This is a genomic window from Bradyrhizobium sp. SSBR45G (genome assembly GCF_030159255.1).
Classification (GTDB): Bacteria; Pseudomonadota; Alphaproteobacteria; order Rhizobiales; family Xanthobacteraceae; genus Bradyrhizobium.
Window position 1 is genome coordinate 1 of the sequence record NZ_BSCT01000002.1, and the last position, 113,299, is coordinate 113,299.

At 65.9% G+C, this 113,299-nt stretch carries 107 protein-coding genes, 2 tRNA genes, 1 pseudogene and 1 riboswitch (1 of these 111 cut by a window edge); of the genes and pseudogenes, 69 read left to right on the forward strand and 41 right to left on the reverse strand.

The annotated features are described in order from the left end of the window. Positions 1-263: 263 nt before the first annotated feature. Entirely contained in the window at positions 264-1,556 is a 1,293-nt protein-coding gene (locus tag QQL87_RS02920) for an amidohydrolase (protein ID WP_284419506.1), read from the reverse strand. Positions 1,557-1,654: 98 nt separating this feature from the next. Between QQL87_RS02920 and QQL87_RS02925 the strand changes: the two genes are divergently transcribed. After that, positions 1,655-2,035, forward strand: a complete 381-nt coding sequence (locus tag QQL87_RS02925) for a RidA family protein (protein WP_284419504.1) — start codon at positions 1,655-1,657, stop codon at positions 2,033-2,035. A 34-nt stretch (positions 2,036-2,069) separates the two neighbouring features. Here the strand turns inward: QQL87_RS02925 and QQL87_RS02930 are convergent, their stop codons facing one another. From QQL87_RS02930 to topA, 4 genes are read right to left on the reverse strand one after another with little or no spacing between them, the layout of a single operon-like run. After that, complete coding sequence (locus tag QQL87_RS02930; protein ID WP_284419502.1) at positions 2,070-2,828, reverse strand: NUDIX hydrolase; 759 nt, start codon at positions 2,826-2,828, stop codon at positions 2,070-2,072. Positions 2,829-2,868: 40 nt separating this feature from the next. Beyond that, on the reverse strand, positions 2,869-3,312 hold the full coding sequence (locus QQL87_RS02935) for a DUF983 domain-containing protein (protein WP_284419501.1): 444 nt from the start codon (positions 3,310-3,312) through the stop codon (positions 2,869-2,871). Beyond that, on the reverse strand, positions 3,309-5,678 hold the full coding sequence (gene rnr, locus QQL87_RS02940; protein WP_284419500.1) for a ribonuclease R: 2,370 nt from the start codon (positions 5,676-5,678) through the stop codon (positions 3,309-3,311). Before rnr ends, QQL87_RS02935 begins: the two co-directional genes overlap by 4 nt. Before the next feature lie 4 nt (positions 5,679-5,682). Then, positions 5,683-8,427, reverse strand: coding sequence for a type I DNA topoisomerase (topA, locus tag QQL87_RS02945; protein WP_284419499.1), 2,745 nt, complete (start codon positions 8,425-8,427; stop codon positions 5,683-5,685). Between the two features lie 224 nt (positions 8,428-8,651). On the opposite strand from topA, the gene QQL87_RS02950 reads away from it, so the two are divergent. Beyond that, positions 8,652-8,861, forward strand: coding sequence for a hypothetical protein (locus QQL87_RS02950; RefSeq protein WP_284419497.1), 210 nt, complete (start codon positions 8,652-8,654; stop codon positions 8,859-8,861). A 20-nt stretch (positions 8,862-8,881) separates the two neighbouring features. On the opposite strand, the gene QQL87_RS02955 is transcribed toward QQL87_RS02950, so the two are convergent. Continuing rightward, positions 8,882-9,325, reverse strand: a complete 444-nt coding sequence (locus QQL87_RS02955) for a winged helix-turn-helix transcriptional regulator (protein WP_284419495.1) — start codon at positions 9,323-9,325, stop codon at positions 8,882-8,884. Between the two features lie 144 nt (positions 9,326-9,469). Here QQL87_RS02955 and QQL87_RS02960 point away from each other — a divergent pair, with 144 nt between their 5' ends. Beyond that, a complete protein-coding gene (locus QQL87_RS02960) occupies positions 9,470-10,243 on the forward strand; it encodes an SDR family NAD(P)-dependent oxidoreductase (protein ID WP_284419493.1) in 774 nt (257 codons plus the stop codon). Between the two features lie 71 nt (positions 10,244-10,314). Here the strand turns inward: QQL87_RS02960 and QQL87_RS02965 are convergent, their stop codons facing one another. Next, positions 10,315-10,926, reverse strand: coding sequence for an FMN-dependent NADH-azoreductase (locus QQL87_RS02965; protein WP_284419491.1), 612 nt, complete (start codon positions 10,924-10,926; stop codon positions 10,315-10,317). Positions 10,927-11,059: 133 nt separating this feature from the next. On the opposite strand from QQL87_RS02965, the gene QQL87_RS02970 reads away from it, so the two are divergent. Next, positions 11,060-11,422, forward strand: coding sequence for a winged helix-turn-helix transcriptional regulator (locus tag QQL87_RS02970; RefSeq protein WP_284419519.1), 363 nt, complete (start codon positions 11,060-11,062; stop codon positions 11,420-11,422). 8 nt (positions 11,423-11,430) lie between these two features. Here QQL87_RS02970 and dprA read toward each other — a convergent pair whose 3' ends face one another. The 5 genes from dprA to QQL87_RS02995 form a co-directional block, all read right to left on the reverse strand. Continuing rightward, positions 11,431-12,555, reverse strand: coding sequence for a DNA-processing protein DprA (gene dprA, locus QQL87_RS02975; RefSeq protein WP_284419489.1), 1,125 nt, complete (start codon positions 12,553-12,555; stop codon positions 11,431-11,433). Positions 12,556-12,618: 63 nt separating this feature from the next. Then, positions 12,619-13,935: a patatin-like phospholipase family protein gene (locus tag QQL87_RS02980; protein WP_284419487.1), complete on the reverse strand. Its 1,317-nt coding sequence runs from the start codon at positions 13,933-13,935 to the stop codon at positions 12,619-12,621. A 212-nt stretch (positions 13,936-14,147) separates the two neighbouring features. Further along, entirely contained in the window at positions 14,148-14,744 is a 597-nt protein-coding gene (gene plsY, locus QQL87_RS02985; protein ID WP_284419484.1) for a glycerol-3-phosphate 1-O-acyltransferase PlsY, read from the reverse strand. 30 nt (positions 14,745-14,774) lie between these two features. Further along, positions 14,775-16,076 carry a dihydroorotase gene (locus tag QQL87_RS02990; RefSeq protein ID WP_284419482.1) on the reverse strand — a complete coding sequence of 434 codons (1,302 nt, stop codon included), beginning with the start codon at positions 16,074-16,076 and terminating at the stop codon, positions 14,775-14,777. 22 nt (positions 16,077-16,098) lie between these two features. Beyond that, on the reverse strand, positions 16,099-17,052 hold the full coding sequence (locus QQL87_RS02995) for an aspartate carbamoyltransferase catalytic subunit (protein WP_172114006.1): 954 nt from the start codon (positions 17,050-17,052) through the stop codon (positions 16,099-16,101). Between the two features lie 145 nt (positions 17,053-17,197). Here QQL87_RS02995 and QQL87_RS03000 point away from each other — a divergent pair, with 145 nt between their 5' ends. Together QQL87_RS03000 and QQL87_RS03005 are read left to right on the forward strand one after the other, a co-directional pair. Further along, the gene (locus QQL87_RS03000; RefSeq protein WP_284419479.1) at positions 17,198-17,917 is read left to right on the forward strand and encodes a M15 family metallopeptidase; all 720 of its coding nucleotides are present in this window, start codon (positions 17,198-17,200) and stop codon (positions 17,915-17,917) included. Between the two features lie 132 nt (positions 17,918-18,049). Next, complete coding sequence (locus QQL87_RS03005) at positions 18,050-18,856, forward strand: CPBP family intramembrane glutamic endopeptidase (RefSeq protein ID WP_284419477.1); 807 nt, start codon at positions 18,050-18,052, stop codon at positions 18,854-18,856. A gap of 68 nt (positions 18,857-18,924) precedes the next feature. Here the strand turns inward: QQL87_RS03005 and QQL87_RS03010 are convergent, their stop codons facing one another. Further along, positions 18,925-19,854 carry an AEC family transporter gene (locus QQL87_RS03010; protein ID WP_284419475.1) on the reverse strand — a complete coding sequence of 310 codons (930 nt, stop codon included), beginning with the start codon at positions 19,852-19,854 and terminating at the stop codon, positions 18,925-18,927. 1 nt (position 19,855) lies between these two features. Next, positions 19,856-20,341 carry a Holliday junction resolvase RuvX gene (ruvX, locus tag QQL87_RS03015; RefSeq protein WP_284419473.1) on the reverse strand — a complete coding sequence of 162 codons (486 nt, stop codon included), beginning with the start codon at positions 20,339-20,341 and terminating at the stop codon, positions 19,856-19,858. Between the two features lie 169 nt (positions 20,342-20,510). On the opposite strand from ruvX, the gene QQL87_RS03020 reads away from it, so the two are divergent. Continuing rightward, positions 20,511-22,088, forward strand: a complete 1,578-nt coding sequence (locus tag QQL87_RS03020) for an ABC-F family ATP-binding cassette domain-containing protein (RefSeq protein ID WP_284419471.1) — start codon at positions 20,511-20,513, stop codon at positions 22,086-22,088. Positions 22,089-22,129: 41 nt separating this feature from the next. On the opposite strand, the gene QQL87_RS03025 is transcribed toward QQL87_RS03020, so the two are convergent. After that, positions 22,130-23,074, reverse strand: a complete 945-nt coding sequence (locus tag QQL87_RS03025; RefSeq protein ID WP_284419468.1) for a cyclase family protein — start codon at positions 23,072-23,074, stop codon at positions 22,130-22,132. Between the two features lie 306 nt (positions 23,075-23,380). Here QQL87_RS03025 and QQL87_RS03030 point away from each other — a divergent pair, with 306 nt between their 5' ends. The 8 genes from QQL87_RS03030 to QQL87_RS03065 all read left to right on the forward strand — a co-directional run bounded on the left by QQL87_RS03030 (position 23,381) and on the right by QQL87_RS03065 (position 30,652). Then, positions 23,381-24,457 (forward strand): NAD(P)H-dependent flavin oxidoreductase, encoded by a 1,077-nt coding sequence (locus QQL87_RS03030; RefSeq protein ID WP_284419466.1) that lies wholly within the window; start codon positions 23,381-23,383, stop codon positions 24,455-24,457. A 108-nt stretch (positions 24,458-24,565) separates the two neighbouring features. Continuing rightward, on the forward strand, positions 24,566-24,853 hold the full coding sequence (gene gatC / locus QQL87_RS03035) for an Asp-tRNA(Asn)/Glu-tRNA(Gln) amidotransferase subunit GatC (protein WP_284419464.1): 288 nt from the start codon (positions 24,566-24,568) through the stop codon (positions 24,851-24,853). 70 nt (positions 24,854-24,923) lie between these two features. Then, complete coding sequence (locus tag QQL87_RS03040; protein WP_284419462.1) at positions 24,924-25,157, forward strand: hypothetical protein; 234 nt, start codon at positions 24,924-24,926, stop codon at positions 25,155-25,157. Continuing rightward, the gene (gene gatA / locus QQL87_RS03045; protein WP_284419459.1) at positions 25,154-26,629 is read left to right on the forward strand and encodes an Asp-tRNA(Asn)/Glu-tRNA(Gln) amidotransferase subunit GatA; all 1,476 of its coding nucleotides are present in this window, start codon (positions 25,154-25,156) and stop codon (positions 26,627-26,629) included. Before QQL87_RS03040 ends, gatA begins: the two co-directional genes overlap by 4 nt. Then, positions 26,620-26,916, forward strand: a complete 297-nt coding sequence (locus tag QQL87_RS03050) for a hypothetical protein (RefSeq protein WP_284419458.1) — start codon at positions 26,620-26,622, stop codon at positions 26,914-26,916. Before gatA ends, QQL87_RS03050 begins: the two co-directional genes overlap by 10 nt. Positions 26,917-26,922: 6 nt before the next feature. Then, on the forward strand, positions 26,923-28,401 hold the full coding sequence (gatB, locus tag QQL87_RS03055; protein ID WP_284419456.1) for an Asp-tRNA(Asn)/Glu-tRNA(Gln) amidotransferase subunit GatB: 1,479 nt from the start codon (positions 26,923-26,925) through the stop codon (positions 28,399-28,401). Between the two features lie 1,425 nt (positions 28,402-29,826). Next, positions 29,827-30,093, forward strand: coding sequence for a hypothetical protein (locus QQL87_RS03060; RefSeq protein WP_284419454.1), 267 nt, complete (start codon positions 29,827-29,829; stop codon positions 30,091-30,093). 202 nt (positions 30,094-30,295) lie between these two features. After that, positions 30,296-30,652, forward strand: a complete 357-nt coding sequence (locus QQL87_RS03065; RefSeq protein ID WP_284419452.1) for a hypothetical protein — start codon at positions 30,296-30,298, stop codon at positions 30,650-30,652. A 123-nt stretch (positions 30,653-30,775) separates the two neighbouring features. Here QQL87_RS03065 and QQL87_RS03070 read toward each other — a convergent pair. Beyond that, a tRNA-Ser gene (locus QQL87_RS03070) sits at positions 30,776-30,869 on the reverse strand. Between the two features lie 748 nt (positions 30,870-31,617). On the opposite strand from QQL87_RS03070, the gene QQL87_RS03075 reads away from it, so the two are divergent. Next, complete coding sequence (locus QQL87_RS03075) at positions 31,618-33,174, forward strand: porin (RefSeq protein ID WP_284419451.1); 1,557 nt, start codon at positions 31,618-31,620, stop codon at positions 33,172-33,174. A 772-nt stretch (positions 33,175-33,946) separates the two neighbouring features. Then, complete coding sequence (locus tag QQL87_RS03080) at positions 33,947-34,981, forward strand: alpha/beta hydrolase family protein (RefSeq protein ID WP_284419450.1); 1,035 nt, start codon at positions 33,947-33,949, stop codon at positions 34,979-34,981. Positions 34,982-35,147: 166 nt separating this feature from the next. Here the strand turns inward: QQL87_RS03080 and QQL87_RS03085 are convergent, their stop codons facing one another. Continuing rightward, on the reverse strand, positions 35,148-35,687 hold the full coding sequence (locus QQL87_RS03085; RefSeq protein ID WP_502871129.1) for a MarR family winged helix-turn-helix transcriptional regulator: 540 nt from the start codon (positions 35,685-35,687) through the stop codon (positions 35,148-35,150). Positions 35,688-36,070: 383 nt separating this feature from the next. Between QQL87_RS03085 and QQL87_RS03090 the strand changes: the two genes are divergently transcribed. Both QQL87_RS03090 and QQL87_RS03095 read left to right on the forward strand, forming a co-directional pair. Further along, positions 36,071-37,624, forward strand: a complete 1,554-nt coding sequence (locus tag QQL87_RS03090) for a porin (RefSeq protein WP_284419449.1) — start codon at positions 36,071-36,073, stop codon at positions 37,622-37,624. Positions 37,625-38,351: 727 nt separating this feature from the next. Beyond that, positions 38,352-39,908, forward strand: a complete 1,557-nt coding sequence (locus QQL87_RS03095; RefSeq protein WP_284419447.1) for a porin — start codon at positions 38,352-38,354, stop codon at positions 39,906-39,908. Between the two features lie 128 nt (positions 39,909-40,036). Here the strand turns inward: QQL87_RS03095 and QQL87_RS03100 are convergent, their stop codons facing one another. After that, a complete protein-coding gene (locus QQL87_RS03100) occupies positions 40,037-42,304 on the reverse strand; it encodes a lytic transglycosylase domain-containing protein (RefSeq protein ID WP_284419445.1) in 2,268 nt (755 codons plus the stop codon). A gap of 412 nt (positions 42,305-42,716) precedes the next feature. On the opposite strand from QQL87_RS03100, the gene dapA reads away from it, so the two are divergent. From dapA to QQL87_RS03120, 4 genes are all read left to right on the forward strand, one after another. Continuing rightward, entirely contained in the window at positions 42,717-43,607 is an 891-nt protein-coding gene (gene dapA, locus QQL87_RS03105) for a 4-hydroxy-tetrahydrodipicolinate synthase (protein WP_284419443.1), read from the forward strand. Between the two features lie 74 nt (positions 43,608-43,681). After that, on the forward strand, positions 43,682-44,098 hold the full coding sequence (mscL, locus tag QQL87_RS03110) for a large conductance mechanosensitive channel protein MscL (protein ID WP_284419441.1): 417 nt from the start codon (positions 43,682-43,684) through the stop codon (positions 44,096-44,098). A gap of 1 nt (position 44,099) precedes the next feature. Then, positions 44,100-44,573 carry an SsrA-binding protein SmpB gene (gene smpB / locus QQL87_RS03115; RefSeq protein ID WP_015666386.1) on the forward strand — a complete coding sequence of 158 codons (474 nt, stop codon included), beginning with the start codon at positions 44,100-44,102 and terminating at the stop codon, positions 44,571-44,573. A 62-nt stretch (positions 44,574-44,635) separates the two neighbouring features. Beyond that, positions 44,636-45,220: a peroxiredoxin gene (locus QQL87_RS03120; RefSeq protein WP_284419437.1), complete on the forward strand. Its 585-nt coding sequence runs from the start codon at positions 44,636-44,638 to the stop codon at positions 45,218-45,220. A 164-nt stretch (positions 45,221-45,384) separates the two neighbouring features. Here QQL87_RS03120 and QQL87_RS03125 read toward each other — a convergent pair whose 3' ends face one another. Together QQL87_RS03125 and QQL87_RS03130 are read right to left on the reverse strand one after the other, a co-directional pair. Beyond that, on the reverse strand, positions 45,385-46,089 hold the full coding sequence (locus QQL87_RS03125) for a uracil-DNA glycosylase (protein WP_284419435.1): 705 nt from the start codon (positions 46,087-46,089) through the stop codon (positions 45,385-45,387). After that, positions 46,070-46,723 carry a LabA-like NYN domain-containing protein gene (locus tag QQL87_RS03130; protein ID WP_284419433.1) on the reverse strand — a complete coding sequence of 218 codons (654 nt, stop codon included), beginning with the start codon at positions 46,721-46,723 and terminating at the stop codon, positions 46,070-46,072. Before QQL87_RS03130 ends, QQL87_RS03125 begins: the two co-directional genes overlap by 20 nt. 360 nt (positions 46,724-47,083) lie before the next feature. Here QQL87_RS03130 and rpoZ point away from each other — a divergent pair, with 360 nt between their 5' ends. Together rpoZ and QQL87_RS03140 are read left to right on the forward strand one after the other, a co-directional pair. Then, entirely contained in the window at positions 47,084-47,476 is a 393-nt protein-coding gene (gene rpoZ, locus QQL87_RS03135) for a DNA-directed RNA polymerase subunit omega (RefSeq protein WP_006612728.1), read from the forward strand. A gap of 171 nt (positions 47,477-47,647) precedes the next feature. After that, on the forward strand, positions 47,648-49,957 hold the full coding sequence (locus QQL87_RS03140; RefSeq protein ID WP_284419431.1) for a RelA/SpoT family protein: 2,310 nt from the start codon (positions 47,648-47,650) through the stop codon (positions 49,955-49,957). On the opposite strand, the gene QQL87_RS03145 is transcribed toward QQL87_RS03140, so the two are convergent. Continuing rightward, positions 49,954-50,709 carry a TetR/AcrR family transcriptional regulator gene (locus QQL87_RS03145; protein WP_349817277.1) on the reverse strand — a complete coding sequence of 252 codons (756 nt, stop codon included), beginning with the start codon at positions 50,707-50,709 and terminating at the stop codon, positions 49,954-49,956. The two genes, QQL87_RS03140 and QQL87_RS03145, sit on opposite strands and share 4 nt — an antisense overlap. A gap of 20 nt (positions 50,710-50,729) precedes the next feature. On the opposite strand from QQL87_RS03145, the gene QQL87_RS03150 reads away from it, so the two are divergent. The 7 genes from QQL87_RS03150 (at position 50,730) to QQL87_RS03180 (ending at position 56,591) form a co-directional block, all read left to right on the forward strand. Continuing rightward, the gene (locus QQL87_RS03150; RefSeq protein ID WP_284419430.1) at positions 50,730-51,881 is read left to right on the forward strand and encodes an FAD-dependent oxidoreductase; all 1,152 of its coding nucleotides are present in this window, start codon (positions 50,730-50,732) and stop codon (positions 51,879-51,881) included. Positions 51,882-52,004: 123 nt separating this feature from the next. Continuing rightward, positions 52,005-52,772, forward strand: coding sequence for a pyridoxine 5'-phosphate synthase (locus tag QQL87_RS03155; protein WP_284419428.1), 768 nt, complete (start codon positions 52,005-52,007; stop codon positions 52,770-52,772). Beyond that, the gene (acpS, locus tag QQL87_RS03160) at positions 52,769-53,188 is read left to right on the forward strand and encodes a holo-ACP synthase (RefSeq protein ID WP_284419422.1); all 420 of its coding nucleotides are present in this window, start codon (positions 52,769-52,771) and stop codon (positions 53,186-53,188) included. The genes QQL87_RS03155 and acpS overlap by 4 nt, the downstream gene beginning before the upstream one ends. Before the next feature lie 284 nt (positions 53,189-53,472). Then, complete coding sequence (gene lepB / locus QQL87_RS03165) at positions 53,473-54,234, forward strand: signal peptidase I (protein ID WP_284419420.1); 762 nt, start codon at positions 53,473-53,475, stop codon at positions 54,232-54,234. After that, positions 54,231-55,292 (forward strand): ribonuclease III, encoded by a 1,062-nt coding sequence (rnc, locus tag QQL87_RS03170; protein ID WP_284419418.1) that lies wholly within the window; start codon positions 54,231-54,233, stop codon positions 55,290-55,292. Before lepB ends, rnc begins: the two co-directional genes overlap by 4 nt. After that, positions 55,282-56,208 carry a GTPase Era gene (gene era / locus QQL87_RS03175; protein WP_284419415.1) on the forward strand — a complete coding sequence of 309 codons (927 nt, stop codon included), beginning with the start codon at positions 55,282-55,284 and terminating at the stop codon, positions 56,206-56,208. Before rnc ends, era begins: the two co-directional genes overlap by 11 nt. Before the next feature lie 2 nt (positions 56,209-56,210). Continuing rightward, complete coding sequence (locus QQL87_RS03180; protein WP_284419413.1) at positions 56,211-56,591, forward strand: hypothetical protein; 381 nt, start codon at positions 56,211-56,213, stop codon at positions 56,589-56,591. 80 nt (positions 56,592-56,671) lie between these two features. Here the strand turns inward: QQL87_RS03180 and QQL87_RS03185 are convergent, their stop codons facing one another. Then, a complete protein-coding gene (locus tag QQL87_RS03185; RefSeq protein ID WP_284419412.1) occupies positions 56,672-58,120 on the reverse strand; it encodes a tetratricopeptide repeat protein in 1,449 nt (482 codons plus the stop codon). A gap of 247 nt (positions 58,121-58,367) precedes the next feature. Between QQL87_RS03185 and recO the strand changes: the two genes are divergently transcribed. The 4 genes from recO (at position 58,368) to QQL87_RS03205 (ending at position 61,882) form a co-directional block, all read left to right on the forward strand. Next, positions 58,368-59,120, forward strand: a complete 753-nt coding sequence (recO, locus tag QQL87_RS03190; protein WP_284419410.1) for a DNA repair protein RecO — start codon at positions 58,368-58,370, stop codon at positions 59,118-59,120. A 155-nt stretch (positions 59,121-59,275) separates the two neighbouring features. After that, positions 59,276-60,322: a DUF2278 family protein gene (locus QQL87_RS03195; RefSeq protein ID WP_284419409.1), complete on the forward strand. Its 1,047-nt coding sequence runs from the start codon at positions 59,276-59,278 to the stop codon at positions 60,320-60,322. A gap of 126 nt (positions 60,323-60,448) precedes the next feature. Beyond that, entirely contained in the window at positions 60,449-61,435 is a 987-nt protein-coding gene (locus QQL87_RS03200; RefSeq protein WP_284419408.1) for a glutathione S-transferase family protein, read from the forward strand. 36 nt (positions 61,436-61,471) lie between these two features. Next, entirely contained in the window at positions 61,472-61,882 is a 411-nt protein-coding gene (locus tag QQL87_RS03205) for an ACT domain-containing protein (RefSeq protein WP_284419407.1), read from the forward strand. 35 nt (positions 61,883-61,917) lie between these two features. Here QQL87_RS03205 and QQL87_RS03210 read toward each other — a convergent pair whose 3' ends face one another. After that, on the reverse strand, positions 61,918-62,973 hold the full coding sequence (locus tag QQL87_RS03210) for a LysR family transcriptional regulator (RefSeq protein WP_284419405.1): 1,056 nt from the start codon (positions 62,971-62,973) through the stop codon (positions 61,918-61,920). 151 nt (positions 62,974-63,124) lie between these two features. On the opposite strand from QQL87_RS03210, the gene QQL87_RS03215 reads away from it, so the two are divergent. Both QQL87_RS03215 and QQL87_RS03220 read left to right on the forward strand, forming a co-directional pair. Next, positions 63,125-64,786, forward strand: coding sequence for an acetolactate synthase large subunit (locus QQL87_RS03215; protein WP_284419403.1), 1,662 nt, complete (start codon positions 63,125-63,127; stop codon positions 64,784-64,786). Further along, a complete protein-coding gene (locus QQL87_RS03220) occupies positions 64,783-66,384 on the forward strand; it encodes an FAD-binding protein (protein ID WP_284419402.1) in 1,602 nt (533 codons plus the stop codon). Before QQL87_RS03215 ends, QQL87_RS03220 begins: the two co-directional genes overlap by 4 nt. 261 nt (positions 66,385-66,645) lie before the next feature. On the opposite strand, the gene QQL87_RS03225 is transcribed toward QQL87_RS03220, so the two are convergent. Further along, positions 66,646-67,911, reverse strand: a complete 1,266-nt coding sequence (locus QQL87_RS03225; protein ID WP_284419401.1) for a D-amino acid dehydrogenase — start codon at positions 67,909-67,911, stop codon at positions 66,646-66,648. Between the two features lie 141 nt (positions 67,912-68,052). Continuing rightward, positions 68,053-68,149, reverse strand: a riboswitch (glycine riboswitch). A 95-nt stretch (positions 68,150-68,244) separates the two neighbouring features. Between QQL87_RS03225 and QQL87_RS03230 the strand changes: the two genes are divergently transcribed. Next, positions 68,245-68,868 (forward strand): glutathione S-transferase family protein, encoded by a 624-nt coding sequence (locus QQL87_RS03230; protein WP_284419400.1) that lies wholly within the window; start codon positions 68,245-68,247, stop codon positions 68,866-68,868. Between the two features lie 4 nt (positions 68,869-68,872). Here the strand turns inward: QQL87_RS03230 and QQL87_RS03235 are convergent, their stop codons facing one another. The 5 genes from QQL87_RS03235 to QQL87_RS03255 all read right to left on the reverse strand — a co-directional run bounded on the left by QQL87_RS03235 (position 68,873) and on the right by QQL87_RS03255 (position 74,138). After that, positions 68,873-69,661 (reverse strand): IclR family transcriptional regulator, encoded by a 789-nt coding sequence (locus tag QQL87_RS03235; RefSeq protein WP_284419399.1) that lies wholly within the window; start codon positions 69,659-69,661, stop codon positions 68,873-68,875. Positions 69,662-69,696: 35 nt separating this feature from the next. Continuing rightward, on the reverse strand, positions 69,697-70,458 hold the full coding sequence (locus QQL87_RS03240; protein ID WP_284419397.1) for an SDR family NAD(P)-dependent oxidoreductase: 762 nt from the start codon (positions 70,456-70,458) through the stop codon (positions 69,697-69,699). Next, entirely contained in the window at positions 70,455-72,188 is a 1,734-nt protein-coding gene (locus tag QQL87_RS03245; RefSeq protein ID WP_284419395.1) for an FAD-dependent oxidoreductase, read from the reverse strand. Before QQL87_RS03245 ends, QQL87_RS03240 begins: the two co-directional genes overlap by 4 nt. A gap of 10 nt (positions 72,189-72,198) precedes the next feature. Then, complete coding sequence (locus QQL87_RS03250) at positions 72,199-73,410, reverse strand: ABC transporter substrate-binding protein (protein WP_284419393.1); 1,212 nt, start codon at positions 73,408-73,410, stop codon at positions 72,199-72,201. Positions 73,411-73,919: 509 nt separating this feature from the next. Then, positions 73,920-74,138 (reverse strand): hypothetical protein, encoded by a 219-nt coding sequence (locus QQL87_RS03255; protein ID WP_284419392.1) that lies wholly within the window; start codon positions 74,136-74,138, stop codon positions 73,920-73,922. Between the two features lie 1,101 nt (positions 74,139-75,239). Between QQL87_RS03255 and parC the strand changes: the two genes are divergently transcribed. Next, positions 75,240-77,492, forward strand: a complete 2,253-nt coding sequence (gene parC, locus QQL87_RS03260) for a DNA topoisomerase IV subunit A (protein WP_284419391.1) — start codon at positions 75,240-75,242, stop codon at positions 77,490-77,492. 263 nt (positions 77,493-77,755) lie between these two features. Further along, entirely contained in the window at positions 77,756-78,724 is a 969-nt protein-coding gene (locus QQL87_RS03265) for a cation diffusion facilitator family transporter (protein ID WP_284419390.1), read from the forward strand. 11 nt (positions 78,725-78,735) lie between these two features. Here QQL87_RS03265 and chrA read toward each other — a convergent pair whose 3' ends face one another. Next, complete coding sequence (gene chrA, locus QQL87_RS03270) at positions 78,736-80,127, reverse strand: chromate efflux transporter (protein ID WP_284419388.1); 1,392 nt, start codon at positions 80,125-80,127, stop codon at positions 78,736-78,738. Then, positions 80,124-80,942 (reverse strand): chromate resistance protein ChrB domain-containing protein, encoded by an 819-nt coding sequence (locus tag QQL87_RS03275; protein ID WP_284419387.1) that lies wholly within the window; start codon positions 80,940-80,942, stop codon positions 80,124-80,126. Before QQL87_RS03275 ends, chrA begins: the two co-directional genes overlap by 4 nt. 162 nt (positions 80,943-81,104) lie before the next feature. Between QQL87_RS03275 and QQL87_RS03280 the strand changes: the two are divergent. From QQL87_RS03280 to QQL87_RS03295, 4 genes and pseudogenes are all read left to right on the forward strand, one after another. Then, a pseudogene (locus QQL87_RS03280) lies at positions 81,105-81,270 on the forward strand (cation transporter); the annotation flags it as partial. A 36-nt stretch (positions 81,271-81,306) separates the two neighbouring features. Next, entirely contained in the window at positions 81,307-81,714 is a 408-nt protein-coding gene (gene arsC / locus QQL87_RS03285; RefSeq protein ID WP_284419386.1) for an arsenate reductase (glutaredoxin), read from the forward strand. A 34-nt stretch (positions 81,715-81,748) separates the two neighbouring features. Continuing rightward, positions 81,749-83,023, forward strand: coding sequence for an adenylate/guanylate cyclase domain-containing protein (locus tag QQL87_RS03290; protein WP_284419385.1), 1,275 nt, complete (start codon positions 81,749-81,751; stop codon positions 83,021-83,023). Between the two features lie 62 nt (positions 83,024-83,085). Then, a complete protein-coding gene (locus tag QQL87_RS03295; protein ID WP_284419384.1) occupies positions 83,086-83,520 on the forward strand; it encodes a universal stress protein in 435 nt (144 codons plus the stop codon). Here QQL87_RS03295 and QQL87_RS03300 read toward each other — a convergent pair. Both QQL87_RS03300 and QQL87_RS03305 read right to left on the reverse strand, forming a co-directional pair. After that, positions 83,517-84,740: an MFS transporter gene (locus QQL87_RS03300; protein WP_284419382.1), complete on the reverse strand. Its 1,224-nt coding sequence runs from the start codon at positions 84,738-84,740 to the stop codon at positions 83,517-83,519. The two genes, QQL87_RS03295 and QQL87_RS03300, sit on opposite strands and share 4 nt — an antisense overlap. A gap of 102 nt (positions 84,741-84,842) precedes the next feature. Continuing rightward, complete coding sequence (locus QQL87_RS03305) at positions 84,843-85,634, reverse strand: class I SAM-dependent methyltransferase (protein ID WP_284419380.1); 792 nt, start codon at positions 85,632-85,634, stop codon at positions 84,843-84,845. A 197-nt stretch (positions 85,635-85,831) separates the two neighbouring features. Here QQL87_RS03305 and QQL87_RS03310 point away from each other — a divergent pair, with 197 nt between their 5' ends. Continuing rightward, positions 85,832-87,214 (forward strand): Nramp family divalent metal transporter, encoded by a 1,383-nt coding sequence (locus tag QQL87_RS03310; RefSeq protein WP_284419379.1) that lies wholly within the window; start codon positions 85,832-85,834, stop codon positions 87,212-87,214. Between the two features lie 63 nt (positions 87,215-87,277). Here QQL87_RS03310 and QQL87_RS03315 read toward each other — a convergent pair whose 3' ends face one another. The 3 genes from QQL87_RS03315 to hemB all read right to left on the reverse strand — a co-directional run bounded on the left by QQL87_RS03315 (position 87,278) and on the right by hemB (position 89,869). Beyond that, positions 87,278-88,054 carry an arginyltransferase gene (locus QQL87_RS03315; RefSeq protein ID WP_284419378.1) on the reverse strand — a complete coding sequence of 259 codons (777 nt, stop codon included), beginning with the start codon at positions 88,052-88,054 and terminating at the stop codon, positions 87,278-87,280. Between the two features lie 88 nt (positions 88,055-88,142). Next, positions 88,143-88,682, reverse strand: coding sequence for an RDD family protein (locus tag QQL87_RS03320; RefSeq protein WP_284419376.1), 540 nt, complete (start codon positions 88,680-88,682; stop codon positions 88,143-88,145). 128 nt (positions 88,683-88,810) lie between these two features. Continuing rightward, positions 88,811-89,869: a porphobilinogen synthase gene (gene hemB, locus QQL87_RS03325; protein WP_284419375.1), complete on the reverse strand. Its 1,059-nt coding sequence runs from the start codon at positions 89,867-89,869 to the stop codon at positions 88,811-88,813. A gap of 225 nt (positions 89,870-90,094) precedes the next feature. Between hemB and QQL87_RS03330 the strand changes: the two genes are divergently transcribed. The 14 genes from QQL87_RS03330 to QQL87_RS03395 all read left to right on the forward strand — a co-directional run bounded on the left by QQL87_RS03330 (position 90,095) and on the right by QQL87_RS03395 (position 101,899). Beyond that, positions 90,095-90,562, forward strand: coding sequence for a DUF6163 family protein (locus QQL87_RS03330; protein ID WP_284419374.1), 468 nt, complete (start codon positions 90,095-90,097; stop codon positions 90,560-90,562). Between the two features lie 360 nt (positions 90,563-90,922). Further along, complete coding sequence (ldtR, locus tag QQL87_RS03335) at positions 90,923-91,435, forward strand: transcriptional regulator LdtR (RefSeq protein ID WP_015666429.1); 513 nt, start codon at positions 90,923-90,925, stop codon at positions 91,433-91,435. A 214-nt stretch (positions 91,436-91,649) separates the two neighbouring features. Then, positions 91,650-91,874 carry a hypothetical protein gene (locus tag QQL87_RS03340; protein ID WP_284419371.1) on the forward strand — a complete coding sequence of 75 codons (225 nt, stop codon included), beginning with the start codon at positions 91,650-91,652 and terminating at the stop codon, positions 91,872-91,874. An 18-nt stretch (positions 91,875-91,892) separates the two neighbouring features. Next, the gene (locus QQL87_RS03345) at positions 91,893-92,114 is read left to right on the forward strand and encodes a hypothetical protein (protein WP_284419370.1); all 222 of its coding nucleotides are present in this window, start codon (positions 91,893-91,895) and stop codon (positions 92,112-92,114) included. A gap of 101 nt (positions 92,115-92,215) precedes the next feature. Further along, the gene (locus QQL87_RS03350) at positions 92,216-92,692 is read left to right on the forward strand and encodes a hypothetical protein (protein ID WP_284419369.1); all 477 of its coding nucleotides are present in this window, start codon (positions 92,216-92,218) and stop codon (positions 92,690-92,692) included. Positions 92,693-92,877: 185 nt separating this feature from the next. Next, the gene (glyA, locus tag QQL87_RS03355) at positions 92,878-94,182 is read left to right on the forward strand and encodes a serine hydroxymethyltransferase (protein WP_284419367.1); all 1,305 of its coding nucleotides are present in this window, start codon (positions 92,878-92,880) and stop codon (positions 94,180-94,182) included. Positions 94,183-94,196: 14 nt separating this feature from the next. Then, positions 94,197-94,682, forward strand: coding sequence for a transcriptional regulator NrdR (gene nrdR, locus QQL87_RS03360; protein WP_284419366.1), 486 nt, complete (start codon positions 94,197-94,199; stop codon positions 94,680-94,682). Next, a complete protein-coding gene (gene ribD / locus QQL87_RS03365; RefSeq protein ID WP_284419365.1) occupies positions 94,679-95,830 on the forward strand; it encodes a bifunctional diaminohydroxyphosphoribosylaminopyrimidine deaminase/5-amino-6-(5-phosphoribosylamino)uracil reductase RibD in 1,152 nt (383 codons plus the stop codon). The genes nrdR and ribD overlap by 4 nt, the downstream gene beginning before the upstream one ends. After that, a complete protein-coding gene (locus QQL87_RS03370; RefSeq protein ID WP_284419364.1) occupies positions 95,830-96,438 on the forward strand; it encodes a riboflavin synthase in 609 nt (202 codons plus the stop codon). The genes ribD and QQL87_RS03370 overlap by 1 nt, the downstream gene beginning before the upstream one ends. Positions 96,439-96,618: 180 nt before the next feature. Then, complete coding sequence (gene ribH / locus QQL87_RS03375; protein ID WP_284419363.1) at positions 96,619-97,110, forward strand: 6,7-dimethyl-8-ribityllumazine synthase; 492 nt, start codon at positions 96,619-96,621, stop codon at positions 97,108-97,110. A 1-nt stretch (position 97,111) separates the two neighbouring features. Further along, the gene (nusB, locus tag QQL87_RS03380; protein WP_284419362.1) at positions 97,112-97,621 is read left to right on the forward strand and encodes a transcription antitermination factor NusB; all 510 of its coding nucleotides are present in this window, start codon (positions 97,112-97,114) and stop codon (positions 97,619-97,621) included. Between the two features lie 187 nt (positions 97,622-97,808). Next, a complete protein-coding gene (gene thiL, locus QQL87_RS03385; protein ID WP_284419361.1) occupies positions 97,809-98,804 on the forward strand; it encodes a thiamine-phosphate kinase in 996 nt (331 codons plus the stop codon). Between the two features lie 202 nt (positions 98,805-99,006). Beyond that, a complete protein-coding gene (locus QQL87_RS03390) occupies positions 99,007-101,127 on the forward strand; it encodes a sodium-translocating pyrophosphatase (RefSeq protein WP_284419358.1) in 2,121 nt (706 codons plus the stop codon). A 169-nt stretch (positions 101,128-101,296) separates the two neighbouring features. Further along, complete coding sequence (locus tag QQL87_RS03395) at positions 101,297-101,899, forward strand: hypothetical protein (protein ID WP_284419356.1); 603 nt, start codon at positions 101,297-101,299, stop codon at positions 101,897-101,899. Here the strand turns inward: QQL87_RS03395 and QQL87_RS03400 are convergent. The 4 genes from QQL87_RS03400 to QQL87_RS03415 form a co-directional block, all read right to left on the reverse strand. Next, the gene (locus QQL87_RS03400) at positions 101,884-102,210 is read right to left on the reverse strand and encodes a hypothetical protein (RefSeq protein WP_284419354.1); all 327 of its coding nucleotides are present in this window, start codon (positions 102,208-102,210) and stop codon (positions 101,884-101,886) included. The two genes, QQL87_RS03395 and QQL87_RS03400, sit on opposite strands and share 16 nt — an antisense overlap. Positions 102,211-102,472: 262 nt before the next feature. Beyond that, positions 102,473-103,555, reverse strand: coding sequence for a DUF2336 domain-containing protein (locus QQL87_RS03405; RefSeq protein ID WP_284419352.1), 1,083 nt, complete (start codon positions 103,553-103,555; stop codon positions 102,473-102,475). 217 nt (positions 103,556-103,772) lie between these two features. Further along, the gene (locus QQL87_RS03410) at positions 103,773-104,768 is read right to left on the reverse strand and encodes a Bug family tripartite tricarboxylate transporter substrate binding protein (RefSeq protein ID WP_284419516.1); all 996 of its coding nucleotides are present in this window, start codon (positions 104,766-104,768) and stop codon (positions 103,773-103,775) included. A 167-nt stretch (positions 104,769-104,935) separates the two neighbouring features. Beyond that, positions 104,936-105,397 carry an outer membrane protein assembly factor BamE gene (locus QQL87_RS03415; RefSeq protein ID WP_284419351.1) on the reverse strand — a complete coding sequence of 154 codons (462 nt, stop codon included), beginning with the start codon at positions 105,395-105,397 and terminating at the stop codon, positions 104,936-104,938. A 131-nt stretch (positions 105,398-105,528) separates the two neighbouring features. Between QQL87_RS03415 and QQL87_RS03420 the strand changes: the two genes are divergently transcribed. From QQL87_RS03420 to QQL87_RS03445, 6 genes are all read left to right on the forward strand, one after another. Then, positions 105,529-106,074 (forward strand): ubiquinol-cytochrome C chaperone family protein, encoded by a 546-nt coding sequence (locus QQL87_RS03420; protein WP_284419350.1) that lies wholly within the window; start codon positions 105,529-105,531, stop codon positions 106,072-106,074. 71 nt (positions 106,075-106,145) lie between these two features. After that, positions 106,146-106,721 (forward strand): YceD family protein, encoded by a 576-nt coding sequence (locus QQL87_RS03425; RefSeq protein WP_284419347.1) that lies wholly within the window; start codon positions 106,146-106,148, stop codon positions 106,719-106,721. 329 nt (positions 106,722-107,050) lie between these two features. Then, a complete protein-coding gene (gene plsX, locus QQL87_RS03430) occupies positions 107,051-108,112 on the forward strand; it encodes a phosphate acyltransferase PlsX (RefSeq protein ID WP_284419345.1) in 1,062 nt (353 codons plus the stop codon). Then, a complete protein-coding gene (locus QQL87_RS03435) occupies positions 108,109-109,086 on the forward strand; it encodes a beta-ketoacyl-ACP synthase III (protein ID WP_284419343.1) in 978 nt (325 codons plus the stop codon). Before plsX ends, QQL87_RS03435 begins: the two co-directional genes overlap by 4 nt. Positions 109,087-109,219: 133 nt before the next feature. Further along, positions 109,220-109,576, forward strand: coding sequence for an integration host factor subunit alpha (locus tag QQL87_RS03440; RefSeq protein ID WP_284419342.1), 357 nt, complete (start codon positions 109,220-109,222; stop codon positions 109,574-109,576). Positions 109,577-109,689: 113 nt separating this feature from the next. Then, on the forward strand, positions 109,690-110,253 hold the full coding sequence (locus QQL87_RS03445; RefSeq protein ID WP_284419341.1) for a MerR family transcriptional regulator: 564 nt from the start codon (positions 109,690-109,692) through the stop codon (positions 110,251-110,253). Between the two features lie 182 nt (positions 110,254-110,435). Here QQL87_RS03445 and QQL87_RS03450 read toward each other — a convergent pair. Continuing rightward, a tRNA-Pro gene (locus QQL87_RS03450) sits at positions 110,436-110,513 on the reverse strand. Between the two features lie 266 nt (positions 110,514-110,779). Between QQL87_RS03450 and QQL87_RS03455 the strand changes: the two genes are divergently transcribed. The 3 genes in view from QQL87_RS03455 to QQL87_RS03465 are tightly spaced (each overlapping or abutting the next) and all read left to right on the forward strand, a layout consistent with a single transcriptional unit that may run on beyond the window. Continuing rightward, positions 110,780-111,517 (forward strand): hypothetical protein, encoded by a 738-nt coding sequence (locus tag QQL87_RS03455; protein WP_284419340.1) that lies wholly within the window; start codon positions 110,780-110,782, stop codon positions 111,515-111,517. Next, entirely contained in the window at positions 111,514-112,749 is a 1,236-nt protein-coding gene (locus QQL87_RS03460) for a DUF4350 domain-containing protein (RefSeq protein ID WP_284419339.1), read from the forward strand. Before QQL87_RS03455 ends, QQL87_RS03460 begins: the two co-directional genes overlap by 4 nt. Further along, a protein-coding gene (locus QQL87_RS03465) for an AAA family ATPase (protein WP_284419338.1) crosses the window boundary here: on the forward strand, positions 112,718-113,299 show its 5' portion. It continues 375 nt past the right edge of the window; 582 of the gene's 957 nt are visible here — the first part of the coding sequence; the start codon lies at positions 112,718-112,720; its stop codon lies beyond the right edge, outside the window. The genes QQL87_RS03460 and QQL87_RS03465 overlap by 32 nt, the downstream gene beginning before the upstream one ends.

Below are 113,299 nucleotides of genomic sequence, written 5' to 3' on the forward strand. Positions count from 1 at the left end.
CCATGTTGGAATCACAACTGATTCTTCGCCGCAAGTCTATTTTAGCGCCTATGGGCGAACGCCGGGACCCATACCCCCAGGGAGCAGTTCGAGGCAGGGTGGCAATTGGCATTTTTGCGCATCACGCCCGCCGCAGGGTATGGGTCCCGGATCGGCGCCGCGTCGCGCTACGCGCGTCGCGGCTTGTCCGGGACGACACTTTTGGCGGTTGCCAGGCTGCGCCTCTCATTGCGAGCTTCGCCGAGCCTTTCATGATGAGACCGTCAATGGCCGTTGGCCCGGGCGTCAAAGGCGGAGAGCACGGCGAGCGTCATCGCGGTGATGCCAGTCTCGATGGTCGGCCTCGGCACCGGCGCAAACCGTTGCGAGTGGTTCGGCGGCAGCCGCGGACCGTCATGACGTGCAGCCGCGACGCGCTCCGGATCATGGACGCCGATGCTGAAGACCATCGACGGCACGCCGGCCTTGACGTACTCCGAGTAGTCGTCACCTTCGGTGCTCGGCGGCGATCTCGTCAACCTGTCGCCGAACGCCGCCTTCAGCACCGGCTCGGCCGCCGCGACGACCGCGTCATCGTTGATCACGGCATCCGTGCGCTGCTCCAACTCGATACCGGGCGACGGAGCGCCGGCCTTGGCGGTTCGTTCGATCTCCTCCAGCATCTTGGCGCGGGCCTCCGGCCTGAAGCTCCTGATGGTGAGGGGCACGACCAACGCCTTCTGCAGGCTCTCGCTGGCGGTGCCGCCGCGGATCGCTCCGACGAGGACGCCGGGCTCGGTTGGGTCCTTCTCGCGGCTGATCATGCTCTGTAGGTCGACAAGGAAGCGTCCCGCCATCATCAACGGGTTGTCATGGACGCCGTCGTCGAAGTGGATGGACAGGGCATCCATGCTCGGTGAACCGACGCCGGCCCGATACGTCACCTCACCATGCGCGAAGCCGCCGGTGTGGAGGGCGAAGCCGACATCGGGTTTCGGGAAGCGGGTGAACAGCCCATCGGCAAGCATCGCCTTCGCGCCCGCGACCTCTTCCTGCGCCGGCTGCGCGACGAACATCAGCGTGCCCTTCCACTTATCCTTCAGGCTGACCAGCGTCTTCGCCGTGCCGACCCAGCTCGCCATGTGCACGTCGTGGCCGCAACCATGCGCGACGAAGGTCTCGCGTCCGTTCCAGTTGGCCTTGTCGTGGCTCGCATAGGGCAGGCCGGTCTTCTCCTCCATCGGCAGCGCATCGAGCTCGGTGCGCACCATGACCGTCGGGCCGTCGCCATTGCGGTAGAGCGCGACGAGCCCGGTCTTGCCGACCTTCTCCGTCACCTCGAAGCCGAGCCCGCGCATCTGCTCGGCGAGCTTCGCCGCCGTCTCGACCTCCTGGAACGCCAGCTCCGGATGGGCGTGCAGATCCTTGTAGAGCTCATCGAGCGCGGGGTAGTCGCGTTCGAGCGAGGCTGCGATCGTGGATTTCAAGGCTGCGACGTCGAGCTCGGCATGAGCCGGGGGCGCGGCCAGCGCGATCAGCGTGGCCGACGCGAACAGAAGCCCGAGCGACTGCTTCATGGATTGGCTCCACAACAACTGTGGCCTACTCTACGACCCATCGGCTTTGCCGCCCAGCACGTCTTTCGGCATCTTCGCGGCTTGCAAGGAGCACTGGCTTGTCAGAGAGGCTCAACATCTCCTCAGGCTATCCATTCGAGGAGACCTACGGCTATGCGCGGGCGGTGAGGGTCGGCAACCAGGTCTTCGTCTCGGGGACGACTGCGCGCGGTATCGATCTGGACAGCGATGCCTTCGGCCAGGCAACGAGCGCGATGGGCATCATCGCCGGCGCCTTGCAGCAGGCCGGGGCGGATCTTCGGCACGTGGTGCGGACGGTGGTCTACGTGACCGACATGGCAGACACCGACGCGGTGGCCCGGGCGCATAGCGTGGCCTTCGGGGCGGTGCGGCCCGCGAGCACGCTGGTGAAGGTCGCGGGCCTCACGCCCGAGACGGCCCGGGTCGAAATCGAGGTCACCGCCATCGTTCACGACTGAGCATCGCGGCGGTCGGGCGTCGTGAGCCGTGGCCTCACCCGCCCAGCACGTCCTTCTGCATCTTGCCGCCGTAGAAGTGGAAGAACGGCACGGCTGCGTCGTGGCGCAGGGGGCCGGTGGCGAGGCGGCGGTCGAGTTCGTTGAGGACGTTCCGGGTCATCGGATGCAAATCGGCCAGCGGTTTTGAGCCGAGCTCGACCCAGACCAGCTCGACCAGCTCGGCATCGGCGTGGATGACGCCGTCGACGCGATGCGTGATGGCGGAGGCGTCTGCCGTGAAGAAGCGGGTGTCGAAGCGCTTGATGCGGCCGGGCGGGGTGATGGCGCGGGCGATCAAATAGAGACCGGAGGGATCGGGCAGCAGACCGGCTTCAGAAAATGGTGCCCAGGGCCCATCGAGCTTGGGGGCGGGGCCGTCGACCTTGCGTCCGAGGCAGAGACCGGTTTCCTCGCAGGCCTCGCGGATCGCGGCGACGGCCAGCGACTTTGCGCGCGACGCCGTCGTCTGCGGCTTGCCCTTGAACAGGTTGGCTTCGAGCTCGGCGGGCATGGGAGCGGCGACCGGAATGCGGTGATCAGTCTTGTCGACGCGGCCGCCGGGGAAGACGAACTTGCCGGGCATGAACACGACCTTGTCGTGGCGCTTGCCGACCAGCACCTTCGGCACCGCGCTGCTGCGATCAACCAGGATCAGGGTCGCGGCATCGCGCGGCTTGGTGTAGGGGTGGTGGTCCGCTTCCTTCTCGGCGGGCTTGCCCGCCGGTGCGCCCGTCGCCTGTGCCGTGTCGCTCATGTCCTCCCCGCTTTTTCTTATTAGTTGAGAATCTGGTCGCTCATACCGGCGGAATGCCTTCCACCGGATGCTCGTCGAAGCCGTGCATGCGGAACGCCCATTGCAGCCCGACCACGGCGCCCTTGACCGGCTGCAGCAGCGCGAGCGACGAGATCAATGTGACCGGCAGATAGATCGCGAGCTGCAGCGCTACCGGCGGCGCGTAGTTGGTCTCGACCGAGAGCACCAGCGGCACGATGATATGGCCGACGATGACGATGACGAGATAGGCGGGAAGATCATCGGCGCGGTGGCCGGAAAAATCCTGGCCGCAATGGTCGCAATGATCCGCGACCTTCAGGAAGGCGCGGAACAGCCTGCCTTCGCCGCAGCGCGGGCAGCGGCCGCGCAGCCCGCGCTTCATCGCCGTCCAGACGTCGCGCTTCTCGGCGGCGCCAGCGTCACGTGTCCAGGTTTGCGGCAATGCGCGGGGCGTTGAACTCATGGCGTCCATGATCTGCCTTTCTTCGATGTGCCGGGCTTGCGTTTTGCCCCTGCCTTTTGATTTTTCTTGGGGCTTTTTTCCTTACGCTTCGGCCGGGGCTCGGACCTGCCCGGCTTCGACGATTTCGCCTTGACGGTGCTCTTGCGCCTCGGCCCGGCGCCGCGCGGGTGACGCGACACCAGCACGTCGGCCTGCGTCAGCAGTTCGAAGCGCAGCGCGCCGGCCACCGGTTGAGCTTCTACCAGACGCACGTCGACGACGTCACCCAGCCGATGCATGGCACCGCTGCGCTGGCCGATCAGCGCATGGCGCGTCTCGTCATAGTCGAAATATTCCGTGCCGAGGGTGCGGATCGGAACCAGGCCGTCCGCACCGGTGTCGTCGAGCTTGATGAAGAGACCTGCCCGGGTGACGCCGGAGATGCGGCCCTGGAAGGTGGCGCCGACGCGGTCGGCGAGGTGATGGGCGATCAGCCGGTCGGCGGTCTCGCGCTCGGCCTTCATCGCGCGCCGCTCGGTGACCGAGATCTGCGCCGCGACCTCGGCGAGATGGTCCGGCGTCTCGCTGTCGGGCAGGGCGCCGTCGCCCAGGCCCAGCGCGCGCAACAGGCCACGATGCACGACGAGGTCGGCGTAGCGGCGGATCGGCGAAGTGAAATGCGCGTAGCGGCGCAGGTTCAGGCCGAAATGTCCGTAATTGTCGGTCGAATATTCCGCCTGCGCCTGCGAGCGCAGCACCACCTCGTTGACGAGATGCTCGTAGTCCTGGCCGGCCACCAAAGTGAGCACGCGGTTGAACAGCGACGGCCGCAGCGCGCCTGATTTGGCGAAGGGCACGTCGAGCGTCTTCAAGAACTCCTGCAGCGCATGGATCTTCTCCACCGTCGGCTCGTCATGCACGCGGTAGATCAGCGGCAGCGCCTTTTTCTCCAGGAGCTCGGCCGCGGCCACGTTGGCCGAGATCATGAACTCCTCGATCAGTCTGTGGGCGTCCAAGCGTTCGGGCACGACGACGCGATCGACGGTGCCGTCTTTCTTGAGCAGGATCTTGCGCTCGGGAATGTCGAGGTCGAGCGGGTCACGTGCGTCGCGGCCGCGCTTGGCGACCTCATAGGCCGCATAGAGCGGCTTCAGGATCGGCTCGAGCAGGGGACCCGTGGTGTCGTCCGGCTTGCCGTCGATCGCGGCCTGCGCCTGCGCATAGGACAGTTTTGCGGCGGAGCGCATCAGCACGCGGTGGAACGAGTGCGAGCGCTTGCGGCCGTCGGCGCCGATCACCATGCGCACGGCAAGCGCGCCGCGCGCTTCGCCCGGCACGAGCGAGCAGAGATTGTTCGAGATTCGCTCCGGCAGCATCGGCACGACGCGGTCGGGGAAGTACACCGAATTGCCGCGGATCAGCGCGTCGCGATCGAGCGCCGATCCCGGCCGCACGTAGTAGGCGACGTCGGCGATCGCGACGTGGAGAATGAAGCCGCCGACATTGCTCGGATCGGGATCCGGCTCGGCATGAACCGCGTCGTCATGGTCCTTGGCGTCGGGCGGATCGATCGTGACCAGCGGCAGGTCGCGCCAATCCTCGCGGCCCTTCAAGGTCGCGGGCTGCGCGGCCTCGGCCTCGGCGATCGCTGCGGCCGAGAAGTCCATCGGGATCTCGTGGGCGTGGATCGCGATCAGGCTGATCGCCTTCTCGGTCGCGACCGAGCCGTAGCGCTCCTTCACGCGGCCGGCGGGCAGGCCGTAGCCGCGGCCGCGCAGCAGGTCGACGCTGATGAGGTCGCCGTCCTTGGCGTCCCTGGTGTCGCCGGGCGCGATCGCAAGCTCCCGTCCCGCCTGCTTCTTGTCGACCGGAATCAGGCGCCCGCCGCCATTGGGGCTCGTCTTGAAAATGCCGAGCACGCGGTTGCGCGCCTGGTCGAGCACCTTGAGCACACGGCCGCGATAGGCGACGCCGTCGTCGTCCTTGATCGGCTCGACGCGGAGCAAAGCGCGATCGCCGACGCCGGCGGTGGCGCCCGGCTTGGCGAGGCGATGCGCATAGATGCGGATCCGGGGCGGCTCGGACTGCTCGGCCTCGTCCCATTCGGCAGGCCTCGCGATCAGCTCGCCGTCGCTGTCGCGGCCGGTGATGTCGGCCACCAGCGTGGCCGGCAGGGTCGCGGGCTCGACGATCTTCTTGCGGCCGCTCTTCTTGACGGTGCCGTCGGCGACGAGCTCGCGCAGCAGCTGCTTGAGCGCGACCCGGTCGGCATTCTTCAGGCCGAAGGCGCGGGCGATGTCCTTGGTGCCAACCTTGCCCGGATTGGCGCGGATGAAGGCGACGATGGCCTCCCGCGGAGGGAAGCCGATGTCGCTCTTTTGGGTCATTTTCTCATCCGCGGGCCTTGCCGGCGCTCTTCTTGGCGGGTGGCTTCGCCGCAGGCTTGGCCGAGGTCTTGGCGGCCTTGGCGACGGGCGCACGCGCCTTGCTGGTGGAGTCTGATTTCGGCTTGGCCGCGGCCTTCTTGACCACGGCCTTCTTGGCTGGCTTCGGCGAGTCGTCATCGCCGCCAGCCTTGGGCTTGGCCGCTTTCTTGGCCGGCTTCGCCGCCTTGCCTTTCGCCTTGCCGCCGCCCTTGGCGGCGCGCTCGTCGAGCAGGGCGATCGCCTCGGCCAAGGTGATCGTGTCCTTCTCCTTGTCGCCGGGAATGGTGGCGTTGACGCCACCCGCGGTGACATAGGCGCCATAGCGGCCGGCCTTGACGGCGACCGCGCCGAGCGACGGATGGTCGCCGAGCGCCTTGCCCGGATCGGCGCCGAAGCGCTTGCTCGGCCCCTTGGCAATCTTCTCGGCAATCAGCGTGACGGCGCGGTTGAGGCCGATGTCGAACACCTCGTCGCCGGCCTCCAGGCTCGCATAGGTCTTGTCGTGCTTCACGAACGGCCCGAAGCGGCCGAGACCGGCCGTGATCGGGAGGCCGCTCTCCGGGTGCTTGCCGATCTCACGCGGCAGCGACAGCAGCTTGAGCGCCAGCTCGAGATCGACGTCCGACGGCTGTGTGCCCTTCGGGATGCCCGCACGCTTCGGCTTCTCGCCCTCGGCGTAGTCCTTCTGCTCGCCGAGCTGGATGTAGGGCCCGAACCGGCCCGCCTTGACCGCAACGTCGAGGCCCGAATCGGGATCCTGGCCCAGAATGCGATCGGCCGCGGCTTCGCTGTCGGCGGCGAGCGGACGGGTGTAGCGGCACTCAGGATAGTTTGAGCAGCCGACGAAGGCGCCGAACTTGCCGGCCTTCAGGTTCAGACGCCCGGTGCCGCAGGTCGGGCACTGCCGGACGTCGCCGCCGTCCGCGCGCGGCGGATAGATGTGCGGGCCGAGCATCTCGTCGAGCGCGTCCAGCACCTGCGCGACGCGCAGATCCTTGATGTCGTCGACGGCACCGATGAAGCCGGTCCAGAAATCCCTCAGCACCTGCTGCCAGGCGATCTCGTTGTTGGAGATGCGGTCGAGCTGCTCCTCCAGATCCGCCGTGAAATCGTATTCGACGTAACGCCGGAAGAAGTTCTCCAGGAACGCGATCACGACGCGGCCCTTGTCCTCGCCATGCAGCCGCTTCTTCTCCAGCTTCACATAGCCGCGGGCTTTCAGCACATCGAGGATCGAGGCGTAGGTCGAGGGCCGGCCGATGCCGAGCTCCTCCATGCGCTTGACCAGCGACGCCTCGGAGAAACGCGGCGGCGGCTCGGTGAAGTGCTGGGTCACCGCGAGGTTCTGGCGCTTCAGCGCCTCGTTCGGGCTCATCTGCGGCAGCCGGCGGCTATCCTCGTCCTCCTCGTCGTCGCGGCCTTCCTGATAGAGCGCGAGGAAGCCGTCGAACTTGATGACCTGGCCGGTGGCGCGCAGCTCCAGGGTGCGCGCGCCCGCCTTGGCCGTGATGTCGACCGTGGTGCGCTCGAGCTCGGCCGATTCCATCTGGCTCGCGATCGTGCGGGTCCAGATCAGCTCATAGAGTTTGGCCTGGTCGTCATCGAGCCGCTTGCGCAGATCGGCCGGCTTGCGCGACAGGTCGGTCGGGCGGATCGCCTCGTGCGCCTCCTGGGCGTTCTTGGCCTTGGTCTGGTACTGGCGCGGGCTCTCCGGCACATATTTGTTGCCGTAGATCTCGCCGATCACCTTGCGCGCCTGGGTGATGGCCGAGCCGTCGATCTGCACGCCGTCGGTTCGCATATAGGTAATGAGACCGGTGGTCTCGCCGCCGATGTCGATGCCTTCATAGAGACGCTGCGCGATGCGCATGGTGTGCGCCGGCGCGAAGCCGAGCTTGCGGCTCGCCTCCTGCTGCAGGGTGGAGGTCGTGAAGGGCGCCTGCGGATTGCGCCGCGCCGGCTTGGCATCAACGGTCGCAACCGTGAAGGTCGCGGCGTTCAGCGCGGTCTTGAAATCCTCGGCTTCCGCTCCGGTGCCGATGTCGAGCCGCTGGATCTTCTTGCCGTCGGCGCCGACGAGGCGCGCCTCGAAGGTGTCGCCGCGGGGCGTCGCCAGGGTTGCGACCAGCGACCAGTATTCGCGGGCGACGAACTTCTCGATCTCGAGCTCGCGATCACACACCAGCCGCAGCGCGACCGACTGCACGCGGCCGGCCGAGCGGGCGCCCGGCAGCTTGCGCCATAGCACGGGGGAGAGCGTGAAGCCGACGAGGTAATCGAGTGCGCGGCGCGCCATATAGGCGTCGACCAGCGCGCCGTCGATCTGGCGCGGATGCTTCATCGCCTCCGAAACGGCCTGCTTGGTGATGGCGTTGAAGACCACGCGCTCGATCTTCTGATCCTTGAGCGCGCGCTTCTCCTTCAACACCTCCAGCACGTGCCACGAGATTGCCTCACCCTCGCGATCCGGGTCGGTGGCGAGAATCAGGCGGTCCGCACCCTTCAAAGACTTGGCGATGTCGTTGAGTCGGCCGGCCGCCTTGGGGTCGACCTCCCAGATCATCCGGAAATTTTCGTCCGGATCGACGGAACCATTCTTGGCCGGAAGGTCACGGACATGGCCGAACGAGGCCAGAACCTCATAGGAGGAGCCCAGATACTTATTGATCGTCTTGGCCTTGGCAGGCGACTCCACGATGACGATGTTCATGTATTTCCAATGACTTAGTGGAAGGATTGAAGCTGGTTTCGCGGGATTCGCGCACGCCTCGTTGATCCGAACATGGGTGGTGAGGCGGTTCCTGTCAAATCGAGGGATGTTGAAAGCTGATTGCGTTACTTCGGCGAAGTACCTATCAGGTTGTAGGAAGCGCTATGGGAACCGCGCTCCTTTTATGATGTTTTTCGTCAAAGTCCCGACGTTGGATACAGTTGTTGGCCAAGGCAGCGGACAAACACGACCCGGACGTTGAGGTGACGGTGGAGGATGCTGACGCCGCTGCCGCGCTGATCGCCGAGGTGACGGCCAGCCTGTCGCAACTGGCGCAGCGCCACAATCTCGACATGCTCGACTATCTCCTGCGCATGGCCAGTCTGGAGGCCGAGGAGCATCTCAGGCTGCGCAGCCGGCGCAGGCTCTGCTGACCCTCGGTTGACAGGCGCGCCTAGCGCGGCGCCAGGGTGGTCGCTTCCGGCGCCAGTGGCGTGCCGTCGTCGGCGCAGAGAAGCAGCTTGCGCACCGGCCTGTGTTGGGCGCGATCCACCAGCACGGTCGCGATCTCCTCGGGGTGCTCGTCGAATTCCTCGCTCCATTGGCGCAGCGCGACCAGGATCGGAAACAGGCCGCGGCCTTTCGGCGTCAGCACGTAGTCGCGATAGGGGCTGCCATCGGAGGCCGGCTCGGTGGCGAGAATGCCGCGATCGACGAGCGCGCGCAGACGCACCGTGAGAATGTTCTTCGCCATCCCGAGGCTGCGCTGAAACGCGCTGAACCGGCGGACGCCGAGAAACGCGTCGCGGATGATGAGCAGGGACCACCAATCGCCAATCGCGTCCAGCGACCGGGCGATCGGGCAGGGGGCGCCTGCGAGACTGGTACGTTTGACCATCACATCGTCCTTCGTCCCATCACGGCGCGCGCCGCTCCGGCCGGTAGCGGCCCGCGGCGGTCACGTGCTTGTGTGGTTGCGTTATAGAACCGACCCGCTTAAGTCGTCCATGTGGTTTCATGATGAAACTATATGGAGATGGATGTGAGGCTTTCAAACAAGACGGCACTGATTACCGGCGGCAGCAGCGGCATCGGACTTGCGACCGCGCGCCGCTTCGTCGCGGAAGGCGCATCGGTGGCCATCACCGGGCGCGATGCGAGACGGCTCGAAGCTGCGGCGCGGGAGCTCGGGCCGAACGCGCTGGCCCTGGTGGCCGATGCCACCGACATCGCCGCCACGGAAGCTGCGGTCGCGCGCGCAGCCGAGCGCTTCGGCCAGCTCGACATCCTGTTCGCCAATGCCGGCATTCCCGGCGCGACGCCGGCTGGAGCAACCAAGCCGGAGGTGTTCGAGCAGGTGATCCGCACCAACCTGACCGGCGTGTTCTTCACCGTACAGGCGGCGCTGCTTCATCTCCGCAAGGGCGCCTCCATCATCCTCAACGGCTCGGTGATCTCGGTGCTCGGCAATCCCGGCTATTCGGCCTACGCCGCGAGCAAGGCGGGCGTGCGTGCGATGGCGCGGGTGCTGGCGTCCGAGCTGTCGCCGCGCGGCATCCGCGTCAACGTGGTCGCGCCCGGCGCCATCCGGACGCCGATCTGGGGTGCGGCCCTCGCGACGCCGGATGCAGAGAAGGCGTTCGAGGCCCGGATTGCCGCGACGACGCCGCTCGGCCATATCGGCGAGCCCGAGCACATCGCGAGCACGGTGCTGTTCCTGGCATCGGACGACGCCGCGCACATCCAGGGCCAGGAGCTGTTCGTCGACGGCGGCGCCACCAGCTCGCCGGCCGGTGCGCCGATCTATCGGGGATAGCCGGCCGGTTCCGCGGGGTCGGGGTCTGCGCATTGGAAGGCGGTGGCTGCGAGCTGCAGCCACCGCGGGACCTAAGCGGCAAGGCCGCTTGCGGTCTGAATCGCATTTGCCAGTGCCTGCTCGCGTTGCTCAGGGCCGATCTGGACGCCGTCCGCGGCGATGAATTCGAGATCCGTGACGCCGATGAAGCTGAAGACACTGCGCAAATAAGTCTCCAGGTGTTCGAATGCCGCCATCGGCGTGTCCACGCCGTAGTGGCCGCCGCGCGAGACGGCGACGATGACGCGCTTGCCGCCGGCGAGCCCCTGCGGGCCGTTCGGGCCATAGGTAAAGGTCTTGCCCCTGACGGCGATGCGGTCGATCCAGGCCTTGAGCTGGCTCGGGATGGAGAAGTTGTACATGGGGGCGCCGATCACGACGATATCGGCGGCCAGGAATTCCTCGAGCACGGCCTGTCCGGCGGCGACCTCAGCCTTCAGTGAGGGATCGTCGACAGGCGCTCCGTAGGCAATGGCAACGTGCGTTCCGGAGAGGTGCGACAGCGGCTCGGCGGCGACGTCCCGGTAGGTCACCTCCAGCCCCGGCGTGACCTGGCGGAAGCGGCCGACGATCGCGGCGGAGACCTGACGGCTGACGGAGTTGGGGCCGAGCACGCTGGAGTCGATGTGAAGGAGTTGGGTCATGGGTCAGTCACCTTGGTATTGGTTTGTAACTGGCGCACTATGAGTGACTGTGCTGTAACCCCACAAGAACGCACATTTTTGAAACCCGGGCACAGACGTGACACTTGAGAACAGTGATGATCCCGACCTTCCAATGCAGCCGGAGCACAATGATTGCCGGGGCGTGGCTGCGATCCTGGCGCGCGTCGGCGACAAATGGAGCGTGTTCGTCATCATGATGCTGCAGGACGGGCCGAAGCGCTTCAACGAGCTGAAGCGCCTGGTGGGAGGCATCTCGCAGCGGATGCTGACCTTGACCCTGCGCGGTCTCGAACGCGACGGGCTGGTCACGCGGACGGTGTTCCCGACCATTCCGCCACGCGTGGATTATGAATTGACCGATCTCGGCCGCGGCCTGTCGCAGCCGGTTCAGGCGCTTGGGCAATGGGCGATCCAGCACCGCGAGCGGATCGAGCAGGCGCGCTCGCGCTTCGATGCGCGACGGGACGCCGGTTGAGGCCGACGCTACAGCAGCGATACCATCCCGCCGCCGTGCCGTTCCAGCCGGCCGGCGAGCTCGAGCTCCAGCAGCACCATGCGCAGCACCGCGGGTGAGAGGCCGCTAATCCGGATCAGGTCGTCGATCGAGACCGGCGTCGGGCCGAGCAGCGCGGCGATCTGGGCGCGATCGTGGTTCTCGGGATCGGGCGCGAACAGCTCCTCTTCCGGTTCCGGCTCACGCAGCGACAAGGGCAGTGGCCGATCCAGGATCGGGCCGACCGCCTGGATGATGTCGGCCGCTTCGGTCACCAGGGTGGCGCCCTGCTTGATCAGATCGTTGGTGCCGGCCGAGCGCGGATCGAGCGGCGAGCCCGGCACGGCGAACACCTCGCGGCCCTGCTCGCCGGCCATGCGGGCGGTGATCAGGGAGCCCGATTTATGCGCGGCCTCGACCACGACCACGCCGAGCGAAGCGCCGGAGATCAGCCGGTTGCGGCGGGGAAAATCGCGGGCGCGCGGCTCATGTCCCAGCGGCATTTCCGAGATCGCGGCGCCATTGCCGGCGATGATGGCGCCGAGCAGGGGGACATGCTCGGGCGGATAGATCCGGTCGTGGCCGCCGGCGAGCACCGCGACGGTGCCGCTCGCAATGCTCGTCCGGTGGGCGGCCTGATCGATGCCGCGCGCCAGACCGGAGATGATGACGAAGCCGGCCTGGCCGAGCTCATGGGCGAGCACGCCTGCGAACTTCAGCCCCGCCGCTGAGGCATTGCGCGACCCGACGATGGCGATCATCGGGCGCATCAGGGTGTCCCGGGCGCCGCGGATGGCAAGCAAGGGCGGCGCGTCCTCGCAGGTGGCGAGGCGTGGTGGATAGCCATCCTCCTCCGGTGCCCGCAGCTGCACGCCCTGTCGTTCGCAGGCGTCGAACTCGGCCTCGGCCTCGTCGGACGTGCAGATCCGGCCGGCTGCGGCGGCGCCGCCGCGACGGGCCAGATCCGGCAGCCGGTCGAGCGCGATGCGCGCGGTGCCGAACTGGTCGAGCAGCGCCCGGAAGGTGCGCGGTCCTATATTGTCGGAGCGGATCAGGCGCAGCCGGTCGCGCCGTTCGGTCTCGCTCAGCTCGATCGTCGTGTTGATGGCGTCCACGCAAAACCCCCTCGCAGAGGGGGCCAGCATGGAACAACCCGAGGGCGCAGGGAAGAGGGCGCGCTACGCCGGCGCTACGTCGCGCATGTCTGCCGGAGTGGCGATGGGAGAAGCCTCCGCGGGCTGCTGCTCGTCCTGGATGGTCAGCGTCGTGCCGGCAGGCGCATCGCGCAGCCAGCGGTCGGCTGCATCGCGTCCGCGCTGATGCAACATCGCGATGAAGTCGCTGCCGAGATCGGTGGCGTCGCGCTGCGCCAGCGCGTCGATCTCGTCCTCGGCGGCCAGCCGGTGCACCCGGGGCGGATGCAGGCCGTCGCTGCGTGCCCATTCGAGCGCCGCAAGCTCGGCGTTCAGAACAGCATTGGCGGCGACCTGGTCGAGGCGGCGGTCGATCGCGGCGGAGGTCACGGGCACGTAGCCATCCCGCGTCGGCGTGACCTGGACCACCAGCAGATCGGCCGCGCTGGAGTCGTGCGCGATCTGGATCAGGGGCGGATTGGCGACGTAGCCGCCGTCCCAATAGGCGTCGTCGCCGATGTCGACGGCGGCGTGCAGCTGGGCCGGGCAGGTCGAGGCGAGCAGCACGTCCGGCGTGATCTCACCATTGCGGAAGATCTGCGGACGGCCGTCGCGGACCCGGGTTGCCGAAATCAGCAGGCGGGGCGCGCCCGCGCTCTGCACGGCGTCGAAATCGATCGTCTCCGCAAGCCTGTCCCGCAGCGGATCGAGATCGAGCGGGTCGGCGCGACCGCCGCGCAGGCCCGCGCCGAACGACACCGCGCTGCTCGCCGGCGAGAAGGCGCCGATCATCATCAGCGAGCGGAACGAGGCCTCTTCCATCAGCCGGGTCCAGAACAGCGCGAGCCGATTGCGCGCTTCGTCGCGGCCGCCATGGGCGAGTCCGCTCGCGAGCAGCGCGGCGTTGATGGCGCCGGCGCTGGCGCCGCTGATCGTATCGAAATCGCAGGCCGGCTCTTCGAGCAGACGGTCGAGCACGCCCCAGGTGAAGGCCGAGAAGGTTCCGCCGCCCTGCAGCGCCAGCGACAGCTTGCGCGGCGGCCACATCCGCGGCGGCGGCGGCAGGGTGGCGCTGGCGATCGTCTCGGCGAGCGACCGCTCCGGCGCGTCGGCCGGCTTCGGCTCGGCAAGCCCAGCGGTGATCATGTCGATCACGGCGGCGACGCCTTCGGCCGGCGTGCTCGCCGGTGCCGCCACCATGCTCTCTGTGATCGAATCTTCAGCTGCGGCTGGACTCACGGCCGGCACCGCGGCAGGCGTCGGTTCAACGGCCTGATGGGTGGCGACGAACGGATCATCCGTCGACCAGATCTGAGCCGCGGAGAGGAGGGCGCTGGCGCTTGAGCGGACCGGTGTGGACATTTGCTGCGCCGACTCCTCATCAGTGCGGACATCGCCTGTGCAACGAGCCGCTTGAATTGGTCTTGCGTAATCAGATGCCGGAATCATGACAGGCAATCATGATTCACGCCAGAGTCTCGCGCTGACTTATCAGCTGATCAAACAGGTGTGTTGCCGCGCCGCCTCTGTGATTACTGCTCGCAACACACATTCTCCGTATTTGCCCGGAGTTATTACTTCTTCGCGCCGATCCTGCTCTCGGTGCCGGCCTGCAATCGCTTGATGTTTTCGCGATGCATGTAAATGAGCAACAAGGTGAGCAGCGCAAATAAGGCAGCCAGCACGGTGTGGCCGAAAGCCCACAGCACGATCGGAGTCAGCACGCTCGCGACGAGTGCAGCGAGTGATGAGTAGCGGAGCGCGAAGGCGGTGGCGAGCCAGACGAGGCAGAAGAAGATCGCACCGGGCCAGAACAGGCCGATCAGAATACCGATGTAGACCGCGACGCCTTTGCCGCCGCGGAACTTCAGCCACACCGGGAATAGATGTCCGAGGAAGGCGCCGAGACCGGCGATCATCGCGGCGTTCGGGCCACCGAAATATCCGGCGATGATCACGGCCGTCGTACCCTTGAGCGCATCACCGAGCAGGGTGGCCGCCGCGAGCCCCTTGCGTCCGGTGCGCAGCACGTTGGTGGCGCCGATATTGCCGGAGCCGATGCTGCGCAGATCCTGCGTGCCGGCGAGCTTGGTCAGGATCAGGCCGAACGGGATGGAGCCCAGGAGATAGCCGATGATGAGGGCGACGGGCAGGAAGGCTTCGGATCCCATCACTCTACTCCTTCCGCGGTCTGCCGTGCGTCAGACATGTTCGAACACGGTGCGGCCGCCGACGATGGTGCGGACGACGCGTCCGGTGAAGCGGGCCTCGTCGAACGGCGTGTTCTTGCACAGCGATTTGAGGTCGGCCGGATCGAGAATCCAGGGCACGTCCGGATCGATCACGATGATGTCGGCGGGCGCGCCGGCCCGCAAGGTGCCGCCGGGCAGGCCGAGCAGTTCCGCCGGGCGGGTCGACATCGCGCGGATCAGCGTCGTCCAGCTGAGCTCGCCGCTGTGCACGAGCCGCAGCGATGCCGAGAGCATTGTCTCCAGACCGACCGCGCCGCTGGCGGCTTCCGCGAACGGCAGCCGCTTGACCTCGACGTCCTGCGGATTGTGATCGGACATGATGACGTCGATCAGCCCGGAGGCCAGCGCCTCGACCAGCGCGCGGCGGTCGACCTCGGTGCGCAACGGCGGCGTCAGCTTCAGGAAGGTGCGGTAGGGGCCGATGTCGTTCTCGTTCAGGGTGACATGGTTGATCGAGACCGCAGCGCTCACCGAAAGGCCCGCATCGCGGGCGCGCTTGAGCACGTCGAGCGAGTCGACCGAGCTCAGCGCCGCGGCGTGGTACCGCCCCCGGCTGAGCGCCACGAGACGCATGTCGCGCTCGAGCACGACGGCCTCCGCCGCGGGCGGAATTCCCTCCAGGCCGAGGCGCGAGGCGAACTCGCCTTCATTCATGACGCCTTCGCCGACGAGTTGCGGGTCCTCGGTGTGATGCACGATCAGCGCGTCGAAGTCGCGGGCATAGGTCAGCGCCCGGCGCATCACCTGCGCGTTCATCACGCTGGTGTGGCCGTTGGAGAAGGCCACCGCGCCGGCCGCGCGCAGCAGGCCGATCTCGGTCATCTCCTCGCCGCGCAGGCCCTTGGTCAGCGCCGCCATCGGGTGGATGTTGACGATCGCCGTGTCGCGCGACCGCCGCAGCACGAAGTCGACGGTCGCCGAATTGTCGATGACCGGCTCGGTGCCGGGCTGGCAGATGATGGTGGTGATGCCGCCGGTGGCGGCGGCCTGGCTGGCGCTGGCAAAGGTCTCGCGATGGCCGAGGCCCGGCTCGCCGACGAAGGCGCACATGTCGATCAGGCCGGGCGCCACGATCTTGCCGGCGCAGTTGACGACATCGGTTCCCTCGGGAACACCGGCGGCGCCGATGCCGCGCTTGAGATCGCGGATCACGCCATCGGCGATCAGCACGTCACCGGGACCGTCGATGTCGCGGGAGGGATCGATCACGCGCGCATTGGCGAGCAGGATCGGGCGGCGATCGGTCAGCATGGCGTTTCGTCCCGAGTTCTGTTCACGCGTTGGGCAGGTTGCGGGCCAGCGCTTCGAGCACGGCCATGCGCACGGCAACACCCATTTCGACCTGTTCCCGGATCAGCGATTGCGCACCGTCGGCGACGATGGAGTCGATCTCGACGCCGCGATTCATCGGCCCTGGATGCATCACCAGCGCATCTGGCTTGGCGTAGGCGAGCTTCTTCTGGTCGAGGCCGAAATACTGGAAATACTCCGACGACGACGGCACGAACGAGCCGTTCATGCGCTCGCGCTGCAGCCGCAGCATCATCACGATGTCGGCGCCGTTGAGGCCCTCGCGCATGTCGCGCGCGACCTCGACGCCCATGCGCTCGATGCCAGGTGGCAGCAGGGTGGAGGGCGCGACGACGCGGACGCGCGCGCCCATCGTGTTCAAGAGCAGGATGTTGGAGCGCGCCACGCGCGAATGCAGCACGTCGCCGCAGATCGCGATGACCAGGCCCTCGAGACGGCCCTTGTTGCGGCGGATCGTCAGCGCGTCGAGCAGCGCCTGGGTCGGGTGCTCGTGCGCGCCATCGCCGGCATTGATCACAGAGCCGTCGACCTTGCGGGCCAGCAGTTCCACCGCGCCTGACGCGTGGTGGCGGACCACCAGGATGTCGGGATGCATCGCGTTGAGCGTGACCGCGGTGTCGATCAGGGTCTCGCCCTTCTTGATGGACGAGGACGACACCGACATGTTCATGACGTCGGCGCCGAGCCGCTTGCCGGCAAGCTCGAACGAGGACTGGGTCCGCGTCGAGGCCTCGAAGAACAGGTTGACCTGGGTCCGGCCGCGCAGCACGGTGCGCTTCTTGTCGACCTGACGATTCAGTTCGACATACTCCTCGGACAGGTCGAGGAGACCGGTGATGTCATGGGCGGAAAGGCCCTCGATTCCCAGCAAATGCCGGTGCCCGAGGACGAAAGTCGATTTCGGTGAGGTTGCCATTAAAGCCAGAGCTATAGGGGCGGTTTCCGCGGGGAGCAAGGCCCAAAGCCGGGGTTCCGAGTTATCCCCCGTTCCGTCTTTGGGCGCTCGCAAATCCGTGCGGTGGCGGTCGGCCGCTATCGGAGGCCTGCTCCGTTCCGCCGTGATGCTGCTGGCCGGTATTGCGCCGGCCTGGGCCGAGCCGCTGCCGGCCGATTTCGTCAACCTGCGCGACCTCGATCCGACGATCGTGCAGGACATCCGCTATGCCGGCGCCAACAATTTTGTCGGCCGTCCGTTGCGGGGCTACGAGGCCGCCGAATGCATCGTGACGCGGGACATCGCGCGGCGGCTGAAGGCGGTTCAGGCCGAGCTGCGGCCGCGCGGCCTGTCGCTGAAGATGCTCGACTGCTACCGGCCCGCGCGCGCGGTCGTGGACATGCTGGCGTGGTCGCAGGATGGTGCGGAGAGCGCGGACAGCCGCCGCTACAATCCGCGCATCGCCAAGTCGGATCTGTTCCGGCTCGGCTACATCGCCGCACGCTCCAGCCATTCCAGCGGAGCGGCGCTCGATCTGACATTGGTGGAGCTCAAGGCCGATGGCGTGGTGTTCGATCCGGCCAAGGACTACGCCGATTGCACGGCGCCGGCGGCGCGGCGCGCGCCCGAGGGCAGTGTCGACATGGGAACCGGCTATGATTGTTCCGACGTGAAGGCGCATACCGCCGCCAAGGACCTCACACCCGAGCAGCGACGCTGGCGTGAGACACTCGTGACCGCCATGGCGCGGCAAGGGTTTGTGAACTATGCCAAGGAGTGGTGGCACTTTTCGCTGCCGGGCGCTGCCACGACCACCTATGATTTTCCCATTCGGCCGCGCCGATGATCGATCCCTGCAGGGCACGGCCATGACCCAGCCATCGTTCGAGACCCAGGTCTTCAACCAGGTCTTCGCCGGGCGTGGTGCCATCGATCTCGATCCCGCCGATATCTGTACCTTGCTGGAGCGTGCCCTGCCTTGACCCAGTCTTCCGAAGCCGCCGTCGTCGATTCCCTCGATCCCGCGAATCTGCCGCAGCAGATCGGGCCCGCGCAGCATCAGCCGCGTACGCTCGGGTTCTGGTGGACCGCGCTGTGGGGCTTCGTGATCTTCATCGCGCTGTTCGCCGGCCAGGCCGCCGTGGTCGGCTATTTCATGCTCGTCCATGAAGGGCCGGTCGACGCAAGCGCGCTGGTCCACATCGCGAGCCGCGGACTGACCTTGTCGCTGTCGGTGATCATGGGACTGCCGGCCGTGCTGCTCGCGGTCTACTTTGCCGTCCGCCATACCCGCACGCCGTTCGCCGAGTATCTCGGCCTGCGCTGGACCTCGTGGAAGTATGTCGGCATCGGCATCGTCGGGATGATCGTGATCGTCGTTGCGTGGGACCTGATGTCGCGCGCCACGGGGCGCGAGATCTCGCCGGGCTTCATGCTGGATGTCTTGAAGACGGCCAAGGGCGACGGCACGGTCTGGCTGATGGTGATCGCGTTCTGCGTCGCCGCGCCGCTGTCGGAGGAATTGTTCGCCCGCGGCTTTCTCTATCGCGGCTGGTCGGATTCGTTTTTGCGGGTGCCCGGCGCGATCATCCTGTCCTCTCTGGTCTGGACCGCGATGCATCTCCAATATGACTGGTACTTCTTCCTGGAGGTGTTCGCGCTCGGCCTGTGGTTCGGCTATCTGCGCTCGGTCAGCCATTCCACCGGGCTGACCATCGTGCTGCACGGCCTGAACAACCTCGCCGCCACGGTGCAGACGATGTGGCTCGCCGCCGGAAACAGCTAAGCGGGAAATCCGCGCGCCTGTCGCTGATCACCTCATCTCTATTGCTTCGTTTGGATCGCCGGGATGTCCTAGCCGGCAGCGACCAGCGCGATGAAGACCGGCATCGTCAGCGCCGCCAGCACCGTCTGCAGCGAGATTATCTGTGCCAGCAGCGGCGCATCGCCGCCCATCTGCTTGGCCAGCACATAGGCGCTCGGCGAGGTCGGCACCGCGGCGCAGATCGAGACCACCACGAGGTTCGGGCCGGTGACGCCGAACCATCCCGCGAGACCGATCGCCAGGATCGGCATCAGCACCAGCTTGAGCAGCACGCCGAGGGCCGCGGCCGGTCCCGCGCGGCGCAAGCCTTCGAAGTGCAGACCCGCACCCGTGACCAGCAGGCCGATCGGCAACGAGGCCTGCGCGAGCGCATCGGCGACATCGTGCCAGAGCTTTGGCGGCTGCACATGCGCAACGTTGAGGACAAGCCCGACGACGCAGGCCCAGATCAGTGGATTGCGGACGATCGTGGCGATGATCTCGCCGGTCGACCGCCGCGTGGGCGAGGCATAATGGGCAAGGACAGCGACGCTGAGGACGTTGACCATCGGAATGATCGCGATCATTCCGACCGAGGCCGCCGCGAGGCCGCTCGGGCCGAACAGGCTGCCTGCAACGCTGAGCGCGACATAGGTCTGCCAGCGGGTCGCGCCCTGGAAGATCGACGTGAAGGCGGGGCCATCGACGCCGGAACGTGTGAGCAGCGGTCGCAAGGCAAGGCAGAGGAGGGACATCACGAGCGCGGCAAGCAAGAGCGCGCCGCCGACGCCGGCCACGGGCACCTTGGCGAGGTCCGCCTTGACCAGGCTCTGCACCAGCAGCGCCGGAAACAGCACATAATAAGTGAGCCGCTCCAGCCCGTGCCATTGCGTGTCGAGCCGGATGAGGCTGCGGCGCAGGCCGAAGCCGATCACGATCAGCAGGAACACCGGCGCCAGCGCTGCAAAGACGGCGCCCATGCTATTGGCCGGATCGGCGTAGCGTCGTCAGCCGGTCGAGCGCGCCCTGCAGGATGAAGATCGCCGCATGGGTGTCGATCACCTCGGCGCGCCGGGCGCGGCTGACGTCCAGGCCGATCAGCTCGCGCTCGACCGCCGCCGTCGACAGCCGCTCGTCCCACAGTCCGATCGGCAGTGCCGTCAGGTTCGCAAGATTGCGCGCGAACGCCCGGGTCGATTGCGCCCGCGGACCCTCGCTGGCGTCCATGTTGATCGGCAGGCCGAGCACGAAACCGACCACCTTGCGCTCGGCTGATATCGCGAGCAGACGCGCCGCATCGGCCTTGAAGGCCTTGCGCTGGATGGTCTCGACGCCGGTGGCGAGCTTGCGGTCCGGATCGGAGACGGCGACGCCGATGGTCTTGGTGCCCAGGTCGAGGCCTATGAGCGCGCCGCGCTCGGGCCAAAGGCCAGCGGCGTCGATGAGGGGGAGGATGGGAGCGGGCATGCGCGCCGCTTAGCATGGGCGCATCTGCCGGGCCAGCAGGGCTGCGCACGAGTTGTCGTTGCGCTGCAATCGTCCTATATGTCGTGTCGACCCGTGAACAGGAGGGGTGCCGTGGATCGCAGGACCAACATTGCCCGCCGCTTTGTGTCCTCTGCCATCACGGTTGCTCATGCCCTCCTTCGTGACGCTCGACGCGGTCGCCGCCGCCACTCCTGACCACCATCGTCTGTTCGACAATCTCACGCTGTCCATTGGCGCCGAGCGCGTCGGTCTGGTCGGCCGCAACGGCTCCGGCAAGTCGAGCCTGCTGCGGATCGTCGCCGGTACATCGGAGCCGGCCGCTGGAATGGTGACGCGAAGCGGGACGCTCGGTCTGCTGGCGCAGCAATGGGACCCCGCGCTGCGCGTGGATGAGGCGCTCGGCATCTCAAATGATCTCGCAATCATCGACCGGATCGTTGCCGGGAACGGCCATGACGAGGATCTCGCGCGCGCCGATTGGAGCCTGCCCGGCCGGGTCGAGGACGCGCTCATCGAGGCCGGGCTGGGGGACATCGGACTCGATCGTTCGATCGAGTCGCTCAGCGGTGGCGAGCGGACGCGGATCGGCATCGCACGGCTGCTGATCGAGGCGCCCGACCTGCTGCTGCTCGACGAGCCCACCAACAATCTCGATGCCGTCGGCCGCGCCGCGATCGGCCGGCTCGTGCAGAGCTGGCGCGGTGGCGTGCTGGTCGCCAGCCACGACCGCGCGCTGCTGGAGATGATGGACCGGATCGTCGAACTGACCCTGGTCGGGGTCCATATCGTCGGCGGCGGCTGGTCGATGTTCGCAAAGGCGCGGGATGACGCGCGGGCGCGGGCGGCCGCTGCGCTGGACCACGCCGATGCCCGCTTGCGCGACGTCGGCCGCGCCGTGCAGCGCCAGCGCGAAGCCAAGGCGCGCAAGGACAAGGCCGGGCGTGCTTTCGCCGCGCGCGGCTCGGCGCCGAAGATCCTGCTCGGCGCGCGCGCCGAGCGCGCTGAGAACAGCGGTGGACGCGCGCAGCGGCTTGCCGAGCGGATGATGGCGGAGGCGAGCGAGCAGGCCGATCAAGCGCGGCGGAACGTGGAGGTGTTGACGCCTCTGTCGATGGTCCTGCCGCCGACGGGGCTTGGCGCCGGCACTGAGCTGCTCGCGATGGACGATGTGGTCGTGAGTGCAGGCGACAGGAGGTTCGGTCCATGGACGCTGCACGTCAGGGGCCGTCAGCGGATCGCGATCGCCGGGCGGAATGGCGCCGGCAAGACGACGCTGCTGAGGGCTGCGATCGGCGCGCTTCCGCTGGTGGCCGGGATGGTCCGGCGCGCCGACGGGCGGATCGCGCTGCTGGACCAGCACGTCGCGCTGCTCGATCGTAGCGACAGCATCATCGGCAATTTCCGCCGCCTGCATCCGGCGCTGACCGCCGAGGCGGCGCATGCCGCCTGCGCGCGCTTCGCGTTCCGCAACCGCGACGCCGAGCAGCGGGTGGAGACGCTCTCCGGCGGCGAGCGGCTGCGCGCGGGTCTGGCCTGTGTCTTTGCTGGCGAACGGCCGCCCTGGCTCCTGCTGCTGGACGAGCCGACCAATCATCTCGACATCGCTTCAATCGAGATCCTGGAGCAGGCGCTGCGCGACTTCGACGGCGCGCTGCTCGTCGTCAGCCACGATCCGTCGTTTCTCGCCGCGATCGGGATCACGCAGGAGTTCGTCGTCAATGGCTGAGCGGGCACGACACGCCATGCCGTGCCCGCTCAGGTCGAGCGTTAGCGGATCGCGATCGGGTTGATGTTGCCCTGGACGCCGCCGCGCCAGCGCGGCTGGCCCAGCACGAACAGGAACTCGTAGCCCTTGTCCTTGGCGAGGTCGGCCGTGTTCATGTTCTCCAGGATGTAGGTCCCGTTCATCGCCAGCAGGATCTGGTGCACCTCGAACAGGTTCGGCGACTCGAACGGGATCGCCTCCACCGCCCAATTGTCGGCGCCGACCGCAACCACGCCCTTCGAGGTCAGGTATTTGGCGCCTTCGACGCCGAGGCCGGGCTCACCCGCGCCATAGCGCTTGTCGTCCTTGCCGATCAGGCCGAGCCAGCCGGTGTGGAAGATCACGATGTCGCCCTGGCGGATCTCGACGCCTTGTTTCTTGGCGGCCTCCTCGATCTCCGTGACGTTGAAGGCGGTGCCTTCCTTGACCACGTCGGTGTTGTAATAGGCGGCCATGTCGAGCAGCACCCCGCGCGCGACCAGCGGCGGAACCTTCTCGATGCCGAGCTTCTTCAGCCCGGTCGGATCGGCGAAGTCGAGCAGCTTATTGCCGTTGTAATAGACGTGCTCGATGCCGAGATGGCCGAGGCCGTCGATCTGGCTGCCGACGCCGACCCAGCCCTCGATGATGTCGTCATTATATGTCGCCTTGTTGGGCCCCAGGCCGGGGATGCCGGCCTGTCCCGGCTGCACCACGGTGATCTTGAACGAACGCGGCGGGTAGGCGGGCGTCTTGGAATCGATGATCATGCCGAGCGGATAGGTCTTGCCGGTCTTCACCAGCGAGGCGGCTTTGACCACGAGTTCCGGCGTCATGTAGTTGGCGGCGCCGATCTCGTCCTGCGGGCCCCATTTCGATTTCGTCCAGTCCTGCTTGTCCTGGGCATTTGCCGTCCCGATCGCACCGATCATGGCGATCGAACAGCACAACACGAGCGCGCTGCGCATTGTATTTCCTCCGACGTTTTTGACGTTTGTTGTGTTTCGCGCTGGCCAGCGCCGCATCCTAACTGAGGGCGCAGCGGAGCCAAATTGTTTTTCGATCTTGCGTTGCACTGTGCCGGTGTGTCGCACCGGAAGATGTTGCCGGGCAGGCGCGGTCTCACATGGCGGAATACGTGACCTGCGTTCCGCGTTGCCGCGACTCTCGACTGTCACGCGCCGCCGCGCCGCGGTATTGTCGGGCTCGCATGCGGGATGCAAGTGTGATCGCCACGTCTCTCGCCAAGAACAAGCAAGCCCAAGGAGCAGACCATGTGGCCTGATCGCCGGTTTCTCGATCTCGTCAAGACCGAACATCCGATCGTCCTCGCCCCGATGGCGGGTGTGATGGACGCCGATCTGGTGATCGCGGTCGCGCAAGGCGGCGGACTCGGCTCGCTGCCCTGTGCGATGCTGACCGCGGACAAGGCGCGCGAGCAGGTCAACATCATCCGCCAGCGTGTGTCGGCCCCGATCAACCTGAACTTCTTCTGCCATGCCGCGGTCGAGGCCGATGCGGCACGCGAAGCCGGATGGAAGCAGCGGCTCGCCGGCTATTATCAGGAATATGGCGTGGACCCGGCGGCTCCGGTCACGGCCGCCAACCGCGCGCCGTTCGATGCGGCGATGTGCGCCGTCGTCGAGGAGCTCAAGCCCGAGATCGTCAGCTTCCATTTCGGTCTCCCCGAGCCCGGACTGCTCGCGCGCGTGAAGGCGGCCGGCGCGATCGTGATGGCGTCGGCCACCGTCGTGCGCGAGGCGGTGTGGCTGGAGCGGAACGGCGCCGATGTCATCATCGCGCAGGGCGCCGAGGCCGGCGGCCACCGCGGCATGTTCCTGACCGACAAGCTCGCCGAGCAGGTCGGCACCTTTGCCCTCGTGCCGCAGATCGTGGATGCCGTGAAGCTGCCGGTCATCGCGGCCGGCGGCATTGCCGATGCGCGCGGCATCGCCGCCGCGTTCGCCCTCGGTGCGTCCGGCGTGCAGATCGGTAGCGCTTTTCTGCGCTGTCCCGAATCCAAGGTGAGCGTGCCGGCGCGCGCCGCGCTCGCCGCCGCCAATGACGAATCGACCGTCATCACCAATGTGATGACCGGGCGGCTCGCCCGCGGCGTCGCCAACCGGGTGATGCGCGAGGTCGGTCCGGTCTCGCCGGATGCGCCGGCGTTTCCGCACGCGGCGACGGCGCTCGGCCCGCTCAAGGCCGCAGCCGAGAAGCAGGGCAAGGTCGACTTCACCAATCTCTGGGCCGGGCAGGCGCTGCCGTTGGGACGCGAGGTGCCGGCAGCCGAGCTGACGCGGACGCTGGCCGAGCAGGCGCTGGAGCGCCTCGCGAAGCTGGCCGGCTGACGCCGCGGGCAGGGCGGTGCCCCGGGAAAGTCCCGCGGCTGCCGGTTGCGGCGCGAAACCGGCCTCTGCTATAGGGCGGGTTCACTGTTTCCCGTGAGGCCCTATATAATGTCGGTCGATGCCGCCACCGTCCGCCGGATCGCGCAATTGGCGCGGATCGCAGTCACTGACGCCGAGGTCCCGCATCTGCAGGGCGAGCTCAACGCGATGCTGGATTTCGTCGAGCAGCTGTCGGAGGTCAATGTCGAGGGCGTCGAGCCGATGACCTCGGTGACGCCGATGGCGATGAAGAAGCGGCAGGACGTCGTCACTGACGGCGAGATCGCCGACGACATCGTCAAGAATGCGCCCGCGACCGAGAACAACTTCTTTCTCGTCCCGAAGGTCGTGGAATAGCCAGGGATTGGACCGGTCGCGGAGATGCCGCGACCGAGCCCAGCCGAAACCGACAAGCGAGCCAACGCCGATGTGCCTGCTCTGCGACGATGAAGCGGCCTACAAGGCCTATATGGACTATCTCGACGCGATGGAGCGGCAGGGCAAGGCCGCCGATCCGGACAAGGCCGTCAACGAGATCCTCGACCAGCTCGAGGCGGCGAATGCCAACAAGGCTCCCCCTAAGAAGAACAAGTTCTTCGCGGACGACGCCGCCGACGACAAGACGCTCTCCCCGTTCTTCTGCAGCCCGATCAACAAATGACCGATTTGACTTCGCTGACGCTCGCCGAGGCCCGCAAGGGTCTCGACAGCAAGACCTTCACGTCGCTCGAGCTCACCGACGCCCATCTCAAGGCGATCGAGGAGGCCCGCGCGCTCAATGCCTTCGTGCTGGAGACGCCGGACCAGGCGCGCACGATGGCGCGCGAGGCTGACGCCAAGATCACCAAGGGCGAGGGCGGGCCGCTGGCCGGCATTCCCCTGGGGATCAAGGACCTGTTCGCGACCAAGGACGTCCGCACCACGGCCTGCTCGAAGATCCTCGGCAATTTCGTGCCGCCTTACGAGTCCACCGTGACCTCGCAGCTGTGGCGCGACGGCGCGGTCATGCTCGGCAAGCTCAACAATGACGAGTTCGCGATGGGCTCGTCCAACGAGACCTCGTGCTTCGGCCCGGTCGGCAACCCCTGGCGCCGCGAGGGCTCGAACACGACGCTGGTGCCCGGCGGCTCGTCCGGCGGCTCCGCTTCGGCCGTCGCCGCGCTGCTCTGCATGGGCGCGACCGCGACCGACACCGGTGGCTCGATCCGCCAGCCCGCCGCGTTCACCGCCACCGTCGGCATCAAGCCGACCTATGGCCGCTGCTCGCGCTGGGGCATCGTCGCCTTCGCCTCCTCGCTCGACCAGGCCGGTCCGATCGCGCGCACGACCCGCGACGCGGCGATCCTGCTGCGCTCGATGGCGGGGCATGATCCGAAGGACACCACCTCGGTCGACATCCCCGTGCCGGACTACGAGGCCGCGATCGGCCGGTCCGTGAAGGGCATGAAGATCGGCATTCCCCGGGAATATCGGCTCGACGGCATGCCGGCCGAGATCGAGAAGCTCTGGAGCGAGGGCGCCGAATGGCTGAAGGCCGCCGGCGCCGAGCTGGTCGAGGTGTCGCTGCCGCACACCAAATACGCGCTGCCGGCCTATTACATCGTGGCGCCGGCGGAGGCGTCCTCGAACCTCGCCCGCTATGACGGCGTCCGCTACGGGCTGCGCGTGCCCGGCAAGTCGATCGGCGAGCTGTACGAGAACACCCGCGCAGAGGGTTTTGGCGCCGAGGTCCGCCGCCGCGTCATGATCGGCACCTACGTGCTGTCGGCCGGCTATTACGACGCCTACTACATCCGGGCGCAGAGGGTCCGCACCCTCATCAAGAAGGATTTCGAGGACTGCTTCGCCAAAGGCGTCCACGCGATCCTGACGCCGGCGACGCCGTCGGCCGCCTTCGGCATCGGCGAGAAGGGCGGCGCCGATCCGGTCGAGATGTATCTCAACGACATCTTCACGGTGACCGTGAACATGGCGGGCCTGCCGGGCATCGCGGTGCCCGCGGGCAAGGATGCGCAGGGGCTGCCGCTCGGGCTGCAGCTGATCGGACGTCCGTTCGACGAGGAGACGCTGTTCTCGCTCGGCGAGGTCATCGAGCAGGCGGCGGGACGCTTCACGCCCGTTCGGTGGTGGTGAGCTTACCCGACTTCAAGACGAGCCTCGCGGGCGCCGCGCCCGCGACCGGCCTTTCGCCCGTGCTGACGGGTCTGTGGTGGCTGGGCAAGGGCGACTGGGACCGGGCGCACAGGATCATTCAGGACGAGACCGGCCGCGATGCGGCCTGGGCGCACGCGCATCTGCATCGCGTCGAGGGCGATCTCGGCAATGCCGCCTACTGGTATCGCCAGGCCGGGCAGAAGATCGCGACCGATGCGTTGGATATCGAATTCGAGCGGATCGTCTCCGCACTGCTTGGGAGTTAGAGGGCCATGACGGCAACCAGCGGCAAGCTGATCAAGGGCGCCACCGGCGACTGGGAGGTCGTGATCGGCATGGAGATCCATGCCCAGGTGACCTCGAAATCAAAACTGTTCTCCGGCGCCTCGACCGCGTTCGGCGGCGATCCCAACAGCCACGTCTCGCTGGTCGATGTGGCGATGCCGGGCATGCTGCCGGTCATCAACGAGGAGTGCGTGCGCCAGGCGGTTCGCACCGGGCTCGGGCTGAACGCCAAGATCAATCTGCGCTCCGTGTTCGACCGCAAGAACTATTTCTACCCCGACCTGCCGCAGGGCTACCAGATCAGCCAGTACAAGGACCCGATCGTGGGCGAGGGCGAGATCACGGTCGAGCTCGACGGCGGCAGGACAGCGACTGTTGGCATCGAGCGCCTCCACATCGAGCAGGATCCTGGGAAGATGCTGCACGACCAGTCGCCGTCGCTGTCCTTCATCGACTTCAACCGCTGCGGCGTGGCGCTGATGGAGATCGTCTCCAAGCCGGATATCCGCGATGCGGAGCAGGCCAAGGCCTATGTGACCAAGCTGCGCTCGATCATGCGCTATCTCGGCACCTGCGACGGCGACATGGAGAAGGGCAGCCTCCGCGCCGACGTCAACGTCTCCGTGCGCAAGCCGGGCGGGCCGCTCGGCACCCGCTGCGAGATCAAGAACATCAACTCGATCAGTTTCATCGGCCAGGCGGTCGAGGCGGAGGCGCGGCGCCAGATCGAGATCATCGAGGACGGCGGCGTGATCGAGCAGGAAACCCGCCGGTTCGATCCCGACAAGGGCGAGACGCGCTCGATGCGCTCCAAGGAGGAGGCGCATGACTACCGTTACTTCCCGGACCCGGACCTCCTGCCGCTCGAGTTTACCCAGGCCTTCGTCGACGAGCTGAAGGCGGCGCTGCCGGAATTGCCGGACCAGAAGAAGGCGCGCTTTATCGCCGATCTCGGCCTGTCGCCCTACGACGCCTCGGTGCTGGTGGCCGAGCGCGAGAGCGCGGCGTTCTATGAGAGCGTGCTGGAGGCGCTGTCCGAGCGGGCGCGCGACGGCAAGCTCGCCGCCAACTGGGTGATCAACGAGCTGTTCGGCCGGCTCAACAAGGAAGGCCTGGACATCGCGTCCTCTCCGGTCGCTGCGGCCCAGCTCGCGGCGATCGTTGCGCTGATCGGGGAGGGCACCATCTCCGGCAAGATCGCCAAGGACCTGTTCGAGATCGTCTGGAGCGAGGGCGGCGATCCGCGCGCGCTGGTCGAGAGCCGCGGCATGAAGCAGGTGACCGACCTCGGCGCGATCGAGAAGGTGGTCGACGAGATCATCGCCGCCAATCCGGACAAGGTCGCGCAGGCCAAGGCGAAGCCGCAGCTCGCCGGCTGGTTCGTCGGCCAGGTGATGAAGTCGTCGGGCGGCAAGGCCAACCCGCAGGCGGTCAACGATCTCCTGAAGAGCAAGCTCGGCATCTGAAACGACGACCGCTGTTCTTCGTTCCGACGGCGCGCACCGAGGTGTGCGCCGTTTCTGTTTGGCGATCGCATCCGGCGAATCGCCGCGCGCGATTCGCAAAAAAGCCACCTTTGGCGAGCGCTCGAACGCACACGAGGGTGTGTGCAGTGAAAATTTTTTCGTTGCCAAAATTTACGACTCAGAGTCCGCGAGCACCGCTCGTCGCGCGAGTCCGCGCGCGGTGCCGCGCATCCGACGGCTTCGAGCTACGCGAGCAGCGATTCTGAAAATGGCTTGTAGTGCAGGCTTTTTTCGCGATGGCTATTAGTAGCCGGCGCGCGCCTGCCGCGATCGACGCTTTCGATTCCGTCATCGCGCGACGCGCTGCTTCGCGCGTTTCGTCAGCCGTAGGCGCGCGCGCGTGTCAACACTTCCTTAAGCCGGAAGCTGTTTTTTTTCACTCGTTGGTGTATCGATGAGGAGTGCAGTTCGATTCCCGACTGCACGCATCGACTAAGCCATCTCACATCGGAGGGCAACATGGCCAAGAAAGCGAAGAAGGCGAAGAAGGCAGTGAAGAAGGTCGCGAAGACCGCGGCGAAGAAGACTGCCAAGAAGACCAAGAAGGTCGCCAAGAAGAAGTAACTCTCGCAGTCCGCTGCGAGATGAGTCCGGCAGCTGATGCCGGCACGTCGTTGGAACGTTAGGTCCGCTTGAAGCTCCCTCGAGAGCCGGGCAGATCTCCTGAAGCTCCATTGACGATAGAGGGTGTCGGCGAGACATCAGGTCAACGGTCGGATCGAAATCGAGAGCGGCTTCGCTCGCGGTGCGGTCCGGCAGAAGAAACAGGATTTCTTCGTTCGGTGCAGATCGCGTTTCCGGTCTGCAATCTCACGAGCGGCTCTCCAGCCAGAGTGAGATCTGATCCTGACGTGTTCGCCGACGCCCTCGATCCTGGCACCGCCCGATGGCGGCGTGCCCGAGATGACCCTTTCCCAAACTTCATCACATGCAGCCGACACGCGCCGCGCGGCCGTGGCTCTGCCGTTGCCGTGGCGGGCATGACTGGCTCGATCAGGAGCGTGGTCGTGCGCGAGTCTGCGCGCCGGATGCATCGAGGGCGCCGCTGCGGTGCCGATGCCGACGGTTGCAACGGCCGCGCCATCGCGTTTCGCGGATGGTTAGAGGTTTGCCAAACAGAACGGTAAACCGCTCTTTGCCGCTTCAGAAAACCCCGCCTGAATCAATGATTTGTACGCCGGCCCGAAAGATCGGGCCGTTTCCGTTCAGGCTTCCTTCAGCACGATGCTTAAACTGCCTTTCAAACTTGATCCGCATCCTTCGCGCATAAGCCGTCAAACGGCATGGGGACTAACCAGGCGTTGAACAGTTGGACGGGGGCTGCGCTCCAGGGGAGCCGCCTCTCTGTGATGAAGGAGAGCGACGATGTTTCAGGGACAACTCGATTTCGTTGATGTGACCACCGCCGAGCAGGGCGCCAATGGCGACGTGCTGTTCGAGCTCGGCATGCTCTATGCGAGCGGCCGCGACGGAGCGGTCGATCTGATCGCTGCGCACAAATGGTTCAACCTCGCCGCCCTCAAGGGGCGCGTCGATGCGGCCGCGATGCGCCGCGAGATCGCCGAGCAGATGTCGGATGCCGAGATCGCGGCTGCGCAGCGCGAGGCGCGCGCCTGGATGAGCGCGCGTTGATGACGCTTCGCGACGGCTCGCCGGCCTTGCAGCTCCGTGACCGGATGAATGCGAGGCCGGGGCTTCGGGCCGCTGCGACGTCGGGATCGCCCGGCCGGATGACCGATCCACTTCCTTTTGTCCTGCCGGCAGCAAGCCTCGTCCTGCGTCCATAAATCTCCTATCTGTCGTCGCAGGTGACGCAGGCAGCGGGATCGATGGCATGGCGCAGGCGCAGCAGCGACGAGCGGGACGGCAGGAACTGATCGACTGCCATGACTGCGGCCATGGCGTTTCGTTCAGCGCTACGGCGTGTCCGCATTGCGGGTCGACCGAACCGGCGGGGCCGGCGGTGCAGAGCCGGCGCGAGCTGCAGCGGCTGCGGATCGAAGCCGCCAATGATCGCCGTCTCGTCGTGGTGACCGCGCTGTGTGCCGGTCTCGGCACATTCTATGGTGCGGTGATGGGAGCAGGGGGCGCGGCGTCCTGGTGGGCGGCGGTCGGCTACGGCTTCATCGGCGCCGTCATCGGTGTCCCCGCAGCCTTCGTGATCAACATCGGCCGCAGCCTGTTCGACTGACCTGCGCGTTGTCCGGGTGACGCGGAGAACGGTTTCGGCGGCGCGCGGCTGTCACAGACCGCCGAAGCATTCGGCCCGCGGCGCCAGGCATCAGATTCGCGGCGAGAATGTCCGAGGGGGATATGGCGGAGACGGAGGGATTCGAACCCTCGATAGGGCTTTACAACCCTATAACGGTTTAGCAAACCGCCGCCTTCAGCCACTCGGCCACGTCTCCGGCTGGCGTCGGTATGCCCGACGACGCGCCGAGCCGCAAGCGGCAGATTGCGACGGGTTTCGAAATCCTCACAGGAGTGCGCGCTAGCCTTGCCGTGTCGGGAGGAGCGCCGATCGGTCCTGGCTCTCACCATGACAAGGCAGTCCCTCAGCCCGACGGGCGGGGACGATGGGCATGGTCGCGGGCCAAGACCATTTGGCGGCTCGCACCGCTTGCGATCTTGTCTCCCTTTCTCCTCTCAACGGCTGTCTCGCCGGCCTGATGCCAACTCGCCACACCATTTTCGGCGTCGGTTCGATTCCCGCCGCCGGCGCCGGGATTCGGTGCCCGGGACGCCTGAGTTGCGCCCGGTTCCTGCCGGGCGAGTGTGGCTGCGCCTAAGCACCCAAGATTGCGTTGTTACAAAACCATAACATAAACAGAAGCTTAGCGGTTCCCGCAGAACCACGGTCTCGTGCCTTTTGTGCAACACCGGTCCAAAAAGGCGCCCGCTGGCGGCCGCAATGATGGTTCCTTTGTTGCGTGTGCAAAGGCCTTCGGTAATTCTGCGTCTCACGACGAAGGGGGGCATCCCGACGTCGTCCCGTTGAGGTCGTTCGCTCAAGTCCCTCGCGTTCATGCGGGTGTGTCCGATAGCGCGAAGCGGCTGAGCGACGGGTCGAAGAGGGATAACGGTACGAACCCAAGGGTGTCTCACACCCAGCGGAGGCGAACCTTCCCTGACTGAGCAACTTGGAGGTTTAACACTATGAACACGATCAAGAGCCTTGTCCTGGGCTCGGCGGCCGCTCTCGTCGCAATGTCCGGGGCTCAGGCAGCTGACCTTCCGATCAAGGCCAAGGCGGTCGAGTATGTGAAGGTCTGCTCGCTTTACGGCGCTGGCTTCTACTACATCCCCGGCACCGACACCTGCATCAAGCTCGGCGGCTATACGCGCGCCGAGACGGCATTTGCCAGCAACGGCTCCTATAACAACGCCGTCAACGGCGTTGCCGGTGCGAACAACCGCCTGAGCAACTACTATTACAGCCGCGCTCGTCAGGACCTCAACATCGACACGCGCACGGCGACTGAGTACGGCGTGGTCCGTACCTACTTCGAGTCGGTTTTCACCTGGACCTCTGACACCTACACCGGCAACGCCAACGGCAACGGCTCGACGGTCTACTCGCAGATCGGTGGCGGCACGGGCGTCGGCGGTGCAAGTGCTCCGAACAACGCCAATGCTGGCGCTATCGCCGGTGGTACGCTCGGCGTGTACTTCGCCTTCATCCAGTTCGCCGGCTTCACCATGGGTAAGGCCGTGTCGCAATTCGACGCGCCCTGGACCGGCTATCCCGGCAACAACTTCGACGGCCTGTGGGGCGGCTCCAACAACACCACCGGTGTCAACCAGTTCACCTACACGGCGGACTTCGGCCAGGGCATCACCGCCGCGATCTCGGCGCAGGATGGGACCGCGAACTCCCAGACCAACCTCTGGAACGTCTCGAACATCAGCGCGGCCGGCATCGTCGGCGGCGCTTACGGTTCCAGCTCCTACGGTGGCAACGTTGCTCCGGACATCGTCGGCATGGTCCGTGTCGACCAGGCCTGGGGTCTGTTCCAGGCGTCGTTCGCGGCGCATGACAACCACACCGCCTACTACGGTGCTTCCGAGACCTCGGGTCACCCGTCGGACAAGTGGGGCTGGGCAGCTCAGCTGGCCTTGTCGATCAAGAACATTCCGACCGGCGCTGGCGACAGCATCAACATCCAGGGCGCTTACACCAACGGTGCGAGCCGCTACAACGAGGGGCAACTCAACCCCACCACTTACGCGATGTATGGTGGTAGCAGCACTGCCGGCGTTTACGGCACGCTCGGCTTCGCTGGCGTCAGCGACGCGGTGTTCGTCAACGGCGGTGATCAGCAGCTGACCACCACTTATGGCTTCCGTGGTGCCTATACCCACAACTGGAGCCCGACCTGGAACTCGGCACTCTACGGTTCGTGGGCTGCCGTGAAGTACAACGACACTGCCAAGGGCCTGATCTGCGGCAGCGCGGCGATGACGACGATCGCGGGCGCAGGCTTCACCTGCAACCCCGACTTCAACATCTCCTCGCTGGGCCTGATCACCCGCTGGACCCCGGTCAAGAACCTGACCTTCTCGGCTGACGTTGCCTGGACGAACCTCGACCAGAAGTACACCGGCAACATCGCCTATCCGGGTTCGGCCACCATCGCGAAGCCGGCTGCGACCTACCAGCTCAAGGACCAGAACTCGGTGTCCTTGCTGGTCCGCGCTCAGCGCAACTTCTGATCCTGATCGACGGATCAGGTTTCAACGACCCCCGGCAGGCAACTGCCGGGGGTTTTTGTTTGCGCTGCGCTGGTGCTGGACGATTGGCGCTGCGACCATCAGCCGGGCGGCGGCAACAAAGGGGAAGGGACGCGGTTCCGCCATTCGCCCTGGGATCGGCCGTGGGAGAAGCGGATTCGGCATGGCAGTACCGGCGTCTGAGCCTTGTCTCCGATGAGACACCTGACCCGAACTCGTCGTCACCCGGTCGAAGGAAACGCTGCCGGACGGTGGCTGGGTAGATAAAAATCCAATTTAGGACAATGGCTTAGAAGAAAGTTACCGATTCCGAAGATTGGGTATTGAAATTAGATGAGTTGATAAGATAATTTTGTAAACGTCACTGCTTAGGGATAAGTGTGCACAGGCTGAATGACACGGTTCAACGTTAAGCCTCCGAAACCCTCGACGATGCCCCGTCGGGGGTTTCTTCGTTTCTGATCAGACTTTCTCCGGGCCAGGGCGTGGACCGGTTCACCGATCTGCCGGCGCAGAGCCAAGCCGCGCTGATCGGACGCACCTGCAATTGATCGCCCAAAGCACCCAAATCAGCACAAAGATCCGTAAAAAAACGTCCTGATGTGCCTTGACCGCAAATTTGCGCTTCAGCACAGTCTGACGAACAGATGACGGATTTTAGAGCCGTCACGGGTCGAGGAGCGTGATGAGGTCGGAAGGCGTTCTGAAAGCGTTAGGACCGTGGTCTCAAAGGGAAGAACTCTCCGAGGCCGTGATGCGTTTGCTGGATACGTCTCCGGAAGGCGAGGGTGAGTTCGCCGATTGCCTGGCGATCGTGCAGCGTATCGACGATCACGACGAGGAATCCTGGTATCAGGAATGGATGCGATCGGCCGACGCGATGCGGGCCGAGGCCTTCGCCGCGGCCAACGCAGGATCACCTGACACCGCGCGGCGGAAGTGGCTGCGCGCCATCGATCTCTACGATGTCGCGGCATCGCCATTCAGCAGCTGTCTCATGCGCCAGGCCGAGGTTGCGGCCGGCATCCGAGTCTGCGCCGTGGACTGTCTCAACGCCGGCGTCCCGCAAGGCGAGGTGGTCACGATCCCCTGGCGCGCCGATTATTCGCTCGAAGCCTATTTTCTGCCGGCGCCCGATCGGAACGGTCCGGCGCCGACGGTGGTCTGCGTGTGCGAGCCCGGCCAACGCAAGGAGAAGTCCCTGGTGAAGTTTGCCGGGCAGGCCGCCGAGCGCGGCCTGTCTCTGCTGGTCGTCGATCTGCTCGGACCAGGCCCGGCCAGCCGATTCGACGAGATCGTCGGCCGGCGCGACCTCGAAACGGCGATCGGCAGCATCATGGACTATGTCTGCGAGCGCGAGGATGTCGATGATGCCAGGATCGCGATCCTGGCCGACGATTGGAGCTCGTCCTTCGTGGCGCGCGGCATCGCGCGCGATCCGCGCTACGCCGCCGCGGTCTGTGACGCCGGCCTCTGGGACATTCACGAGCGGGTCTGTCTGTCGCGTCGGCTGACGCCGGACGAGCGGGCCGGCCTGCCGAGCGCGAGCGACTGCCGCGTGGCGCGACAAATCATGTGCCCGGTCCTGGTGGCCTTCCCGGAATCGGGATGGCTGCGCGCCGACATCGCCGCGCGGCTGGTGGCGCAGATGAAGCGCGAGCATCTCGATGTCACGCTGGAGATCTTGGCAAGCCAGCGGGGCGGGGCATCCGACGATGCACCTGCCAGCGCCGCAGTCTTGGACTGGATTGCCGCGCGTCTCGCCTCTGCGCCGAAGCTGCGGAGCTGACGGCGCGGCGGCTGCAATTTGACGGCTGCGAGATCGACCGAGCCGTCTGCGGCCGCAGCCCCCCGGCGGCTCTGTGGTCGCGACGATACAAGTCGTGATAATACAAGTCGCGACAATACAACCTGAGACAACATGGGACGTGTTCGTCACGCCCGCAGCCGCGGGGTCAGACGCCGAGCGAGACCCTGGCGCTGGCTTTTTCGAAGCGCTCCTTCAGCGCCGCCAGCTTGTCCGTGAACGTCGACAGCTCCCGCGCATCGAACTCCTCGAAGATGAAGCCGAAGACCTGCAACTGCTGCGCTTCGAGCTCTGCAAAGTGCTCCAGCGTCTTGGGCGTCAACGACATCCGGACCACCCGCGCGTCGTCCGGGGCAGGCTTGCGCTGCATGAAGGCTTTCTTTTCAAGCAGCTTGGACTGAGTCGTGACGAAGGACGGGTCGACATGCAGCCGCTTGGCGGCCGCGTTCACGGCGACACCCTCGCCCTGATCCAGCTCGGAGATGGCCATCAGGATCATCCATTGCGGGCCGCTGATCCCGATTCGCTTGGCCCAGAAGTACCTCAGCTCCTCGAGGTGGACGTTGATCGTAGCGATCTCCCTGGCGAACCGGAGGATGGCGTCGCGATTCTTCGGCAGATGTTCAGTCATCTGCTGCGGTTCGGCCGCTTCCACAGGTGCGGCAGAGGTATTGTTCGAGGGCGCCATTGCTCAGGAGTTCCAAGTCGAACCGTGACCCTAGTGAAAAAAAATCCATAGCAAAATCACTTATCTAGGAGGTAATGCGCAGGCCCCCTTGCGGTGCACAACAAGCTGCCACGGTGTTGCCCTCAAGACACATTTCGGCTTCATTCAATTACCTGACTGCATAAACTATTTTGCTTACCGAATGCGCGGAGGCATAGTTCCTGACGACGGTGGGGGGTTACTCGATCGTCCCGTGACAGGTGGTTTCGCTTAAGTCCCTCGCGTGATGCGGGTGTGTCCGATGGCGCGAAGCGACTGGAGCGGTTTTTCGGGAGCGGAGGAAGCGGGTCGTCCTGGGGGATCTTGATCCGGTTCTTTCTCAAAAGAGCAACTTGGAGGTTTATATGAAGACGGTTAAGAGCCTTGTCCTCGGCTCGGCGGCGGCTCTGCTCGCCATGTCCGGAGCTCAGGCGGCCGACCTTCCGATCAAGGCCAAAGCGGTCGAGTATGTGAAGGTTTGCTCCCTGTATGGTGCGGGTTTCTACTACATCCCCGGCACCGACACCTGTATCAAGCTCGGCGGCTATCTGCGCGCTGAAGTCTCGATGAACGGCAGTCTGTTCAACAACAACACCGGCGGCGTTCAGGGTGCGAACAACCGCCTCTCCAACTACTACTTCAGCCGCGCTCGTCAGGACCTCAACATCGACACGCGCACCGCGACCGAGTACGGCGTGGTTCGTACCTTTGCTGACCTGACCTTCAGCTGGACCAGCGACACCTACACCGGCAACAACAACGGCAACGGTTCGACGGTCTACTCGCAGATCGGTGGCGGCACGGGCGTGGGCGGTGCGTCTGCTCCGAACAACTCCAATGCTGGCGCGATCGCCGGCGGCACGCTCGGCGTGTACTATGCCTTCATCCAGTTCGCCGGCTTCACGATCGGTAAGGCCGTGTCGCAGTTCGACACGCCCTGGCAGAACTATCCGGGCAACAACTACGACAACCTGCCCGGCGGCGGCGGCACCGTCACCGGTGTCAACCAGCTGTCCTACACGGCCGACTTCGGCCAGGGCATCACGGCTTCGGTCTCGGCCGTCGACCCGACTGCCTACTACCAGAGCAACCTGACCAACGTCTCGGGCATTTCGGCTGCCGGCCTCGGCGGCGGCGGCTATGGCCTCGGCGCGCTCGGTGGCACTCGCGCCCCCGACCTCCAGGCGGTGGTCCGCATCGATCAGGCTTGGGGTCTCTTCCAGGCTTCGTTCGCTGCCCACAACAACCATGTTGCCTACTATGGCGCGTCGGAGACCTCGGGTCATCCGGACGACAAGTGGGGCTGGGCTGCTCAGCTGGCCTTGTCGATCAAGAACATCCCGACTGGTCCTGGCGATACGATCAACATCCAGGGCGTCTACACCGACGGTGCGTCGCGCTACAACTTCCAGAGCCTCGCGACTCAGAACTACGCCATGTACGGCAGCAACGTGAACGCGACCTCTTATCAGAGCCTCGGTCTCGCTGCTGTGTCTGACGGCGTGTTCGACACCGGCACGGGCATTCGGACCGTTCAGACCTGGGGTTTCCGTGGTGCTTACACGCACAACTGGAACGCCTACTGGAACACCGCGGTCTACGGTGCTTACGGCCAGGTTAAGTACGGCAACGGTGGCGCTGCTCTGATCTGCGGTCGCATCACCGCTCTGGCGGCTGCCGCCGGCATGACGAACTGCAACCCCGACTTCGCTCTGGGTGTGGTCGGCTTGATCACCCGCTGGACTCCGGTCAAGAACCTGACCTTCTCGGCGGACGTGGCTTGGCTCAACCTCGACCAGAAGTATGCTGGCACCCTCGCTCTGCCGGCCGCTGCTGGCACCGCGAAGCCGGGCGCCAACTATGATCTGAAGGACCAGAACACGGTCAGCCTGCTGCTCCGCGCTCAGCGCAACTTCTGATCTGATCATCTCATCATGATCGCGAACCCCGGCGGGCAACCGCCGGGGTTTTTCTTTTTGGTCGCGCACCGTCCTTGGATGTGGCGTTCAAACGTGCCGCCCATCCGTTTCCGGTATCATCGTCACGGATGCGACCGGCCATCCACAAATCCCCCGCTTTTCCGTAGGCCACGGGTCAGCTTCACGATTTGCTCTCCGCCGATTTGATGTCGCTTGCCGCAATGTCGTGGCCGTCAGCGCAAAAAAATCGAGAACCGGCACGGACTCATTGAGGCCGGGCTGAGGGCAGGGGAACCAAAGCCGCGGAGGAGTTCGATCAAGACGCTGAGCTGCGTCCCACGACGGTCGACCCGAGCAGCATCGCTGCCACGGCCGCAATAGTGGGCCTCCTTCAGCCCGATCGGGGCACTGAGCCGAGGCATCATCGGCAACAGATCTTCGGCTCGACCCGGACGCGCGGGAGCCATCGTGGCGAATCTCTGGATCGATCCGGGCGCTGCGACGGCCGCTCGCCGGCGCGACGGTGTTCTGTGACCATCGGCCCCTCGACCAGGGCTTGGCCCTCGTCACGATAATGGTCCGATAAAATACCAAAAACGCCCAGCCACCGTTCCGACTGCGACGCTATAGGCGGGCAATGTTCGGCCGCTGGACGTGGCTGAATCGGGGCGTGCGGGTATCGACTCCTCGTCGGTGCCTGCGCGGGTAAGCAATTTTGGAGGTTCATATGAAGATCGTGAAGAGCCTTGGTCTGGGCTCAGCGGCGGCCCTATTCGCCATCAGTGGGGCGCAAGCAGCCGACCTTCCGATCAAGGCCAAGCCGGTCGAATATGTGAGGGTCTGCTCCATGTACGGAGCAGGGTTCTTCTACATCCCTGGTACGGACACGTGCATCAAGCTCGGTGGATATCTGCGGGCCGAAGCCGGCTTGGGCACCAATGCGCTGTTCCAGAATGCGGTGAACGGGCCCGGTGGCGCGCGAAACCGTCTCAGCAACTACTATACGACGCGCTCGCGCGCCGATTTCAACATCGACACGCGCACCGCAACCGAGTACGGCGTGGTCCGGACTTTCTTCGATGCCGTGTTCCAGTGGACGACCGACAGCAACACCGGCAACGCCAATGGCAACGGCTCGACGGTGTACTCGCAGATCGGCGGTGGCACCGGTGTCTCCGGTGCGGTTGCACCGAACAACGCCAATGCGGGCGCCATTGCGGGGGGCACGCTCGGCGTGTTCTACGCCTTCATCCAGTTTGCGGGCTTCACCATGGGCAAGGCCGTGTCGCAGTTCGACGCGCCCTGGAGCAACTATCCCGGCAACAATTTCGACGGCCTGACCGGCGGCGGCGGCAGCATCACTGGCGTCAACCAGTTCACCTACACGGCGGACTTCGGCTCGGGCATCACGGCGGCGATCTCGGCCCAGGATGCGACGCAGTACGGCCAGTCGCAGATCTGGAACACGACAGGGCAGACCGCCGCCGGCGTGATCGGCGGCAATTACGGCTTGTCGACGTTCGGCGGCAACGTTGCGCCCGACATCGTCGGCATGGTGCGCGTCGACCAGGCGTGGGGACTGTTCCAGGCCTCCTTCGCGGCCCACGACAATCACGCCGCCTTCTTTGGTGCGAACGAGACCACCGGCCATCCCGCCGACAAATGGGGCTTCGCCGGTCAGCTCGCCCTCTCGGTCAAGAACATCCCGACCGGGCCCGGCGACACCCTCAACATCCAGGGCGTCTACACCAACGGCGCCAGCCGCTACAACTTCCAGAGCCTCGCTCCGATCAACTACGCGATGTATGGCAGCAGCAATCTGGCCGGCGCCTATCAGAGCCTCGGCTTTGCCGGCGTGTCTGATTCGGTGTTCGGCGCGGGCACTCAGCAGCAGCTGACGACGACCTACGGCTTCCGCGGCGCCTTCACCCACAATTGGGATCCGTTCTGGAACTCGGCGGTCTACGGCTCCTGGAGCGCGGTCAGGTACAACGGGACTGCGAAGGGCCTGATCTGTAACGGTGCGGGCATGGTCGCGCTCGGCATCACCGGCGCGAACTGCAACCCGGACTTCAACATCTCGACCCTGGGTGTGATCACGCGCTGGACGCCGGTCAAGAACCTGACCTTCTCGGCGGACGTCGCCTGGACCCGTCTGGATCAGAAGTTCGCAGGCGTGGCGACCGCGCCGGCGGCTGCAGCCGTCGCGAAGCCGGCGACCACCTACCAGCTGAAGGACCAGGATTCGGTCTCGCTGCTGCTGCGCGCCCAGCGCAACTGGTGATGATGGGCGAGTAGGGGATAGCGAATAGGGAGTGGGGAGTAGCGAATAGCGGTTGACTGGCCATCCCAGTGCAGTCTCGCTACTCGCTACTCGCTACTCGCTACTCGCTACTCGCTACTCGCTACTCGCTACTCGACGACAGCGCCGCGGCGCAGATCGGCCTCGATCTGCAGCCGCGAGCCGCCGCCGAAGCGGGCGCGATAGACCTGCAGATTCTCCATGACGCGCTGGACATAGTTGCGGGTCTCCGCGAACGGGATCAGCTCCACCCAGTCGACCGCGTCGACATTGGGATCGCGCGGGTCGCCATAGCGGTCGATCCATTTCTTCACGCTGCCGCGGCCGGCATTGTACGCCGCGAACGTCATGATGTAGGAGCCGCGATAGTCCTCGAGCAGGCCGCCGAGTTCGGCCGCGCCGAGCTGGGCGTTGTAGACAGGATCGGTCTTCATCCGGTTCAGGTCGAAGCTGACGCCGGCGCGCTTGCAGACATAGCGGCCCGCATCCGGCGTCACCTGCATCAGCCCATAGGCCTGCGCTGGCGACACCACGGCCTGGTTGAAGGCGCTCTCCTGGCGCGCGATCGAGAAGATCACGCTCTGCTCGACCTCGGGCCCGATCGACCGGAAGGCCGGGATGCCGCTGACGGGATAGGCGTAATGATCGAACGGCAGCCCGCGGTTGAGCGCGGCCTTGCCGACCAGCAGCATCGCCCTGGCGTCGCTTTGCCGGCCGGCGGCCTCGGCCAGCCCCAGCAGGACGTCCGGATCGCCATTGTCGCCCATGTCGGCGAACATCGGGATCGCGACCTCGCCCTCGTCGAGGTCGTACAGCAGCTGCACCGCGCGCACCACTTCCAGCCGTTCCACGCCGCGCCCGCGGCCGGTCGGCGCGGCGTTGAGGCCGAGCTGCGGCAGGCCGAGCTTGGCCCGCGCCAACTGGCCATAATAGCTCGTCGACTGCTCGGCTGCGGCCGTGTAGGCCGTGCGCGCCTCCTGCATGCGCCCCATCGCCTCCGCCGCGCGTCCCTGCCAATAGCCGGCCCGCGCCAGGGTCGTCGGGTTGACGCTGCCGACGCCGATTCGGGCGAAGTGCTGGGCCGCCGTCGCCGGGTCCTTGAGGAAGCGCAGCGCGATCCAGCCGGCGGTGAACTCCTGCTCGGTCTTGTAGATGTCGCGATTCGGCAGCGCGGCATCGCGCGCGATGAGATAGGCGCTGCGGTACTCGCCGGTGTCGATCATCTTGCGCGCCAGCAGGCGGCGCTCGATCCACCATTCGTCGAGATTGTGCAGGCGTCCGGGATCCTTCGGCGCGTTCAGCATCAGCTGCGCGGCCTCGGCGAAGTTCTCGTCGCGCCGCAGCAGCTGGATGCGGCTGAAGATGTAGCCGGCATCGCCATGGAGCTCGCGCGGCACGGCCTCGAGCAGGGACTGGCTGTTGGCGGCCTTGCGGTAGGTCGCGATCCGCGCCTTGGCCAGCGCCACATGACCCGATCCGAGCCGCTTGGCGGCGCGCAACGCCGCCTCGTGCTCGCTGCCATAAAGCAGATTGTCCATCCGCGCCTTGTGATCGCCGCCGGAGAGCAGGGCGCCAAACTGGTCGAGAACGATGTTCTCGGTCTCCTCCGACATCGCATCGCCGCGCCACGCTTCCCGCACCAGGCGCTCGGCATTGGCGCGGTCGCCGCGGTTGAGCATGACGCGGGCGAGCGCAAACCGGCCCTTGGCCGACAGCGGCGATTCGTTCTCGAACCACGACCACACCACGGCATCGTCGCGCTTGTCGTCCCACAGCGCCGCCTCGAGGCGGCGGCGCAGGAAATTCTGCGACGGCCAGCTCGGATTCGCGACGATGAAGGCGCGGTAGCGCTCCACGGTGGCATTGTTGTTGTCGCTGCGCAGGATCACCCATTCGGCGAGCTTGCGCGCCACGGGATCGGAGATGGCCTGCTCGACCTGGGTGGCGTCGTCGGGCTTGCGCTTGCGCACCAGCTCGATCACGTTTTCGAGCGCATCCTTGTCCGATTGCGACGTGGATGAGGTCGCCGCGATCGCAGCAGGGGCCGTCGGCTTGCGGGGCGCCGGCAGGGCGGCGTGCTGCCGCGGTGGCAGACTTGGTGCCGCGCCGGGCGTGATGTCTCTCGGGGCCGTCCGGGGCGGCTCCGCAGAGTTCTTGGCGCTGCTCTTGGTGTCTGTCTTGATGTCCGTCTTGGCTTCCGCGCGGGCGTCCACCTTGCTCCTGGCTTCAGTGGCATCCTTTGGCGCTGTCGTGGGAACCACGCCGCGCCCGATCGGACGCGCTTTCGGCAGAGGAACCTTGTCCTTGGCCAGAGCGATGTCGGCGCCAAGGCCGAGTCCCAGCGTCAGGCCGGCGGCCAGAGACACCGAGACAGACATCGACAGGGCAGTCGATCGCAATGCGGCGGCGCGGGCAGACAAGGGCACGGCGTTCCTTTGCGGCGGATGACTTCGATCCCTGACGACCTTGGTCTATCGAAAAGGTGAACAAATACTAAATATACCGGGATCGTTTGCAACCTGCGCCAACACCGCGGCGAAATCACGACCGAAGGGCGGCGGTGCGGCCGTCCGACGCGGCGGAGGAGCGGTCCGGCGGCCAAAGCGGGCGTGGACGGTACCTCGTGCCGCTGCGGGCGATGCGGTGGATCGATGCCGGACGAGGCTGATTCGAAAGGTGCGCGTGCCTGTTGAGAAGGCAGCCGAGATCAGGGCGGCCCTTCCGCCTTGTGTCCAGACCCGGTATGAAGTGCGCTTCGCTCTGGGGCAACGCGCGTTGGGAGGGAGTTTCATGGCAGCCAAGACGAATTTCCGAGGCTCTTTCACCGCCTTGGTGACCCCCTTCAAGAACGGCTCCGTCGACGAGGCGGCGTTCCGCAGCCTGGTCAGCTGGCAGATCGACGAAGGCACCAACGGACTGGTGCCGGTCGGCACGACGGGCGAGAGCCCGACGCTCAGCCATGACGAGCACAAGAAGGTCGTCGAGTGGTGCATCGCCGAGGCCAAGGGACGGGTCCCCGTGATCGCCGGCGCCGGCTCCAATTCGACCAAGGAGGCCGTCGAGCTCGCAGAGCATGCGGAGAAGGCCGGGGCCGACGCCGTGCTCGTCGTGACGCCCTATTACAACAAGCCGACGCAGGAAGGGCTGTATCAGCACTTCAAGGCGATCAACGATGCGATCGGCATTCCGATCATCATCTACAACATCCCGCCGCGCTCGGTGATCGACATGTCCGTCGACACCATGAAGCGGCTGTTCGAGCTGAAGAACATCGCCGGCGTCAAGGACGCCACGGCCAGCATGGTGCGGGTGTCGCAGCAGCGCGCCGCGCTGGGCGAGGAGTTCAACCAGCTCTCGGGCGAGGACGCCACCATCATCGGCTACATGGCCCATGGCGGCCATGGCTGCATCTCCGTCACCTCGAACGTGGCGCCGCGGCTGTGCGCGGAGTTCCACGCCGCCTGGCAGAAGGGCGATGTCGCGACCGCGCTCAAGATCCACGACAAGCTGATGCCGCTGCACACCAACCTGTTCATCGAGTCCAATCCGGCGCCGGTGAAGTACGCGCTGTCGCTGCTCGGCAAGATCGAGGAGAAGCTGCGGCTGCCGATGGTGCCGGTGTCGGAGCCGACGCGGGTCGCGGTGCGCGAGGCCATGGTTCATGCCGGGCTGATCAACTGAGATAAGACCAGAATTCGAGCAAGGGGCACGTTCGCGAGGCTTGATAGCAAAAGAAACCAACGGGGGGGACGCGCATGTTGAAGGAATTCCGCGAATTCGCAATGAAGGGCAATGTCGTCGACCTCGCGGTCGGCGTCATCATCGGCGCCGCCTTCGGCGCCATCGTCAATTCGCTGGTCGGCGACGTCATCATGCCGATCATCGGCGCGATCACCGGCGGCCTCGATTTCTCGAACTACTTCGTGGCGTTGTCCAAGAACGTCAACGCCGGCAACCTGGCCGATGCGAAGAAGCAGGGCGCGGTGCTGGCCTATGGCAGCTTCCTGACGATCACGCTGAACTTCCTGATCGTCGCCTTCGTGATGTTCATGATCATCCGCCTGATGAACAAGTTGAAGCGGAAGCAGGAGGCTGCGCCCGCCGCTCCGGCGAAGCCGACCGCCGAAGTCGAGCTCTTGACCGAAATCAGGGATCTCCTGAAGAAAGCCTGACGTGGCAGACAAGAACGAGCCCAAGATCACGGTTGCTGCCGAGAACCGCAAGGCGCGGTTCAACTATGCGATCGAGGACACCATCGAGGCCGGCATCGCGCTGACCGGCACCGAGGTGAAGTCGGTGCGCAGCGGCAAGTCGACGATCGCGGAATCCTATGCGGATTCGCGCGATGGCGAGATCTGGCTAATCAACGCCAATATTCCCGAATATCTGCAGGCCAACCGCTTCAATCACGAGCCGAAGCGGCCGCGCAAGCTGCTACTGCATCGCAAGCAGATCAACAAGCTGATGGGGGCCGTCGACCGCGAGGGCATGACCCTGATCCCGCTGAAGCTCTATTTCAACGAGCGCGGCCGCGCCAAGCTCTTGCTCGCGGTCGCCAAGGGCAAGAAGCTGCACGACAAGCGCGAGAGCGAGAAGAAGCGCGATTGGGGCCGCGAGAAGGGGCGGTTGCTGCGGGCGCGCGGGTAACGAGGCTTTAGCCGTTGCCGCGCTCTCCTCGGCGGGACGCTTCAAGCCTGGGCAAGCATCCGATGAATCAGAAAAACCTGTTGAACGTCGATTGGAGTCTCATCCCGGCGCCGACGGATGACGGTGCAGCCGATCATCTGGTCGGCATGAGCATTCCCCCGATCGCGCTGCGCGCCACCGATGACACGCTGGTGAATCTGTCGGCCCTGCCGGGGCGCACCGTGGTGTTCGCCTATCCGCGAACCGGTGAGCCCGGCAAGGTGTCTCTGGTCGAGGACTGGGACATGATTCCTGGCGCGCGCGGCTGCACGCCGCAGACCTGCAGCTTCCGCGACCTGTTCGGCGAGCTCAAGGCCGCGGGCGCGCCGCATGTGTTCGGGCTGTCGACGCAGAGCAACGCCTATCAGACCGAAATGGCCGCGCGCCTGCATCTGCCGTTTCCCGTGCTGTCGGACGACAAGCTCGAGCTGACCAACGCGCTGCGCCTGCCGACGATGGAGATCGCCGGCCTGGTCCTGATCAAGCGCCTCGCGCTGATCGTGGACGCTGCGCGCATCACCCACGTGTTCTATCCGGTGTTCCCGCCGGACAGGAACGCCGGCGACGTGCTGGCGTGGCTGAAGGACAACCGCGTGGCTACTGCGTAGTTCAACGCGAGGCCGAGTAGGGTGGGCAAAGGCGCTGCCTCGCTCTTTCCACACGCGGGATCGCGATGGCGCCGTGCCCACCACCTTGCTGATGAGTGCGCCGATCGATGGTGGGCACGCTGCCGCCTGCGGCGGCTGCTTTGCCCACCCTACACAATGACGACCTAATCCAGATCCGCCTTCACGCGCGCGAACACGGCGTGGAACATCTCGGTCGTGAGCACGCCGGTGTTCGTGTTGTAGCGGGAGCAGTGATAGCTGTCATACAGCCGGATGCCGCCGGCCTGGTGCACGGCGCCATGGCCGAAGGGGGCGGCGACGGCGCGCAGGCCGAGCAGCTTCAGCATCGTGTCGTGCGAGATGCGGCCGAGCGCGACGATGCTGCGCAGGCGCGGCATCGCGGCGATGCTGGCGCCGAGGAAGCTGCGGCATTGGTTGATCTCGGCGGGCAGGGGCTTGTTCTGTGGCGGCACGCAGCGCACCGCGTTGCTGATCCGGCAATCCACCAGCGTCAGCCCGTCGTCCGGACGCGCCTCGAATTTGCCCTTGGCGAAGCCGAACTGCAGCAATGTCCCGTACAGCAGCTCGCCGGCATAGTCGCCGGTGAACGGCCGGCCGGTGCGGTTGGCGCCCTGCAGGCCCGGCGCGAGCCCCACGATCAGCAGTCGCGCGCTCGCATCGCCGAACGACGGAACGGGCGCATTGAACCAAGCCGGTTCGCGCGCCCGCTGCGTGTTGCGGAAATCGACCAGACGGGGACACAGCGGACAGTCGCGGTCCGGATCGGCCGGATGGGCTGCTGGGGGACCTGAGTCCGAATCAGTCTTTCGGGCGCCGCGGGCGACCGTCTTAGTCCTCGAAATCGTCATCGCTGGACGTGGTGGCGGTCGTCGTCGGGGTGCGTGCGGCTGGCACGGTCGAGCGCTGCAGGAATTGAGGGGAGTGGTGGCGCGGCTCGCGCGGGGCGGGGCGTTCGGACGGATCGCGACCCAGCTTGGACTGCAGCTCGACCAGGTCGGTGAAGACGTCCGCCTGGCGGCGAAGCTCGTCGGCGATCATCGGCGGCTGGCTCGAAATGGTCGAGATCACGGTGACGCGGACGCCGCGCCGCTGCATCGCTTCCACCAGCGAGCGGAAATCGCCATCACCCGAGAACAGCACCATCTGATCGATGTGCTCGGCGAGTTCCATGGCATCGACGGCGAGCTCGATGTCCATGTTGCCTTTGACCTTGCGGCGGCCGCTGGCGTCGATGAACTCCTTGGTCGCCTTGGTGACCACGGTATAGCCGTTGTAGTCGAGCCAGTCGATCAGGGGACGAATCGAGGAATACTCCTGATCCTCGATGATCGCCGTGTAATAGAACGCACGCAGCAGCGTGCCGCGGCTCTGAAATTCCTTGAGCAGGCGCTTGTAGTCGATGTCGAAGCCGAGAGTCTTGGCCGTCGCATATAGGTTGGCGCCGTCAATGAAGAGCGCAATCTTATTGGTCGAAGATGACATTCAGTGTCTCGCGTTCGGTTAGCTTCTGTTTTTTGGCGCAACTCACGTCGGTCGCGCATTCCATGTCAAGATACTGCCAAGGGATACTCGCCAAGGCACGGCGCGGTTGGTCTGGTGTGACGTTACCGCAAACGGGAGTGATCGGGGCAACAAAGGCGCACTTGTGACCGCGCAATGAAGCGTTTTCTTGTCCAAAGCCATGTTCTGCGGCTCCGGAACGCCAGCCAGCAGGGTCTCGGAAGCGAAACCCTTCGCTGGTTAAAGAGACCGGCCGCCAGTTTGGCCTTGCGAAAACCGGTCAGTCTCTATAACTAGCCCAACATAATCAGCATATTAAGCACACAAAGGACCGGAGCGACAATGGCGCGCGTCACTGTGGAAGATTGTATCGATAAGGTCGACAACCGGTTCGACCTGGTCCTCCTGGCCGCGCACCGCGCGCGCATGATCTCGTCCGGTTCACAACTTACAATTGATAGAGATAATGACAAGAATCCCGTTGTTGCACTCCGGGAGATTGCGGATTCGACCATTTCTCCCGAGGATCTGAAGGAAGAACTGGTGCATTCGCTGCAGAAGTTCGTCGAGGTCGACGAGCCGGAGCCCGACACGGTGCCGCTGATCGGCTCCGCCGGCGCCAGCGTCGATGCCGACGACACCGAGGTCGCCGTCGAGCGCATGACCGAGGAAGAGCTGCTGAAGGGTCTCGAGGGTCTCGCTCCGCCGGAAGAGCAGCCGGAAGAGGATGAGTGACGCACTCTTCTCACCGTCCGCGTGAGATCAGATCAACTTGTGAGAATGTGAAGGCCCGGACCTCGTCCGGGCCTTTGCATTTGAACGTGATTTCGTGATTACCATAGGAACGCGGCAGTCGCCTGCCGTCCGGCGGATTCGGTCCCAAAGATAAAGGTTTAGTCATTTTCCATGGTGGTTCCGGGCCACACTCCTCAGCAGATGCAGGCGGCGGCCGAATCGGCCGCATTGGCGCCTGCGCCGCCTGCTGCTGAGCGGCCGCGGCCGCAGAAGCCGCGTTCGCGCATGATGCGGCAGTATGATCTCGTCGAGCGGGTCCGCTCCTACAATCCGGATACGAACGAGGATCTGCTCAACCGGGCCTATGTCTATGCGATGAAGGCGCACGGGTCGCAGACCCGCGCCTCGGGCGATCCTTATTTCACCCATCCGCTCGAGGTCGCGGCCATTTTGACCGACCTCAAGCTCGACGATGCCACCATCGTCGCGGCCTTGCTGCATGACACCATCGAGGACACCGAGGCGACCCGCGCGGAGATCGACCGCTTCTTTGGGCCCGAGATCGGCGCGCTGGTCGAGGGCCTGACCAAGCTGAAGCGGCTCGAGCTGGTCTCGCGCGAGGCCAAGCAGGCCGAGAACCTGCGCAAGCTGCTGCTGGCGATCGCCGATGATGTGCGTGTGCTGCTGGTCAAGCTCGCCGATCGCTTGCACAACATGCGCACGCTGGAATTCGTGCCGGAAGCCTCGCGCCGGCGCATCGCCGAGGAGACGCTCGACATCTACGCGCCGCTGGCGGGGCGCATGGGCATGCAGGAGATGCGCGAGGAGCTCGAGGATCTCTCGTTCCGAACGCTCGATCCGCAGGCCTATGGCGTGGTGATGCAGCGGCTCGACGCCCTGGCGGATCGCAACCGCAACCTGATCGGCGAGATCGAGAGCCAGCTTTCGCGCAAGTTTCGCGACCACGGCCTGACCGCGCGCGTGTTCGGCCGCCGCAAGCGGCCGTTCTCGATCTGGACGAAGATGGAGCGCAAGTCGATCGGCTTCGAGCAGCTGTCCGACATCTTCGGTTTCCGGGTCATCATGCCGGATCTCGAATCCTGCTACCGCGCGCTCGGCATCGTGCATACGACCTGGCCGGTCGTGCCGGGGCGCTTCAAGGACTACATCTCGACGCCCAAGCAGAACGACTATCGCTCGATCCACACCACCGTGATCGGCCCCGGCAAGCAGCGCGTCGAGCTGCAGATCCGCACCGAGGACATGGACCAGATCGCCGAGCTCGGCATCGCCGCCCACGCCTTCTACAAGGACGACGTCGCCTCGCCGACGGAGCGGCTCAAGCGCGAATCCAACGCCTTCGCCTGGCTGCGCCACACCATCGGGATTCTCTCCGAAAGCGCCAATCCGGAGGAGTTCCTCGAGCACACCAAGCTTGAGCTGTTTCACGATCAGGTGTTCTGCTTCACCCCCAAGGGAAAGCTGATCGCGCTGCCGCGCCACGCCAACGTGATCGACTTCGCCTATGCCGTGCATACCGACGTCGGCAACAGCGCCGTCGGCTGCAAGATCAACGGTAAGTTCGCGGCGCTGTCGTCGGAGCTGCAGAACGGCGACGAGGTGGAGGTGCTGACCTCCGATGCGCAGTCGGCGCCGCCCTCGGCCTGGGAGACGCTCGCCATCACCGGCAAGGCGCGGGCGGCGATCCGGCGGGCCACCCGCACCGCCGTGCGCGATCAATATGCCGGGCTCGGCCGCCGCATCGTCGAACGCCTGTTCGAGCGCACCAAGCTCGAATATGCCGACGACAAGCTCAAGGGCGCGTTGCCGCGCCTGGCGCGCGCCTCGGTCGAGGACGTGATGGCGGCGGTCGGCCGCGGCGAGATCAAGGCCTCCGACGTCGCCCGCGCGATGTATCCGGACTACAAGGAAGAGCGCGTCGTGCGCTACGGCGCCAAGAAGACGGCCGCGCCGGCAACCGCCGCCAAGTCGCCCACGACGCCGGCCACCGAGCCTCACCGCGGTCCGTTCGCGATTCCAATCAGCGGCCTGAACTCCGGCCTGCCGGTGAAGTTCGCGCCCAATGGCGGCGCCGTTCCCGGCGACCGCATCGTCGGCATCGTCACGCCGGGCGAGGGGATCACGATCTATCCGATCCAGTCGCCGGCGCTGAAGGATTTCGAGGACGAGCCGGAGCGCTGGCTCGATGTGCGCTGGGACGTCGACGAGACATCGCCGCAACGCTTCCCGGCGCGGATCCGCGTCGAGAACGTCAACGAGCCCGGCAGCCTCGCCCAGGTCGCGACCGTGATCGCCGAGCATGACGGCAACATCGACAATATCAGCATGAGCCGCCGCTCGCCGGACTTCACCGAGCTGACGATCGATCTCGAGGTCTACGACCTCAAGCATCTCTCGGCGATCATCAACCAGCTGCGCGCCAAGACCATCGTGGCGAGGGTCGACCGCGTGAATGGCTAGGGCGACGGATCTGCTCGTCGCGTAAGTGTGCCGATGCCGGCGAGGATGAGGTCGATGCCGGCAAGAAACTGCTCCCGATCGTCGTGGTCGCGCAGCTCGTCGGCGACCTGCCGGACAAAGGCAAACTCGGTTGGGTCGAGGTGCGCCCACCGGTTCGCCACGTTGGCCAGAAACGCCGATCGGTCCGCTTCGGCGTGAGCCTGGCGCGCATTGGCCGCGTTCTGTGCGGCGACGCCCAGCATGTAGTTGATGAGTGCGGACCAGCAGTTGAACAAAGCGCGCTCGGGCACGCCGAGCGCCTGCACGCTGCGGCCGATCATTTCCGAGATGCGCAACGCGGCCGGCTGCGCCGGATTCCGGAACAGTTGGCCGCCGAGCCAGGAATGCGCGTCGATCGCGTCGAACACGGCGAGCGCAACGGCGCGGATTGCTCGCTTCGGCTCCATATCGTTGCCGGGCTCGGCCACAAGTCGGGCGATGATCTCCTCCGTTGCCGCTGCCAGCAAATCTTCCTTGTCGGCGACGTGCCAGAAGATGGCGCCGCTGCCGGTTGCGAGGCGGGCTGAAAGTGCGCGGAAGGTGAGAGCATGCTCGCCGTCGCGATCGAGGATCTCGATCGCGGCGCGGACGATCTGCGCCTTCGACAGCGCGTGGGCGCGCCGTCGGCCCTGCTGAGGTCTGGTCGTCATCGCCGGCATCTTGACAGAACTGGAACGACGTTCCAACACTAAAGCAATGGAACGTTGTTCCATTCAAATAGGAGGGCGCTGTAATGAGTCGGGTCACGATCGTGGGGGCGGGTCTCGGCGGCCTCACTCTTGCGCGCGTTCTGCATGTGCATGGCATTGAAGCCACGGTATACGAGGCGGAGCCGTCGGCCGGCGCGCGCGAGCAGGGCGGTCTGCTCGACATCCATGCGGAGGATGGGCAGCTCGCATTGAAGGCGGCCGGTCTGTTCGATGCGTTCGTCGATCTGATCTGCCATGGCAAAGCAGCGACGCGGGTAGCTGATCGCGAGGGGCGGCTGCTGTTCGAACAGCCCGACGATGGCCTGAAGGGCCGTCCCGAGGTGCTGCGCGGAGAGTTGCGGCGCATCCTGCTCGAGTCGCTGCCGGAGGGAGCCGTGCAGTGGGGCCGCAAGGTGGTCGGCGTCAGGTCCCTCGGAGGAGGCCGGCACCAGCTGACCTTCACCGACGGCGCGATGGTGGACACCGATCTCCTCGTCGGAGCCGACGGCGCCTGGTCGAGGGTCAGGTCACGGCTGTCCGCCGCCCAGCCCAGCTATGTCGGCACGTCGTTCGTCGAAACCCGTCTGCATGACGTCGACCGGCATCATGCCGCCGCCGCGGCTGCTGTCGGCGATGGCGCACTGTTTGCGCTGGCGCCGGGACGGGGCATCATGGCGCATCGCGAGCCCGATGACGTCCTGCACGCCTATGTGGCATTGGTCCGCCCCGCCGAATGGTTTGCCGACATCGATTTCGACGATGCCAGCGCAGCGATCGCGCGGGTTGCGGCCGAATTCGACGGATGGTCGCCGGCGCTGACCGCGCTCATAACGGCCAGCGAGACCAGGCCGGTCCTGCGCATGCTCCACACGCTGCCGATCGGGCATCGCTGGGAGCGCGTTCCCGGTGTGACGCTGATCGGTGACGCCGCGCACCTGATGCCGCCTGCGGGCGACGGCGCCAATCTGGCGATGCTGGACGGCGCCGAGCTTGCGCAGGCCATCGCGGCGCACCCGGACGATGCCGACGCAGCGCTGACCGTCTACGAGGCGGCGATGTTTTCGCGCAGCAGGTCAACCGCCGCGGGTGCGCATGAGATGCTCGGACTTTGCCTCCGCGACGATGCTCCATTCGGGCTGATCGAGTTCTTCAATGGCGCCGCCCTCGCTTCCGAGCCTGACATCCCGACGGCTTGATCCGAAACGGACGGCGGAGCGGGCCGGATCGGTCAAAGGTGCCCTGCAGCTTTCGCTGCGGCTTCCCGGCGGAAGATGATGTAGACATCGAGCATCCACCCCTAAGACCTCCGCGAGCCTGCCATGCCCACTGCTCTCCCGCTGCGCCTCGGCGTCAATGTCGACCATGTCGCCACCCTGCGCAATGCGCGGGGCGGCCGCGCGCCGGATCCGGTGCGCGCGGCGCTGCTCGCGATCGAGGCCGGCGCCGACGGCATCACCGCGCATCTGCGCGAGGACCGGCGGCACATCCGCGATGACGACATGGCGCGGCTGAAGGCCGAGATTTCCAAGCCGCTGAACTTCGAGATGGCCGCCACCGACGAGATGGTGCAGATCGCGCTCGCGACCCGGCCGCATGCCTGCTGCCTGGTGCCCGAGCGGCGCGAGGAGCTCACCACCGAAGGGGGGCTCGACGTGGTCGGTCAGCACAACGCGCTCGCCCCCGCAATCGCCAGGCTGAGCGAGGCCGGCATCCGGGTCTCGCTGTTCATCGCCGCGGACCCCGCCCAGATCGAGATGGCCGCGCGGCTGCGCGCGCCCGTCATCGAGATTCATACCGGCGGCTGGTGCGATGCGATCACCGACGGCCATCATGACAAGGCTGCGGCGGAGTGGGAGCGGATCGTGGCCGGCGCCCGGCAGGCCTATGCGGCAGGGCTCGAGGTCCATGCCGGCCACGGGCTCGACTATGCCACCGCCGAGCAGATCGCGGCGCTGCCCGAGATTCGCGAGCTCAACATCGGTTACTTCATGATGGGGGAGGCGCTGTTCGTTGGTCTGGCCGAGAGCGTGCGAACCATGCGCGCGGCGATGGATCGCGGCCGCGCCCGGCTGGGGACGGCGGCATGATCATCGGCATCGGCTCCGACCTGATCGACATCCGCCGCGTCGCCGAGGTGATGGAGCGTCACGGCGAGCGTTTCCTGAACCGTATCTTCACCGCCACCGAGCGTGCCAAGGCCGGGCGGCGGGCCAAGAACGAGAAGATGGTCGTCGCCACCTATGCCAAGCGATTCGCCGCCAAGGAGGCCTGCGCCAAGGCGCTGGGCACCGGCATCCGCCACGGCGTGTGGTGGCGCGACATGGGCGTGGTCAACCTGCCGGGCGGCCGGCCGACCATGCACCTCACGGGCGGCGCAGCCGAACGGCTGAAGGCGCTGACCCCCGAGGGGCTCGAGGCCAGGATCGACCTGTCGATCACCGACGACTGGCCGCTGGCGCAGGCTTTCGTCATCATATCGGCGGTGCCCAGGGGGCCGTCGTGACGTCGCCCGGGGGGCGACGAAAACAAAAATGCAATTGATTCCAGCGTGTTATGTTATTTTGATGCGGCCCTTGATTGCGCGGCCCCGCGCAGTCGTCTAAAACCCGCTGGGATCGAACCGGCAGCACCACAGGCGGATTCCGGCGCAACCGGAATTGGCCTTAACCACCAGAATCAGGACAGACTCCCTTAAGCCGCGGAACGGTACGTTGTTCGCGGACGGAGGGGTGTTATGCAACGGCTGGCGAATCGTCGGACCATTCGCCCAGGGACATTGAAAGAGCGATGAGCGTGACCTCCGGAACCAAGACTGACAGCGGCGTCGGTGAAACCGTTCGTGTCGTCGTTCATGCCCTCCTGATCGCGCTGGTGATCCGTACCTTCCTGTTCCAGCCCTTCAACATCCCCTCTGGATCGATGAAGGCGACGCTGCTGGTCGGCGACTATCTGTTCGTGTCGAAATATTCGTACGGCTACAGCCATTTCTCGATTCCGCAGTCGCCCAACATCTTCGCGGGGCGCATCTTCGGCTCCGAGCCGAGGCGGGGCGACATCGTGGTGTTCCGGCTGCCGAAGGACACCGAGATCGACTACATCAAGCGCGTGATCGGCCTGCCCGGCGACCGCGTCCAGATGCGCGACGGCCTGCTCTACATCAACGACGTGCCGGTTCAGCGCGAGCGGCTGACCGATTTCGTCGGCGAGGATCCCTGCGGCACCGCCGATTCGATCGCGCGCGTGAAGCGCTGGAAGGAGACGCTGCCGAACGGCGTCAGCTACGAGTCGCTGGATTGCTTCGACCACGGACCTTACGATAATACGGACGTCTATACGGTGCCGCCCGGCAACTTCTTCATGATGGGCGACAACCGCGACAACTCGACGGACAGCCGCGTGCCGCTGGCGGTCGGCTACGTTCCGTTCGAAAACATCATCGGCCGCGCCCAGATGATCTTCTTCTCCATTCGAGAGGGTGAGCATGCTTGGGCGTTCTGGCGCTGGCCGATGTCCATCCGTTGGGAACGTCTGTTCAAAATCGTGCGATGATCGACGACTCACCCGAGATCCAGACCACGCAGGCCGCCCCGGCGAGCCCGCAATCCGGCGCGGGCAACGTCGAGGCCGCGCCGAAGGCGGCTGCACGCTCAAAACCTGAGATGAAGGCTGAGCCCAAAGCGGAAGCGAAGGCGGACACGAAGATCGAAGCCAGAAGCGAGACGAAGGCCGAAGCCAGGAGCGAGAACGTCGTCGAATCTGCGACCGAAACGACGGAGAGCGGTGCGCAGATCAGTGCGCCGGATGCCGAGACCGATCCGGATGGCAAGCCGCGCGGCAAGGCGAAGAGCGGCCGACGCACCAAGAGCGCCGGGACCGGCGCGGCCAAGACCGCCAAGGGCGCCGAGAAGGCCGCCAATGCCGCGATCGAGGCGCGCATCGGCCACCGATTCGCCGATCCCTCGCTGCTCAGCACCGCCTTCACCCATGTTTCGGCGCTGAAGTCCTCCAAGAAGCGCGGCGACAGCTACCAGCGCCTGGAGTTTCTCGGCGACCACGTGCTCGGCCTGATCGTCTCGGACATGCTGTACCGCTCGTTTCCCAGTGCGGACGAGGGCGAGCTGTCGAAGCGGCTTGCCGACCTCGTGCGCAAGGAAAGCTGCGCCGACGTCGCCAAGTCGCTGGGCCTGCTCGATGACATCAAGCTCGGTGCGGTCGGTGCCGGCGCCGGGGCGCGGCTGCGCAAATCGGTGCTGGGCGACGTCTGCGAGGCCGTGATCGGTGCGATCTTCCTCGATGGCGGCTACGCTGCGGCCTCGGGCTTCGTCGAGCGCAACTGGACCGAGCGCATGCACAAGCCGCGGCGTCCGCTGCGCGACCCGAAGACGGTGCTGCAGGAGTGGGCGCAGGGCAAGGGCCTGCCGACGCCCGTCTATCGCGAGGTCGAGCGCACCGGCCCGCATCATGATCCGCAGTTCCGCGTCGCCGTCGATCTGCCGGGCCTCGAGCCGGCCGAAGGTGTCGGCGGCTCCAAACGGGCGGCAGAAAAGGTAGCGGCATCCGTGATGATCGAACGTGAAGGCGTCAGCGGCGGCAGCAATGACGGCTGAGCAACAGGCCGAACGCGGCGCCGGCACTCGCTGCGGGTTCGTCGCGCTGATCGGCGCGCCCAATGTCGGCAAGTCGACGCTGGTGAATGGGCTGGTCGGGTCCAAGGTCACGATCGTCTCCCGCAAGGTGCAGACGACGCGGGCGCTGATCCGCGGCATCGTCATCGAAGGCGCCTCGCAGATCATCCTGGTCGACACGCCCGGCATCTTCTCGCCGAAGCGCCGGCTCGACCGCGCGATGGTGACGACGGCCTGGAGCGGCGCGCATGACGCCGATCTCGTCTGCGTGCTGCTCGATGCCAAGAAGGGCATCGACGACGAGGCGCAGGCGATCCTGGACAAGGCCGCGACCGTCGCCCACGAGAAGATCCTGGTGGTCAACAAGGTCGACCTGGTGCCGCGCGAGAAGCTGCTGGCGCTGGTCGCGGCGGCCAACGAGAAGCTGTCTTTCGCGCGCACCTTCATGATCTCGGCGCTGTCCGGCGACGGCGTCGACGATCTCAGGCGGGCGCTGGCGGAGATGGTGCCTCTGGGACCGTTCCATTATCCCGAAGACCAGATGTCGGACGCGCCGATGCGTCACCTCGCGGCCGAGATCACCCGCGAGAAGATCTATTCGCATCTGCATCAGGAACTGCCGTATCAGTCCACGGTCGAGACCGACAGCTGGACCGAGCGCAAGGACGGCTCGATCCGCATCGAGCAGACGATCTTCGTGGAGCGCGACAGCCAGCGCAAGATCGTGCTCGGCAAGGGCGGCGCGACGATCAAGTCGATCGGCGCGCAGGCGCGTAAGGAAATCGCCGCGATCACCGAAGTGCCGGTGCACCTGTTCCTGTTCGTGAAGGTGCGGGAGAACTGGGGCGACGATCCCGACCGTTACCGGGAAATGGGGCTCGAGTTTCCCAGGGAATGATGATGAGCGTGCCGCGCAACGTGTTGTGGTTCGAAGTGCTGCTCTACATCTCGCTGATGCTGGATGCGCTGTCGGTTGCGGTGTCCGACCGGACACCGACCTTCGAGATCACCGAGGACATGATCACCGCGCAGACCATTCTGAACGGCGTCGTCATCCTGCTGATGTTCTACTTCGTCTATCTGGCGGCCCAGCGACGCAAGAACTGGCCGCGCTGGGTGCTGCTCGCGGCACTGCTGCTCTCCGGCATGTCGCTGGTCCAGATCATCGGCGAGAAGGGCATGACGCTGGATGCCGGCCTGGAGGTGATCTCCTGCGCGCTGACGACGATGGGACTGTACTACTCGTTCACCGGTGACGCGCGGGGCTGGTTCAACGCCTGAGCCGCGGGCTGATCGGCACGCGCCTCACTCCCATCCCCTCGCGGCTCCTCGGCAAAATCCGACGTTGCTGGACCGTACACTCATGGCGGCGGTCCAGTTTCCGAGCGACCTGGAGCTGAGCCCAGGATCAGCTTTTCGAACTCCGGATCGCCTTTGAAGATCTCAAGGTCATTGTCCTCCGCCGGCGTGCCCTCGCGCGCCGGATCCAGCATGCCGCGCAGCGCCCGGCGGCAGGATCCGGCGGGGTCCGGCTCCAACTCGACGACTTTCCGGACCGCATTGAGCGCATCGGCATAGGCCTCGTCATACTCATCGTGATCGCGTTCCTTGTAGTAGGCGGCGCGTTGTCCCTGCGCCGCGGCCAGCCACAGATAAACGCGCGGGTCGTTCATGCCGCTGGGAAGCGCCAGCAGTCTTGCAGCGATCTGGATCGCGCGATTGAAGCTGTCCGGCGGACGCAGATAGAGGCTGACGAACAGGTCGCGCCTGAGCAGCTCGGGGTCGTCCTTCTTGTCCTGCTCGGCCTCGGTCAGGGCACGCGCGGCATCACTCCAGCGTCCCTGCAGGGCCTGTGTCTCCGCGAGCTTGACGAGCAGATCCTTGTCGTGCGGCTTGAGCGCGATGGCCTGCTGCAAGGCGGTATTGGCTGCCTGCAGGTTGCCGGCGCGCGCCTGTGCGGAAGCCCAGGCCGCAAACTGGTCGGCATCCTTGAGCTTGTCGATCGTGATGTTGAGGAATTTGGGATCCTCCTTCGAGGCTGGAGCAACACGAGGCAGGCGCGCGCCCGCACCCTCTGCCGGCGAGATGTTGAGAATCGGCGCTTCGTTCACGCGTATCACCGCCTCGGCATCGCTGCGGTCTGGCGCGTCCGCGACGCTCTCGGCATCCGCAAACAGCAGCACGATGCGGGTCCTGGTCTCGAGATAGAAGAAGAGAAAGCCGCCGATGCCGCCCGCAACGCACATCAAGAGGAACAGGACGTCAGCGCCGGTCGCGCCCGGCATCGCCTCCTTGAACCTCGCCGCGGCATTCCACATCTTGCTGTAGATCGTGCCGGCTTGAACGAGACCCAGTCCGACGATGATCTTCGTCACCCAGTCGGAAATGTCCTCCAGGTTGGTGTTGCTGCCGTAGAGGCGGCTCGAAGCCGCCGCGCGGGCGCTGACGGCGGAATGATCGGTATTGGGATCAGCATTGCCGCCGCCAGCCCCCGTATTGGCCGGCTGCGGCGGGGCCGTGACAGGCGCCGGCGGTGAACGCTGCAGCGCGCGCGGAATTCCGAACAGGAATCCGAGAAAGCCACCAGCTCCTGCGGCCGCGAGGCTCAGCGCCAGCAACATTCCCGTGGTGTGAAAGAAGTCCGCCAGGAGCCACGTGTGAATGGCGGTCGCCATCGCGTAGAGGAAGATCAGCACCAGCAGCATGCCGAAGAATTGCAGCGTCAGGCGCTCGATGGTCGCGAGCTGGCGGACGAACGTTTCGCGCTGCGACGTGCCCTTCTGAGCCGGGCCGGCGGCGGGCAAAACCATCACCTCTGCTCCCTGCAGGCAATTGTGCGGTCACAAGGAACATCATCTTCAGGTTGTGCGCTGTCAAGCAGCACATGTGCCCGCCGGCACGCGGGTCACGATGCATGGCTCGGCCGCGCAAAGAGGTAGCCGGCCTTCGGGGCTGCATGCCCGCGTATTCTCCGTTACTATCCCATCATGAGCCCGGAGCCGGGCATCGCCGCTTGCGGCGAAGAGTGAGTCTGGCGGAGCAGGATCAGCAGAAGCGATGGAATGGACGGATGACGGCATCGTGTTGGGCATCCGGCGGCATGGCGAGTCCTCCGCCGTGCTGGAGCTGCTGACGCGCGAGCATGGCCGCCATCTCGGCCTCGTGCGCGGCGCCAGCGGCAAGCGCATGCGGCCGGTCCTGCAGCCCGGCAACACCGTGCGCGCGATCTGGCGAGCGCGGCTCGACGAGCATCTCGGCATGTACGCGATCGACGGGCTGACCTTGCGCGCAGCCGACCTGATGTCCGCTTCGCATGGCGCCTATGGCATCACCCATCTGGCGTCGCTGGCCCGGCTGCTGCCGGAGCGCGATCCGCACGAGGACATGTATCTCCGGCTCGAGCACGCGCTCGACGATTTCGCCGAGGCCGGCGGCGCCGCCGCGCACATCGTGCGCTTCGAGCTCGCGATCCTGGCCGAGCTCGGCTTCGGGCTCGATCTCGACTCCTGCGCGGCGACCGGCGAGACCTCGGAGCTCATCTATGTGTCGCCGAAGTCCGGCGGCGCCGTGTCCCGCGCCGCCGGCGCGCCCTGGGCCGACCGGCTGCTGCCGCTGCCGCGCTTCCTGCGCGACGGCGAGGAGGACCACGGCTGGTCCGACCAGGACCTCGTCGACGGCTTCCGCCTGACCGGCCTGTTTCTGCATCGGCACGTGCTGGAGCCGCGCGGGCAGGGCCATTCTGATGCGCGTGAGGGCTTCATCAATGCCGTGATGCGCGCCCGGGTGCGGCTGGCGCGGCCGGCGGAATGAGCGCCTGGCGCCTGCAGCCGCGAAACACGTTCCGCGCGTGATCTCGTTCACAGACCCGTCGAAAGAGTAGTGTAGTCTGGCACAGGGGCTGATCGTCCAGGCTGGCGCATGCGCGCAGCCATCCGCATTGCGGACAAGGCCAACGGGAGGCAACGATGCCACTGAAAGACTATTCGCTGCTGAAGGGTCGACCGATCAACAACCGTCTCGCGACCGGCGGCAGTCCGCACTACCAGGTGCTGGTCTCGGCCGACGGCGAGCTCTATCGCATTGCCATCAACGTTCGCTCGCAGGACGGCAGTGAGGTCGAGTTCCTGGTACGCTCGCGCTTCGAGCACCCGATCACCGATGGCATCAAGTCGTTGTCCGAAGGGCTGCACCCGCTGCAGAGCAAGCCGGGCGGCGTCGCGCTCGACTTCATCCGGGGCAATCTGATGCAGCCGTGGGAGCTCAAGCCGCTGCCGTTGTCGGCCGCCGGCCCCGACAACGATCTCAACGAGAAGATCGACTCCTACGTGCAGCGTGCGATGTCCGATGAGGCGGCCTTCATCTACGCTTTCGGCATCGCCTGGAAACCGGAAGACAAGGCTGATCGCTATTTCGGTTTCAAGCCCGGCCGCGGCATTCACGACATCCATTTCAATCAGGGCAATCCGCCGGGACAATATGCCAAGGACAACGGTCCCTGGCAGGATGGCGGGCTGATGTTCGAGTTTCCCGATCAGCAGCAATGGGTCGCCATCTTCCTGAAATTCCAGACCCAGGCCTGGCATTCGGACGATACCAGCGGCGAGGTCATCATTCCGCGCGATCCCGATCATCCCAAGGCGCCGCACACCCCGCCGGACCGCGACCACATCCCGCCACTGGACGTCCCGGACGGGCTGGTCCGCATCATCGCGGCCTATGTCAACGACGTGCGCACGCCGGAGCACGAGACCGTGACCCTGCTCAACACCGCCGATGTCGACATCGATCTCGACGGCTGGCAGCTCAAGGACAAGCAGAAGAACGCGATGCGCCTCAAGGGCTCGATCGCACGCGGCGCCACCCTGGTGGTGCCGATCGCGGCGCCGGTCGCGCTGTCGAACAAGGGTGGCATCATCACCTTGTTGAATGCGGCGGGCGTGAAGGTGCACGGCGTGTCCTATACCCGCGAACAGGCGTCGCAGCCCGGCCGCACCATCCCGTTCCAGTCCTGACCCGTGACGGAGCCCGCGCCCCGAGCGGCGCGGGCTCCTGCGCTGGCGCTGTGGCCGGACGCCGTGTACTCCTCTGCTGCGGCCGGTGCGGTGGCGCAGCCCCGGCGCGACGGTGAGGAGAATGTGATGGGACTTCTGGTCGACGGCCAATGGCACGACGTCTGGTACGAAACGGCGGCCTCCGGCGGTCGTTTCATCCGCAAGGACTCGGCCTTTCGCAGCTTCGTCACCGCCGACGGCAAGCCCGGCCCGACCGGCTCGGCCGGATTCAAGGCGGAGGCCGGGCGCTATCATCTCTATGTCAGTCTCGCCTGTCCGTGGGCGCACCGCACCCTGATCATGCGCGCGCTGAAAGGGCTCGGTGACATGATCTCGGTGTCTGTGGTGCACTGGCTGATGCGCGAGCAGGGCTGGACCTTCGCCGACGGCCCGGGCGTGGTGCCCGATCAGCTCAATCACGCCGAGGTCCTGCATCAGATCTACACCGCCGCCGATCCCGCTTATTCCGGCCGTGTCACCGTGCCCGTGCTCTGGGACAAGGCCCAGCGAACCATCGTCAACAACGAGTCGTCCGAGATCATCCGGATGCTCAATTCGGCCTTCGACGGCCTCGGCGCTACGCCCGGCGACTACTATCCAGAGGCGCTGCGCGGCGAGATCGACGCGATCAATGCGCGCGTCTACGACACGCTCAACAACGGCGTCTACAAATGCGGCTTTGCGACCACGCAAGGAGCCTATGAGGAAGCGATCGGGCCGCTGTTCGCGACGCTCGACTGGCTGGAAGAGAGGCTGTCGACGCGCCGCTTCCTGCTCGGCAACGTCATGACCGAGGCCGACATCCGGCTGTTCACCACCCTGATCCGGTTCGATGCCGTCTATGTCGGGCACTTCAAGTGCAACATCCGCCGCATCGCGGACTATCCGCATCTCGCGGCCTATACGCGCGATCTCTACCAGTGGCCCGATATCGCCGCGACGGTGAATTTCGAGCACATCAAGCGGCACTATTACGAGAGCCACCGCACCATCAATCCGACCGGCATTGTCCCGGTCGGACCGCTGCAGGACTTCACCGCACCGCATGGGCGCGAGCGACTGTCTGCGGCGTGAGAATGCAGCGAGCCTCAATGCAGAGGGGACGGGATCATGCCGGCCGAGCGTGATCTGACAACGCTGCTGCGGACGATGACGCCCGAGCTGCAGGACGGCGTCTTCGTGTTCTGCACCCTCGGTGCCGATGCCGATCTTGCTGCCATGCCGGCGCCGCTGCTGCTGTTCCGCGAGCGCGAAGGGGTCACGCTCGTCGTGCGCCGCGAGGACGCCGAGCAGGCAGGGCTCGCCCATCAGTTCGCCGCCCGCCTCATCACGCTCTCGGTGCAGTCCGCGCTGGATGCGATCGGCTTCCTGGCCGCCGTCACGACCGAGCTGGCCGCCGCCGGGATCAGCGTCAACGCGGTCTCGGCATTTCACCACGATCATCTGTTCGTGCCGGAGCATCGGGCCGACGAGGCGTTGTTGCGGCTGCGGGAGATGTCCCGGCGATCTGTCGCGGAGTGATGCGCGGCGAGGCCGGGCAAGTCTCCGCCCTCCGGTCAGCCTTTGCGCTTCGCGACGGCCGCCGTCCGCCGAGGCGGCGAGGTGGCCGGCTTGCCACGCGGGGAGGGCTGCTTGCCGCGGCGCGGCGGGTTCGTGGTGACGGGGCTCCGCCGCGGCGGATCCAGAATCCTCGCAGCCTCCGCGCGCACAAGCTCCATGAGCATCATGGCCGCTGGCGACAATGTGCGCCCCTTCAGCCTGAGCATGCCGAACTGTGCCATCAGCAGGCCCGAGGCGCGGGTCTCCTGCGACTCCGTGACATTGAGCCGGACCAGCTGCCCTGACGCGAGCTCCTGGGTGAGCACGGCGTCGCCCGCCAGCAGGATGAGATCCGAGCGGATCGCGACCTGCGTCAGCAGGCTGACATTCTCGGATTCCAGTGTGACGGCGAAGCCGTTGCCGTCGGGAGCGCCGATCAGCGCGTTCAGGCGCCGCTTGTACTCCACGGGAATGATGACCGAGGCAAAGTGCTGGCCGGCGAGATCGCGGGCTGAGAGCCCGGCGCGGCCTGCCAGCGGATGCGCGGGCCGGCAGTAGAAGTGACCCGGCAGGCTGCCGAGCGGCTCGCGCTCGACGCTGTCGTCGGTAGGGATATCAGAGGTGTGCGCCAGGAAGAAATCGAGCTTGCCCTGATGCAGCAAGGCCATCAGCGCGCGCCAATTGTCCTGCACCAGCGTGACGCTGACCGAGGGATGCTTGGCATAGAGCCGCGCCATCGCGTCGGGGAGCAGCGTCAGTCCGGTGAACGCGCCGACGCCCACGGCAACCTCTCCGGCGTCTCCCGATCGCAGCATGCGCATTTCGCGGCCGAGATCGGCGGCGCCGGAGAGCAGGGTCCGCGCATGCGCCACCAGCCGCTCGCCGACCGGGGTGATCTCGACCGAGCGCGAGCTGCGGTCGAACAGGCGCATCCCCGCTGCATCCTCCAAGGTCTGCAGGCTGCGGCTCAGCGCCGACTGCGTGACATGCGCGCGCTTGGCGGCACGGGCGAAATGCCGCTCTTCCGCGAGGTAGACCAGTTGCTGCAGCTGGCGCAGGGTCGGACTGTCCATTGATGATTTCAATGCATTGATAACGCCATAACAATTCATTGGATTTCTGAGCGCGTCAATCCCACAATGGCGCAAACAACATGGGGAAATGCCGAAGCGAGGCCGGCCGGTCGCGCAAAGGTCGTTCGCCCCGCGGCAACAGGCTCTGTTCATGCCCAATGGCGCACAAGCTCTGATCCGGACCCTCGTCAATGCCGGCGTGCGGGTCTGCTTCACCAATCCCGGCACCTCGGAGATGCATTTCGTCGCGGCGCTGGATTCCGCAGCCGAGATGCGCGCGGTGCTGTGCCTGTTCGAGGGCGTCGCCACGGGGGCTGCGGACGGCTACGCCCGGATGACCGGCACGCCCGCGGCAACCCTGCTGCATCTCGGCTGCGGCCTCGGCAATGGCCTCGCCAACCTGCACAATGCGCGCAAGGGCAAGGTGCCCGTCGTCAACATCGTCGGCGACCACGCCACCTATCACGTGAAGTATGACGCGCAGCTGCAGTCGGACATCGAGACGGTCGCACGCAACGTCTCGCCCGGCTACGTCTGGACCTCCCAGGTCACCTCCGAGCTGTGCCGCGACGCGGTCGCGGCCGTGAAGGCGGCGTGCTCCTGGCCCGGTCAGGTCGCGACCCTGATCCTGCCGGCCGACGTGTCCTGGGGCGAGGGTGGCGTTCCCGAGCCGGCGCCGGTGATCGCGCCGCCGCCGGTGGCCGACGACGCCGCGGTCCAGGCGGTCGCCGACGCGATCAAGGCAGGCGGCCGCAGCGCCATCCTGCTGGGGGGCACGGCACTGCAGGAGGAGGCGCTGCTGGCGGCCGCCCGCATTGCCGCGACGTCAGGCGTCAAGATCTACGCGGAGACCTTTCCAACCCGGATGCAGCGCGGCGCCGGTCTGCCCGCGATCGACCGCATCGCCTATCTCGCCGAGATGGCCGGGATCCAGCTCAAGGAGATCGACACGCTCATTCTCGTCGACGCCAAGCCACCGGTGTCGTTCTTCGCCTATCCCGGCAAGAAGAGCTATCTGCCCCATGACGGCTGCAAGGTGCTGACCTTGTCGACGCCGTCCGAGGATGCGGCAGGGAGCCTCGCCAAACTGGTCAAGGCGCTTGCGGCCGAGACTGCCGCGCCGGTGTTGTCGGCACCGTCGCGGCCCGGACGCCCACGCGGCAACAAGCTCACGGCGGAAAAGGTCTGCAAGGCCGTCGGCCGCCTGCTGCCCGAGAACGCCATCATCGTCGACGAGGCGATCAGCTCCGGCCTGATGCTGTCGAAATTCACCGCCGGCGCGCCGCGGCACGATTTGATCACCTTGACCGGCGGCGCCATCGGGCAGGGGCTGCCGAATGCGATCGGGGCCGCGATCGCCTGTCCGGACCGGCCGGTGATCGCGCTGATCGGCGACGGCAGCTCGATGTACACGATCCAGTCGCTGTGGACGATCGCGCGCGAGCGGCTCGACGTCACCGCCATCATCTTCAACAACGCGTCCTACTCGGTGCTCAACGTCGAGCTGGAGCGGGTCGGCGCCGAGCGCATCGGCCCGAAGGCGCGGGCGCAGCTCGATCTGCACGGGCCGGTGCTGAAGTTCGCGCAGATCGCCGACGGTATGGGCGTGCGCGCGACCCGCGTCACCACGCCGGATGAGTTCACCGATGCCCTGGAGGGCGCTCTGGCGCGGCCGGGGCCGCATCTGATCGAGGCCATGGTGCCGCCGGCGCTGAGCGGGCTCAAGCTGAAGCTGCTGCCGCATCTGCTGGGATCGCTTGACCGCATGCCGCTGTCGGTGGCGCGCATGCTCAAGCGCAAGATCGCGCCATGAGCGCGATGCTGCAATCCGATGTCGTCATCGCCGGTGGCGGTCTCGCCGGCATCGTCACCGCGCTCGAGGCGCTGCGCGCCGGAAAATCGGTCGTGATCGTCGACCGCGACACGCCGGAGCGCTTCGGCGGGCTGGCGCTATGGGCGTTCGGCGGCATGGCGCTGGTCGGCACGCCGCTGCAGGCGCGGATGAACATTCCGGATACGCCCGAGATCGCGCTCCGCGACTGGATCCGGTTCGGCCAGCTCGATGCGAGCGAGCACTGGCCGCTGCAATGGGCGCGCTACTACGTCGAGCATTCGCGCAGCCACGTCTACGACTGGCTCTCCTCGCACGGCGTGACCTTCATGCCCGCGGTGAACTGGGTCGAGCGCGGCCTCGTGGGCGACGGCAATGCGCTGCCGCGCTATCACATCGTCTGGGGCACCTCGCAGCGGCTGACGCGCGTGATGATCGACGCGATGCGCGCGGCGGACAGCGGTGGACGGCTGACGGTGCTGCATCGTCATCGCGTCGTCAGCCTCGATCGCAACGGCGGCGCTGTGTCCGGTGTCGTTGTTGTCAGCGAGGAGACCGGCGCGGAGACCCGTATCGCTGCGCCGCTGACGGTGCTGGCGATGGGCGGCATCAACGGCGGCCACGACGAGACCCGCGCCAACTGGGTGAAGGGCCGGCCACTACCGGCGACGATGCTGAACGGCGCGCATCCGTTTGCGGACGGCAAGCTGCATCATCACGCCGCTGACAGCCTCGGCGCGCAGATCAGCCACGCCGGTGAGATGTGGAACTACGCCGCCGGCATCCCGCATCCGTTCCCGCATTTCGACGGCCATGGCCTGTCGCTGGTGCCGTGCAAATCGGCGCTCTGGCTCAACCACCGGGGGGAGCGCATCGGGCCCGAGCCGCTGGTGACCGGTTTCGACACCCACACCCTCTGCCAGCGCGTCGCCGCGCAGGAGAAGCCGTATACGTGGCATCTGCTCAACTGGCGCATCGCCGCCAAGGAATTCGCCATCTCGGGCGCCGAGCACAATCCGCGCATCCGCGACCGGCAGATGCCGATGTTCCTCAAGGAGACGCTGCTCGGCAATCATCGTTTGATCAGGCAGATGCAGAAGGAGAGCCGGCATTTCCTGGTCGACGAGACGCTCGCAGGTCTGGCCGCCAGGATGAATGCGCTGACCGGCACCGACGACGTCAAGCCCGAGGTGCTGCAGGCGACCGCGGATGCTTTCGACGCGAACTTCAAGAACGGCGACAAGCTCCACAACGACGACCAGCTGCGCCGCATCCTGCATGCGCGGCAATGGGGCCCCGACAAGCTTCGCACCTGCAAGCCCGCGCCGCTGCAGATGCGCGGGGCAGGGCCGTATATTGCGATCCACATGCAGCTGATCACCCGCAAGAGCCTCGGCGGCCTCAAGACCGATCTGCAGAGCCGCGTGCTCGATGCCGCGGGCGTGCCGATCAGCGGCCTCTATGCCGTGGGCGAAGCGGCAGGCTTCGGCGGCGGCGGCGCCTCCGGCAAGCGCTCGCTGGAAGGCACGTTCCTGCCCGGCTGCATCCTCACCGCGCGCGCCGCGGTGCGGGCGATGTGAAGGACGTTCCCATCGTCACGCGATAATTCGTGCAACGAACTTATTACATGTGCAAGGCACAACCCTCTCCGCCCGTCATTCCGGGGCGCCCGCAGGGCGAGCCCGGAATCCATACTCACAGGCCGTCATCGTGGCGCGAGATCGCCGTGGCCGCGCACGCGTTTCCTCACCCTCAGTCGTGGTTATGGATTCCGGGCTCGCCCTGCGGGCGCCCCGGAATGACGACGGGGAGGGAACGAGTCTCCGATATTGCCGCCAGCGTTACGCTGCGTTGGGCCGCGCCGTCACCAGCGCCGACAGCGCATCCGCCGTGGCGGCGGCGAGGGTCCAGCCGAGATGGCCGTGGCCGGTGTTGTAGAACACCCGCGGATTGTTGCCGCGGCCGACGCGCGGCAGCATGTCGGGCATCATCGGCCGCAGGCCGGTCCACGGCACCGATTGCCGCGTCGACAATCCCGGGAAATGCGCGCGGCACCAGTTGATCAAGGGCGAGATGCGCTCGGCGCGGATGTCGCGGTTGTAGCCGTTATACTCCGCGGTGCCGGCGACGCGCAGCCGCGTCGGACCGAGTCGGCTGGAGACGATCTTGGAGGCATCATCGAGCAGGCTGACCCAGGGCGCCGCCTCCTGGTCGGACTTCTCCGGCAATTGCAGGGTGATCGAATAGCCCTTCACGGGATAGATGTTGACGCGGTCGCCGAGCGACTTCGCGAACTGACGCGACATCACGCCGGCGCAGACCACGATCTGGTCGAACTGATGCACTTCCGTCGGCGGCGAAGTCTTCTCCAGCTGCGGCTCGGTCGACTGGCTGATCACGGTCACGCCGCGATCGCTCGCCGACACCGACAGCACCTCGTCCGACAGCCGCATGGAGACGCCGAGCTTCTCGCACGCTTTCGCAAGTCCGATGGTGAATTTGTGGATGTCGCCGGTGAAGTCGCTCGGCGTGTAGAAGCCGCCATAATAGGTGCCGCGCAGCGCCGGCTCGATTGCCTTCATCTCCGACGGCGTCACGGTCCGGCGCTCCAGCCCGCCCTTGGCGAGCAGCGCTGACACCTTCGCCGCCGAGTCGAATTCCTTCTTGGTCTCGTAGAAATGCAGGATGCCGCGGTCCTCGCAGTCGAAGTCGATGCCTTCCTCAGTGGCGATCCGGCGCAAATGCTCGCGCGCCTCCAACGCCAGCCGCACGGTGGTGACCGTGTTCTCCTCATAGCGCGGGATGTTGGCGATGAACTCCATCATCCAGCTGATCTTGTGCCAGGTCGGCGTCGGGTTGACGAGCAGCGGCGCGCCCGGCGTCGTCATCCATTTGATGCCCTTCCAGACCGTGGCCCAGCTGTTCCAGACCTCGGCATTGGAGACGGACAACTGCCCGCCATTGGCGAACGAGGTCTCCATCGCCGCATAGGGATGGCGGTCGAAGATGGTGACGCGGCAGCCACGCTTGGCGAGATTGTAGGCAGTGGTGATGCCGGCGATGCCGGCACCGATGACGGCGACATGGGTGTTTTCAGGGGTAGACATGCGTGGTCTCCAAGCCCGCGCATCCTTGCGCGGGGCAGCATGCCCCCTCTGTCATTGGCCTGAGAGCTTCACCTGCGGCCGTGAATCGGCTGCAGGCTTACACCGTCGGCGGGAGCTGAGAGCTCCGCTTTCCAGAGTGTCGAAACGAGTGCGGTCCCCTGTGCCTGAGAGTTTCCGGGGCGGTTGCTCCTTCGGCGCCGGACGGCTCGCGCCCTCCGGTCTCTTCCGCTCCCGCAATGCAGCAATATCCGTGCCATAAGAAGTTTTCTACGGGCCGCTGTCGATCTGGGGTCGATGCGTTCGTCTTCAAGGCATCAGGGAAGGAGACCCGTCATGAAGATCTATTGGATCAAGGCCCAGGCCCCGCGCCGCGTGCTGGCGCTGGTCAAGCATCTCGGCGTTCCCGCCGAGTTCATCGACATCAGTCGCGGCCTGAAGACGCCGGAGTTCGCCGCGCTCAATCCCAACATGAAGGCGCCGGTGCTGGTCGATGGCGACACCGTGCTGTGGGAGTCCACCGCCATCATGGCGCATCTGTGCATCCGCGAGAGCTGCGACATGTGGCCGTCGCGACATCCGCAGGAGCAGGTCGAGGTGCTGCGCTGGCTGGCCTGGACCGACAGTCATTGGAACCCGGCGGTCGCGCCGTTCTACTTCGAGCACATCGTGCGCAAGACGTTCGGCCTCGGCGCCCCGGACCGCGCATCGCTGGTCGCCAAGGTCGCGCCGCTCAAGACCGTTGCAGCCGTGCTCGACGCGTATCTGCGCGACCACAGCCACATCGCCTGCGACCGGCTGACGATTGCCGACTTCGCGGCGGCATCGATGGCTACCGACTGGCGCGAGGCGGAGATGCCGTTCGAAGCGTTCCCGAACATCGTGCGCTGGCTCGATGGGCTGATGCGACTGCCGGCTTGGGCCGAGCCGTGGCCGGAGAAGCGCTCCGCCGCAGCCTGAGCCTTTACGGCGCCACCGTGCCGTGGCCGAGCTGCTTGGAGATCTCGGCCGCGCAGGCGCGCAGGCGGTCGGCGAGTGGGGATTGCCAGCCGGCATCGAAGGTGCCGGCCGGGCCCATCGCGGTGATGACGAGCGCGACATGGCCGGCGTGATCGAACACGGGGGCTGCGAACGCATTGACGCCGGGCAGGGGATCGCCGACGGCGCGCGCCAGGCCTTGCGCGCGCACCTCGGCCAGCATCTCCGTTACTTTCGGACTCTTCGGCGCGCGCTTCGGATTGTAGCCGACGCCGAGACGGTCGAGGCCGGCGTCGAGCGCGGCCTTCACGGTCTTCGGCGGCAGGAACGCCGCGAAGGCGCGGCCGGTCGCGGTCTCCAGCAGCGCCATGATCGAGCCGACGCGCATCACGATATGCACGGCATGGCTCGGCTCCTCCAGCCGCACCACGGTCGGGCCGTTGGTGCCCCACACTGCCAGCGATACCGCATGATCGATCGCGCCGGCGAGCGCTGCGATCTTGGGCGTCGCGATCCGCACCGCCGACAGCCGGCGCAGGCTGATCAGGCCGAGCTCGAGCGCGAGCGGGCCGATCTCGTAGCGGCCGGTGGTCTCGTCCTGCTCGATCAGGCCGATGCGCGAGAAGCTGACGAGATAGGGATGCGCCTTGGCGGGCGGCAGCCCGGCCTCGCGCGCGAGGTCGCGCAGCATCATCGGCTCGCCGCTGCGCGCTAAGGCCTGCAGCAGCGCGCCGCCCACCTCGATCGACTGGATGCCGCGGCTCTCTCTGCTCATGCCTGCTGCTTGTGCGTTGCGGGGTCGGCCGTTGCCTACACCGCCAGGAAGCCGCCGTCGACCGGCAGCGTGACGCCGTTGACGTAGGACGCCATGTCCGACACCAGGAACGCCACGGGACCGGCGAGTTCCTCCGGCTGGCCGACGCGGCCGAGCGGCGTGCGGCTCATGAAGCCTTTGAGCCGCTCCGGATCGTTGCGGGTCGATTCCGTCATCGCTGTCGCGATCACGCCGGGCGCGATGGCGTTGACGCGGATGCCGTCCGCGGCGAGCTCGCGCGCCAGCGCCTGGGTCAGCGACTTCACGCCGCCCTTGGACGGCGAATAGCCGAGCGTGTTGCTGATGCCGATGAAGGAGGCGACGGAGGCGATGTTGACGATCGTGCCGCGGGTCTCGCGCAGCGCCGCGAGAAACGCGTAGGTGACGTTGAACACGCCGTTGAGATTGACGTCGAGCACGCGCTGCCAGTTCTCTGCGGCGCGCGGCGAGTCGATGTTCTCGCGAATGATGATGCCGGCATTGTTGACGAGGATCGAGATCGCGCCGACCTCGGCGCGCAGCTGCGCCGCCAGCGCTTTGCAGCCGGCGGCGTCAGTGACATCCAGCCGATGCGCCCACGCCTTGCGGCCGTGCTCGCGGATCTCGGCGGCGCAGCGCTCGGCTCCGTCCATGTCGATGTCGGTGATGACGACATCGGCGCCGCGGCCGGCGAGCCCCAGCGCGATGGCGCGGCCGTTGCCGTGCGCCGCGCCGGTGACCAGTGCGAGCTTCCCCGCCAGCATCTGACTGTCGCTCATGCGGCGTTCCTTTGGTGTGCGCGTTCGGCGAGATGCCGGCCGGCAATGTAGCCGAAGGTCAGCGCCGGTCCCAGCGTGATGCCGGCACCGGGATAATTGCCGCCCATGATGCTCGCCATGTCGTTGCCGGCGGCATACAGCCCCTCGATCGGCTGGCCCTGCGCGTCGAGCGCGCGGGCATGCTCGTCGGTGCGGATGCCGGCATAGGTGCCGAGATCGCCGATCACCATCTTGATCGCATAGAACGGCCCGTCCTTGATCGGCGCGACGCACGGGTTCGGCCCATGCAGCGCATCGCCCTGGTAGCGGTTGTAGGCGCGCGAGCCCTTGCCGAAGCTCGGATCCTGGCCGAGCGCGGCATCGGCGTTGAACGCGGCGACGGTGGCCTCCAGCGACATCGCATCGATGCCGGTGGCGCTGGCCAGCTCGGCGAGCGTCGCGCCGCGCTTGAGATAGCCGGTGCTGAGATGATGCCCGAGCGGCATCGGGAACGGTGGCACGCAGCCGAGGCCGTAGCGGCGCAAGCTCCGGTGGTCGGTGACGAGCCACGCTGCGATCTCGCGGCCGGGCTTCGCCGTCTTGACCATCGCCTGCACGAAATCATGGTACGAGTTGCCCTCATTGGCAAAGCGCACGCCGTCGGCGGTCACCGCGATCACGCCCGGCTTGGCGCGGTCGATGAAGTGCGGCATCACGCCCTTGCTGCCGTCCTTGCGCGTGGTGACGGACACCGGCACCCACGCCGCGGCATGCGGCAGCCCGTCCTCGATGCGGCCGCCGACGGCTTCCGCCAGCCGCAGGCCATCGCCGGTGTTGCCGACAGGGCCGGGCGAGGCATGCTCCTGTCCGGTCGGCGCATGCGGAAACATCGCCTTGCGCCGTTCGACATCATGCGGGAAGCCGCCGCAGGCGAGCACGACGCCGAGCCGCGCATTCACCCTGATGCGCTTGCCCTGCCGCGTCACCACGGCGCCGCGTACGGCCTCGCCGTCGCGGATCAGCTCGGCCACCGGCGACGACAACCACAGGGGAATGCCGAGATCGAACGCCGACTTGGCGAGCCGTCCGGCCAGCGCATTGCCGTTGGTCAAGGTCATGCCGCGGCCATGGCGCAGCACGTCCAGCGCGTGCTTCGACAGCCGCTTGGCGACGTAGAACGCCGACGCCAGCGACTTGGTCGCGCGCATGAAATGGATGATCTCCTTGCCCGAGCCGAGCATCATGCCGAACACGGTGAGCTCGGGCAGGGGCTGGCCGAGATCCTTGATGTGAGGCCCAAGCTCGCGGCCGTCGAACGGCCGCGTCACCATCGAGCGGCCGCCTTGCGTGCCGCCCGGCGCCTCCGCGTGATAGTCCGGGAAGGTCAGCGGCATGTCGAACTTCAGCGCGGTCTTGCTGGTGAAGAAGTCGACCGCCTCCGGCCCCTTGGTCAGGAACGCATCGACCCGCGCCGCATCAAAACTGTTGCCGGCCTCGTGGCGCAGATAGGTGCGCGCCAGCTCAGGGCTCTCGTCGATGCCCCAGGCCTTGGCCAGCGACGTGCCGGGAATCCACAGCCAGCCGCCGGAGCGCGCGGTGGTGCCGCCGAAGCGCGGCTCCTTCTCGGTGACGACGACCTTCAGCCCGGCATGGGCGGCGGTGACCGCCGCCGAGAGCCCGGCACAGCCGGAGCCGACCACCAGCACGTCGCAATCATAGGTCTCGCCGGTTCGGGGATCAGCTCCGCTCATGCGCGTGCTCCTACTTCTTCAACAGAGGGCATTTGGATTCGGAGACCGGCCGGAACGCATCCTCGCCCTTCACGGTCTTGACGATCTCCAGATAGTCCCACGGCTCCTTCGACTCCGACGGCGTCTTGACGCGAGCGAGATACATGTCGCGGATGACGCGGCCGTCCTCGCGCAGCTTGCCGCCATGAACGAAGGTGTCCTCGATCGGCAGCTCCCGCATTTTGGCCATGACGGCCTTCGGGTCATCCGTGCCGGCGGCCTTGATCGCCTTGAGATAATGCAGCACGGAGCCGTAGACGCCGGTCTGGATCATCGTCGGCATCACCTTGGTGCGGGCATAGAACTTCTTCGACCAGGCACGGGTGTTGTCGTCCATCGCCCAGTAGGACGCCGTGGTCATGTAGGTGCCCTGCGCGGCCTCGAGCCCGATCGCATGCACGTCGGTGTCGAACATCAGGAGGCCGACCAGCTTCTGGCCACCCTTGACCAGCCCGAACTCGCCGGACTGCTTGATCGCGTTATCAGTATCCTGGCCGGCATTGGCGAAGGCGACGACGTCGGCCTTGGAGCTCTGTGCCTGCAGCGCGAACGACGAGAAGTCGGCGGTGTTGGTCGGATGCTTGACGCCGCCGAGGATGGTGCCGCCGAGCTCCTTGATGAGGCGCGTCGCGTCCTTCTCCAGCTGCTGGCCGAACGCGTAGTCCGCAGTGATGAAGTACCAGGACTTGCCGCCCTGGCTGATGACAGCCGAGGTCGTCACCTTGGACAGCGCATAGGTATCGTAAGTGAAGTGCACGGTGTTGGGGCTGCACATCTCGTCGGTCAGCGAGCTCGCGCCGGGGCCGGAGAGCAGGGCGATCTTGTTGCGCTCGCGCACCATGTTGTGCACGGCGATCGCGATGCCGGAATTGGGGATGTCGACGACGGCGTCGACCTTGCCGTTGTCGAACCAGTCGCGCACGATCGTGGTGCCGACATCGGTCTTCATCTGGTGGTCGGCGCTGATGATCTCGATCGGCTTGCCGAGCACGGTTGGGCCGAACTCCTCGACCGCCATCTTCGCCGCTTCGACCGAGCCCGGCCCGCTGTTGTCGCGCCCCCAACTGGAGAGGTCGGTGAGCACGCCGATCCGCACCACATCGTCGGACACCTGAGCGGACGCGCTCGTTGCAATCAATGACGTCGTTGCCAGGAACGCGCAGGCGAGCAGCTGCCGTCGCATCAAGATCCTCCCATTTTGCTCCGCTCTGTCGGCGGTGCGGTGAGTTAGTCATTGACGAATTAATTTGTCAATGACGAATAGGCGGGATGCGGCGCACAATGCGGCGGTGGCCGCCGGAACGTGGGCTTGTTCTATGCTTCTGGTGCGTTGTCGATGGGCCGTGCCCGCTTCGGAGCTCGACCCTCTCCATGAACACGCGGCTGATGACCAACCTGCTGCGTCGATCTCGGAACCTGAACCTCTCCATGAACACGCCTCTCGGCGTGTTCATGGTCCGGTGTGCAGTGCCTCGGCTTTTACCCCTCATGGTGAGGAGCGCCGCGCCCAGTCTGTCAATTCGAGGTAAGATCGCTGCTCGCGGCGCGTCTCGAACCATGAGGCCCCAGTGAGGCCTCGCCCTTCGAGACGACCGCCTTAGGGCGGTCTCCTCAGGGTGAGGAGTGACGGTCGTGCGGGGCGATAGAGCGAAACGATTTCTCCATGAGCACGCGACTCGTGTTCGATCCGCTTTACACGCGCGGCATGATCTGCAGTTCGAGCAGCGCGAGGCGCTGCATCGCGGTGACGTCGCGCTCGCCGGACTTGGCGGCGCGCAGCACGGCTTCGGCAAGCAGGCTCACGTTTGTCGAGCTCACCGGCTCTGGCAGCGCTGCGACCGAGGCGTCGAGTGCTTCGGTCATCAGCGCGATGACGTCAGGTGAGAAGGACGCATCTGAAAAATTCTTCATGGAATGATGCCCGCCAGCAGGGTCGTGCTTCGGTGGATATCGGATACGCGTTACGTTGATGAGGAGAGAACGGCCTGGTGCGCTGTCGGTTCCCTCATTCGCGCGATCGCCGATCGGACCGTCCTATTTTCTGATATGCAGAATGGCGCGATCTCCCATGCGCCAATTGCCCGTCGAGCCAATCTGACGCAGCCTTCGTGACTTGTGTCGTCGGGCAAATCAGGACGATGTTTCCGCGCATCCCGCCTCCACATGAGGGGCGTATCGCGGTCGTCACGAGACGTGGGAAGCGGGATGTGATGGGCGTGTCGGCTCGCAGCGTGAGTGACATTGCGCGGACGAACGGGCCGGCACGCACGGTCAAGTCGCGTGGTCCTGATACCCCGATGCTGGTATCAAGTCGGTGGTGATGCTGACGCGTCGCGCTGACGACGGTGGCTAACGAGCCGGACACCGGGGAGAACGCGAAGCAGCCGTTAAAGCCATTGCGCAGGGAAGGCCGGGTCGTCCGGCTGGACCCGTGGTACCTGCCGCCTGCATTTTTTGAGCAGGCGGGCCACGGACCTCAGTCGGGGTCCGGCCTTCCCTGTGCCTTCTGTTTTAGAGGGGGCTCCGATTTGATAGCTCGGGCGTGAAACGTGCCGCGAGACTGCGAAGCTATGTTCTACAAGGTCCGGATGTTCGCGACGGTGCACACCTCCCACCCCGAACTCGTCATGCCCGGGCTTGTCCCGCCTGCGAGGCCGAAGCCGCTTCGGCGCGGCGAAGGCCCGGGCATCCACGTCGTTCGGCGCATCCGGTGCTGCGTGGATGGCCGGGACAGGCCCGGCCATGACGAGCAAGGGGTGGCGTCGGCCGGCAAACCGGCGGTCGAAGGTCGGCTGGCCACGCCTTGGGGCCGTGCGGCTTCACCTCAGGACGCGCGCTGGCCGGCCTGATTTTCGGACGCCGCTGCGGTTCCACGGCCGGATTCCCGCCGTTTTCCTCACGGAACCGGGCCGCCGCGTCATTGCGCCCTGCCGCGTCATCGCATAAAGCCTGTTCCCAAATCGTTCACGTCAGCTCAAGCTCATGGGCTAACCCACTGAAAGCTCAACGCTAATGGGAAAATCACTGATTCCGCCGGAGCCGGCGGAGATTCACGAGGTCGCGCTGCGCGAGGCGCTGGAAGAGCGCTATCTCGCCTATGCGCTCTCGACCATCATGCACCGGGCGCTGCCCGACGCGCGCGACGGCCTGAAACCCGTCCACCGGCGCATCCTCTACGGCATGCGGCTCTTGCGGCTCGATCCCGGCACCGCGTTCAAGAAGTCCGCCAAGATCGTCGGCGACGTGATGGGCTCGTTCCATCCGCATGGCGACCAGGCGATCTACGACGCGATGGTGCGTCTCGCGCAGGACTTCTCCTCGCGCTATCCGCTGGTCGACGGCCAGGGCAATTTCGGCAATATCGACGGCGATAACGCCGCCGCCTATCGCTACACCGAAGCGCGCATGACCGATGTCGCGCGGCTGCTCCTGGAAGGCATCGACGAGGACGGCGTCGAGTTCCGCCCGAACTATGACGGCCAGTCCAAGGAGCCGGTGGTGCTGCCCGGCGGCTTCCCGAACCTGCTCGCCAACGGCGCGCAGGGCATCGCTGTGGGCATGGCGACCTCGATCCCGCCGCACAACGCCGCCGAGCTCTGCGACGCCGCGCTGCATCTGATCGAGAAGCCCGACGCGAAGTCGCGCGCGCTGCTGCGCTGGGTCAAGGGCCCGGACTTCCCGACCGGCGGCACCGTGATCGACTCCAAGGAGCAGATCATCGAGGCCTACACCACCGGTCGCGGCTCGTTCCGGGTCCGCGCCAAGTGGAAGCAGGAGGAGGGCAACCGCGGCACCTGGATCGTCGTCATCACCGAGATCCCGTTCCTGGTGCAGAAGTCGCGCCTGGTCGAGAAGATCGCCGAGCTGCTGAACGAGAAGAAGCTGCCGCTGGTCGGCGACGTCCGCGATGAGTCCGCCGAAGACGTGCGGCTCGTGATCGAGCCGAAGTCCAAGAATGTCGATCCGGCGCTGATGATGGAATCTCTGTTCCGGCTGACGGATCTCGAGAGCAAGATTCCGCTGAACCTCAACGTGCTGATCAAGGGCAAGATCCCGAAGGTGGTGGGTCTGGCCGAGTGCCTGCGCGAATGGCTCGACCATCTGCGCGACGTGCTGCTGCGGCGCTCGAACTATCGCAAGAAGCAGATCGAGAACCGGCTGGAGATCCTCGGCGGCTACCTGATCGCCTATCTCAACATCGACGAGGTGATCCGGATCATCCGCACCGAGGATGAGCCGAAGCCGGTGCTGATGAAGACCTTCAAGCTCACCGAGGTGCAGGCGGAGGCCATCCTCAACATGCGCCTGCGCAGCTTGCGCAAGCTCGAGGAAATGGAGATCCGCACCGAGGACAAGAACCTGCGCGGCGAGCTGAAGGGCATCAACGAACTGCTCGCCTCCGAGCAGCTGCAGTGGGCCAAGGTCGGCGACCAGGTCAAGACCGTGCGCGACATGTTCGGGCCGAAGACGCCGCTCGGCAAGCGCCGCACCAATTTCGCCGACGCACCGGAGCACGATCTCGCCGCCATCGAGGAGGCCTTCATCGAGCGCGAGCCGGTCACGGTCGTCGTCTCCGACAAGGGCTGGGTGCGTACGCTGAAGGGGCACGTCGCCGACCTGTCGAACCTGCAGTTCAAGACCGACGACCAGCTCGGCCAGGCGTTCTTTGCCGAGAACACCTCGAAGGTGCTGCTGTTCGCCTCCAACGGCAAGTTCTACTCGCTCGACGTCGGCAAGCTGCCGGGCGGCCGCGGCCATGGCGAGCCGATCCGCATGTTCATCGACCTCGATCAGGACGCCTCGATCGTGTCGATGTTCGTCAGCAAGGGCGAGCGCAAGTTCCTCATCGCGGCGTCCGACGGCCAGGGCTTCGTGGTCAAGGAGGAGGACTGCGTCAGCAACACCCGCAAGGGCAAGCAGGTGCTGAACGTCACGGCGCCGGCCGAAGCGCGCGCGATCACGGTCGTCCAGGGCGACCAGGTCGCGGTCATCGGCTCCAACCACAAGATGGTGGTGTTCGGCCTCGACCAGGTGCCGGAGATGGCGCGCGGCCGCGGCGTGCGGCTGCAGAAATACTCCAGCGCGCAGCTCTCCGACGTCACCACCTTCGAGCAGAAGCAGGGGCTGGCCTGGAAGGATTCCGCCGGCCGCGACCAGGGCCTGAGCTGGAAGGACCTGGCCGACTACCGCGGCAACCGCGCCGACGCCGGCCGCGTCGCGCAGGGGCTGCCGAAGTCGAACAAGTTCAACCGGCCGATCGAGTGAGGCGAGCAGGCGTGAGATGCGCGACGATTGGACTTTGCACGACTGTTCGATGAGCCATCACCGGGCCGACAAATAAGGTCGTCGTCCCGGGCAAGCCCCGCGCGCGCGGCGCGTGGGGCGCCGACCTGGGCCATAATCACAGGACGTGGGATGGGGCAGGCTGGAACGACGCGCGTGCGAACCGATTGCCGCCGGTGGTTATGGGTCCCGGCGTTCGCCGGGACGACATCGAGAGCTGTCATCGGCAGCGAGTGGTAGGTCGTATGGCGCACTCACATTCCCATCATGACGACCACGACCATGATCATTCCCATGGTCACGCCCACTCTCATTCGCACGGCCATGCCGGCCACAGCCACGCCCCGGCGAGTTTTGGCGCAGCGTTCGCGATCGGGGTCTCGCTCAACACCGCCTTCGTCATTGCCGAGCTCGTGTTCGGCTATGCCGCGCATTCGCTGGCGCTGATCTCCGACGCGGTCCACAATCTCTCCGACGTGATGTCGCTGCTCCTTGCCTGGGGCGCGCTGTGGCTGTCGGGGCGACGGCCAACTGATCGCCATACCTACGGCTATCGCCGCGCCTCGATCCTGGCTGCGCTGATCAATGCCGGCCTGCTGCTGCTCGTGGTCGGCGGCATCGCGGTCGAGGCCTTCGACCGGCTGCGCAATCCGGGCGAGGTCGCCGGCACCACCGTTCTGTGGGTCGCCGCGCTCGGCATCATCATCAACGGCGCGACCGCGCTGCTGTTCATGCGCGGCCGCGACAGCGACCTGAACATTCGCGGCGCCTATCTGCACATGGCGGCCGATGCGGCCGTGTCGTTCGGCGTGGTCGTTGCCGCCGCGATCACGATCTGGACCGGCTGGCTATGGATCGATCCGATGGTCAGCCTGGTCATCGCGCTGGTCGTGCTCGTGAGCGGCTGGGAGCTGGCGCGCGACAGCGTCAACCTCGCGCTCGACGCCGTGCCGCGCGACATCGCGCTGCCGGCAGTGCGCGATTATCTCGCCTCGCTCGACGGCGTCAGCGAGGTGCACGACCTCCACATCTGGGCGATGAGCACCAACGAGACCGCGCTGACGGCGCATCTGGTGCGGCCCGGCGGCACCGATGATGCGTTCCTGCACCGCGTCTGTGCCGAGCTGTCGCATCGCTTCAACATCCAGCATCCGACCCTGCAGATCGAGGCCGACGGCTGCGCCTGCAAGCTGGCGCCTGCCGATGTCGTATGAGCCGCGATGGATCAGCTCCACCCCGCCAGTCTGAGCAGCACGCCGGCCGCGCACGATGCTGCGAGCACCGTCAGCATGCCGAGCTTGAAGCGGATGATGGCAACCGCGGCGGCGACCGTGAGCACCAGCGCCGGCCCATCGACACTCGCCAGCACCGGCGCGTCGAAATCCAGGCCGAAGCCGCTGACCGGAACAGTCCGGTGAAACAGCGTATGCAGCGCGAACCAGATCGACAGATTGAGGATCACGCCGACGACCGCCGCTGTGATCGCGCCCAGCGCGCCCGCCAATCCCTTGTTGCCGCGCAGACGCTCGATATAGGGCGCTCCGACGAAGATCCACAGGAAGCACGGCGCGAACGTCACCCAGGTCGCGAGCAGCCCGCCGAGTGTGCCGGCGATCAGTGGCGACAGCGATCCGGGATCGCGCGCGGCGGCGATGAAGCCGACGAATTGCAGCACCATGATCAGCGGCCCGGGCGTGGTCTCGGCCATGCCGAGCCCATCCAGCATCTCCGCGGGCTTGAGCCAGTGATAATGCTCGACCGCCTGCTGCCCGACATAGGCGAGCACCGCATAGGCGCCGCCGAACGTCACCATCGCCATCTTGCTGAAGAAGAGTGCGATCTGGCTGAACGTATTGGCCGGGCCGAGCGCCGCCAGCAGCGCCGCGACCGGCACGAGCCACAGCGCGAGCCAGACCAGCGCGGTGAGCAGCGTGCGCCGCGCATTCGGCTGGGCATGCTCCGGCAGGACCTCGCCGAGCGCGCTGTCGCCATCGCCGTTGCCGCTGGACCCATGGCCGGCTGCCGCGAACTCAGGCCGTCCGGCGCGCGCGCCGAGATAGCCGATCACGCCGGCGGCAATGATGATCAGTGGAAACGGCACCGCGAAGAAGAAGATCGCGATGAACGCCGCCGCGGCGATGCCGATCATGACGTTGTTGCGCAACGCGCGGCTGCCGACGCGCACCACCGCCTGGATCACGATCGCGAGCACGGCGGCCTTCAGGCCGAAGAACAGCGCCTCGACGAACCAGACATGGCCGAACGCGACATAGATCCAGCTCAGCGCCATGATCGCGATGATGCCCGGCAGGATGAACAGGCCGCCGGCCATCAGGCCGCCCGCCGTCCGGTGCATCAGCCAGCCGATATAGGTCGCCAGCTGCTGCGCCTCCGGGCCCGGCAGCAGCATGCAGTAGTTCAGCGCGTGCAGGAAACGGCTCTCCGACACCCAGCGCTTCTCGTCGACGATGATCCGATGCATGACAGCGATCTGGCCGGCCGGGCCGCCGAACGACAGCAGCGCCACCCGCAGCCAGACCTTGAACGCCTCGGCAAAGCTGACGCCGTGACCGGCGTCAGCCTCCGTGGGGGCAGTTGATGAGACCAGCTCGGTCATGGCTTCACCTTGTTCGTCGGCCAGTTGTGCGATTCGCCCGTCGCGTCGCGGCACCAGCGATAGAACGCATCATAGAGCCCAAGGCCAGCCTCGAGTTGCGCAAGGTCGTCGTCGTAGAGGCGGGACAGGCCGAGCGAGGCCGCGAGCAGGCCGGGCGCCTCCGGGCTGAGGTCGAGCCGCGCGGTGTCGGCCGCGCGCACGATGGTGGCGAGCCGCTGCAGGGCCGGCGTCGCCAGTCCGAATTCCTCGATCATCACGTCGAAGGTGCAGAGCTCGCCGCGATGGCTCCAGAACGTGCTCTCGACGTCGAAGGCGGCGGCCTTGAAGCGCTCGGCCACCGCCATGACCTCGGACGGCGCGACGAACAGAAACACGGCCTGCGGATCGACGAAGCGGCGGATCAGCCAGGGGCAGGCGATGCGGTCGATCTTCGGGCGGGCGCGGGTCACCCAGACGGTTCGCCCCTGCGCGTCCTGCGGCGGCAATCGGGCCACGGGGACGAGCGGCAGGCCTGCAGCCGCCCAAGCCTCGAAGCCGCCCTCCAGGTTCTCGGCCTGCGCCTTGGCGACACGCAGCCAGGCCGCAGCGCCATGCGACAGTTTGGCGCCGCGCTGGCAGATCACGATCACGGAGCGGCCGGCGAAATCCGCGCTCCACTGCGAAGCCTCCACGGCACGGCGCCGGATCGCGCCGGGAATGAGCCGCGGATCGGCGGCGAAATCCTCGTCGGTGCGGACGTCGATGAGGATCGGAGCCTGCGGGGTTCCGATCAGGCGGCTGAGCTTGTCAGGAGAAATCGATGCGAAGGATGACATGATGCGTCCTCGTGTCAAAATGACGGGACGCGATACTTGGGCATGTCGCCTCGTGGGGAGATCGCGAGGTCCCCATGTGCGTCATTACAGCGGAACCGCTTTGCTCTGTCAATCGCGGTGCAGGGCGTTCGCTCGGCTCTGTGGTAAAGTCGATAACGCGCCGTCACCGACCTGCATCTGTGGCAGGTCGGGCCCGGGGCACCGGGCCGCCGTCGTTTCGATCGTCTCTAGTTCACCTTTGGCCCCGGCCATGTACAAGCAGCGCCCGAGGGATCTGCACGGCCTGAGCCATGTCACCGTCGAGGTGGAGCACGGCCTGCATGCCTGAGACCTGCGCTGCGATCGAGATTGAGGACCTGCTCTGATGCCCGTGACGATCTTTCACAATCCGGCCTGCGGTACGTCGCGCAACACGCTGGCGATGATCCGCGCCTCGGGCGAGGCGCCTGATGTGATCGAGTATCTGAAGACGCCGCCGAGCCGCGAGCAGCTGATCGCGCTGATCAATGCGATGGGCATCAGGGTGCGCGATCTGCTGCGTGAGAAGGGCACCCCCTACGCCGAACTCGGGCTCGGCGATGCCAAATGGACCGACGACCAGCTGATCGAGGCGATGCTCGCGCATCCCATCCTCATCAACCGGCCGATCGTGGTGACGGGCAAGGGCGCGCGGCTCTGCCGTCCCTCGGAGCTCGTGTTCGATCTGCTCGACCATCCCGTCTCGTCGTTCACGAAGGAGGACGGCGAGGTGGTGAGCTGGCCCGCCAAGTGACGTCTTGCACAACGACACATCGACGAGTGGAAGCATGGACACCACAGCCCGCCTGGATCTGATCAACTGGCTCGTCGCCCAGAGCCTGACGGGTGTACCGGAGAACGACATTCTGCGCGGCTTCTGCGAGCGCTGCCGCGAAGCCGGATTGGAGCTGTCCCGCGCTCTGACCTTCATCGACACGCTGCATCCGATCTTCGAGGGACGCGGCTTCCGCTGGAACGAGAGCGCCAGCAACGAGTCCGACAGCTTCGAATATGGCTCCAGCAATGACGGCGAGGCCGCGCAGAACTGGCGGCGCTCGGTGTTTCACCACATGCTGGAGAAGGGGCACGAGGAGTTCAGCATCGATCTGACCGATTGTGCGCATCTCGACTTCATCATGATCCACGATCTCTCGGCCAAGGGCCACCGGCACTTCCTGGCCTTCGTGCATCAGTTTGGCGAGGCGGGGACGCTGGGCCAGATGGACTGCTTCTATTCGTACTGGCTGACGCGTCGCGACGGCGGATTCACTGAGCTGGAGATGGCGGCGCTGCGCGATCTCATCCCGTTGCTGGGTCTCGCTATCAAGTCCGCGCAGCAGGTCGACATCGTGCGCACGCTGGGTCGCGTCTATCTCGGGCGCGATGCGTCGGAGCAGGTGCTGCGCGGCCGCATCTCCCGCGGCGTCACCGAGCGCATCAATGCCGTGCTGTGGTTCTCCGACCTGCGCAGCTCGACCGCGATCTCCGAGAGCATCTCGCCGGACGAGATCATCCCGCTGCTCAACGACTATGCGGAAGCCTCGATCGACGCGATCTACGAGGCCGGCGGCGACGTGCTGAAGCTGATCGGCGACGGTGTGCTGGCGATCTTCACCGGCAGCGACATGGGGGCGGCCCGCCGGGCTGCGCTGCGCGCCGAGCACAGCTTCCGTCTCAACATCGCCAGGCTCAATGCGCGGCGGTCGGGCGAGGGCAGGCCGGTGACCTCGGCTTATGTCGGCCTGCATGTCGGCGAGGTGTTCTACGGCAATATCGGCAGCGAGGACCGGCTCGACTTCACGGTGGTCGGTCCGGCCGTCAACGAGGTCAGCCGCATCGCCTCGATGTGCCGCTCGGTCGATCGCGAGCTCCTGGCGTCCTCGGAGTTCTCGGCGGGGCTCGACGACGAGGGCCGCCGCTATCTGGTGTCGACCGGCCGCTACGCGCTGCGCGGCATCGGCCGCGCGCAGGATCTTTACACGCTCGATCCGGAGATCGCGGCGAGCTCACCGGCGACGAAGGCGTATGAGAACTACCTCGCAGACGAGATGTCGCACCATTGACCCACGTCAATGACCAGTCCGTGAGAGTCTGCCCAGCATCGTCAGCCGGGGAGGTGAAGCTCATGTACACGCATATCCTGCTGCCGACCGATGGTTCGGACCTGTCCAAGGCTGCTATCAGGCACGGCGTCGCGCTGGCGAAGGCGACCGGCGCCAAGATCACCGCGCTCGTGGTGTCGACGCCGCTGCATTCGCTGGTCGTCGATCCCCACGCGGCGACCAAGGCGCTGGCCCAGTACAAGTCGCTGGTGGCCGATCAGACCGCGAAATATCTCGGCCACGTCAAGGAGGACGCGGAGCAGGCCGGCGTCGCCTGCGACACACTCTGCGTCGAGCACGACAAGCCGTATGAGGCGATCGTCGAGACCGCGCGCAACGCGGACTGCGATCTGGTGCTGATGGCCTCGCACGGGCTGCGCGGGGTCTCGGCGCTGCTCGGCAGCGAGACCCTGAAGGTGCTGACGCATTCGACCGTGCCGATCCTGGTCTATCGCTAGGCCGGCTGCGGCTCCGGCTGGCGCGCCATCGCGACCACCGGCGAGGTGAGGATGACGAGCGCCTGCAGGCCGAAGATGGCCGCGACGAGATAGAGGCAAACGTCGGCGCCGTAGTGGCCCCCGACGATGGCGCCGAGCAGCGATCCGAGCGGGCGGGCGCCGTAGCTGAGGATGTTGATGGCCGAGACGCGCCCGAGCAGCCCGGCCGGCGTCACCGACTGCCGCAGCGTGGTGGTCGAGATCACCCACAGGATAGGCCCGGCGCCGAGCAGGAAGAAGCTCAGCGCCGCGAGATAAGGGGAGGGGACGAGCGTCGTCAGCGCCATCACCAGGGCTGCCGTAAAGCCGGTCACGGGTCCGAGCCCGATCACCGTGCCGAACGGCAGCAGCCGCATGATGCGCGTCGCCAGCAGCGCGCCGCAGACCATGCCGACGCCGAACATCGACAGCACCGTGCCGACGCCAGCGGCCGACAGGCCGAGCCGGTGCACCGCATAGGGTACGAACACCGCGAGCAGCAGGAAATGCGCGGTGTTGAAGATGAACTGCGTGACGAACACCGGCCGCAGCAGCGCATGCTTCAGCACGAACGCCGCACCTTCGCGGATGTCGGCCAACGGATGGCGGCGCGGGATGGCCGGGCGGCGGGGTTCGGCGATCCCAGACAGGCAGAGGGCTGCGACCAGCGAGAGCGCCGCGGCGCAGCCGAAGGCCGGCGCGCCGCCGATCCAGCCGACCAGCATGCCCCCGAGCGCGGGGCCGCCGGCGAAAGCGATGGTGCGGGCAAGCTCGATCCGTGCATTGGCGGCGGCCAGCTGGGCCGGGGGAACCAGGCTCGGCACCAAAGCGGGCGCCGCGACGCTGAACACCACTGTGCCACACACGGCAGCGAAGCCGAGCGCGGCGAGCAGTGGCAGTGTGAGCATCCCGGTTGCAAAAGCGACGAGGATCGCAAGCAGGGCCAGCGCCCGCAATGTCTCCGCCGCAGCCATCAGCAGCCGTCGCGGCATGCGATCGGCGAGCAGACCCGCCGGGATGGCGAACAGCACGAAGGGCGCTGTCAGCGCCGTCTGCAACAGCCCGGTCTCGCCCTCGCCGACGCCGAGCGCCAGCACGGCGACGATCGGCGCGGCCGCGAGCGCGATCTGCTCGGCCGATTGCGCGGTAAGGTTGGACCAGGCGAGGCGGTGGAAGCTTGCGGGCAGGGCGGCGAGGGGCATGTCGGACAACCTGATGTGATGATGCCGTCACCATCGGCGCAAGGCCGCGTCGCGCCCACCCGCTTCCCGATCATCGCGTCAGCCTCTGACGGGTGGGGCCGGCTAGCTTGCACCCGGCGCTTCGGCGAGCCCCCATTGCTCAGGCAGGGTGCGGAACGCCAGATGGGTGCCGGAATTCAGTGGTGCGGTCTTGAAGCCGAACCGGTGCCAGGCCAGCGCCAGGGACTGCTTGGTGTGAATCGAGATATGGCCATTGCGTGGTGCGACATACCACCAGGACATGCCCTGGCTGTCGAAGTCGTCGGGCTGCGTCAATGTCGAGTAGAACACCGCGCCCGGCTCGGCCACGCAGGCCGCCATGGCTCCAATCGACGCGAGAGGATCGGGGACATGCTCGAGCGTCTCGAAGCAGGTGACGAGGTCAAACTTGCCGTCAGGGCAGGTCGCATGCTCCGGCACCATCGGATCGTAGGTGATGGCTTCGGCAAAACCGTGCGCGCGCAGGCTGGTGCAGAACACGTCGTTGCCGCCGCCGAAGTCGAGCACCCGCATCGTCGCCTTGTGAGGCGCCCAGAAGCGGGCCACGGCCGCCGCATTGTCAGTCGGCCGCTTGACCCGGTAGTCTGGATCCACGGCTTCGTAGCCGTCGTTATAGATGTGGGTCTTGAATTGCTCGATGCTCCAGTCGTCGAAGGCATCCGTGAACAGAAAGCCGCAATCGGTGCAGCGGCGGTAGTAGATCGGCACGCCGGCAAGCGGAGAGCGGAGCGCGTGCGCCGTCTGGCAGGGCCGGTTGATGTCGACGACCCCGTAGAGGTTGGCAGGACCGTCACAGATCTTGCAGGGCACGGGCGCGTTCGAGATGGGTCGGAGACCGAGTTGGGTAGACAGCATGTTGGATCTCGCCAGGGGGCCATGACGCCCGCATCTGCCGCGCGCCGCGCTCAGATCGGGCACGAATCGGCTGGGACGAGCGATCCCGATGATGAAGCGGTACGTGGATATTTCCAGCCCGGGCTGGCGCCATCATCCCGACACTGCGCTCTTGCAAGTAAGTTGCATTAAAGGTCGGTTTCGTTCAGGATGATGCCATGGACGCAAAATCGTCAGACCTTTCGCAGCTGCATGCCATGGTTCCGTCGGGCGACCGCCTGATGAGCGACGGGTGGCGCAATGAACGCGGCGAGCCGTCGCTGGGCGACATGTTCGGTTCGGTGCGGACCACCGCCAAGGGCTCGCTGTGGCGAAAGCTGGTCGCGTTCCTGGGGCCCGGCTATCTGGTCGCGGTTGGCTACATGGATCCCGGCAATTGGGCGACCTCGCTCGCCGGCGGATCCAAGTTCGGCTACGTGCTGCTGTCGGTCGCGCTGCTGTCCAACCTGATGGCGATCGTGCTGCAGTCGCTGTGCACCCGGCTCGGCGTCGCGACCGGCCGCGACCTGGCCCAGGCCTGCCGCGATTCGACCCCCCGCTGGGTTTCGGTGCCGCTGTGGCTGTCGGCGGAGATCGCGATCACCGCGACCGATCTCGCCGAGGTCATCGGCACGGCGATCGGCCTCAGCCTGCTGTTCGGGCTGCCGCTGTCGATCGGCGTCTGCGTCACGGCGCTGGACGTGTTCCTCATCCTGGCGCTGCAGGCCTTCGGCTTCCGCTGGATCGAGGCGTTCGTGGTCGCGCTGCTCGGAATCATCGCGCTCTGCTTCGCGGTCCAGATCGCGATGGCGCATCCCGACTGGGCCGAGGTGGCGAAGGGCTTCGTGCCGAGCGGCCAGCTGATCGCCAATCCCGAAATGCTGTATCTGGCGCTCGGCATTCTCGGCGCGACCGTGATGCCGCACAATCTCTACCTGCATTCCGGACTGGTGCAGACCCGCGGTTATGGCGACAGCCCGGAGGAGAAGCGCGAGGCCATCACGCTGTCGACGATCGATTCGACGATCGCGCTGTGTCTGGCCCTGACCATCAACGCCTCCATCCTGATCCTGGCGGCGGCCACGTTTCACCGCACCGGGCAGCACGACGTCGCGGAGCTCGACCAGGCGCATTCCTTCCTGGCGCCGCTGCTGGGATCGACGATTGCGCCGACGCTGTTCGCGATTGCGCTGTTGTGCTGCGGCCTGAACTCCACGATCACCGCGACCCTGTCGGGCCAGATCGTGATGGAAGGCTTTCTGCAGTGGCGGATCGCGCCGTGGCTGCGCCGCATGATCACCCGCATGATCGCGATCGTGCCGGCCGTGGTGGTGACGATCTGGGCCGGCGAGAAAGCCACCGGTCAGCTCTTGATCCTCAGCCAGGTCGTGCTCAGCCTGCAGCTTCCATTCGCCGTGGTGCCGCTGGTGCTGCTCACGGCCAGCCGCGCCAAGATGGGGCAGTTCGTGGCACCGCGCTGGCTGACGGCCATCGCCACCCTGGTTGCGGTGGTGATCATCGCCCTCAATGCCAAGCTGGTGTGGGATCTGGCGACGGGATGAGAAGAGGCGAATAGCGAATTCGAATAACTCTACTCGCTACTCCCTATTCGCCATTCGCCTACATCACTCCTGCGGCTCCGGCGCCGTATCGCCCTCGGCATCGATACGTAGCCAGCCGGCGGCGGCCAGCCGCTGCTGCGGCAGATAGCGGCTCTTGTAGTCCATCTTCTTCGAGCCTTCGATCCAGTAGCCGAGATAGACGTAAGGCAGCCCCTGGCGCCGGGCGCGCGCGATGTGGTCGAGGATCATGAAGGTGCCGAGCGAGCGCGTGGTCTCGGCCGGATCGAAGAACGAGTACACCATCGAGAGCCCGTCGCTGAGCACGTCGGTCAGGGCGACCGCGACCAGCTCGCCGCCGCGCGCGTTCGGACCGTTGCTCAGGTTGCGGCGGCGGTATTCGATGATCCGCGTTTCGACATGGCTGTCCTCGACCATCATCGCGTAATCGAGCACCGTCATGTCGGCCATGCCGCCGTGGCGATGACGCTGGTCGAGATATCCGCGGAAGATCGAGTATTGCTCGGAGGTCGGCACGGCGCTGCGCTGCTCGCCGACCAGATCCGAGTTGCGCGCGAGCACCTTGCGGAAGTTGCGCGAGGGACGGAATTCGTTGGCGATCACCCGCACGGACACGCACGCCCGGCACTGGTCGCAGGCCGGACGGTAGGCAATCGACTGGCTGCGACGAAAGCCGCCATGGGTGAGCAGGTCGTTCAGATCGGTCGCCTTGTCGCCCACCAGATGCGTGAACACCTTGCGTTCCTGCCGCCCGGGCAGATACGGGCAGGGCGACGGCGCGGTCAGGTAGAATTGCGGGGTGTCACGCGAATGCTGGGTCAAGGAACGTCGTGAGCCTCCGAGGCGGTCATCAACAGAATTGCGCTCCGAAAGCGGCCGGTCAATCGCTTTTGCTGCATCACCCGATGTCTCACCAGGTTCGAGCCGGTTCGGCCAGCTGCGCGCGCACCGAGGTGTTGATCACGACGGTGCCGAGCACGAAATCGTGCAGCAGCCGGCGGCGGCGGTTGAACAGCCCGATCAGCAGGACGAAGGGCGACAGGGCCGATACCGAGATCCAGAAACACACCGCATGCACGGCACCGAGCACAAAGTAGCCGGGCGCGCCGTACCAAGTCCTCACCTGCAGATCCATCACCCGCATGCCGATTGTCGCCGAGTTCGGGCCGCCGATGGTGGCGCCGTAATACACGATGGCCCAGATCACCGAGGCCGGTGAGACCAGCCAGAACAGCGCCCAGCCAAGCCCAAGCGTGATCACGCCGAACACGGTAATGAAGATCAGCGCCAGGAGCACTGGCACCGACAGCACCAGGAGATCGATCAAGAAGGCAATCGCCCGCCGCATCAGCACGCCGCGAAACAACTCGGGCTGCAGATGGGGATCGTAAGCATGTGGCCGAAGGCCGGTCTCGCCGTTGCCGCCATTGCCTGGGCCCGAATATGCCATTGATGGTCCCTCTCGAATTGGCAACCGAGACATGGGAGCAGCGCGCGCGCTTGCAAGGGGCGATCCTTGCAATGCACGCGGCAAATTTCCGGCGATTTCGCGATTTCTTATGCGGAGAGTCTTGCAGTTCAACCTTGGCGGCGCAGCCGCTCGGCGGCCTGCGGCGCGAAATAGGTGAGGACACCGTCGGCCCCGGCGCGCTTGAAGGCGAGCAGGCTCTCCATCATCGCGCGGTCGCCGTCGATCCAGCCATTGCTGGCTGCCGCCGTGATCATCGCGTACTCGCCGGACACCTGATAGGCGAAGGTCGGCATGGCGAAGGTGTCCTTCACGCGTCGGACGACGTCGAGATAGGGCATGCCGGGCTTCACCATCACCATGTCGGCGCCCTCAGCGATGTCGAGCTCGACCTCGCGCAGCGCCTCGTCGGTGTTGGCGCTGTCCATCTGGTAGGTGCGCTTGTCGCCGGTCAGCGTCTTGGCCGAGCCGATCGCGTCGCGGAACGGGCCGTAGAAGGCGGAGGCGTACTTGGCCGCATAGGCCATGATCTGCACGTCGAGGAAGCCGGCCTGATCCAGCGCCTGGCGGATGGCGCCGACCCGGCCGTCCATCATGTCCGACGGTGCGATGATATCGCAGCCGGCTTCGGCCTGGACCAGGGCCTGGCGCACCAGCACCGCGACCGTCTCGTCATTGAGGATGCGGCCATCCTTGACCAGCCCGTCATGACCGTGGCTTGTGAACGGATCGAGCGCGACGTCGCAAAGCACGCCGATCTCCGGGAACTCGGCCTTGATGGCGCGGACCGCCTGGCAGACCAGATTGTCCGGATTGCAGGCCTCGGAGCCGTGCTCGTCGCGCAGCGTCGGATCGGTATAGGGAAACAGCGCGATGCAGGGGATGTCGAGCTTGGCGGCGCGTTCGGCATCGCGCACGATCTCGTCGACGCTCAGCCGCTCCACGCCGGGCATCGAGGCGACGGTGCTGCGGGTGCGGTCGCCCTGGACCACGAACAAGGGCCAGATCAGGTCGTTGGTGGTCAGGACGTTCTCGCGCACCATGCGGCGCGCCCACTCGGCCTTGCGGTTGCGGCGGGGACGGATGGTCAGGTCGAGCGCCGGCGTTGCCGTGGCCGGGCTGCGCGTCACGTCGCGCACGTCGATCGGGCGCCCGAATTTGATCGCCATGGGGTGCTGGCTCCTTGAACTGGCCGGCGAGCCGGAGGATTTGATTTGTTGTAATTCCAACAATCTGTAGCACTTTGCCGGCCGCGCGTCACTTGACCTGACGCAAGCTGCGCCGTTGATTTCCGACCCGGTCGGTTTCACGGTGCGGCCGAGGGCCCAGAATCGCCATTGTCCTGCTCCTTGAGAAGCCTGTCATGATGACCCGTCCGACCCACTTGAGCCTCCATGCCTGACATCCCTTCGGCACGAGATCTGGCACGCGACAACGCCGCCATGTCGGTGGCGGCGCTGTCCGCTGAACGGCAGGAGAGCGACGAGAACGTCTGGACGCGCCGGCTCGTGCTGTTCCTGCGGGTCATGGCGATGCTCTCGATCGCCAAGGGCCTCTATCATTGGGCTCAGGTGACCGGCTTCATCGGCGGTGAGGACGACGCGTTCGAGAACCAGGCGATGGCCTGGCAGGCCGCTACGGTCTATTTCGCGGTGATCGAGCTCGTCGCCGCGGTCGGCCTGTGGCTGGCGACGCCGTGGGGCGCAGTGGTGTGGCTCACCACGGTCGTGTCGATGGCGGTGATCGAGCTGATGTTCCCCGGGATCTATGGCGGCAACCTGCTGGTGGTCGCCGGCGAGGCGGTCATGCTTGCCGCCTACCTCGTGCTGGCCTGGATGGCGGCGCGCGAACGACCACCATAGGTGGAGGATCGCATTCGTTGCTCGGCGTAAATCCTTTCAGCGCAATGTGGGTAATGTTTCGAACACCTTAAGAGCGTCCGCCACAGCTGTTACAGAGACCTTAGCGGGCGGACCCCATGCTGTTTTGGAATGCGACAGGGGGGTGAAACAGAGCGCGAACATCGCCTCTCGACCGTCAACGGACTCTTGCAAAAGCTGCTGTAATTACAGGCTTAAAAGAGAATTCACTCTCCGCGATTCATTCTCTCTTTATGCTCTTATTTAAGGCGATCTTCAAAGCACCCCTCTTAAGTTCGTTCTATCAGACGGGACAAAAGTTTCGTCGAATAAGTCGACAAAAACGACGACAGGGGAAGTGTCATGATGAAAGCCGTTGCGACGGCCGTGGAGACTGCTGCGCCCGGCCAGGGCGGCACTGTGCAGTCGCTGTATTTGGAAGCCCTGACTCTGGTGGAGCGGCTGCATCGCCGCCTGCTCGACGTCATCAAGGACGAGTTCGATCGCCGTGGTCGTTCCGACATCAATTCGGTCCAGGCGCTGCTGCTCTATAACATCGGCGACAAGGAGCTGACCGCGGGCGAGCTGCGCACGCGCGGCTACTATCTCGGCTCCAACGTCTCCTACAATCTGAAGAAGCTGGTCGAGCTCGGCTTCCTCGATCACCAGCGCTCACGCGTCGATCGCCGCTCGGTCCGCATCCGCCTGACCCCGCAGGGCCAGGAGATCCGCCGCATCGTCGACTCGCTGTATCAGAAGCACGTCAAGACCGTGGAGCAGGTCGGCGGCATCTCGGGCGAGGAGTTCTCCACGCTCAACAAGTCGCTGCATCGCCTCGAGCGGTTCTGGACCGATCAGATCCTGTATCGGCTTTGAGACGCGTATTTCGTTTCGGTTGAGCCGGCCTCCGCGATCGGAGATCCAAGACCGGCCATCCGTGATCGTCTGAGTTCGCCCTTTGCGTCGGCCCTTTTGGGCCGGCGCATTTTCTTTGCCTAGATCATTGTTGTTGCTTCGCTGCTGCAAAAACACCCATTCCCAACTGGAACCAATCCCGTCGCCAGCGCTTGTCTCGGCCGGAGGTTGGGCCATGCTGCACGATGCCGGAATGCAGGTCATGAACGTGGAGCTGGTCAGCGACGCCTATGCGATTGCGGCCAACTATCTGCGGCTGACCGGGGCGTTGCCGGACAGGATCACGCCGGACGATCGGCTCGTCGAAATCATCGTGCAACTGATCCACCGCGGAGAATTCAACAAGCTCAGGCTCGCGAACAAGGCGATCTCGATGTTCGAGATGGCCCATCACGCCTGACCATGAAGAGGGGATGATATGGAAGCCGCCATCGATCGCATCATGCACACCTACGACCTGCTGGCGAACCGCACCGCTGCGGCCAGCGACGAGGCGCGGCGCAAGGTGAGTGCATACATCAAGACACTGTTCGAGGCCGGCGAGCGCGATCCGCATCGCCTGACCGTGTGCGGCCTGACCTATCTGCGCCAGCTCGATGGCCGGGTGGATCCGGTGAAGGCGGGCTATACCGGCCTTTGACATCGGCTGCTCGCGCCGCGCGCTTGCCTCATGATACCGACAACCTGTATGAGACCGTCCGGTTTCATGCAGGTTGTTTTGTTTTGGGGGGAGCGATGCGTTTGGCGTCCTGGGTCGTCGGTCTGGCGGTGAACTTGGCTGTCGTGTGCGCACAGTCGAACTTGTCGACGAGCTCGGCCGAAACGGTCGCTGCACCGCAATTCACGAAAGAGTGGAAGGCGCTGGGAAAGATTGGCGCCTGCGCTGAGACGACGATCACGAAAATCTCTGATCGCGGCGAGAAGCCCTTGTCTCCCACCCCGTTCAAGTTGGGGGAAAAGCTCGACGAGGATGGTGAACCCCTGATGGATCAAGGGACCTACGTTCAGTACCAAAACGGCGCGGAGCAGATCGATGCCGAATGGATCGCCGGCGTCGCCCATTCCAAACTTGGGGATCCGGTGCGGCTCTGCACCGTCTGGAAGCCGAAGAAGTGCCCGCCGGGCGATGATAGGGGGCGAATTTACAAGGCGACCAATCTCCGGACGAAGGAAACGTGGCAGATGTCGGAAAGCTGGCACTCCTGCGGCGGGGCCTGAACAGAGGCTTGCCCTCGCGGCCGTCCACCATATCTGGCGCAAATATCGGGTTTGACCCGCAACCGCTTGGCCTATCCCTTGGCCTGCCGCCGCCCGTATGGTAAGGGCAGGGGTCTTTTCCGACCGCCTTCACCGAACCGACCGCAGGCCACTTAAGGCTTTGCGGACGTGGAGATATTCCGCCGATGACCGCTTCAAGCGCCAAGCCCGCCTCGTCCGTCGATTCCTTCTTTTCCGCCACCCTGGCCGAGGCCGATCCGGAGATCGCCGCCGCCATCAAGGGTGAGCTCGGTCGGCAACGGCACGAAATCGAGCTGATCGCCTCGGAAAACATCGTCAGCCGAGCCGTCCTGGAGGCCCAGGGCTCGGTGATGACCAACAAATATGCCGAGGGGTATCCGGGCGCGCGCTATTACGGCGGCTGCGAATGGGTCGACGTCGCCGAGAACCTCGCGATCGACCGCGCCAAGAAGCTGTTCGGGGCCAATTTCGCCAACGTCCAGCCGAACTCCGGCAGCCAGATGAACCAGGCGGTGTTCCTGGCGCTCTTGCAGCCCGGCGATACCTTCATGGGCCTCGACCTCGCCGCAGGCGGCCATCTGACCCATGGCTCGCCGGTCAACATGTCCGGCAAGTGGTTCAAGGCCGCGCATTACACCGTGCGGCGTGACGACCATCTGATCGACATGGATGCGGTGGCGAAGCAGGCCGAGGAGGTCAAGCCGAAGCTGATCATCGCCGGCGGCAGCGCCTATTCGCGCCCCTGGGACTTCAAGCGCTTCCGCGAGATCGCCGACAGCGTTGGCGCCTATTTCCTGGTCGACATGGCGCATTTCGCCGGCCTCGTCGCCGGTGGCGCGCATGCCTCGCCGATTCCCCACGCCCACATCGTCACCACCACGACCCACAAGTCGCTGCGCGGCCCGCGCGGCGGCCTGATCCTGTGGAACGACGAGCAGTTCACCAAGAAGCTCAACTCGGCGATCTTCCCGGGCCTGCAGGGCGGCCCCTTGATGCATGTGATCGCGGCCAAGGCGGTGGCGTTTGCCGAGGCGCTGCGGCCGGAGTTCAAGGTCTACGCGAAGAACATCGTCGAGAATGCGAAGGCGCTGGCGGAATCGCTGCGCGCGCAGGGGTTCGACATCGTCTCCGGCGGAACCGACAACCATCTGATGCTGGTCGACCTCCGGCCGAAGGGGCTGAAGGGCAACGCGTCGGAGAAGGCACTGGTCCGTGCCGGCATCACCTGCAACAAGAACGGCATTCCGTTCGACCCCGAGAAGCCGTTCGTCACCTCGGGCCTGCGGCTCGGCACCCCGGCGGCGACCACGCGCGGCTTCGGCGTGGCCGAATTCCAGCAGGTCGGCAGCCTGATCGCCGAGGTGCTGAACGCGATCGCGCAAGGTCCGGACGGCAGCGCGCCGCTGGTGGAAGCCGCGGTCAAGGAGAGGGTGAAGGCGCTGACCGACCGGTTCCCGATCTATCAGTAAGGCTTGAAGCCACGATGCGCTGCCCGAGCTGCAACAGCCTCGATACGCAGGTGAAGGACTCCCGCCCCACCGAGGATTCCTCGGTGATCCGGCGGCGGCGAGTCTGCGTCACCTGCAACTTCCGCTTCACGACTTTCGAGCGGGTGCAGCTGCGCGAACTCACCGTCATCAAGCGCAACAGCCGCCGCGTGCCGTTCGACCGCGACAAGCTGATGCGTTCGGTGCAGATCTCCCTGCGCAAGCGCTCGGTCGATCCCGAGCGGGTGGAGAAGATGGTGTCGGCGATCGTGCGCGAGCTCGAGAGCGGTGGCGAATCGGAAGTGTCCTCGGAGGCGATCGGCGAGATCGTGATGGAGCATCTGCGCGACCTCGACGACGTCGCCTATGTCCGCTTCGCCTCGGTCTACCGCAATTTCCGTGAGGCCAAGGATTTCGAGGCCGTGCTCGGCGAGCTCTCGGCCGAGGACGAGACGCCGCGGCTTGCGCCGGTCCGCAAATGATCTTCCGGATCCTGGTCGATCAGGTCGGTGAGAAGCTGAAGGCGCAAAAGGACGCCGACCGCCGCTACATGCAGCTGGCGCTGACGCTCGGCCGTCGCGGGCAGGGACGGACCTGGCCGAACCCCGCCGTCGGCGCCGTGGTGGTCAAGGACGGCGTGATCGTCGGCCGTGGCTGGACGCAGCCGGGCGGACGGCCGCACGCCGAGCCGGAGGCGCTTCGCCGCGCCGGGGCGGCCGCCAAGGGCGCCACGCTCTACGTGACGCTCGAGCCATGCTCGCACTTCGGCAAGTCGCCGCCCTGCGCCGATGCCGTGATCGCGGCCGGGATCAGCCGTGTCGTCTCGGCGATCGAGGATCCCAATCCCGAGGTCTCGGGGCAGGGGCATGCCCGGCTCCGCGCCGCCGGCATCCAGGTCGAGGTCGGCCTCTGCTCGGCCGACGCCAAGCGCGACCATGCCGGCTTTTTCCGCCGCATCCGCGATGGCCGGCCGCACGTGATCCTGAAGCTCGCGGTCTCCGCCGATGGCAAGATCGCTGCCGCCGACAACAAGCCGGTGGCCATTACCGGCGAGGCAGCGCGGATCCGCGTGCATCTGTTGCGCGCCCAGAGCGACGCCATCCTGATCGGGGTGCGCACCGCGATCGCCGATGATCCGCTGCTGACTTGCCGGCTGCCCGGAATGGAGGCTCGCTCGCCAGTCCGGGTCGTCCTCGATCCGATGCTGCGGCTTCCGGCCGCCAGGCGCCTGATGCAGTCGGCGCGCACCACGCCGCTCTGGCTGGTTGCGTCCGAGGTTGCAGAGCCGGCCACGGCGACCCGGCTTGGGGCTGCCGGTGCACAGGTGATCCGGGTGCCGCCGCAGGCCGACCCTTCCGCGCTGGAGCCGCCGGCGGTGCTCAAGGCTCTCGCCGAGAAAGGCATCACGCGCCTGATGATCGAAGGCGGCAGCCGCGTCGCATCATCTTTCATGGCGAGCGGCCTGGTCGATGAAATCTGGCTCCTGCGCGGCCCCGGCGAGATCGGCGCCGATGGGATTGCTGCGCTGGACGCATTGCCGCTGACCGCAATCACGCAGTCGCCGGCCTATCGGGTTCGTGCTAGCGAAACGCTCGATCCCGACACACTTACGATTTACGAGCGCGTGTAATGTTCACAGGCATCGTCACCGACATTGGCGAGATCGTCAGCCTGACGCCGCGGACGGAAGGCAAGCTGCATCGGCTGCGCATTGCCTGTCGTTATGATCAGGCCGGCATCGCCGATGGCGCATCCATCGCCAACAATGGCGTCTGCCTCACCGTTGTGCAGTCGGGCGTGACCGACGGAAAGACATGGTTCGAGGTCGATGCTGCCGCGGAGACGCTGGCGCTGACGACCGCGAAGCACTGGCGTGTCGGGACGAAGCTCAACCTGGAGCGGGCGCTGAAGATCGGCGACGAGCTCGGCGGCCACATCGTCTCGGGTCATGTCGACGGCATCGCGACCATCGTCAGCCGCGAGGAGCTGCCGGACATGGCGCGCTTCGTGCTGAAGACCACCCGGGAGCTGGCGCGCTTCATCGCCACCAAGGGCTCGGTAACGCTCGACGGCGTCTCGCTCACGATCAACACCGTCGACGAGCTGAACTTCTCGGTTCTCATCATTCCGCATACGCTGTCGGTTACCACGCTGTCGTCCTGGCAGGGCGGCAGCGAGATCAATCTCGAGGTCGACCTGATGGCGCGCTACGCCGCGCGCCTCACGGAAATGAAGTAACGCCCCTGGCGGGGCCTTTCAGTCTTGGCTTTGCCGGCTGTGACGCCTACAAGGCCAGCCCTCATGGTAAGGCGGCGCGCCGTCTCGAACCACGAGGGCCGATTTTTCATCTTCCCCTTCGAGACGCGGCCAAAACGCCGCTGCGCAGGGTGAGTCACCTGTGACAATGGAAACACAACCATGGCAGACGCACGGCGCGCGCCGCTCAAAGACCAGACCGACATTTCCGGCGCCCGGGCGCTGATCGTCGAGGCCCGCTTCTACGACGACCTCCAGGACGCGATGCTCGAAGGCGCCACCGCCGAGCTGAAGGCGGCCGGCGTGACCTACGACGTCCTGACCGTGACAGGCTCGCTGGAGATTCCGGCGACCATCGCCATCGCGCTCGACGCGGCTGCAAAGAACGGCACGCCCTATGATGCGGCCATCGCGCTCGGTTGCGTCATCCGCGGCGACACCATCCATTTCGAGATCGTGTCGCAGGAATCCTCGCGGGCGCTGATGGACCTGTCGGTGGCGCGCGGCCTGCCGCTCGGCAACGGCATCCTGACCGTCAACAACGAAGACCAGGCCTGGGCGCGGGCCCGCGTCTCCGAGATGAACAAGGGCGGCGACGCCGCGCGCGCGGCGCTCGCCGTGCTGCGCATCAAACGCCGTCTGGCGCGAGGCTGACATGGCCGAGAGCAGCAACAAGCCCTTCAAAGGCCCGATGCGAACCAACGATCGCAAGGCCAACCGCCGCGGCGCCGCGCGGCTCGCCGCCGTGCAGGCGCTCTACCAGATGGACATCGCCGGCGCCGGCATCAACGACGTGCTCGCCGAGTTCGAGAGCCACTGGCTCGGCAACGAGGTCGAGGGCGAGCAGTATCTGCCGGCCGAGGCCGCCTTCTTCCGCGACATCGTCTCTGGCGTGGTGCGCGACCAGACCAAGATCGATCCGGTGCTGGACACGGCGCTGGAGCGCGGCTGGCCGCTGCAGCGGATCGAGGCGATCCTGCGCGCGGTGCTGCGCGCCGGGGCCTATGAGCTGGAGCGGCGCAAGGACATTCCGGCGCGCGTGGTGGTCTCCGAATATGTCGACATCGCCCACGCCTTCGTCGAGCGCGACGAGACCGGCATGGTGAATGCGGTGCTGGAGCAACTCGCCCGGCAATACCGCGCCGACGAGATGGGGCAGAGGTAGTCATGGGGGGCGCCGGACCAAAATCGTTGCGGACCGGAGCCCTGCCAGCTTGTTCATTCGACTGTCATCACCCGCGAAAGCGGGTGATCCAGTATTCCAGAGACGCCCGAGGGATACGGAAGGGCTGCGGCGTACTGGTTCGCCCGGTCAAGCCGGGCGATGACAGCGGAGCGTGAGGCAGGCGCCCATGACTCAGGATGCTCCCTCCGGCGAAGACTCCCTGATCGCCCGCTTTTTCAAGCCGCTGGCGACCGATCCCGGCGCCTTTGGCCTGGTCGATGACGCCGCGATCATTCCGGCCGATGGCGACGACCTCGTGGTCAACACCGACGCCATCGTCGAAGGCGTCCATTATTTGCCGGACGACCCTCCCGACACGATCGCGCGCAAGGCGCTGCGGGTGAACCTGTCGGATCTGGCCGCCAAGGGCGCGGTCCCCGCCGGCTTCCTGCTGACGCTCGCGCTGCGCGAGAGGGACGAAGCCTGGCTCGCGGCCTTCGCCCGTGGCCTCGGCGAGGACGCAGCAAGCTTCGGCTGCCCGCTGCTCGGCGGCGACACCGTGTCGACGCCGGGCCCGGTCATGATCTCGATCACCGCCTGGGGCCGGGTGCCCCGGGGGCGCATGGTGCACCGCTTCGGGGCCCGTCCCGGCGACCGGGTGGTGGTCACCGGATCGATCGGCGATGCCGCCCTTGGCCTGCGCATCCTTCAGGGCAAAGCGGAGGCTGTCGCATTGGCCGACGATCCCGCCGCGCGGGATATGCTGATCGGCCGCTATCACGTGCCGCAGCCGCGCCATGCGCTGGCGGGCGCGGTGCGGGACTTCGCGACCGCATCGATGGACGTGTCCGACGGCCTCGCGGGTGACCTGACCAAGCTTTGTGCTGCCTCTTGTGTGAGCGCCGACATCGCGCTGTCACAGGTCCCGATCTCATCAGCGGCTGCAAAGCTTCTTGCTGCGGGATCGGCCGAGCTGGAAACTCTGATCTCCGGCGGCGACGACTACGAGATCCTCTGCACTGTTCCCGCAGTGCAATGCGACGTGTTTTGCGCGGCAGCTGCAGCGGCCGGCGTTGCCGTGACCGACATCGGCACCATCGTCGAAGGAGCGCGGCCGCCACGCTTCCTGGACGGGCAGGGCCGTCCGGTGCCGCTGAAACGGCTGTCCTTCAGCCACTTCTGAGTAGCGTTCGCAGCCGCACATTGCGACCAAAGAAGCGTCTGAATTTGGAGCGGTTCAGGCGTCGCGGCGTTGCGTCATCATGGCGATTTTGGCAAGGTCCATGCCGTTCGGCGGCTCCGCCCGGAGCGGCCCGACTAGGGGGCGTGCGTCGCACAATCGCGGCGTGACGTAGTTAGAAAAAGCAAAGAGCCGAGGAAACTAAATGTCAGCTTTATGGGTGATCGTGCTCTGCGGAGCGCTGTCGATCGTCTATGCGATCTGGGCCACACAATCGGTGCTCAGCGCGGACGCCGGCAATGCGCGGATGCAGGAAATTGCGGCAGCCGTGCGCGAGGGCGCGCAGGCCTATCTTCGCCGCCAGTACACGACGATCGGAATCGTCGGCGTCGTGATCTTCGTGCTCCTTGCGTATTTCCTCGGCATGCTCGTCGCGATTGGCTTTGCCATCGGTGCGATCCTCTCGGGCGCAGCCGGCTTCATCGGCATGAACGTCTCGGTGCGCGCGAACGTGCGAACCGCGCAGGCGGCGACCACCTCGCTCGCCGGCGGCCTCGAGCTCGCCTTCAAGGCCGGCGCGATCACCGGCATGCTGGTGGCCGGCCTCGCGCTGCTCGGCGTCACCATCTATTTCGGCATCCTCACCGGGGTCATGAAGCTCGCACCCGACAGCCGCACCGTGATCGATGCGCTGGTCGCGCTCGGCTTCGGCGCCTCGCTGATCTCGATCTTCGCCCGTCTCGGCGGCGGCATCTTCACCAAGGGCGCCGACGTCGGCGGTGACCTCGTCGGCAAGGTCGAGGCCGGCATCCCCGAGGATGATCCGCGCAACCCCGCGACCATTGCCGACAACGTCGGCGACAACGTCGGCGACTGCGCCGGCATGGCCGCCGACCTGTTCGAGACCTATGCGGTGACCGCGGTCGCCACCATGGTGCTGGCTGCGATCTTCTTCGCCAAATCGTCGCTGCTCGCCAACATGATGACCTTGCCGCTCGCCATCGGCGGCATCTGCATCATCACCTCGATCGCCGGCACCTTCTTCGTCAAGCTCGGTGCCAGCCAGTCGATCATGGGCGCACTTTACAAGGGCCTGATCGCAACCGGCGTTCTCTCGCTCGGCGGCGTGGCGATCGCCATTGGCTGGCTGATCGGCTTCGGCAAGCTCGACGGCGTCGACTACACCGGCACCGCGCTCTTCATCTGCGGCATCGTCGGTCTCATCGTCACCGGCCTGATCATCTGGATCACCGAGTACTACACCGGCACCGACTTCCGCCCGGTGAAGTCGATCGCGGCGGCCTCGGTCACCGGCCACGGCACCAACGTGATCCAGGGCCTCGCCATCTCGATGGAATCGACCGCGCTGCCCGCGATCGTGATCATCGCCGGCATCCTGGTGACCTACAGCCTGGCCGGCCTGTTCGGCATCGCGATCGCGACCACGACGATGCTCGCCCTGGCCGGCATGATCGTCGCGCTCGATGCCTTCGGTCCGGTCACCGACAACGCCGGCGGCATCGCCGAGATGGCCGGCCTGCCGAAGGAGGTCCGCAAGTCGACCGACGCGCTCGACGCGGTCGGCAACACCACCAAGGCGGTCACCAAGGGCTACGCGATCGGCTCCGCCGGTCTCGGCGCGCTGGTGCTGTTCGCGGCCTATAACCAGGACCTGCAGTTCTTCATCGCGGATTCGGCGCAGCATCCCTATTTCGCAGGGGTCAAGCCGGACTTCTCGCTGAACAACCCCTACGTCGTGGTCGGCCTCTTGTTCGGCGGCCTGCTGCCGTATCTGTTCGGCGCGATGGGCATGACCGCGGTCGGACGCGCCGCCAGCGCGATCGTCGAGGAGGTGCGCCGGCAGTTCCGCGAGAAGCCTGGCATCATGCAGGGCACCGACAAGCCGGACTACGGCAAGGCCGTGGACCTGCTGACCAAGGCGGCGATCAAGGAGATGATCATCCCCTCGCTGCTGCCGGTTCTGTCGCCCATCGTCGTGTACTTCCTGATCTACGCGATCGCGGGCGGTGGCGCGGCCGGCAAGTCGGCGGCGTTCTCGGCGGTCGGCGCCATGCTGCTCGGCGTCATCGTCACCGGCCTGTTCGTCGCGATCTCGATGACCTCGGGCGGCGGCGCCTGGGACAACGCCAAGAAGTACATCGAGGACGGCCACTACGGCGGCAAGGGCTCGGATGCCCACAAGGCGGCCGTCACCGGTGACACCGTCGGCGATCCCTACAAGGACACGGCCGGCCCGGCCGTCAATCCGATGATCAAGATCACCAACATCGTGGCCCTGCTGCTGTTGGCGATCCTCGCACACTGAGGTGTCACCGCCGACGACTAGAGACCTGCGGCATTGATCCGCAGGTCTCTAACTCCAGCGAGAATACCGATTCTCAAGGTCGTCTTTGAAGGTGGTGAGTCTAATTGGCGCACCAAGAATCCTCGCGGCTGCGATGTATCTGCTAGTCTGTGGCAAGCAGGAGATTCGTATGGCCGACGCAACCTACAACCTCAATGGCGGTTTCAAGCCGACCACCAAGCGGTTTGCAGATCTGGATGGCCCAGATTTCTTTCCCACCCCGCGATGGGCTACATTTGCGCTGATTGATAACGAGGATTTCAAGGGCGAGATTTGGGAGAGCGCATGCGGTGACGGCAGCATGTCGCGCGTTCTCGAAGAGACAGGTCAGCGCGTTAGGAGTTCGGATCTGTACGATCGTGGCTATGGGGAGGTCGGATTTGATTTTCTCACGCCCCAGTGGTCATCCGATAACATTGTCACGAACCCTCCGTACAACTGTGCCGAAGGGTTTGTTGCGAGTGGCGTCAAACACGCTAGGAAGAAGTTCGCTCTCTTGTTGCGCCTAGCCTTTCTTGAGGGAGCCAATCGGGCAAATACAATCTTTACGCGCAATCCGCCCGCACGTGTGTGGGTCTTTAGCGAGCGGATAACGTTTTATCCCAGCGGTGTTCAGCCGAAGGGTAGCGGAACAACTGCATATGCTTGGTTCGTCTGGGACAAGGAAGCGCCGGGCCGAACCGAGTTGAGGTGGTTCAAGCCCGGCTATAGAGCGCGCTACGCCGCCGCCTGACGACGCAGCAGCTTGCGACCCGATTCCGTCACGCGATAGCCGACCCGCGGCACGTGGGTCAGGTAACCCTCGCAGATGAAGTTGCCCGCAGTCTCGTGGTGAGATTTAATGTTGCGGATCTTCTGCTCCCACATCTTTTCGCGGGGACGTTTGGTCGACTGAATCATGTCCAAAGCCGAAAGCCGGTGCCGTCGCGGCACTTCCTTCCGGAGAGCAGAATAGGACGCAATTCCATCAGTCCGCTCTGATCCGATCGCAACTGCGATCAGCGCAACTTCCTCTTCCGTGATCTCACCAATCTTACTAGCCATTCCGAAGTCCTTCTGAAAACCCCAGCGGCGTGAAACCAAGTGTTCACTTGACAGTTCTAAGCTCAGCGTTACATATCGTCTCGTGATCACAACGTTCCAGCCGTGAGGATGGGATGATGGCCCGGTCGGCGTTTCCACCGCCTTCCGGGCCTGTTGCTGCCCAGCGTCGCTAGGCCCATAGCAGGTATGCACCCATTCCCCGGGTTCAAGGGCTCTCAACGGAATTTCATCTTTTTTCGAGCGACGAAACGGTTTTTGCCGGCTACTCCGCCGCGCGCTGTCGCACCCGGTAGCTCTGCATCGTGCTCTGCGCCAAGCGCGGCTGCATTTGCGAGAAGCTGGCCAGATGCTGGTCGAGCTGCGGGCGGGCGCTGCCGCTGGCGCTGGCCTGCATGAACAGGAGCGTCGTCGTCGTGACCCAGGACAGGTCGAGCGCCTTGGCGAGCACCAGCAGCTGATCCGGCTGCTTGCGCACGAAGGCGCGCTCGACGATGTCGAGCGGCAGCCTGCACATCAGGGCGAGCGCCAGCGTGACCTTGTCGAAGCTGCCTTCCTTGGCGAAGCCGTGGAGCTGCGCCTCGTTCAGTTGGCCGGTGGCGTGCAACTGCTCGACATAGGCCTGGGCGTTGGCAAAGTCGGTCGAGCGGGTCCGCGCCGCGGACTGCAGATGGCCCGAGGCCTGGGCGACCGCCTGCTCGACGATTTCGGAGCGGGCGCTGTCTGCCGAGGCGAGCTGATTGCGCACGGCGTCGGAGGCTTCGACGAACAGCCGGACCAGCACCTCGCGCGGACTGTCGGGCCGGCTCCAGAGCTTCAGCGCCAGGCCGGGATCATCGGACGCCTTTGTCACCAGGCCGGAGAAGCCGTGATCCGAGAAGCGGGCGCCGTCATTGTTGGCGGTGTTCGACACCACGGCCTGATCGCCGCGATCGACCAGAACGTCGGTGACGGCTTCGGTCAGGATCTTGCGGCCGGAGATGGCGAGCAGATGCTCCTGGCCTCTCGCCTGCGCGGTTGTGACCAGCGTCTTCTCATCCAGCCGGTCGCTCTGGCGCAGCACGGGACCGGCGACCGCGATCGTCTCGTCGTTGGCAAGCAGCTTGATCAGGCGCGGTGGCGCGTCCGGCAGCACCGCAAGCCGGCTGCCGAGCTCGGCCCGCGCCGCGACGGCGACGTTGTCGAGCAGCTTGAACAGCACGTGATCGAACAGATCGACATGCTCCTCATTGAACTTGCCGGAGCCGACCACGAACAGGTCGGTCACGCGCTCCAGGATTTCCGCGCGCCGTGAGACGTAGCGGCTGGCGAGAATGTCTTCGAGCTGATGCAGGACGTCGTTGGGCAAGACACGGGCTCATGCGATCGGTATCGCCGCTGCCTGCCCCTCGGGCGGTCATCGGGCCTGAGCCTGGGGAGGCTGTCGGCCCGCTATCCCCCGAGGGTATGCTGTCACCAGATCAAAGACACGCGGTCGCCATCTATCGCACCATCTCGCTTAAGGTGCCGTTACACCTTGCCTGTATTCGGCTACTGCCGGGCGCGCGGGACAGCGTGGCCGACGCCTATTGCACGTCCATCTGCAGCCCTTCCTTCTGGATGATCGATGCGAATTTGGTGGTCTCGGCCTGGACGAAGTCGCCGAACTGCTGCGGGGTGCCGTAGTCGGCCTGGGCGCCCATGCCCGCGATAGTCTTGCCGATGTCCTCGCGTGCCAGCATCGCCTTGATCTGCAGGTTGAGCGCACCCACGATCTCCGGCGGGCAGGCCCTGGGCAGGAACACGCCGAACCAGGACGACACGTCGAACTTGGCCAGCTCCGGCGCGGTCTCGCGCATGGTCGGCAAGTCCGGCGCATTGGCGCTGCGCTCCGGCGTCGTCACGCAGAGGCCGGTCAGCTTGCCGTCCTGGACCTGCGGCAGCGACGGAAACAAATTGTCGAACAGGATCTGGATGTCGCCCGCGAGTGCGGCCTGCAAGGCGGGCCCGGCGCCGCGGAAGGGGATGTGCGTCATCTTCAGGCCGGTGAGCTGCAGGAACCACGCGCCGGTCAGATGCGGGCTCTGGCCGACGCCGGACGAGCCGTAGTTCAGCTTGTCCGGATTGGCCTTGAGAAAGGCGATCAGCTCCGGGATCGACTTGATGCCGGTCGAGGGATGCGCCGAGACGATGTTCGGGATGCGGATCATGTTGGACACCGCCTGCAGCTGATCCGGCTTGTAGGCGAGGTTGCGGAAGATCGAATAGGCGATCGCGTTCGGGCCGGGATTGCCGATCAGGACCGTGTAGCCGTCGCCCTTGCCGCTGCGGGCGACCTCGGCGGTGCCGATCGTGCCGCCGCCGCCGGAGCGATTCTCGACCACGGCTGATTGTCCCCACGCCGTCTGCAGATGCGCCGCCAGCAAGCGACCCATCACGTCGGTGCTGCCGCCGGGAGCGGCGGGTACGATCAGCCGGATGGTTTCGCTCGGGCGCCAGTCGGCGAGACTCGTGCGCGGCAGAATGGCGGCGGTCGAGAGCGCGGCGGCTCCGGACAGCAGCCTGCGGCGCGTCAGCGCCATGCGATGAGCCAATGATTCCTCCCTGCTTTTGTTGAGCGGGAGGGTAGGGAAGGTTGCAGTGCCAGAGCAAGCGCCTGGGATGCGCGGAAGCTGCGCCAATCAGCGCAGCCGAGCGCGTCATGCCATGGCCCGGAATCATATTCCGGGCGGCGGCGATCAGCCCTGGATCAGTTGAAGCTGAGCAGCTTGAACAGTGGCGTCAGGTAGCTGAGCTCCTGGCCCGAGGTCGGCGTGGTGCGGCTGACGAAGTCGAAGATCTTGCCGTCCTTCATGCCGTAATTGGCGAGGCGGCGGACCTGGCGGTTCTTGTCGAAATAGACCGCGACGACGCGCTGATCGACGACCTTCTGGTTCATGAACGCGACCGGGCGCTCGGCGCGCTGGGAGATGTAATAGAACACCTCGCCATCCAGGGTCGCGACGGTCGATGGCGTGCCCATCACGATCAGCACCTGGTCCTGGCTGGCCCCGATCGGGATCTGCTCCAGCGCCCCAGGCGGCATGATGTAGCCCTTCTGGAACTGTTCGCCGGTGCAGGCGGCCAGCGCGAGGCAGGTCAGCGCGATCGCACCCAGGGTGCACAGACGGGTGCTGAGGCCGCGGGTGAAAAGGCGGGCAGTCGTTCGCATTGTCTGGGTCATCTTCTTAAGATCGGATCCCGTCCCCTTGCGTCGGGCAGGGCGTTGACGTACCGGGCAAACTTGCGGATTGCAACATGCCCCCCGAACCGGGTCACGGAAACTTAAGCCGCGGAACCTTCATGCTCTGGCCATTCAACCATCTCAGGAAACTCCGACCGTCCCCGCGCGGGACCATCGAGCCGATCTATGGCATGATCGTGGCGCAAACCCGAGAGCCATTGTTTTATAGACACTTAAAAGTCCCGGATACGGTCGATGGGCGGTTCGATCTGCTGATTCTGCATCTCTGGCTGGTGCTGCGCCGGCTGCGCGGCAGCGGTGCGGACCTGTCGCAGGCGCTGTTCGACCGGTTCTGCGACGATATGGACGACAATCTGCGCGAGATGGGGGTGGGGGATCTGACCGTGCCCAAGCGCATGCAGAAGTTCGGCGAGGCCTTCTATGGCCGCACGGCCGCCTACGACCTGGCCTGGTCGGAGAGCGAGGCCCGGCTGGCGGAGGCGCTGCAGAAGAATATCTTGAACGGAGAGCATCCGGACAGCGCGGCCGGCCTCGCTGCCTATGCCGCGCGGGTGGCCGTCCACCTTGCCGCCCTCGACGACGTCAGGCTGCTCGGCGCGAGCTGGAGCTTCCCGGCCCCGGTGCAGCAGGGATCAGCGACATGAGCAGCAGAGACAAGAACCTTCCGCGCGAGACGGCTCGGGGTCCCGCCAAGGATCCATGGCGCGCGCCGCCGGTGATCGTGGCGCAGATCCCGGATGCCGGCCTGCATCGGGAGATCGAGGCCGATGCGGCCACCCGCGCAGCGCTCGCCGCCATCGCCGACCTGCGCGAGGTGGTCTCGGCGCATGCCTCCTTCGACGTGGTCCAGAAGCGCGACGGCAAGGTGCATGTCCAGGGCCGGGTGCGCGCCCGGATCGGCCAGACCTGCGTGGTCAGCCTCGACCCCATGGAAACCGAGATCGACGAGCCGATTGACCAGATGTTCGCGCCGCCGGACCAGATTCCGGAGCTTGCCGAGCTCGTGGAGGACGATCCGAACAGCGAGGTCGAGACCGCCGATCCGCCGGAACCCATCATCAATGGCCAGATCGACCTGGGACGGCTCGCCGCCGACGCCCTGTTCCTGAGCATCGATCCCTATCCCCGCAAGCCGGGCGCGGTGTTCGAGCTGCCCGCCGGATCCGACGACCCGGAGAACAACCCCTTCGCGGCGCTGAAAGCGCTGAAATCGGCCGCGGGCGATCCCCCCGGCGCGGCCAAGGCGAAGAATGAGGCGAAGGCCAAGGCGAAGAAAACGGGTGAGGATTGAGGCCCGAATGGGCCGGCGAACTGCACCCAAGTGTTGTCACGACGCCTCCCGAAATCGTCTCAAGTTGTTGATTTCGATGGCAAAGGCCAGCGGTCCCGCCGGTGCCGCCTCCCGGTTGCAAAATGCATCGCCCCCAGGAGGTTGTTTCGACACAGAGAGACGCTATTGTCGCGCCGGGTCGGGGGTGCGACGAAAATGCTCGGCCGGTCGTGGGGCTTGTCCCCTGGCCGCGCAGTGCCTCTGAACGACCGCCAAACTACGGCCAAGCAAGTCGAGGCCAAGTCTAGGTCAAGACGAGATCAAGCTCGAGATCAGGTTTCCGGGACGTCATGCCTCAAAAGGTTCGAATCGCGCTGGACGCCATGGGCGGGGACTTCGGCGCGTCGGTCGTCATTCCCGGTGCCGCGATCGCGCTCGGCCGCCATCCGGATACGGAGTTCCTGCTGTTCGGTGACAGCGCCCGGATCGCCCCGGAGCTCGACCAGCATCCGAAGTTGAAGGCGGTCTCGCGGGTGGTCCACACCGATGTCGCCATCAGCATGGAGGACAAGCCGAGCCAGGCTCTGCGGCGGGGCCGCAAGACCTCGTCGATGTGGCTCGCCCTCGAGGCAGTCAAGAAAGGCGACGCCGACGTTGCGGTGTCCGCCGGCAACACCGGCGCGCTGGTCGCGATGGCGCGCTTCTGTCTGCGCACGCTGGATGGCATCGACCGGCCGGCGCTGGCGGCGATCTGGCCGACCGCGCGCGGCGAATCGGTCGTACTCGATCTCGGCGCGACCATCGGCGGCGATGCGCGGCACCTGGTGGCGCTGTCGGTGATGGGCGGCGCGCTGGCCAGCGTGCTGTTCAACAAGCCGCGGCCGACCGTCGGCCTCCTCAACATCGGCGTCGAGGAGATCAAGGGGCACGAGGAGATCCGCGAGGCGGCCGAGCAGCTGCGGGCGATGAACCTGCCGCAGCTCGACTATATCGGCTTCGTCGAGGGCGACGGCATCGGCAAGGGCGCGGCCGACGTCGTCGTGACTGAAGGCTTCAGTGGCAACATCGCGCTGAAGACGGCCGAAGGCACGGTCCGCCAGGTCACCGAATTCCTGCGCGGTGCGATCCAGGCCAGTCTGCTCGCCCGGATCGGCTACCTGTTCGCGCGCGGCGCCTTTGCCGCCCTGCGCGCCCGGCTCGACCCGCGCAAATCCAACGGCAGCGTCGTGCTGGGCCTCAAGGGGATCGTGGTCAAAAGCCATGGCGGAACCGACGCCGAGGGCTTTGCCTCGGCCGTCAGGGTTGGCTATGAGATGGCCCGCTGCGATCTCCTGACCAAGATCAATCAAACACTCAATCGCGACGGCGGAGCGCTGGCGTCCGCACCCGTCGCCCAGGAGGCTGTCTCGTGACAATACGTTCGGTCGTGCTCGGCTGTGGCTCCTATCTTCCGCAGCGGGTCGTGACCAATGCCGAACTGGCAAGCCGCATCGAGACCTCGGACGACTGGATCGTCCAGCGCACCGGTATCCGTGAGCGCCATGTCGCAGCCGACGGCGAGTTCACCTCCCATCTTGCGATCAATGCGGCCCGTGCGGCGCTCGCCGCGGCCGACATCGATCCGCAGTCGATCGACCTGATCGTGCTGGGCACCTCGACCCCGGACAACACCTTTCCGGCCACCGCCGTGGCGGTCCAGCACGGGCTTGGCATCAACCATGGCGCGGCGTTCGACCTGCAGGCGGTCTGCTCGGGCTTCGTCTTTGCGCTCGCGACCGCCGACAATTTCCTGCGCAGCCGCTCGTTCAAGCGGGCGCTGGTGATCGGCGCCGAGACCTTCTCGCGCATCCTCGACTGGAACGACCGCACCACCTGTGTGCTGTTCGGCGACGGCGCCGGCGCGCTGGTGCTGGACGCACAGGAGCAGGGCGGCGGCACGGCCGCCGATCGCGGCGTGCTGACCACCCATCTGCGCTCCGATGGCCGCCACAAATCCAAGCTCTATGTCGATGGCGGCCCGTCCTCGACCCAGACCGTGGGGCATCTGCGCATGGAAGGCCGCGAGGTGTTCAAGCACGCCGTCGGCATGATCACCGACGTGATCGTCGACGCGTTCGAGGCCACCGGCCAGTCGGCCGAGACCATCGACTGGTTCGTGCCGCACCAGGCCAACAAGCGGATCATCGACGCCTCGGCGCACAAGCTGCACATCGCGCCGGAAAAGGTGGTTCTGACCGTCGATCGGCACGGAAATACCTCTGCCGCCTCGATTCCGCTGGCCCTCGACGTTGCCGTCAAGGACGGCCGCATCAAGAAGGGCGACCTCGTGCTGCTGGAGGCGATGGGGGGCGGCTTCACCTGGGGCTCGGCGCTGGTGCGCTGGTGAGTCTCCCGTACGGCGGGATTATGCCCAGAGATCGGCGACCGAGCCTCTACTTCTGTTCACGCTGCTGTTGACCATCGCCGCTTAACCTCTTAATTTCCGGAGCGAATTATTCGCCGTGAGTTTGGGGCAGGCGATGGCGGGAACCGGAAAAACAGTCACACGCGTCGATCTGTGCGAGGCCGTCTACCAGAAGGTGGGACTGTCGCGGACGGAGTCGTCTGCCTTTGTCGAGCTGGTCTTGAAGGAGATCACCGACTGCCTGGAGCGCGGCGAGACGGTGAAGCTGTCATCGTTCGGGTCGTTCATGGTGCGCAAGAAGGGGCAGCGCATCGGTCGCAACCCCAAGACCGGCACGGAAGTGCCGATCTCGCCGCGGCGGGTGATGGTGTTCAAGCCATCCGCGATCCTCAAGCAGCGCATCAACGGCCAGCCCTCGTCCGGCAAGATGAATGGCGAGGCCAGTGCCGAGTTCGGTGCAGAGCCGGAATAGCGGACCGGCTGCCCCGAACTGCGCGGAGTGTGGCGTCGGCCGTGGTGAATTTTCCAGCATATTCAGCGTAATCTCCCACTGTCTTGGCAGCACGATCGAAGGGGAACGGGCATTTGGACAAGGCGCCGGATGCGTTTCGGACGATCAGCGAGGTCGCGCAGGAGCTCGACATCCCGCAGCACGTGCTGCGGTTTTGGGAGACCCGGTTCGCCCAGATCAAGCCGATGAAGCGGAGCGGGGGCCGGCGCTATTACCGGCCCGACGACGTCGACCTGCTCAAGGGCATCCGCCGTCTGCTCTACAGCGAAGGCTACACGATCAAGGGCGTGCAGCGGATCCTGAAGGAGCACGGCATCAAGTCGGTCCAGGGGCTGGCGGACAGCTCCGCCGCGGTCTCGTTCGGCGCCCTCGAGGAGACCCTCGGCCAGGCCATGATGGAGGAGGAGCCGGTTGGCGAGGCCGAGGCCGAATCGGAGGATGATGAGGAGGAGGCCTCCGAAGAGGAAGGCATCGACTTCCGCTTCGTCGACACCGAGGACGACATCCTCGACACCTTCCGGGTCGGCCCTCCCACCCGCGCCGGCATGAAGCCGGAGGAGCGCGAAAAGCTCGAAGCCTTGCTCAAGGACCTCATCGACTGCCGCGCGCTGCTCGACCGCGCGATGAAAGAGGTGTGAGGGCGGGGTTGGGCTTGGGCAAAAAGACCGGCCTTGGTCGGCCAGCTGCCCGAGCAGAGGCGGACCGAGCCAAGACGCCCGCCGCAAAAAGCCTGCGATTTTCGTGCTGCGATTCGCTGTTCGCCTCTCACGGCAAGCGAGGAGCGTAAGGACGACGTCTTCAGGCTTGGAAATCGTTGGAATGGTCGGAGCGGCGGGATTCGAACCCACGACCCCTAGTCCCCCAGACTAGTGCGCTAACCGGGCTGCGCCACGCTCCGATGGCCGATCCTCTAGCCGTGATCGGGGCGGGATGCAAGGCGCGCGGGATGGGTTTCAGGAGGATTGCGCGGAGCGAAGCCGTCAATCCCAACTCCCTTCGCATTGGGAGGCCGTTTGGATATGGACTTCGCCGATATTTCCGCAGATTTCCGTTCGCGAGCATTGCGTTTCCGGAACGCCGGGCCAGAATGCGGGTGGGTGATTGTCCAGGCGCTCGTTTGATGGCTCAGCGTCCCGCGAGTTGAGCCGAAATACAACTATAAATATGCTTAAAACGGTTTCGTTCGCATTGGTTGTGTTGCTGCTTTCGGCGCTCGCCGCTCCCGCTGTCTTGGCGGCGACGGATCAGCAGGAGTTGATCCGTGACGCGGTCGAGCGGCATCGGCTTCAGACGGAGATGCCGGGGTCTGGCGGGCAAGCGGGCGAGCTGCTGGGAGAATCGGCGCCCGTGCCGGGACCATCGGCCGAAGCGCCGCTCACGCCGTCCACTCCCCGCCAGGACGACGACAAGGGGCGCGGGTACGACTTCCAGATTCCTCCAGAGCTGGGCCGCCTCCTGTTGTGGGGGGCCGTGATCGTCGGAACGCTGGTGATCGCCTGGTCGCTCCGCGACAGCCTGCCGGTGATCAGCCGTTCCCGGAGAATCGTGGCCCGTGACCCGGATGCGCCACCGCAGACGCAGGCCGACCGCATGGACGAGGCCCAAATCGAGGCTGATGCCCTCGCACGGCAAGGCCGCTACGCCGACGCCATGCACCTGCTGCTGCTGAACAGTCTGAGCGAGATTCGCGCGGTGCTCGGGACCAGCTTCGCCGTCTCGCTGACGAGCCGCGAAATCCTCCGTCGCGTCCAGCTGACGGACGTCGGCCGGCAATCGCTGACCTCGATCGTCCGCAACGTCGAGCGGACCTATTTTGGCGGCGGGCATGCAGGTCTGGGCGACTACTCGGCGTGCCGGCAGAATTTCGAGACGCTCAAACATTCGCTTGCGACCGCTGCATGAACGATCAATCGCCCTTCGAGCCGAGGATCGTCGTCGCGCTCGTCGCCGTCGCAATTGCGCTGTTCGCGGCCTCGCTGCTGCTGGCCGGCAGCAGCGAGCGTCACGAGGCCGGCAACCGGGTTGGAGCCAACACCTATTCCAATTCCGCCGTCGGCCACCTCGGGCTGTTCGATGTGCTGAAGAAGCTCGACTATGAGACCGTCCGCGGCGAACGCGAGGTCCTGGCGCTGCTCGGCCGCAACGGAATCCTGGTGCTGGCCGAGCCGACCCGCAGCGTGTCCGGCGGCGGCAGCGGCGACAACCTGCTCGGCGCCGAGAAGATCCTGGTGGTTCTTCCCAAGTGGGACGTGCAGCGCAACGCCGAGCACGACGGCTGGATCGGCAGCGCGCAGCTGATCCCGGAATCGACGGCGCGGATCGTGCTCTATTCGGTCGCCGGTGCCGGCGATATCGTTCGCCGCGAGAGCCCGCCGACGTTCAAGACCAGCCTTTCGATCCCGGTTCCGACCATCGAGCGGCAGGTTCAGCTGATCAAGGGCTCCAGGCTGAAGCCGATCGTGTCCGCCGACGGCGGCATCCTGCTCGGCGAGCTGAAAGAGGGCCAGCGCACGATCTGGGTGCTCGCCGATCCCGATCCGTTCGAAAACCACGGCTTCGGCAAAGGTGACAATCTCGCTTTCGCAGCCACGATCTTCTACAGGATGCTGGCCGACAAGCCCGGCGCGCTGGTGTTCGACGAAACGCTGCACGGCTTTCGTCACACCGCGCCGAGCGTGCTCTCCTTCCTGCTCGAGTTTCCCTACAACCTGATCGCGCTCCAGATCGTCTTCAGCGTCGTGCTGCTGCTGATGGCCTCGACGGCGCGCTTCGGAAAGCCCGAGCTTCCGGACCGCGCGTTGCAGACCGGCAAGCGCGACTTGATCAGCAACGCCGCGGTCCTGCTCGATCATGCCGGCCACCATGCCTCGGTGCTCAGGCGCTATGTCGGCATGGTCGTGCAGGACATGGGACGAATGCTGCGCGCACCGGCCGGACTGAGTGACGACGAGCTGGCCGCGTGGCTGGACAAGACCGCGGCAAGGCGTGGACTGCGGACCGGCTGCGCCGCCGCGATCGCGCGCGTCGCGGCCGCCTCACAGGATCCTGCGCCGCTGCTCGGCGAAGCGCGCACAATACATCATCTGCGGAAGGACATGCTCCATGGAATTTCAGGACGTCTTGGCGATCACTGACAGCATCCGCCAGGAGATCCGCAAGACGGTGGTCGGGCAGGATGACGTGATCGATCTCATGCTGACAGGCCTGTTCTGCGGCGGTCACATCCTGCTCGAAGGCGTGCCGGGCACCGCGAAGACGCTGCTGGCGCAATCCTTCGCGGCCAGCCTGTCGCTGAAGTTCGGCCGCGTGCAGTTCACCCCGGACATGATGCCCGGCGATCTCCTGGGCACCAATCTGTTCAACTTCCAGACCTCCAGCTTCTCACTGACGCAGGGGCCGATCTTCACCGACATTCTGCTCGCCGACGAGATCAACCGCACGCCGCCCAAGACCCAGGCTGCGCTGCTGCAGGCCATGAACGAGCGCAACGTCACCGTCGACGGAGTGACGTATGCTTTGGGCGACGCCTTCATGGTGGTCGCGACCCAGAACCCGATCGAGCAGCAGGGCACCTATCCGCTGCCGGAGGCGCAACTGGATCGCTTCCTGTTCAAGGTCATCCTCGGCTATCCGAGCAAGGAGGAGGAGTGCGAGATCGTGACGCGGCACGGCACGCGCGCGGCG

Coding starts and splice junctions, on each gene's coding strand:
- QQL87_RS03195 (WP_284419409.1), top strand. CDS start 59,276: ATGCCACTGAAAGACTATTCGCTGCTGAAGGGTCGACCGATCAACAAC.
- ribD (WP_284419365.1), top strand. CDS start 94,679: ATGATCTTCCGGATCCTGGTCGATCAGGTCGGTGAGAAGCTGAAGGCG.
- QQL87_RS03080 (WP_284419450.1), top strand. CDS start 33,947: ATGCGTTTGCTGGATACGTCTCCGGAAGGCGAGGGTGAGTTCGCCGAT.
- QQL87_RS03410 (WP_284419516.1), bottom strand. CDS start 104,768: ATGGCGCTGACGCGCCGCAGGCTGCTGTCCGGAGCCGCCGCGCTCTCG.
- QQL87_RS03060 (WP_284419454.1), top strand. CDS start 29,827: ATGTTTCAGGGACAACTCGATTTCGTTGATGTGACCACCGCCGAGCAG.
- thiL (WP_284419361.1), top strand. CDS start 97,809: ATGACTCAGGATGCTCCCTCCGGCGAAGACTCCCTGATCGCCCGCTTT.
- QQL87_RS03235 (WP_284419399.1), bottom strand. CDS start 69,661: ATGAGCAGAGAGAGCCGCGGCATCCAGTCGATCGAGGTGGGCGGCGCG.
- topA (WP_284419499.1), bottom strand. CDS start 8,427: ATGAACATCGTCATCGTGGAGTCGCCTGCCAAGGCCAAGACGATCAAT.
- QQL87_RS03240 (WP_284419397.1), bottom strand. CDS start 70,458: ATGAGCGACAGTCAGATGCTGGCGGGGAAGCTCGCACTGGTCACCGGC.
- QQL87_RS03245 (WP_284419395.1), bottom strand. CDS start 72,188: ATGAGCGGAGCTGATCCCCGAACCGGCGAGACCTATGATTGCGACGTG.
- QQL87_RS03400 (WP_284419354.1), bottom strand. CDS start 102,210: ATGGCTAGTAAGATTGGTGAGATCACGGAAGAGGAAGTTGCGCTGATC.
- QQL87_RS03395 (WP_284419356.1), top strand. CDS start 101,297: ATGGCCGACGCAACCTACAACCTCAATGGCGGTTTCAAGCCGACCACC.
- QQL87_RS03370 (WP_284419364.1), top strand. CDS start 95,830: ATGTTCACAGGCATCGTCACCGACATTGGCGAGATCGTCAGCCTGACG.
- QQL87_RS02920 (WP_284419506.1), bottom strand. CDS start 1,556: ATGAAGCAGTCGCTCGGGCTTCTGTTCGCGTCGGCCACGCTGATCGCG.
- QQL87_RS03320 (WP_284419376.1), bottom strand. CDS start 88,682: ATGGCATATTCGGGCCCAGGCAATGGCGGCAACGGCGAGACCGGCCTT.
- ribH (WP_284419363.1), top strand. CDS start 96,619: ATGGCAGACGCACGGCGCGCGCCGCTCAAAGACCAGACCGACATTTCC.
- QQL87_RS03075 (WP_284419451.1), top strand. CDS start 31,618: ATGAACACGATCAAGAGCCTTGTCCTGGGCTCGGCGGCCGCTCTCGTC.
- QQL87_RS03300 (WP_284419382.1), bottom strand. CDS start 84,740: ATGCCCCTCGCCGCCCTGCCCGCAAGCTTCCACCGCCTCGCCTGGTCC.
- ldtR (WP_015666429.1), top strand. CDS start 90,923: ATGATGAAAGCCGTTGCGACGGCCGTGGAGACTGCTGCGCCCGGCCAG.
- QQL87_RS03460 (WP_284419339.1), top strand. CDS start 111,514: ATGAACGATCAATCGCCCTTCGAGCCGAGGATCGTCGTCGCGCTCGTC.
- QQL87_RS03420 (WP_284419350.1), top strand. CDS start 105,529: ATGCTCTGGCCATTCAACCATCTCAGGAAACTCCGACCGTCCCCGCGC.
- nusB (WP_284419362.1), top strand. CDS start 97,112: ATGGCCGAGAGCAGCAACAAGCCCTTCAAAGGCCCGATGCGAACCAAC.
- QQL87_RS03125 (WP_284419435.1), bottom strand. CDS start 46,089: ATGACGATTTCGAGGACTAAGACGGTCGCCCGCGGCGCCCGAAAGACT.
- mscL (WP_284419441.1), top strand. CDS start 43,682: ATGTTGAAGGAATTCCGCGAATTCGCAATGAAGGGCAATGTCGTCGAC.
- QQL87_RS03095 (WP_284419447.1), top strand. CDS start 38,352: ATGAAGATCGTGAAGAGCCTTGGTCTGGGCTCAGCGGCGGCCCTATTC.
- QQL87_RS03415 (WP_284419351.1), bottom strand. CDS start 105,397: ATGCGAACGACTGCCCGCCTTTTCACCCGCGGCCTCAGCACCCGTCTG.
- QQL87_RS03150 (WP_284419430.1), top strand. CDS start 50,730: ATGAGTCGGGTCACGATCGTGGGGGCGGGTCTCGGCGGCCTCACTCTT.
- QQL87_RS03120 (WP_284419437.1), top strand. CDS start 44,636: ATGAATCAGAAAAACCTGTTGAACGTCGATTGGAGTCTCATCCCGGCG.
- rpoZ (WP_006612728.1), top strand. CDS start 47,084: ATGGCGCGCGTCACTGTGGAAGATTGTATCGATAAGGTCGACAACCGG.
- QQL87_RS03255 (WP_284419392.1), bottom strand. CDS start 74,138: ATGAAGAATTTTTCAGATGCGTCCTTCTCACCTGACGTCATCGCGCTG.
- QQL87_RS03225 (WP_284419401.1), bottom strand. CDS start 67,911: ATGTCTACCCCTGAAAACACCCATGTCGCCGTCATCGGTGCCGGCATC.
- QQL87_RS02990 (WP_284419482.1), bottom strand. CDS start 16,076: ATGCTGACCGATCGCCGCCCGATCCTGCTCGCCAATGCGCGCGTGATC.
- QQL87_RS03100 (WP_284419445.1), bottom strand. CDS start 42,304: ATGTCTGTCTCGGTGTCTCTGGCCGCCGGCCTGACGCTGGGACTCGGC.
- QQL87_RS03085 (WP_502871129.1), bottom strand. CDS start 35,687: ATGGCGCCCTCGAACAATACCTCTGCCGCACCTGTGGAAGCGGCCGAA.
- QQL87_RS03180 (WP_284419413.1), top strand. CDS start 56,211: ATGAGCGTGCCGCGCAACGTGTTGTGGTTCGAAGTGCTGCTCTACATC.
- glyA (WP_284419367.1), top strand. CDS start 92,878: ATGACCGCTTCAAGCGCCAAGCCCGCCTCGTCCGTCGATTCCTTCTTT.
- QQL87_RS03040 (WP_284419462.1), top strand. CDS start 24,924: ATGTGCCTGCTCTGCGACGATGAAGCGGCCTACAAGGCCTATATGGAC.
- QQL87_RS03030 (WP_284419466.1), top strand. CDS start 23,381: ATGTGGCCTGATCGCCGGTTTCTCGATCTCGTCAAGACCGAACATCCG.
- QQL87_RS03140 (WP_284419431.1), top strand. CDS start 47,648: ATGGTGGTTCCGGGCCACACTCCTCAGCAGATGCAGGCGGCGGCCGAA.
- QQL87_RS03020 (WP_284419471.1), top strand. CDS start 20,511: ATGCCCTCCTTCGTGACGCTCGACGCGGTCGCCGCCGCCACTCCTGAC.
- QQL87_RS03145 (WP_349817277.1), bottom strand. CDS start 50,709: ATGGAACAACGTTCCATTGCTTTAGTGTTGGAACGTCGTTCCAGTTCT.
- QQL87_RS03090 (WP_284419449.1), top strand. CDS start 36,071: ATGAAGACGGTTAAGAGCCTTGTCCTCGGCTCGGCGGCGGCTCTGCTC.
- plsY (WP_284419484.1), bottom strand. CDS start 14,744: ATGGGATCCGAAGCCTTCCTGCCCGTCGCCCTCATCATCGGCTATCTC.
- QQL87_RS03290 (WP_284419385.1), top strand. CDS start 81,749: ATGGACACCACAGCCCGCCTGGATCTGATCAACTGGCTCGTCGCCCAG.
- QQL87_RS03390 (WP_284419358.1), top strand. CDS start 99,007: ATGTCAGCTTTATGGGTGATCGTGCTCTGCGGAGCGCTGTCGATCGTC.
- QQL87_RS02935 (WP_284419501.1), bottom strand. CDS start 3,312: ATGAGTTCAACGCCCCGCGCATTGCCGCAAACCTGGACACGTGACGCT.
- QQL87_RS03025 (WP_284419468.1), bottom strand. CDS start 23,074: ATGCGCAGCGCGCTCGTGTTGTGCTGTTCGATCGCCATGATCGGTGCG.
- QQL87_RS03130 (WP_284419433.1), bottom strand. CDS start 46,723: ATGTCATCTTCGACCAATAAGATTGCGCTCTTCATTGACGGCGCCAAC.
- QQL87_RS03305 (WP_284419380.1), bottom strand. CDS start 85,634: ATGCTGTCTACCCAACTCGGTCTCCGACCCATCTCGAACGCGCCCGTG.
- plsX (WP_284419345.1), top strand. CDS start 107,051: ATGCCTCAAAAGGTTCGAATCGCGCTGGACGCCATGGGCGGGGACTTC.
- ruvX (WP_284419473.1), bottom strand. CDS start 20,341: ATGCCCGCTCCCATCCTCCCCCTCATCGACGCCGCTGGCCTTTGGCCC.
- QQL87_RS02970 (WP_284419519.1), top strand. CDS start 11,060: ATGCAGCCGGAGCACAATGATTGCCGGGGCGTGGCTGCGATCCTGGCG.
- QQL87_RS03250 (WP_284419393.1), bottom strand. CDS start 73,410: ATGCGACGGCAGCTGCTCGCCTGCGCGTTCCTGGCAACGACGTCATTG.
- QQL87_RS02930 (WP_284419502.1), bottom strand. CDS start 2,828: ATGAGCGACACGGCACAGGCGACGGGCGCACCGGCGGGCAAGCCCGCC.
- rnc (WP_284419418.1), top strand. CDS start 54,231: ATGATCGACGACTCACCCGAGATCCAGACCACGCAGGCCGCCCCGGCG.
- QQL87_RS03455 (WP_284419340.1), top strand. CDS start 110,780: ATGCTTAAAACGGTTTCGTTCGCATTGGTTGTGTTGCTGCTTTCGGCG.
- gatB (WP_284419456.1), top strand. CDS start 26,923: ATGACGGCAACCAGCGGCAAGCTGATCAAGGGCGCCACCGGCGACTGG.
- QQL87_RS03000 (WP_284419479.1), top strand. CDS start 17,198: ATGCTGCTGGCCGGTATTGCGCCGGCCTGGGCCGAGCCGCTGCCGGCC.
- acpS (WP_284419422.1), top strand. CDS start 52,769: ATGATCATCGGCATCGGCTCCGACCTGATCGACATCCGCCGCGTCGCC.
- QQL87_RS03155 (WP_284419428.1), top strand. CDS start 52,005: ATGCCCACTGCTCTCCCGCTGCGCCTCGGCGTCAATGTCGACCATGTC.
- dapA (WP_284419443.1), top strand. CDS start 42,717: ATGGCAGCCAAGACGAATTTCCGAGGCTCTTTCACCGCCTTGGTGACC.
- QQL87_RS03345 (WP_284419370.1), top strand. CDS start 91,893: ATGGAAGCCGCCATCGATCGCATCATGCACACCTACGACCTGCTGGCG.
- QQL87_RS03340 (WP_284419371.1), top strand. CDS start 91,650: ATGCTGCACGATGCCGGAATGCAGGTCATGAACGTGGAGCTGGTCAGC.
- QQL87_RS03220 (WP_284419402.1), top strand. CDS start 64,783: ATGAGCGCGATGCTGCAATCCGATGTCGTCATCGCCGGTGGCGGTCTC.
- QQL87_RS03310 (WP_284419379.1), top strand. CDS start 85,832: ATGGACGCAAAATCGTCAGACCTTTCGCAGCTGCATGCCATGGTTCCG.
- QQL87_RS03440 (WP_284419342.1), top strand. CDS start 109,220: ATGGCGGGAACCGGAAAAACAGTCACACGCGTCGATCTGTGCGAGGCC.
- rnr (WP_284419500.1), bottom strand. CDS start 5,678: ATGACCCAAAAGAGCGACATCGGCTTCCCTCCGCGGGAGGCCATCGTC.
- gatC (WP_284419464.1), top strand. CDS start 24,566: ATGTCGGTCGATGCCGCCACCGTCCGCCGGATCGCGCAATTGGCGCGG.
- nrdR (WP_284419366.1), top strand. CDS start 94,197: ATGCGCTGCCCGAGCTGCAACAGCCTCGATACGCAGGTGAAGGACTCC.
- chrA (WP_284419388.1), bottom strand. CDS start 80,127: ATGACCGAGCTGGTCTCATCAACTGCCCCCACGGAGGCTGACGCCGGT.
- arsC (WP_284419386.1), top strand. CDS start 81,307: ATGCCCGTGACGATCTTTCACAATCCGGCCTGCGGTACGTCGCGCAAC.
- QQL87_RS03265 (WP_284419390.1), top strand. CDS start 77,756: ATGGCGCACTCACATTCCCATCATGACGACCACGACCATGATCATTCC.
- QQL87_RS03215 (WP_284419403.1), top strand. CDS start 63,125: ATGCCCAATGGCGCACAAGCTCTGATCCGGACCCTCGTCAATGCCGGC.
- QQL87_RS03210 (WP_284419405.1), bottom strand. CDS start 62,973: ATGGACAGTCCGACCCTGCGCCAGCTGCAGCAACTGGTCTACCTCGCG.
- QQL87_RS02965 (WP_284419491.1), bottom strand. CDS start 10,926: ATGACCCAACTCCTTCACATCGACTCCAGCGTGCTCGGCCCCAACTCC.
- QQL87_RS03185 (WP_284419412.1), bottom strand. CDS start 58,120: ATGGTTTTGCCCGCCGCCGGCCCGGCTCAGAAGGGCACGTCGCAGCGC.
- recO (WP_284419410.1), top strand. CDS start 58,368: ATGGAATGGACGGATGACGGCATCGTGTTGGGCATCCGGCGGCATGGC.
- QQL87_RS02995 (WP_172114006.1), bottom strand. CDS start 17,052: ATGGCAACCTCACCGAAATCGACTTTCGTCCTCGGGCACCGGCATTTG.
- QQL87_RS03275 (WP_284419387.1), bottom strand. CDS start 80,942: ATGTCATCCTTCGCATCGATTTCTCCTGACAAGCTCAGCCGCCTGATC.
- QQL87_RS03010 (WP_284419475.1), bottom strand. CDS start 19,854: ATGGGCGCCGTCTTTGCAGCGCTGGCGCCGGTGTTCCTGCTGATCGTG.
- QQL87_RS03065 (WP_284419452.1), top strand. CDS start 30,296: ATGGCGCAGGCGCAGCAGCGACGAGCGGGACGGCAGGAACTGATCGAC.
- QQL87_RS03200 (WP_284419408.1), top strand. CDS start 60,449: ATGGGACTTCTGGTCGACGGCCAATGGCACGACGTCTGGTACGAAACG.
- QQL87_RS03295 (WP_284419384.1), top strand. CDS start 83,086: ATGTACACGCATATCCTGCTGCCGACCGATGGTTCGGACCTGTCCAAG.
- QQL87_RS02980 (WP_284419487.1), bottom strand. CDS start 13,935: ATGTCCACACCGGTCCGCTCAAGCGCCAGCGCCCTCCTCTCCGCGGCT.
- QQL87_RS02955 (WP_284419495.1), bottom strand. CDS start 9,325: ATGGTCAAACGTACCAGTCTCGCAGGCGCCCCCTGCCCGATCGCCCGG.
- QQL87_RS03330 (WP_284419374.1), top strand. CDS start 90,095: ATGCCTGACATCCCTTCGGCACGAGATCTGGCACGCGACAACGCCGCC.
- lepB (WP_284419420.1), top strand. CDS start 53,473: ATGAGCGTGACCTCCGGAACCAAGACTGACAGCGGCGTCGGTGAAACC.
- era (WP_284419415.1), top strand. CDS start 55,282: ATGACGGCTGAGCAACAGGCCGAACGCGGCGCCGGCACTCGCTGCGGG.
- QQL87_RS03230 (WP_284419400.1), top strand. CDS start 68,245: ATGAAGATCTATTGGATCAAGGCCCAGGCCCCGCGCCGCGTGCTGGCG.
- hemB (WP_284419375.1), bottom strand. CDS start 89,869: ATGGCGATCAAATTCGGGCGCCCGATCGACGTGCGCGACGTGACGCGC.
- parC (WP_284419391.1), top strand. CDS start 75,240: ATGGGAAAATCACTGATTCCGCCGGAGCCGGCGGAGATTCACGAGGTC.
- gatA (WP_284419459.1), top strand. CDS start 25,154: ATGACCGATTTGACTTCGCTGACGCTCGCCGAGGCCCGCAAGGGTCTC.
- QQL87_RS03205 (WP_284419407.1), top strand. CDS start 61,472: ATGCCGGCCGAGCGTGATCTGACAACGCTGCTGCGGACGATGACGCCC.